Source organism: Streptococcus hyovaginalis DSM 12219 (genome assembly GCF_000420785.1).
GTDB lineage: Bacteria > Bacillota > Bacilli > Lactobacillales > Streptococcaceae > Streptococcus > Streptococcus hyovaginalis.
This window is the reverse complement of sequence record NZ_ATVP01000003.1, coordinates 1-115,343: the sequence shown is the minus strand read 5'-3', so window position 1 is coordinate 115,343 and position 115,343 is coordinate 1. Positions and strand designations below refer to the sequence as shown.

Sequence of the window (115,343 nt, the reverse complement as noted above, 5' to 3'; positions counted from 1 at the left end):
AAAATGGTTCTTTTTAAGGTTATCGCTTGTTACAATCTCTAAACGCCCCGTACTCGTTGTTCTTTCATTAATGATATGACGGTCAGCATCGGACAGAAGGCTATTGTTTTGGACAATTTTAGGAAAATGGGCCTGTGTCAACCCAATCGCATAAACATAGGGACTGGAGTGAGGAGCAATCAAATCATAGGAACGCACCTTGACGACATTTACGGTTGCTGGAATTGTACGGTAGTGACTACTTTTCAGGCCATCTGATAAGAGGGTGATCAATTCTGGTATAGACATCTCATGTTTGTTAAAGATGCGCCTTGCCTGCTCTAATAAACTGACAAAGCTCTTCCAAACTTGCTCGTGTTGCTCTAGTTCTTGAACAGTAGTATCTCTGACCAAATGTTTAAAATTGGACACCAAATCAATGTCACCAAAGAAAGTCATTAGTACGCCAAAGAGATCACAATCATCTTGGTCTGTCATTAGTTTGAGAAGTGGGCTAATGATCTGCTTTCGTATCTGATTTAATCGCGCCAAATCATATTTAGCTACTTCTATTGTCTCACCATTAGCCTCTCTAAGGCGCTGATGGCTGTTGTGTTTGAAAGGCTTCTGAAAGTGTTTCCCTGAAATATCTGCAAAATGACAATAGTCTTCAAAGACATCCACGTCCCGCTGAGAAAATTTGCCAAAAAGACCAGATTTGATCAAGTTTAAAACATCATCTCGCTGAAAATAGTAGGTCACAATACGTTCCAAAGTCATCAAAAAATGCGCTAATGGGTGATTAACCATGGCTTCTGAGCGTCCCCAGTAAAAGGGAATGTCAAATTGTGCAAAGATACGCGCCAAAGGCAGTTGGTAGGAGGACTCGTCACCTAATAACAGAAGAAAATCTTTGTAATCAGCTCCTTCTTCTCTCATTTTGCGACGAATGTCCCTAGCAACGGCTTCAATCTCATTTTTCTGATTGGATGCTTCCCAGATCTGTAAAGCCTCTTTCTCTGCCTTTGTCCAGGCCGGGTGCTTGTCTTCTGCCAAAAAGGTGTAAGACTGCTCAAAGGCCGTAGAAACCCTTGAAAATAGCGTGTCTTTTGCGCCACCTAGGGGACTAGGTTTAACACCATATCGTACAGCTAAATCTCTTAAAAAAGAAACAGAGGCTTCGTACACGTTTCCCGACAGCATATGTGCTTGATAGGCCTTCTCACTAGCATAAGTTCCAATGATGATATCGGCAGCTTTGGGGTGTAAGTGCTCGATGAGACGTTCTTCCTCTTCAGAAAAACGCGTGAACCCATCAATGATAAAAACCACATCTTTGAGTTGATCATCTAAGGCATCACCTGATAAAGACCGTAAGAAAAATTGTAACTTACTGTCTGATGCCAACTCTTCCTTATCCAGCTCCCCTAAGAAATCCCCTAAAATCAGTTTTAACTCTGAGACTTTGTCTAATGGGGAATTTTTATCAACCAAAACATCAAGATCATCAAGGCTTAGTTGGCTTTTAGCGAATTCTTTGTATAGATCCAGAAGTTGCTCAACAAACCCCGGATCATATTGAACACGCCCAAAGACAGGTAGCTTTTGATCAGGTAATTGTCGTAGAACACGATACAAGAGCATGCTAAGCCCCGAATCATCCAGGGCTTCACCTTCCCCTTTTTTAGGTAGGATAAAATAATTAGGGATTTGACCAAAGCGCGTGACCAACATCTGAAAAGTCGCTTTTTGAGGTAGGTACTCTAAAACCTTCCGTTCTTTTTCAAAAGACAGCGAGTTGGGGGCAATATAAAAGACTCGCTTTCCCTCAGTCATATATTGGTTAGCTTTTTGTGTGAGTAATTCAGTCAAATCAGTTGAAATCGGAGTATAAAATAATTGCATCATGTCTCCTAAATTAGTAATCTGCTCTCATTATAACAAAAATTCCTAGTATTTCATGGCGGAAAGAGACCTATTTAGACAGACTTTTGATACAATGACAGTAGATGAAAAAGTAAAGGATAAGCATTATGAAAATTGATAATTTACGTAAAAGTAAAAATATTGACGATCGACGAGGTCAGCCATCTTATGGAACCAGTCGTGGATCCGTAGGAGGGGGCGCCCTCCTATCCATTCTCTTCTCAAGAGGATCTTGGAAAAGTAAGCTCCTAATGATCTTTCTCCTTGTCCTACTCGGAGGTGGTGCCACCCTTTCTGGGATCTTTACAGGTGGTAATAGTCAGTCTTATCAGTCCAATCAAATCACCAAACAAAAGGACACCACTGTTAGCGATGCAGATGCAGAGTTTGTGAGTAAGGTTTTAGGATCTACAGAAGATTACTGGAATCAACAGTTTCAAGCAGAAGGTTACGGAAACTACACAGAACCAGAGCTTGTTTTCTATACTGATCAGACAACAACTGCCTGCGGTGTTGGGCAAGCCTCATCTGGTCCTTTCTACTGCCCAGCAGATGAAAAAGTCTATTTAGACCTCAGTTTTTATGATGAACTTTCTAACCGTTACGGTGCAGCAGGTGATTTTGCTTTGGCTTATGTTATCGCTCACGAGGTTGGTCACCACGTTCAAAACGAACTAGGCACCATGACCGAGTACAATAAGGCTCGCCAAGGATTGTCAAAAGCTGAGGCCAACCAATTAAACGTTCGCTTGGAGTTGCAAGCCGACTATTATGCGGGTGCCTGGGCTAACTATGTCAAAGGTGAAGGATTACTTGAGCAAGGAGATGTCCAAGAAGCCATGCAAGCCGCCCACGCTGTCGGAGACGACACACTTCAGCAAGAAGCTTACGGTCGAACAGTCCCAGATAGTTTTACACACGGAACATCTGAACAGCGTCAACGTTGGTTTGATAGAGGCTATCAATATGGTGATATCAGCCATGGAACAACTTTCCAAGGTTCTTATAACGATTTGTAAACACCTTTAAAACCCTAACCATTTTGGTTAGGGTTTGAACATATTATCCGTCATCTCTATCTATTTTTAATAATCTTACTACTATTCAGCCTTAAGACTGATGTAAGACTCCCGTAATATTGTTATCATAATCTAAAATACGGAAAGTCAACAGGGGTTCTGGTATGCCAAAATCAAGCCAATCTTTGTCCAATAGGCAATTGATTCAACTAGTCAGTGTTGCAGGAATAATAATCACTGTGTTAAGTATTTACTATATAAAAACACATAGCCATCTCTTTACGATTGGAGGTCCCTTCCAATCCTTTATTATGAACTTAGGAATTTTTGGCCCTCTGATTTTTATTCTTCTGCAAATCATTCAAGTAATCTATCCTATCATCCCAGGTGGAATGACTTGTGTTATCGGTCATGCTGTTTTTGGACCATTCTATGGATTTATTTATAATTTTTTGGGTATCTTTGCAGGATCGCTCCTTAGTTTCTGCTTAGCCAGACGATATGGTGATAAATTCGCCAAATCTTTCGTTTCAGAGAACACTTATGACAAATATATAGCAAAACTAGACAAGGGACGCGGCTTCGAATTTTTCCTGATAACTGCCTTTGTCTTGCCAGGATTTCCTGATGATTTTCTTTGTATGGTCGCAGGACTCAGTAAAATGTCTCTCAAAAAATTCTGCTGGATTACACTACTCTCCAAACCAGCAACTCTTTATCTCTACACCTTAATCAGTTATCAAAGTATGTTATTCATTAACCACACTTTTTTATAATATCCTCAGCTTTTAGTCCCTTAGCGAACTGCATTCCCTTATGATTTGTAGTATATAATCCCCAAACTCCTAGAAAGGATAAACTCTTTTCAGGAGTTTTTACTTGTCCAAAAATAAAAAGCTTAAAACAAGAATTTCTAATGAACCCTTGCTTTAAGCTAATTTTATCAGCAGCTTTTGAGGATAGTGAGTTGACAAACTCTATGGAGGCCTATCATCACTTTAATGGCATTACTTAATCAACAAGTAACCACCAGTTGGGCTGACTTTTTGATCTTTGGTCAAGCGCATTTGCAAGAAGCCGAGAGCTTCCATTTCACGCGCACGTTTCAAATCACCAACATCCACAGAATCAAGTCCAGTGGAAGCAATAATGTCTGTCAATACTTTCTTAGCATCGTCATGGTCAGAGGCCATGTGAACGACTGGTATATGTCCCTCACCCACATTTTTAGTTTGGAGCATCATGGCTGATGAGGTGTTGAAGGCTTTGATAACCTTGGTATCTGGCAACTCTTCAGCGATTTGCTCTGCTGATGAGGTACCAGCTGGAACTACCAACTCATCCCAGGTCTCAAAGTTAACAGGATTTGAAATATCAATCAAAATCTTACCAACAAAATGCTCTTTATTTTCCTCAATCAAACCAGCAATGGCATCATATCTAACCGCAAGAATAACAATGTCTGCCACTTTGCGACCTTGCAAGCCTTCTAAGTCAATGTAGTCAATCGTATGACCACCAGATTCCAATAAGCCTCCAATGGTTTGACCCATTTTACCTTTACCAAAAATTGTAATATTAGCCATAATCATTGCCGCCTTTCTAAAATTAGCTAGTAAGGTATTACTAGTTATTACTATATTGTTATAGTACTCCTTATCTCAAAATAATGCAAGAGGAAACCCCATTCTTTGGCATATTTTTACTCTTTTTTCTTACCTCGTTAAAATGAGGGAAAATTACCCTCAAACTGTAAGGAAACTAACTCAGCTATTGAGACATCAAAAATAGCAACCCTTGTCCCAAAAAGGAACTTGGATTGCTAATCGTTACAACGATGCTCTTTTAAGACACCGTCTTTTTTCGAAACTGTCTAAAAAGTTTTGTTAGAAGATAGATTAAAGCTGTCACTACAGCACTGCTAGCTAAAATCATTAATAGTGTCTCTACACGCAATGGCTTTGTATGAAGAACGGTATTAAAGAAAGGCAGATAAATTGCAGCAGCTTGAAGAATAAGACTGAAAATCAATGCACCTACTAAAAGCTTATTCTTAAAGAGAGTGCGATCCAATCCAAATCCTCCGGAGCGCCTCACATTAAAGATATGCCAAAGCTGTGCTACCGTCATGTAGGTAAAGGTCGCTGTTTGCGCATAAGCTAAATCCTGACCTTCCCAGAGGTGCAGATAGCTAAAGAGGAGAAAGGCCCCCAAACCAATGATTAAACCACTGATGATAATACGTAACAGAAAGTTCCTGTTGACCAAACCATTTTTCGGATCACGCGGTGGTTTGGTCATGACATCTTCTTCAGCGCTTTCATAAGCCAAGGCGATGGCTGGCCCCACATCAATTAAGAGATTAAGCCATAAAATATGAAGCGGCTGGATTGGCATAGGAAGCACGAAGATAATCGTAAAGAGAATAGCACTGATTTCTACCATGTTACAGGCAAAGAGGAAGGACACGTATTTTTTGATATTTTCAAAGATGATGCGCCCTTCTCGAACAGCATCGACAATGGTCGAGTAACGATCATCCGTCAAGATCATATCAGAAGCCTCTTTAGCTACTTCCGTTCCTCTAATCCCCATAGCAACACCAATATCAGCACCATTAAGAGCTGGTGCATCATTAACCCCATCTCCTGTCATGGCAACCACTTCACCATGCTCTTGTAAGGCATTCACCAATTGTAATTTATTTTCTGGTGATACACGGGCAAAGACTGCTGTGTCATGCACCCGGTCAATAAAACCTGCTTGATCATGTTCTTGATCAATTTCTGCACCCGTCATAGTATTCTGCCAGTTAGCGATACCAATGTCTTTGGCAATCATGGATGCTGTCTTAGGGTGATCTCCCGTGATCATCTTAACACGAATACCTGCATCCTGGGTCTGTTGAATGGAGTCAGCCACATCCTTACGCGGCGGATCCACAATCCCAAAGAGTGAGACTAGGGTTAAGGACTGGCCATTTTTCTCTAGCCAAGCTGGCATGTCTGCCTTAACCGCAGCCACATCCTCATCTGATAATTCACCACTAGCTAAAGCTAAGGAACGCATGCCTTTTTCCGCGATGGTTTCGATGCTATCTTGCCAAAAATCGAGCTGAGCCTCAGACGGTTCAACCATATCTAAAAGAACATCTGGAGCACCTTTCAAGATAAAGCGGTGGCTACTATCTGGCCACTGATAAACCACAGCCATGTATTTATTTTCAGAATCAAAAGGAATTTCATTGACCCTGACAAGTCCGTAGTCGTCTACTTTTTCAGGAGTAAGATCTGCTTTATAACCTAAGACTTTCAAAGCGCCATCAGTCGGATCACCTTTGATGAGGTATTCTCCCTCTGTGTCGGAGGCTTTTTCAAGACGAGCATTACTTGATAAAAACCCTTGAAGCAGACTGGCTTTGAGTAGGTCCTCCTCCTCATCAGAAAACTCTTGAAGAAAAATCTGATCAATAGCGACTTCTTGTACTTGGTCCTCATAGCTGATTTGGCCTTCTGGTGTATAGCCTGTTCCTGAAACCTGATAAGATTTTCCATCGGCAGTGATCAGCATTTCGACCATCATTTGATTTTCTGTCAAAGTACCTGTCTTATCACTGGCGATGATAGAGGTTGAGCCCAAGGTTTCAACAGCCGACAAGGTTTTGACTAGGGCCTGGTGTTGTGACATGGTCTTCATCCCATTTGATAAGGTAATGGTCTGCACAGCCGGCATAGCCTCGGGAATAGCTGCTACCGCTAAAATAATTGCGATATGCAGAATATCTGAGAAACTTTGATCATTGATAAGCCCAATAATCACAACCAATGCTGCTGCAATAAAGGCCAAGATGATTAAAGATTTACCTAGTTTAGAGATTTCTTTATCCAAAGGCGTCTCGCTGGACTTGTTGCCGGACATGAGGTCGGATATTTTACCAACCTCTGTAGCCATTCCTGTATCAGTGACGATAGCCTTGCCCTGTCCCCGTGTGACAGCTGTTCCTGAAAAAACCATATTGAGGCGATCACCGACAGGAATGTCATCATTAAAGGTAGCTTCAGCATCCTTATCAACAGCCTCGGATTCACCAGTCAAAGCGGATTCAATAACTGCTAAATTATTACTTTCTATCAAGCGACCATCTGCGGCGATGGCATCACCTGTATGTAAGATGATGATGTCTCCCGGAACCAATTCCGCAGAATCAATCTCGGTCTCCCCACCATCACGTAATACGGTAACATGCGTGCTGACCATATCCTGTAAAGCATCCACTGACTTCTGGGCTTTTAACTCTACAAAGAAGCCTGTCAAGATAGAGATTAATAGAGCTAAAAAAACTGCTCCTGCTTCAACCCATTCCCCCATAAAAGCGGAGAGAATCATGGCAAAGCCTAATAAGTAAACAATGATATTATTAAGATTTTCAAAAAGAATTTCAAGAGCAGACTTGCCTTTCGTTTCTTCTAGCACATTTTTCCCATACTGGTCTCTAAGTCTTTCCACTTGCTCTGTGCTGAGACCGACATCGACATCAAGAGCAAACTGCTCCTTGATCTCTGAAAGCTTTTTTTGATAATTTTTCGTCATACCTACCTTCTTTCTAATATTTCCATGTTCTAATCTTACTCTATTTTAACATAGATTTTCTGAGAAATAAACAGGTAACCACATTTTTATTTTTAAGAGTGGTTACTTTTGTAATAATGAAACGGTGATAAAGCTATACAAATCGCTTCTCTATGCATGTCCATCTTTCTCAAGAAAATAAAAGAAAAAGCATTTCGAGCATGAAAAAAGTTGAAGAAAAGTTCCCATGAGCCCTTCTTCAACCTGGTAAGTAAATATTAAGATGATGATGTTCAATTAATCAACTGATTTCAATGCTTCTAGCATGTCAACCGTCTTCAAGATATGATTGACCAGCCAGCCTAGAACAACTAAAATGACTACCACTACCGTAACAGGGGCAGCATATACCAGCCAATCAACCTGGGTACCAAAGAGAATGTCATTACCCCCAATCATGCCCATGATGATCTTATGGAGGAAAACGCCAGAACCTAAGCCGACCAAAATCCCTATGATAGACAAGATGATGGTCTCACGGTAAATGTACATAGTAACTTCTTTGTTGTAAAAGCCTAGTACTTTTATGGTTGACAATTCGCGAATACGCTCAGCCACATTAATATTAGTCAAATTATACAAAATGACAATAGCCAATAAGATTGCAACAATCGTTAAAATGGTCATGGCGCCAGACAAGGAAGCCACTACAGAGTTAACAGTGTCTACAAGAGAGGAATTTTGAGCGATAGCTGCCACAGCTGGTAAGGTTAACAATTCTCTAGCCTGATCTTTAACCTTTTGTGAAGAAGACGACTTGAGGTTAACCAAATGAGCTGGCGAGACTTCTAGATTCTTGAAGTCTTTTTGGTAGACTTGCTGAGACATGATTACATAGTGACCAGCATTCATCTCAATAACACCTGCCACACGAGTTTTAAAGGCTTTACCATCTGCATCTTCTAGGCTTATCTTATCTCCTTTGTCAACTTGGTAAAACGAAGCTAGCTTTTGCGAGAGCAAAACACCATTTTTAGGAATAGAAACCTTATCACCAGTGCTAGTTTCGTAAAGATGGATAAAATCACCAAAATCAGACCGGTCACTCACTAATACCGACACTGCTTGATGCTGGCTTTCATTAGGAACAACGGCAGAGAGATTGGCAAATGAGATAGTTTGTTGGTCTGAAATAGCTGATCCTTGTAAGGTTTTCGCTAAACTCTCTTGCTCATCTTTGCTAGCATCTTTATCTTCAACCACCATCATATCATAAGGTGTCAAACGCCCAAACTGGTTATCAACTACCTGCGATAGGGAAGATTGGATCCCTAATCCCGCAAATAAGAGCGCGACTGATCCCGCCACCCCAAATATGGTCATAAGCATGCGTTGCTTGTAGCGGAAAATATTGCGTGCTGTTACCTTTTGCGTAAAACTCATTTTATCCCACAGAAGACGAAAACGTTCTAGTAGGATTTTTGACCCTTTAACGGGTGGTTTAGGTAATAGCAACTGAGCTGCCTTTTCACTAAGTTCGCGTCTCGCGATGAGATAAGCAGGTAAAACGGCTGCAACTAAAGCAAGTAATAGAGCAATGACACTATAAGACCAAAAGAAATCATACTGAGTCTTGGGTAACGTGGTATCCTTGGTCATAATATCCGCAATGACAGGTGGTAAAAGATAATGACCTGCCAAAATACCTAGAATCGTTCCTGTAAAACTAGCTATCAAGCCATAGATAACAAATTTTCGAATGACATCTCGGTTGCTATAGCCCAAGGCCTTAAGAATAGCAGAGTTATTGCGCTCTTCATCCACAAAGCGCGTCATGGTGGTAAAGGTTACCAAGGCAGCAACCAGATAAAGAACAACAGGGAAGAGGTTACCAATCTGTGCTACACTCTCTGAACCTGAGTCGTATACCTCGTAGCCATTACCTCCAGGCAATGTTTCTCGAGTATAGCTAGAGTAGCTTGGCTCCGATAAGCTATCTAGATCAGCTTGTGCTTCCGCTAGGTCCTTGGCTTGTTGTTCCAATTCTGCCTTAGCCTTGTCCAAATCATCTTGCTTTTTCTCTAAATCAGCTTGTGCCTCTTTTATCTGTGCTTGTGCCATTTGAGCTTGCTCTTGAGGCAATTGAGAAAGAGAATCCGTCTGGTCTGATAAGGTTTTTTTAGCCTCATCCAATTGTTTTTGATTGTCTGACAGTTCTTGACGTCCCTCATCAAGTTTGGCTTGATTGCTATCAATCTCGTCCTGGGGATCGGCTTTGATTTCAGCCAATCGTTCCTTTGGATTATCCTCCAATAACTTATCCAACTGATCCTGCTTATCTCTTAGAGCATCCTTGTAATCCGCATCAAAAGACGACAATCCCTGCAAATCATTATAACGGATTCGCGCCAAGGTCGGCACATCGCTATCAAAGGCATCTGCTACAGTCACCGCATAGGCCACCAAGTTGCCATCACCTGCTGTTGAGGTACCGAGATTGGTGGTCGAAAGAATCTCTGGCGAATTGACAAAAGCTGTAACCGTAAAACTCTCTTCTTTCAGAATCCCTTCATCTGTTTGACTGATGCTAAAAGAATCCCCTAACTTGTAGTCATCCTGAAGGGTGGAGACCAGAGCGATTTCCTTGCGAGTCTTAGGGAGTTTTCCTTTGACAAGCTTGACTTGAGAAATCTGATTAGGCTCTGAAAAGATACGAATGGCATCACCACTATCTTTAATCGTGACGTCTGCCATTTGACCAAAGTCAACTTGTGAGTTTTTTATAGCTGATAGTTCTTTTTGATCCGCATCTCCTAAGCCTATGGATCCAATCACCGTCAGATCCATTGTTTTTTGCTGATCAAGATAGGCCGTTGCTGAGCGCTGCATATCTGGTGTCGTCACCTTGAGCCCCACAAAGGCAAAAGCACCCAACATCATGAGCAGCATGATGGATAGAAAGCGTCCTTTAGAAGAGCCTATCGACTTCCAAATATCTTTCCAGTAGGTTTTCTTAGACATGATCGCCTCCTAATATTCCAAAGTCGCAATGTCTTGCGGTGTTTCATTGATCTCAATCCCACTCACACTGGCATCATGCATATGGATCACACGATCAGCGATTGGAGCCAAGGCAGAGTTATGGGTCACAATGACCACTGTAGCCCCTTTTTCCCGCGACATATTTTGGAGGATTTTGAGAACTTGTTTACCTGTCTTATAGTCCAAGGCACCTGTCGGCTCATCACAGAGTAGGAGCTTGGGATTCTTTGCCAAGGCCCTAGCGATGGAAACACGCTGCTGCTCTCCTCCAGACAACTGTGCTGGGAAATTATCCATACGTTCAGCTAAACCCACATCCGCCAAGGTTTTCTCCACATCCAAAGCATCTGGAACAATCTCTGAAGCTAACTCCACATTTTCTTTAGCGGAAAGATTAGGAACTAAATTGTAAAATTGAAAAACAAATCCGACATCATTGCGACGATAGGTCGTCAAGTCTTTTTCAGAATAGTTGGAAATATCTTTCCCATCAATGATAACTTGCCCCTCATCATTAGTGTCCATACCGCCTAGAATGTTAAGAACTGTTGATTTTCCGGCACCAGATGACCCCAAAATAATCACGAGCTCCCCTTTTTCAATCTCAAAATTGATATCACGGTTAGCCACAATTTCAGTATTACCTGTTTGGTAACGTTTATAAGAATGCTTCATTTCAATATAAGCCATAATTCATTCACTCACTTATCTAATAATAGTCTACACCTAATAAAAGCAACACGGTGTTGATTTAATCTTACAGGTATTATATAATCTAGCTAATGAAAGTTCAAGAACAAAACTCAACAATGTGTTGATTTAAAAAGGAAGAACTCTATGAGCAAACGACATACCGAAACTAAGACCTATATTAAAGAAGCCCTAACCCACCTTCTAAATGAAAAAAGTTTTGAGGATCTAACCATTTCAGATATTACCCGAAAAGCAGGTATCAATCGCAGCACCTTTTATCTTCATTACAAGGATAAATACGATATGATGGCACAACTGAAGCAAGATAATTTAGACTCCTTATACCATATCTTGACCCAGGGCAATATTGAAAAAGATACCCATACCACTCTTGTGGATACTTTTACTTATATTAAAAATGATTTTGACTTTTTTCAAGTCATTGCCAAAACAGCATATGTGAATTTCTCAAAAAGTATCAAAGACTTTGCATATGATGTCATTTTAAGTTTCCCCCAAGCACAAGATATCATCATCAATCACTACGGTGTTCCCTATCATTATGGCTTACAAGTCTATCTAGCCAGCATCGAAAGCTTAATATCATACTGGGTGGCAACTGGAGGCAAGGAAAGCCCCGAAGAAATGACCGACATCATATCGAAAGTCCTAAAAATCGACGAATCCATCAGTCATAATAACCAACAGACACAAAAATGAACCGCCACACGACGGTTCATTTTTTAATCATAATTAGTGTTTTTCGCATCTTAAATACTAATGATGACTGCGACCATTTGAAGAGACAAACATCCCTAAAGTCATCTTCTTTTGATAAGATGAGCATTTTCATCTATCGTGCTGACCTGCTCCGCAAAACACAAACAAGTTAGACATCAGCTATGTCAGATTGTTTGGGAAATAGAAGACTCTTCTCAAAACTCTGACACTAGCTATAGGTGTTTATGGGTGCAAACGGTGCAACATCCGTGGGAATGGAATGGCTTCACGGATATGCTTAGTACCTGCCACAAAGGTTACCATACGCTCGATACCAATACCAAAGCCACCGTGCGGTACAGAACCGTATTTACGAAGGTCAAGGTAGAATTCGTATTCTGAGCGGTCCATGCCCAATTCATCCATCTTAGCAACCAAGGCATCATAGTCATCCTCACGCATGGAGCCACCGATGATTTCTCCGTAGCCCTCTGGAGCTAGCAAATCCGCACAGAGCACGCGCTCAGGATTACCAGGAACTGGTTTCATGTAGAAAGCCTTAAAGCTAGCTGGGTAGTTGACCACGAAGGTCGGTACGCCAAAGTAGTTTGAAATCCAAGTTTCATGAGGTGAACCAAAGTCATCTCCGTGCTCAAGGTGTTCATAGTCCGTATCTTCATCTGCCTCGTGTTCTTGCAAGAGCGAGATGGCATCGTCATAAGACACACGTTTGAATGGCTCGGCAATATAACGTTTGAGGGCATCCACATCACGCTCAAGCGTTTCAAGAGCCTGTGGCGCACGGTCAATCACACCTTGAATGAGGGCCTTAACATAAGCCTCTTGCAAATCAAGCGACTCATCATGTGAAAGGAAAGAATACTCCGCATCCATCATCCAGAATTCTGTCAAGTGACGGCGGGTTTTTGATTTTTCCGCGCGGAAAACAGGCCCAAAGTCAAAGACACGGCCAAGAGCCATAGCGCCCGCTTCAAGATAGAGCTGACCAGATTGGCTCAGGTAGGCTGGTTGACCGAAATAATCTGTCTCAAAAAGCTCTGTTGAATCTTCTGCTGCATTTCCAGACAAGATTGGGCTATCAAACTTGATAAAGCCGTTTTGATCAAAAAATTCATATGTCGCATAAATGATAGCATTGCGGACTTGTTGCACCGCATTTTGTTTACGTGATCGTAACCACAGATGACGATGATCCATCAAGAAATCCGTTCCGTGCTCTTTTGGTGTGATTGGGTAATCCTGAGACTCACCGATAATCTCAATATCAGTAATATCCAGCTCGTAGCCGAATTTTGATCGCTCATCTTCTTTGACGATCCCTGTCACGTAAACAGATGTTTCTTGACTGAGACGTTTGATAGTGTCAAATTTTTCAGCACCTGCTTCTTCGCCAAACTTTTCGAAGAAATTTGGTTTAAAGGCAACACCTTGGAAAAAGGCTGTTCCATCACGAAGTTGCAAAAAGGCGATTTTCCCTTTCCCAGACTTATTAGCAACCCAAGCACCGATAGTGACTTCTTCTCCCACATATTGACTAACTTGGTTAATGGTAATTAATTTTCTAGACATAACTTTCCTTTACTTTGTATTTTTCTTTGACAACTATGACGCCATATAATCCTGTAAACGGCTAATAGCTGCTTTCAAGGTTTCGAGATCAGTGGCATAACTCATTCGCAAACTATAAGGCACACCAAAACCAGCACCTGTTACCAAAGCTACTCCCGCTTTTTCTAAAATGTCATTGGTAAAATCTGTAACATCCTCAAAACCCTTCATTTCCATAGCTTTTTTAACATTTGGGAAAAGATAAAAAGCACCTTCAGGTTTTATGACTTCAAAGCCAGGAACGGCCGCTAAAAGCGGGTAAATGGTGTTTAGACGCTCTTCAAAGGCTCGTCGCATCTCCTCAGCTGCCGTTTGATCACCTGCTAGGGCCTCGATGGCAGCATATTGTGCTACTGTCGTTAAGTTAGATGTCGTTTGACTCAACATTTTTGACATACCAGCAATCAGCTCAGGATCTCCCACCGCAAATCCCACACGCCAACCTGTCATCGAATACGTTTTCGCAACACCATTAACAACCATCGTTTGCTGACGAAGCGCTTCTGATAAACTCGAAATCGGCACAAAGGTATTATCGTTATAGACCAGGCGTCCATAGATATCGTCAGATAAAATCAAGATATCATGCTCTAAAGCCCAGTCTCCAATAGCCAACAACTCCTCTTTGGTGTAAATCATACCAGTAGGATTTGATGGGGAATTGAGTAAGAAAACTTTGGTTTTCTCTGTTCGTACAGCTTCCAATTGAGACACAGTTGCCTTAAACCGAGTTTCCTCGCTGGTTTCCACAAAAACAGGAGTTCCTTCAGCCAACTTCACCTGATCAGCATAAGAGACCCAGTAAGGCGTTGGGATAATCACCTCATCACCAGGATTTAGCACAGTCATAAAATAGGCATAAAGAACAAACTTAGCTCCCGTTGCAGCTAAAACCTGATCCCTGGTCACCTCATACCCATAGAAGGTTTTCATGTAAGTAGCTATAGCGTCCTTAAGTTCAGGTAAGCCACTGGCCGGTGTGTAAAAACTAACTTGATCATTGGCAATCGCCTCAATGGCTTTTTCTTTGATCAGTTGAGGCGTTTGAAAATCAGGCTGACCCAAGGTCAGATTTAAGATATCTCGCCCTTCATCTTTCAAGGCTTTGGCACGCGCACCTGAAGCCAAAGTAACACTTTCTTGCATGGTTGTGATACGATTTGCTAATACCATTTTACTCCCTTTCTGAAACACCTCTTAACTGTTTTTGCCATCGGCTTATCTCGATAATAGATAACATCAGTAGTCCTATTATAGCAGAAAATCCGCGACATCTGATAAGATTTTTTCACTTTTTTCAAGGTAAAGAGGACGCTCCTCCCCAAGAAGTGCTAAAACAGAAGGACCATAATTTTTTTCCATGAGTCGGCGATCTAAGAGGATAATTGCCGATTGTTGCTGTTGCCTACGACTGGTTCTACCCATAGCTTGTTTCAAACGCATCATCATCACAGGCAAACTATAGGAAATAAAAGGATTCTTCCCTTTTTCAGATAAGAACTTAGTAACCTTTTGATGGAGGAAATCTTGTGGGTTTTCAAATGGCAATCGCGTGATCACAAGGATGAGCTGATCGTGCGAGCTAAAGTCAACACCTTCCCAAAAACTACCTGTTCCCAGTAAAATACTTGCCTTATCTGATTCAAAACGTCGTTTTATCTGGTGATTGCTGCCATCTTTTCCTTGAGCTAAATGAGGAACATGTTCACCCTCAAGACGCTGAGAAAGTTCCAGTAGCACCTCAGAGGAAGTTGTTAAAATCAACATGGGCTTCTGCAACTGCGCCAAAGCCATGATACGATCAGTTAAAATGTGATAGTAACTGTCTTGATCTCCATGTGGATCAGGAGATTGTTGATCAACCCAGATAGCTTGACGATCTGTCGGTAACTCTGCGACAACAGTCTGGCTGTAGTCCCCAAACCCTAATAACTGCGGCAACTGCAAATCAGGACTGATCGTTAAGGTCGCTGAGACAAAATAAACCACCTGTTCCTCTGGTAACATCTTAGAAAAATCAAGAAATGATTCCTTGCCGGCTTTCAGAGTGGTTTGACGCCTTGTAGGGGTATTGGTCACTTCTAACCAAACGGAATCATAGATCCTTTTCCCGAAGCAAGCCATACTCTCCAAGACTAAGCCATTCTGCTCCAGTTCATGAATATCACCAAAAATCTTTTGCCATTTTTCAGGACTGATCTCAAGACTGGTCGTTTGCTGTAACTGGATAACAAGCTGATTCAATTCATACTGCAAACTCTCCAAGAGACGGCGCCTTAAGAGTTCTGAACTCTCAGCTATCCTTTCCTCAATTTCAGTTAAAACCAGGTCAACAGCAACCTCTGAACGCGAAAAGGCTTCTAAAGCCAAAAAGAATTTTTGAGCTTCATCAATCACCAACTGAGCCCCCTCAATTAGGCTAGGATCATCTTCTAAGCGGGTCAGTAGATAGGCGTGATTGGTGATCAGCAGACGACTGGATTGCGCCTTTTGATAGGAACGCTGCCAAAAATCATGGTCCAAAAATAAAGAGGCCTGCGATAAATTGCCATCATGCCTTAGTTCGTCAAAGTACCATTGCAACCGTTGCTGTTGCTTAATAGCATCTAAGTCACCATCTTCTGTCTCAAATAACCAAACTAGGAGCTGCATTTTATAGCGATTGAGCAGTCGATTGGTATCCTCTTGATCCAAAGAAGCTTTGAAGGCATCTAACTTGATGTAATTAGCAGGTCCCTTGAGGCTATGAACAGCCGTCCCGAACACGTGATGTAAACGTTGGGCCTCTTCAGACATTATTTGATCTTGTAACAGCTTTGTTGGTACAGAAACGACTACTCGTGACAGTTCGGGATTTGCCAACAAAGGAATGAGATAGCCATAGGTCTTCCCAATGCCAGACTGTGCTTGGATAAAATGGCTCTTTTGCTTAGACCGCTGTGCCTCTGCTATAGCCTTTGAAAAGGCCAATTGTTGATCACGCTCTTCTAACCCCAATAAAGCAAGATTGGTCGAAAAGTCTTGCGAATAACATTTTTCCGAAACTGTAGCATTTGCTTTTCGGAGCACTAGACCAGCAACATCATCGTGCGTGTTAGCATCTAAAGGTTTTGTTAAAGGGATCTCATCAATGATCAAACGCGATTCGAACAAGAAGGCATCCGCATAGCGGCTTAATCGCTCCAATAAAATCCCTGGAAGCGATCTTATTTTTTCTTTGATGCGTAAAAAAAGCTGCGCTGTCGCCTGGGCATCTGCAATAGCCGTGTGGGCCTCTTCTAAGGGAATGCCTAGAGCTTTTGTCACCTCACCAAGAGAATATTTCTCAAATGTTGGGAAAAATACTTGAGCTAATTCAACCGTATCCACCCGCGGTGTACGTAACTCATAGCCTTCGAAAAATAAGTGTTCAGCTAGAAGATTGGCATCAAATTTAACATTGTGCGCCACAAAAATACAATCGCTAATCAAGTGGTAAATATCTCTTGCGACTTGTGAAAAGTCTGGTGCAAGAGCCAACTGTTCATCAGTAATGCCAGTGAGTTGTGTAATATGGTCTGTTAAAGGTTCATGTGGATTAACATCCGTTTGATAGGTTTCGATGATCTCGTCTCCCTGAAGAATCACGATACCAACTTGAATGATTTTTGCTGTGATCGAAGCTCCCGTTGCCTCCAAATCAATCACTGCATATTTGGGTTTCGTTTTATCCATAACACTAGAATTATACCATAAAACCAGAATGCCTCCATATCGCCACTAATCTTTCCGTAGTTCAGCTCAAAACCTCATGGTTTGACCTACTATCACTACCAAGCATGGTAATAACGGTTCATTGGCACTAAAAAAAGCCAGTAGCGGACTCACTTTAAAAACGCTTATCTCAAGTTTGGCGTTTAACCATTAACCTGATTAATCACTTTGCCCTCTTCAAAATAGGCAATCATATTTTGTGCAGCTTCTTGAGCCAAAGCCAGACGCGCATGCCAAGTCGCCGTTCCCGAATGGGGTGTCATAACTACTTGATCTAAGACAATAAGGTTTTCCTGAGCCTTGCCTTCAACCTGATAAACATCCAATCCCGCACCTGCAATATGACCTGATTTTAAGGCAGCAACTAAAGCTTTTTCATCAACTAAAGCCCCACGCGCAGTATTAATAAAGAAAGCTCCTTTCTTCATTTTCGAAAAGATAGCCGCATCAAACAGCCCTTCTGTTTCTGCTGTAGCTGGAGCATGAAGGCTGACCACATCTGATTGTGCGAGTAAATCATCTAGCTCATGATAAGTGACGCCTAAAGTTTTTTCCTGCTCTGCAGAAAGAGGTGTCCGTTTATAGTAAATGACTTTTGCACCAAAAGCCTGAACCATCCGAGCAACCCTTTGGCCAATACGCCCAAAACCAAAAATACCTACCGTTTTACCATTTAAACCATGGCTCAATCCCGATTTCAGCGACGTGTCAACCCAATTGTTCTGACGAAGCTGGCGATCAAAATACGAAACCCGCCGCATCGTATCCAACATTAGACTCACTGCCAGCTCAGCCGTAGGCATCAAAACGGATTGCGGGGCATTAGAAACCACAATCCCCTTTTTCTTAGCATGATCAATAGCAATGTGATCAAAACCAACACTGTGCGTCGAGATCATCTTTAAATGACTCCCCGCATCTATCAAGGCTTCATCAACGGGCAATTGTGTCGTGTAAAGACCATCATATGACGCTAAATGCTCTAGCAACCATTCTCTAGTATCTTCTAAAGGTGCATAATCGACATCAAATCTTTCTTTTAAATCCTGCAACCCCTCTTCCAGTGGTCTTCCCAAGATAACAATTTTTACTTTTGACATTGTTAAACCTCACTTTCTAATGTTATTCTATCATATTCTAGACCAAAGCAGAGAAATCCGATCAAAGGTCTATACTAGCAAATAACTTATCTTGTCTGTGCAATCACAGCATTTCTTCGCACATCTATAGCATTTTTGATACACTATAACTATGAAAATACATACTATTATTAACACCGTCGCTGGTGAAAATACCTATTTATTAGAATCTGATCATGGCGTACTGGTTATTGATCCTGGAAGTGATTGGCCAAAGATTGAGACCACTCTGCAAGAGATCAAAAAGCCTGTCCTTGCCATCTTGCTAACACATACACATTATGACCACATCATGAGTGTAGAAGCTGTTCGCCAACACTTCAACCAACCACCACTATACGTTTCCGAAAAGGAAGCCTCATGGTTACAATCACCAGAAGATAATCTTTCTGGTTTGCCTCGTCACGATGACATGGCTAACATCGTCGTAGCACCAGCTGAATACACTTTTGAGCTCCGTAAACTTTATACTATTGGTAACTTCAGTTTTACGGTTGTACCAACTCCTGGTCATTCTTGGGGAAGTGTTTCCTTCATTTTTTCATCTGAAGAAACGATTTTTTCAGGTGATGCCCTTTTCAAAGAGACAATCGGGCGTACAGATCTACCCACTGGTAATTTTGACGAACTGATCACTGGTATTCGACAAGAACTCTTCACACAGCCTAACCACTTTGCCGTTTACCCAGGTCACGGCCATAGCACGACTATCGCCCACGAGAAAAACTTTAATCCCTATTTCAAGTAAACTATAGTCAACTGAAACAAGAGAAGGACGAAAGTGCCTCAAGAAACGTATCGCAATTCGGCAATACTTTTCTGAGGTGTTTTTTAATGTGAGCCCATGTTTTCTCGATGGGGTTGTACTCAGGTGAGTACGGAGGAAGTGGTAAAACTCTATGTCCCTGCTCCTCGCATAAATCTTTTAGCTTACTCATCCTATGAAACTTTGCATTGTCCATAATGATAACAGATGGTTTACCTAAAGTGGGTAGTAAGAATGTTTTGAACCAAGCTTCAAAAAAGTCGCTAGTCATAGTATCTTTGTATGTCATCGGGGCTATAAGCTCACCATTTATGAGACCTGCAACTAAAGATATCCGCTGGTATCTTCTTCCAGAGACCTTACCTTTTATCAACTGACCTTTCAAAGAGCGACCATATTCTCGATAAAAATAGGTCTCAAACCCTGTCTCGTCAATATAAACAGGAGTCAGGTGGCTCAAGTTATTCAATTCTTTAAGGAACTGTTCTACTTTTTCAGGGTCTTGTTCATGGTAGGTAGAGCTCTTTTTTTTCGAGTATATCCCATAGCTTTGAGGGCGTAATGAATAGCGGTTGGATGACAGTCAAATTCAGAAGCTATTTCAGTCAAATAAGCATCTGGATGAGTTTCAAGATAGTTCTTTAATTTATCTCTATCAACTTTTCTTGGCTTGGTTCCTTTAACTTGGTGATTAAGCTCACCTGTTTTCTCTTTTAATTTTAGCCATTGATAGATAGTGTTGCGTGAAATATCGAAAATAACAGATGCTTCAGTAATACTGCCCGTTTTCTCACAGTATGCGAGAACTTTTTTACGAAAATCTAGTGAATATGCCATAAGAATATGATATCACAAATGTACTGTTTTTACTTCATTTTAGTATAAAAGACACTTAGTGTAGTAGAAACCACTAGGTGTCTTTTTCTCCTTTAAATCTTCAAGAACCGTCTCATAGATAGGACTGATCCCAAGGATCCGATAACTATTCCGATAACAACCATGGCCACAACGCCTACAGGGATGGCAAGTTCAGGACTATAGAGACTGAGATCTTGCTGAACCAGGCCTTGCATCAGGTAGTTATAAGCGATGATATAGAGGTAAGAAACCAGGACTCCTGGTAAAATGGAGCCCAACAAGCCAATCCAAGCACCTTCTAAAAAGAATGGCCCACGAATGTAGGAGTTTTTAGCACCCACCAGACGCATGATTTCAATATCACGACGGCGTGAAAAAATGGTTACACGAATAGTATTTGAAATGAGGAAAATAGCTACCAAGATCAGGATAGCTGTCCCAACCAAGCCCCAAATTCGAACCATTTTAGCTAAATTAAAGATGCGTTCAGTATCTGCACCACCATATTCGACGGAGTCAATACCACCTAATTTCTCAGCAGCGTCTGCCACTGGCTTGACATCTTCAGGTGAATCAGTCTTGACATAATAAACATCATACAAAGGATTTGCACCTTCATCAAAAACCTCTGAGAAGGAATCCCCCATTTTAGCTTTAAGATCTTCTAGCTGTTCATCTTTACTGGAGTAGTCTATCGCCTTGACACCATCAATCTCTAGTAGTTGGTCATACACCTTATGGTAATCCTTATTAACCGACTTTTTCCCAGAGCTATCCGTTAGCGTTTCTTGAGCGTCTGTTGAGTCAACATTTAAAAAGACATTAACCTGGACATTATCCTCAATACCTGAAGCCAATCTTTCCGTATTCAGAAGAACACCCGCAAAAAGTCCTACTAAAACCAGGGTAATAGAGACTGTGGACATGGCTGCAATGGTCATCCAACCATTGCGCTTCAAGCTTTTGATAGAGGACCATAAATGTCTGAAAAAGTTTCTAATCATTGTAGCCGTACTCCCCTTCCTCTTGGTCGCGAACCAGTTTACCGTTTTCAATCGCAATCACGCGATGACGCAAGGTATTCACAATCTGGGCATTATGTGTTGCCATCAAGATAGTTGTTCCTTGTAGGTTAATACGCTCCAAAACCTGCATAATTTCCATAGCAATGTCTGGGTCTAAGTTACCTGTCGGCTCATCCGCAATCAATACTTTGGGATTATTGACAATGGCACGCGCAATCGCTACACGCTGCTGCTCCCCCCCAGAAAGCTGATGCGGAAATGACCGCATTTTGTGCTTGAGACCTACCAAATCCAACACTTCCGTCACGCGTTTTTTGACATGCTTACGCTTTTCACCAATAACTTCCATAGCGAAGGCAACATTTTCAAAGACAGTCTTACGTTCAAGGAGCTTGTAGTCTTGGAAGACAACCCCTAGAGAACGGCGCAAGAGTGGAATTTGACGTTTCTTCATCTTTGCCAAATTAAATTCCCCAACCTTAAGCGATCCGCTGGATAATTTTTCCTCACGATAGAGAAGCTTGATAAAGGTTGATTTACCGGCACCAGAAGGACCTACAATATAGACAAACTCTCCCTGATTAACCGATAAGGTCAAATGCCGAAGAGCCGTTGTCGACCGACGATATTTCTTAGAAACATCCTTTAATTCAATTAAAGCCATAAATTAAGATACTAAGAGCGTTGAAAGCAGACGAAAAATAGGAGCGTGACGACATATGCGGGCATATGAGGAAGGCTGTCTTTTTTCGCTAGCTTTTAGCTCGAGTTCAATTTTTCATGAACCCATATCCTTTCCTTTCTATAAGTTCAAAGAAGAGATAAGCAAACTTACTATCTTCCCTTTTTAAAATGAAACGACTAGTCCATCCGCCATTTGAGATAGGCATCAATAAAGCCATCAATCTCACCGTCCATGACCTTGTCTACTTGAGCCACTTCAAAGTTAGTACGATGATCTTTTACCATGGTATAAGGCGTGAAAACATAAGAGCGAATCTGACTTCCCCAGGTAATTTCCTTTTTATCACCCTTGAGAGCATCCACTTCTTCAGCCTTCTTTTCCTGCTCAAGCTGGCAAAGTTTAGCTTGCAACATTTTCATAGCACGGTCACGGTTACCATATTGGGTACGGTCGACTGTTGATGCAACAACTATCCCTGTTGGAATATGGGTCAACCGGACACCCGTTGATACCTTATTGACGTTCTGACCACCGGCACCACCTGAACGGAAAGTGTCCATCTTAATATCATCATCACGGATCTCAACTTCAATAGTATCATCCAGCTCCGGCATCACCTCAACAGAGGTAAAAGACGTGTGACGGCGCTTAGCCGAGTCAAAAGGTGAAATACGGACCAATCGGTGAACACCCATTTCTGATTTCAAGAAACCATAAGCATTTGGCCCTTCAAAAGAAAGTGTGACAGACTTAATACCAGCTTCATCACCCGCTTGGTAGTCCAGCGTCTCAACCTTAAACCCTTTGGCATTCCCAAAACGCGTATACATTCGAAAGAGCATCTCAGCCCAATCCTGGGCTTCTGTACCACCAGATCCAGGATGGATTTCCATGATAGCATTATTGGCATCATAGGGCTCTGACAAGAGGAGAGTCATCTCATAACTAGCCATAATTTTGTCTAGTTTTTCCAGATTGTCTTCCAACTCTTCCTGAACAGAATCATCCTCTTCTAACATTTCCAAATAGAGCTCTGTCTCCTCAGACAGCTCCTCCATGTTGTGAAAAGTTTCATAAGTTTGCTTAAGCTCATTCAATTCTTGTGATATTTTTTGAGCAGCGACATTATCATTCCAGAAGTCTGGCTCAGTCATTCGGTTTTCAAGAAGCGCAATGTCCTCTTCCAAACGATCTAAGTCAAAGAGACCTCCTGAAGCTAGTCAACTTCTCATTGTTTTCTACTATTTTTTGGCGCATTTCAGCGATTTCCATGATAAACTCCTTAAGTTAATATAATCTTATTCATTCTAGCACAAAGCCCTTAAAATTGCCATTTCTGACGGACCAACTCCAACTCTTTGAGGCTATCCTCCTCTTTTAGGGAAAGGCTCCGCATGAAATCAAGCATGGCTTCATCTGGTTTTTTGACAATCTCACCCAGTGCCCAGATGGCTGTCGCGGTATGAATTGGATTGTTATTCTTATCAATAATCTCCACCAATTTAACCACAGCACTGCGGTCGTGGGCGTTAGCCAAAGCAATAATAGCATTACGCTGCAAGATATTTTTTCCACGCCAAGAAGCAGCAATTTGTCCAAACTTAGCCTTAAAGTCCTTGTTTGATAATTCCAAAAATGGAATTAATTCTGGCTGAGCAAGCTCTGGATCAATCTCACTAGCTAATGGATTGTCAATCCCGCGATTATAAGGGCAACAAATCTGACAAATATCACAGCCATAAATGACCGTCTTGATTTTCTTGCGGAATTCCATAGCCATCATGCCCTTGTCCTGAGTTTGGAAAGACAAGCAGCGGCGAGCATTCATCGTTCCATCACCAATTAAACAGGAGGTCAGACAAGCGTCTAAGCAGCGGCGACAATCACCACAGTCATAATCAACAGGTTGATCAGGTTCAATTTCTAGATTAGTAATGAGCTCCCCAAGATACATGTAAGAACCAAACTCTTTGGAAATCACCAATCCATTTTTGCCAATAAAACCAATTCCAGCTCTTCTAGCAACAGCTGTATCCACTAAGGCGCCCGTATCAACCATACCCTTATATTCAAAATCCTGAGTCAGACTTTCAATCGCCTCAGCTAATTGGGACAATTTTTCTTGTAGAACATGATGGTAATCTGTTCCCCAAGAATTAGGAGTAATTTTACCTCGTTTATACTGTGTTTTTTGAGGTTGGATGGGTAACTTATGGGGATAGGCCACAGCAATGGAAATAATAGTCTTAGCCGACTCCAAGGATAATTTAGGTTTGATTCTTTCCTCAATAACCTTGTGCTCAAAACCTGTTGTTCGACCTTCTTCAACCACTAAACGTAATGATTTTTCCAGATAAGAAAAATCATCAGCTGTTGTAAAGCCGATTTTTGAAATACCAATTTCGTTCGCTATTTTTTTGATTTCCGCCTTAAGTTCCATACTACTATCATAATGGAAAAATATAAAGACTTCAAGACCAAGCAATGGCTTATTGTAACAAATATTAAATTGTCATAACAAAAAAGAATATGTCAGGCTGAGCCGCAAAAATAAAAAAACCAAAAGAGGTGAAAATTTGGCTTCACCTCTCATAATTCTATTTAATATTGATCAAAATGATGGTAAAGATGATCAAGATCAGCTATTTCTTGTAGCAATTTTTTACCATTATCAGTATCTTTAACCAAGGTCCGATTTTCAACTAATTCGACTAAACGCTTGATAAAGATAATATCACATTTACCTTCTAAAACATCCTTAACAGATGAGAATGGTTTATGAGCAACTAATTCCAAGCCATAAGAATTGGAAATTAAGGTGTAGCCAGCAATACCAGTCGTTTTTTGATAGCCTTTAGCCAATCCACCATCAATGATGATAATACGACCATCTGCTTTAATAGGTAATTCGCCACCTTTTTCCTTAACAGGTGTATGGCCATTGACAATATGAGCACTTCCATCCAAACCAAACTCTGCTAAAATGTGAAGACAGATTTCTTGATTTTCCCGTAAACGATAATAAGGATTCTTTTCCTCATGGTGGCTTGCCTTGTCAGCAATATAATAACGTTCAAAAGTGGTCATCCGGTCCTTACCAAAAAGTGATGAAACCTCACCACACCAGAGATACCAGAAGACATCGGTTGCTAAATCAAAGTGTTGCTCCCGATTTTTGTATGACTCCCTAACTTGCTCTTGGAAGAAATCTAAGAGAGCCTTGCCTGAATAGATTTTCTTGCCAAAACGCATGGATTTAAAATGACCATTTGAATGCATTGGCATACAACCATGGAAAAGCAAGTGATTATTGGAAATATGGTACATTGAGCCTTTTGCCATCAGAAAAGCAATTTGACTCTCTAATTTTTCTGAGTTTTGGAAACGGTACATGAGCCCTTTTAAGATTTGCTCCTCTTCAGACGTTAAAACATCTGGCTGATCCCAAACCATTTTATGAAATGGGAAGGATTGTAAAGGATAGGTCTTTTCACCAATAGTAATGTTTTTCTTTTCTGGGTCGATTTTAGGGAATAATTGTGAAGTTTGCATGCCAAATTCTGGACGCCGCTTAATTAATTGGTGCTCCAATTTAAATTGCAAGAGGGCTTTCGCTTGCTGTAATTTATTAAGGGTCAGACGCTCTGTTTCAGAGATGACGTCACCATCTAAAATCGGGTTGAATACCTCTTCTTCCTTAAAGTAACGTTGGCTGTAATCAATAAGGCATCGGAGATTAATACCGTAGCGATCTTCGATTAGTGCTAACGAATTATATCTAGCCGCAATCCGAATGACATTGATCATACAAATATAGGAACCAGACATAGCTCCAATCCAAGTAATATCATGATTTCCCCATTGAATATCAATGTTTTGGAAACCTTTTAAGCGGTCAATAATAAAATCGGGGTATTGGCCGCGGTCAAAAATATCACCAACCACATGAAGATGGTCGATGGATAATCGTTGAATCAAGTTGGCAAACGCAATAAAAAGATTGTCTAACTGCTCTAACTCAATCACTTTTGAGATGATAGCATGATAGTAATACTGCTTATTTTTGTCAGGCTGCTCTTCCGTCAGCAACTCCTCCATGATATAGGCATAATCAGCTGGCAGCATCTTACGAACCTTAGAACGGGTGTATTTGCTTCCGATATGCTTAACAAATTGGAGTAAATCTAACAGATATTGGCAAAGTTCAGTTTCCAGGTCTTTACGGTCTAAAACTTCTTGCTGAGCTTGAATTTTTTCAGCAGGGTAGTATATATATTGGCAAAGTTGTTCAATATCTTTTTCTTTTTTCTCTGGAAAACATTCTTGTAGTTTCTTTTTAATGGAACCTGAGCCATTACGTAACAAATAATCAAATGCTTGATATTCTCCGTGTAAGTCACTTAGGAAATGCTCGGTACCTTTTGGTAAATGGCAAATGGCATCCAGATTGATCATTTCGGTAATAAGTGACGACTTGGTTGGAAATTTTTCTTTCAACAACTGATAATATTGAGACATGATTGGCAGTGGGTCCTTTCTATTTTCAAAAAACAATAACCTTTTAAAGAGGCCTCTATTACCATTTTAAAACTTATTTACCTAAATGGCTAGTAAAAAATGTAAGCGCATACATAAAAGAGAGCTTCACTTCTCTCCCCCTTTGCTTTATTTTTAAAGTACTTTTTCTGGGACTTGTCCCAAATGGTCGATAAGTTGATCAGCTTGCGACTGGTCAATCCCATATTGCTTATCCTTGATTGCCCAGACTTGCATTCCGGCAGACTTGCCAGCGCTGATACCCTTTTGACTATCTTCAATAATTAAACTATCAGCTTTATCTATCCCCAATAATCCAGCTGCTTTAAGATAAATATCTGGTTGCGGTTTTTGGCTGTCCACATCTTCTCGACTAAGAACAATATCAAAATAGGACAAAATTGATGCTGATTCTAAAGCAAAGAGATCATCATTCTTTTGCGTATTTGAAGCTAAGGCTAGTTTTAGACCTGCTGCCTTTAAATCAGCTAAAGCTTGTCTGTCTTCTGGAAAAATGATTTGGGAATAAGGCGCACAGTGCTTTGCTTTATAATCTTCATACTCCTGATGAAAGGTATCAGCTTGACCAACATGCTCATTTTCACTTAAAATCTTTTGCCAAACTTGCTGGAGATTGCCACCAATAAATTCTTTGGCTTCCATATGCTCAATGGAAATCCCTTTATTATCTAAAAAGGTTTTACGTCTTTGATAATAGAAACCTTCAGTATCAAAAATAACTCCATCCATATCAAAAATAATGGCTTTATACATGTTTTTCCTACTAAACATCTATTTTACCATAAATAGCCAAGTCATATCATTTTTGTTACAATGAAGCTATGACTAGATTAGCAATCATGAGTGATTTGCATGTCGATCTCAATCACTTCACAGACTTTGAAACCACAACCCTTATCAACTTACTAAAAAAAGAACAGATTAACCACCTTCATATCGCTGGAGACATCTCCAACCACCACTACGAGGTGTCCCTTCCCTTTCTAGATAACCTCCAGCAACACCTGCCTGTCACTTATAATCTTGGCAATCATGATATGTTAGATTTGACAGAAACTGAGATTGAGCATTTAGATTTTAAGATTCATAAGATTAATGGTAAATCCTTCTTAGCCTTTCACGGCTGGTATGACTATAGTTTTCAGCCTCAGAAAACATTCGATGAAAACCTTGCCTTTAAAAATCGTTTTTGGTTTGATAGGCGGTTAGATAGGGGGAAAACAGATTCTGAACTGACCGCTGACATTCTCAAAATCCTAGACATTACCCTATCTAAGCACCCCGAAATAACATTGATTTCCCTACATTTCGTTCCCCATAAAAACTTCCTCATGACCCATCCAAAATTTATCCCTTTCAATGCCTTTTTGGGTAGCCAAGATTTCCATAATCTTTTTGTCAAACACGGCGTAAAAGATGTCGTTTTTGGTCATGCCCACCGTTCCTATGGCAGTCAAACTCTTGATGGTATCACCTATCACTCTCGCCCCTTAGGTTACCGTCGTGAGTGGGATTTAACCATCGATTATGTCAACCAACATCCAGAACTCAATCCGACAGGGACATGGAATTTGTCAAAAAGGTACAATCTGGTCAAAAAATTGCCAGACTTTAAAAACTTTACCCGACAACAGCTTGAAGAAGAATTTCGACAGTCGCTAACGATTTTTGACTTCTAATCTCTTTTTTGATACCCTTTTCATGGAAAGCTTATCAGATTGGACAAAGGAGGAAGGCTCTTGTCGATTACTCTTATTCGAAAAACCTGGGATGGTCGCTATCAACCAAGTGATATCTACCTTAATCGCATCTATCAGGCAAAACTTTACAAAGACCAACAAATCAGTTTGGATGTGCCAGACACTCCTGCAACACTCAGCTTAGGCTGGGGGATTTTGACTAAATGCCAAGTTGCTGATGGTGATCAGATTATCATGAAGACTAATCCATGGTGGCTTGCCTTAGAATTAATACTCCTCATTTGCCTCGGACTACAGTTTAACATACTGTTCACTAATACTGACTATTTGCCTACGCAGCTCATTTTACTCTTGCTGCTCCTACTAAACTGTATTATCCCCAGATATAGACTGATTAAAAGCACTTAAAAAGAGTCTGGGGCAAAAGTTTGACACCAAACATAAAAAAGGAACAAGATAGTTTTCTATTGAACAGAATTCTATCTTGTTCCTTTTTTTATAATACTAGCAATTTCATAGAACTAGATATAGTCAAATGAATTAACTTTAAGACAAAGGACTGAGACGCGGGCAGCACTTGAGTAGGGCAAGGCGAAAGTGACGATGTCTCAACCTTAATTCAAAAGACTATAGTAAAGAATTTCTAAAATGAAACGCTTTGTTCCAGATTCTTTTTAAGAATATGGCTTCCCCTCTCTAATCTGAACATATCAAGGCACTGATTTTTACATTATTAAATCATAAAACTCTTACAAGTATTGATAGTAAGCGCTCCATAACGAGGTAACTAGTAATCCTATCACTCCTACAGTATACTGTTAGTAGAAAACATTCCAGAGTCAGCTTGACTTTGGAATGTTTTTCAATATACCTCGTTATTGGACGATTACTATTGATATGACAGTATTTCTAAGAGGTTTTCATATTCCAACATAAAGAAAAAGATTGAAGAAAAGGGGCTCTATAATTTCTATAGTGGGTACCTCCCCTGCAGAGGTTATCGGGCTTTTTGAGTGTACACAAAAAATTCCATATGACTTATAATGAAAAGCGACCAAACCATCATTAGAAAGAATCATATGGACAACTCTATCATACTACAGAATTGATTGGAATGAAAGATAAACACATCACCTTGAACAAGGTTTTTCAGCGTGAAACACATATCGAAGTCTTCGCAACCCTTGACTATCACCCGCTTAAGTGTAGACACTGTAAAGGAGATCAGATTAAGTACGACTTCCAGAAACCTTCTAAAATCCCCTGTATCGAAATTGGTGGTTTCCCTAGTCTCATTCGCTTGAAAAAGATGAGGTTTCAATGCAAGTTCTGTCGGAAAGTGACCGTAGCGGAAACAGTCTGGTTCAGAAAAACTGTCAAATCTCTGAGCCCCTCAAACAAAAAGTGGCACAAGCCTTGATAAAGCGAGAATCGCTCACTCATATCGCACAACAGTTGGCCATTTCAACCTCTACCGTCCACCGCAAATTCAACCAGTTCGTAGTCAAAGAAGACTTTTCTAAATTGCCTCAAGTTCTATCCATCGACGAATTCTCCTACCAAAAGGGCAAACTCGCCTTTATCGCTCAAGATTTTGAGACCAAGAAAATTATCTCCATACTGGACAATCGGCGTCAAACCACCATTCGAAATCACTTCTTCAAGTATTCTAAAGACGCAAGGAACAGCGTCAAAATCGTCACCCTTGATATGTCAGGGAGTTATATACCTCTTGTGAAAAGTCTATTCCCTAACGCAAAAATCGTCCTAGATCGTTTCCGCATTGTGCAGCACATCAATAGAGCACTCAATCAAACCCGCATTCAAATCATGAAACAATATGAAAAGGAATCACTTGAATACCGCTCTCTTAAATATAGTCAACTGAAACAAGAGCATGACGAAAGTGCCTCAATGAAAGTATGGCTATTTGGCAATACTTTTCTGAGGTGTTTTTTAATGTGAGCCCATGTTTTCTCGATGGGGTTGTACTCAGGTGAGTACGGAGGAAGTGGTAAAACTCTATGCCCCTGCTCCTTAGACAAGACCTTTAGCCTGCTCATTCGATGAAACTTTGCATTGTCCATAATGATAACTGATGGCGTCTCCAAAGTGGGTAGTAAGAATTTTTGGAACCAAGCTTCGAAAAAATCACTAGTCATAGTGTCTTTGTATGTCATCGGAGCTATAAGCTCACCATTTATGAGACCTGCAACTAAAGATATCCGCTGGTATCTTCTTCCAGAGACCTTACCTTTTATCAACTGACCTTTCAAGGAGCGACCATATTCTCGATAAAAATAGGTCTCAAACCCTGTCTCATCAATATAAACAGGGGTCAGGTTCTCTAAATGATTAAATTCTTTAAGAAACAGGGCTACTTTTTCAGGGTCTTGTTCGTGGTAGGTAGAGCTCTTTTTTTTCGAGTATATCCCATAGCTTTGAGGGCGTAATGAATAGCTGTTGGATGACAGTCAAATTCAGAAGCTATTTCAGTCAAATAAGCATCTGGATGAGTTTCAAGATAGTTCTTTAATTTATCTCTATCAACTTTTCTTGGCTTAGTTCCTTTAACTTGGTGATGAAGCTCGCCGGTTTTCTCTTTTAATTTTAGCCATTGATAAATGGTGTTGCGTGAGATTTGGAATACAGCAGACGCTTCAGAAATACTGCCCGTTTTCTCACAGTATGCGAGAACTTTTTTACGAAAATCTGGTGAATATGCCATAAGAATATAATATCACAAATGTACTGTTTTTACTTCATTTTACTATACTACCCGAAGCTCATTCAAAAGGATAGTAGAAAACTTTCGATTCATGCATTCTACTCTAGAACCTTTAGGGAAACTCTAACCCCTAGACAGTAACTCGATAAGATGGTCAAACTCGTTCCTGAATTAAAAGGGTACTATGACCTTTACCAATTGCTCCTTTTTCACTTGCAAGAGAAAAATACCGAGCAATTCTTTGGATTGATTCAAGACACGTTACCTCAGCTCAATCATATCTTTAAAACTGCTTTGAACACCTTTATTCGCTATAAAAAATATATCTCCAATGCCATCCAACTTCCCTATTCGAATGCCAAACTGGAAGCAACCAATAAACTCATCAAGGACATCAAACGCAACGCTTTTGGCTTTCGCAACTTTGACAACTTTAAGAAACGGATTTACCTCGCTTTGAACATAACAAAAGAGAAGACGAATTTCGTCTCCTCTCGTGTTTAGTTATAAGTCACCACTACAGTTGACAATGAGCCAGAAAAGGTCCAAAATGGACTTTTTCTTCAATCTCATTTTTTTAGTTTATCTCTTAAATGGCGTTTTTATCTTGACCTGTTGCACGTTGGATTGCTTTCACAATTTCAACAACTACCAATGTCATTAAACTTCCGATAACAACTACTAACCACTGTGTGACTGATAAATGAGCCACGTGGAAGAAGTTATTAAATCCTGGAACGACCACTGTTGACATAAGCAGAACAAAGGCAATTGGAATTGACCAGTTGAATAAGCGGTTCTTAAAGAGACCAACTTGGAAAACAGATTGGTAAACAGACTTAACGTTATAAGCATGTACCAATTGGATCAAACCAAGCGTAACGTACGCCATTGTCAAAGCATCAGCATGAATGTCAGCATATGTGGTGTGTTCTGGGAATTTAAGAGCAAAGCCATAAACAGCAAGAACAATTAAACCTTGAAGTGGTCCTTGATAGATGATTGATTCTTTTACACCACCATCGAAGAAGCTTGATTTGCGTCCACGCGGTTTGTGTTTCATCACACCCGGCTCAGCAGGTTCCACACCAAGAGCAATGGCTGGAAGCGTATCTGTAACCAAGTTAATCCAGAGAAGATGAACTGGTTGAAGAACATCCCATCCAAACAAGGTTGCAAGGAAGATTGTCATAACCTCAGCAATGTTAGCTGAAAGCAAGTATTGAATTGTTTTTTGAATGTTTGAGAAGACTTTACGTCCTTCTTCTACAGCGACGATAATTGTTGCAAAGTTATCATCAGCAAGAACCATATCAGAAGCTCCTTTGGAAACTTCTGTACCGGTAATCCCCATACCAATACCGATGTCAGCTGTTTTAAGTGATGGCGCATCATTAACACCGTCACCAGTCATGGCAACAACTTTGCCTTCATTTTGCCACGCTTTAACGATACGGACTTTATGTTCTGGTGATACACGAGCGTAAACTGAGTATTGCTGGAAGACTTTTTGGAATTCTTCATCTGACAATTCGTTAAGTTCAGCACCTGTAAAGACATGATCTTCTGTGTCATTGGCATCAATAATACCGAGACGTTTAGCAATTGCTTCAGCAGTGTCTTGGTGGTCACCAGTAATCATGATTGGACGAATACCAGCTTCTTTAGCCACTTTAACCGCTTGGGCAGCCTCTGGACGTTCAGGGTCAATCATACCAACTAAGCCAGCAAATACCAAATCATTTTCCACCACTTCAGTTTCCATGGTAGGAATACTTGCTTCATATTTGTAAGCCATCATGAGAACACGAAGAGCTTGTTTAGCAAGAGACTTGTTGGTAGAAAGAATGGCTTCCTTATCGGCATCTGTAATAGGACGCACTTGATTATTGTCTTCAATCTTAGTCACACGTTTAAGCAATTGGTCTGGGGCACCTTTTACAGCAACAAGGTATTGACCATCTGCCAATTTGTGGATTGTTGACATGAGTTTACGATCAGAATCAAATGGCAATTCTGCAACCCGTGGTTCTCCGTTGAGAGCATCACGAACATCAAAGCTATGATCCAATCCAAATTGAACAAGAGCCGTTTCAGTTGGGTCGCCGATTAACTTACCAGACTCATCAATTTTGGTATCATTGGCAAAGTTCATGATGCGAAGAGCCATATTTGAGTGATCCAAATCATCATTGGCATCTTGAAGGCTACCATTTGTATAGAGTTTTTCAACAGTCATTTGGTTCATTGTCAAAGTACCTGTCTTATCTGAGGCGATAATCTCTGTTGAGCCAAGTGTTTCAACAGCAGGCAATTGGCGAATGATAGCGTTACGTTTAGCCAACACCTGTGTACCAAGTGAAAGGACAACTGTAACGATGGCTGGCAAACCTTCTGGAATGGCAGCAACCGCAAGAGCAACCGCAATCATGAGACCTTCAAGTGGGCTTTCATTACGAAGGAAGACGCCAACTACAAAAGTAACAGCCGCAATAACCAAGACAGCAACCGTCAAAAGTTTAGACAATTGGTTAAGGTTTTGTTTAAGAGGGGTGTCTGTTTCATCAGCATTTTGTAACATGTTTGCAATGTGACCGACTTCGGTAAACATACCCGTGTTAGTAACGACACCCATACCACGACCGTATGTAACGTTTGAGTTTTGGTAACCCATATTGACACGGTCACCAATACCAGCATCTTCAGCTAGTTCAACGTCTAAAGACTTTTCAACTGGTACAGACTCACCAGTAAGGGCAGCCTCTTCGATTTTCAAAGAGCTTGCTTCCAAAAGGCGCATATCCGCTGGAACAACATCACCCGCTTCAAGTAAGACAATGTCACCAGGAACTAATTCTTTAGAATCAACTTCCTTCACGTGTCCATCACGACGAACACGCGCTAATGGACTAGACATTGATTTAAGCGCTTCAATAGCTGCTTCTGCCTGTCCTTCTTGGTAAACACCAAATGCTGCGTTAATGACAACTACGAATAAGATAATTAAAGCATCTGTTAAACCATGCATCCCTTCAGTAATCACTGAAAGCGCTGCAGCTGCTAATAAGATAATAATCATCAAGTCTTTAAATTGATCCAAGAATTTTTGGAAAAGTGACTTCTTCTCACCCTCTTCCAATTCATTACGACCATACTCTGACAAACGTTGCTCGGCTTGAGCGCTCGTCAAACCTTTTTTGTTTGTCTCAAGAGCTTCAAGAACAGAGTCTTCCAACTGTGTGTAAAACGCTTGACGTTTTTGTTCTTTTGACACTTTTTCTCCTCCTTGGTCTTTTCTCTATAGAAAAAGACCTGTTTATTTTTAAACAAGTCTCGCAAATTAAGACTATGCCGGAAACAAACGTTTCGAAATGACGACATAATCACGATGACACCATATCACTGATACGATATGACCATCGTCGGCTACTCCCTTGATGGATATAATTATAACAGAAATAGCTCATCGACTCAAGGTAAATGAAAACTATTGTTTCATTTTATGTGAACGCCAGATATGCGTATCAATTAAGCCACAATAAGGATCGACGCTCGATACTCCTGTAAATTCAGATTCACCTGCTAGTTTTTTTACCAAGCTGGCAATAGTATTTGGTAAGCCATCATACGCATTGATGTAGGTTCCAACTTGTGGCATATCTGCCAAGGCAAATGGATGTTGTACTGACACGACGATTGTTGGGATTTCATGGACATAAAATGGCTGATCTGGTGTTCCTTTAGCCGCCGGCCAAATAATACGTTGGGTCGTACCGCCAGAATTGACATCAACAAGATTGATAATCAAATCATAATTATCCGTGATTTGAGCAATTGGTCGTTTAGAAGCATAGACATTTTGAATAGCTGCTGGACGTTCGTCTTCAGGCAGTTTTTTTATACGCTCTTCTGTATTTTCCCAGATCGATACTTCATGTCCCGCTTGTTCTAACAACTCTTTTAAGGTGTCAGCTGCACGTTTTTTGCCAGAGTTAATCATCGCACCAAAGCCACCCTTGTAACCTTCGACTTCAACTAAAAGAATGCGTTTGTAGCGTTCTGGTGTGACTGGGAAAATGTCTTTTTGTTTATCTTTGACCAGCGTGATTGCCTTATCAGCTACTTCATCTGAAAGGCGTTTAGCCTCGTCTGTGCCAATCTTTTCTAAGGCTTCTTCTTTTGGAAGCAAAATCTCCTTGCGACGACCTTCAAATTGATGTAAGCCAAGTTTTGCTTTCAACCCTAAGGTACGACGAATGGCATCGTGCAGACGTTCTTCTGTTAAGAGACCATTTTCATAGCCTTCTTTCATCCAACGGAAATCTTCATCAGGATCGTTGAAAAATAAGAAGAGATCGCATCCAGCTTCAATCGCTGTTGGTAGAAGTTCACGACGTGGAAGCGATGCTGTCATCGCAACCATATGAGAGGCATCGGTTACGATAGCCCCATTGTAGCCCAGCTCACCTCGTAGAAGTTCATCAAGAAGTGTTTTATTAAGCGATGCTGGTAACATATCATCCAAATCACGCTCAGGGTGCATTTCTTTTTCAACATTTGGCAGATGAATATGACCTGCCATAATACCTGGAAGACCCGCTTCAGTCATTTCGCCATAAATACGCCCAAAGGTCTCCATCCACTCCTCTTTTGACATAGGGTTAGACGCATATGAAAGATGGTGGTCTCGTTCGTCAATGCCATCACCAGGGAAATGTTTAGCAAATGGAATAATGCCATGTTCCATGATACCGCGCATGTATTCTTTTGAAAGGCTGATAACTTGCTCAACTTCAGCTCCCCATGTACGATTAGCAATAATAGGATTTCTCCAGTTACGACTAAGATCCATAATAGGAGCAAATGACGCATTACATCCCACGGCTGATGCCTCAAGTCCAGCGATACGCCCTAGTTCATAAGCATACTTAGGATCGTTAGTAGCGGCAATTTTAATCTCATCACCAATTTTGGTGCCATCTGTGACTGCCCCATTTCCCCCTGATTCTGTATTGGCTGCAATCAACAGAGGGATTTTTGATTTGGTTTGTAAAATGTAATTTTGCTCCCAAATGTCCGCTGCTGGACCAGGAGCATACCTTACTGCTGCAAATTTGTAATCCGTCATCACTTGAGTTAGATACTCTTCTGTACGACTAGAACCCATATTAACAAAAAGCTGACCAATTTTTTCATCTAAGGTCATATTTTTAAGAGTCGCCTCAACCCAATCAATAGCTTCTTGATTTAGGTTGTAAGGCTTTTTAGTTAAGTCTACTAAATGTGTCATCGTATCACTCCTAATCTAAATGTTTCCAAAACGTTTCTTTTAGGCTTTCTAAGCCTTCTTTTGTTACCTGACCAGCGACAAAAGCTGGTGAAAATGTTTCTTGTAATGCTTTCCAAGATGCTGCTTCTTTACCAACCAAGATAGGGTAAAAAGCCACTTTATTTTGCTCAGCTGCTGCTAAATCACCAGGTGAGTCTCCCACCATTACAAGATGATCTTTTGAATAGCCATCTTGTAGCAAGCTAGCAATAACATCTTCTTTCTTACCACGGTCTTGACAGTAAAGGTCATCGACATACTCTAGCAAGCCTTGATCGCGCCATTCCTCTTCGACAGCTTCACGATTGGCTGAAGAGACAACATACACCTTCCCAAGCTCGTGAAGTTTTTCTAAGCCTGAACGAGCACCTTCAAAAGCAAGTGCCTCACCCTTGTAAGATTTAATTTGCCGATTGACTTCGTTAGACCAATCCAATGCCTTCTGTAAATCATCTGATGGTTGTTGAGCCAACGCTTGCTCCAGAGACGCATTTGATAGTGATGTGGTAGTGGCTACCCAGTTCTTCAAAGCATCAATGCCCCCCAGACCTGCGTACTCTAGCCCCATCACCAATCCGACAAAACGATTGACGCCTCTTGTACGAGAGTAAAGGTTGATATTATCCCACTCTTTCAAAAAAGCTTCTTTTTTTGTAACCTCGAAAAACTGAGCTGCTAGTGGTCCAAAAAAGAGCTGATGTTTGTAGGTCATGGTATCCATGGCGCAGCCATCTGAGTCTACGCAAAAGACATATTCTTGCTGTTTAGACATTTTTCCCCTTTCATTCTTATCTTCATCTGATAATGCAATGCTGCTTAAGGATTAAAACAGAGTGCCAGACAATCCGTTTTTACCCAGAAGTCAGCGTTTTCTGGCAACGGTATTTCGCCCAAAAATAAGACAGACCGTACCAATCGTTTTAGCTGAAATTCTTTGAAAATGAAGCTACTAAAAAGGTATTGGTATTAGATTATCTAACCTTTCAATCGTTTCTTATCCTTCTATGGTATAAATACTATCTAGCAACCTCACCGCTATAGCAGTCTGATAGAGCACTCTTAATCATCTAAAGATTTCTGATAACGTGAGGCAGGAAGCAAAGTACCTTACCTCATTAAGTTTTAACTAAGTAGAATAGTTTAGTGCAATAATTGTCGGACTTGTAAAATGAATTAACTTTCAAACAAGGAACAAAAAGACTCGGACTGTACTTGATACTCAATGAAAACCAAAAGAAAACTAGACGACACAGATAGCAGATAGAACTGGAGTTCATCAAATCAAGTCAATAAGATCTGCTTTTGATTTTCGAAGCGTATGGGTAGGGCAAGTCAAAAGTAACGAAGCATCAAAGTTAATTCAAAAGACTATACAAGTCTCGTCAACCTTGCGGAGGTGGGAGTAAAATAATTCAGTGGATTATTTTAGCCCGAACCTAGATATAGCGGAGTGAGGATAATCGATTTCTTTGACATCACGATTTTGTCCCACTCCCACTCTTATTCATCAAACAATCACAAACACACATTCTGTAGGGGCAATCACCAACTCGCCAGCCGAAATGAGTTCTGCTTCTAAATTCGGTAATTTGTTGTCTTCATCTAAATTCAAGACCTTACCATTCAAACACATTTCTTTTGCACGTTTGTCACCGTCTTTTCCTGACAAGCGATATACTTGAGCATCTTTTTCCAAAGCCAAGGTAGTAGCTTTCGTTTCTGAATTATTAATGACCAAAATTGCTTTGCCATCTTGTCCATCTTTACGTGAATGCACAAAAACATGCGCCCCTTCATGGATTGGAATTTGACTATCAAATACTTCTGAACCCATCAATCGATTCCAAAATAGAACTGCAAAATAGTTCGGACGTGGATCAAACACTTCTCGTGCCAAGTAACCATAATCAGAAGAGGCTAAGGTGTTATGGAAGATAACGCCATTTGTCAAACAAGCAAATGTTCCCAGCTCATTAAGGGTACGCGGCACATCAAGATAGGTTGACGCCCAAGTATTGCCGCCACCACCAGCATCTCCTGACTCTGTTACCCACATTTCTGCCCCCGGAATGAATCGATCACGTAGGGGAAGGTAGGTTTTACAAAAGTTTGAAGCTACAGCTAAATAGGTTTCTGACAAGGCAGCTTCCACTGACCAATGCCCTGCTGGCATTACAGAAGCCAGACGTTCCGAAACCCCATTGTAGTAGTGATAAGAAAAGACATCTAAAGGCACTTTCGTTCCTTCTAACAAATCTTCACAGTTAACCGTTTCATGAGCAACCTGCTCAATGCCCCCGATACCTTTTTGCTGGCTTGGATCTCCAAAGACAATATCATCTCCACCTGTCGAACTTGGTCCTACTTTTAAGCAATCCGGATAATTCTCATCTAACCACTGGAAGAAAAGGTCTTGGTCACGGCGATAGTGTGCTGCTGTGTAGCCTTTTGGAAATCCAGTGTCTTCTAGGATATTGGGTTCATTGGCAAATTCAACAGCTTCTATCGGTACACCACATGACTGGCTTAGAGCAAAGATTTTTTCAGCTTCACTCGGATGCCATGGTTCCTCCGCCGTGTGTAAACCGGGACAGTTAGCCATGGAAATTTTCAAATGTCCACCAACTGCTTTAACAAAATCCAAAACACCTAGCCACTGTTCTTTTGTTAAAACATTCAGATAACCTTGTGGCGCTACTCCAGCAGTTTCACCATCAAAATCGTAATACGTTTTGGTTGACCAAGTTCCTGAGACACGTACCCATGCTTCTCCCAATTCTTTTGTCAAATAGCGTAGTTTCTCATTTGACAAATCAATCGGATCATACTCTTGCATAAGGTCCTTATACATCGCTGCGATTCCTTCATCAGAAGGTTCGACGTAAAAATCTTCCGTTCCAGCAATTTGCTCTTCTGAATAAGACTTCCAGAAAGTTCCACCTGTCACTTCTGCAAACTCAACATTATAAGAAACCAAACGAGGATTTATATCACGTATCTTGTCTAGCTTTTCTAGCTCCAAGGTAATCATTTCACCCATAAAAACTCCTTTATCTTTTCAAACCATGAACAATCACCAACGACGCATCAAGCGCTTAAATCATATTAGACGCCTGAATAGGCTGAGAAGCCACCATCAATTGGAAGGACGACACCATTAACAAAACTTGCTGAATTTTCATCCGCTAGGAAGAAAAGACCACCAATTAATTCTTCAGCTTCTCCAAAGCGCTCCATCGGAGTATTACGAAGAATTTTTTCCGCACGTTCTGAAGGTGAACCGTCTTCATTAAAGAGAAGACCACGGTTTTGATTGGTTACCAAGAAGCCTGGGGCAATAGCATTGCAGCGGATACCAACTTTTGAAAAATGCACTGCCAACCATTGCGTAAAATTCGAAATAGCAGCTTTAGCACCAGAATAGGCAGGAATCTTAGTTAATGGCGTAAAGGCATTCATGCTAGAAATATTGATGATATTTGCTCCTTTACGTCCCACCATATCTTGGGCAAAAACCTGAGTAGGAAGCAAGGTTCCTAAGTAATTAAGATTAAAGACAAACTCAATGCCAGCTTTATCTAAATCAAAGAATGATTTTGTTCCTTCAGGCAAATCTGTTTGGTGAAACTCATTGTCTGTCGTTGCTTTAGGGTTATTTCCCCCTGCCCCGTTGACAAGAATATCTGTCGGACCTAAATCCGATAGAACCGCTTGGCGTACTTCTTCAAGGTTGTCTTTATCTAAAACATTGGCTTTGTAGGCTTTAGCAACCCCACCAGTAGCTTCGATGTCGTCAACAAATTTTTGCGCTGCTTCTTGATTGAGGTCTAAAAGCGCTACTTTAGCACCCGCTTTGGCAAACTCTTTTGCCATATAACCACAAAGAACACCACCAGCACCTGTAACAACAACAACTTTATCTTTAAATTCAATAACTCTAGACATGATTTTATCCTTTCTTATTCTCTTAGATAGAAAAATAGTAAGCCAAGAGGATTATTTATCCCCAACCGTTTTTTCAGCGATACCAAAATCAGGGGTTTTACCAGCTGCTCGCATATTAGCTTCGTACAAACCATTGAAGTAAGTTGCACCAAGCGCTCTATCATACAAGCCATAACCAGGAGTCTTGGTCTGATCACCCCAGATACGACGCCCATGATCTGGACGGAGAGCGCCCTTCCAATCATAATCAACTAATAACTTCACGATAGCATTCATATCAATGTCACCGGCTTGCGACAAATGCGCGGTTTCTTGAAAACCCCAGTCCCCCGCAGTAACATTTCGTGTGTGCATAAAGTTGATACGATTGCGTTTTAGAGCATATTCTGTCATGGCAATCACATCATTTTGAGGATCTGATGCATATGAACCCACACACATGGTAATGCCATTATTTGACGAATCATAAATATCAAGGAAGCGCTCAACAGCTTCTTGACCAGTGATGATACGTGGAAGCCCAAAGATGCCATACGGTGGATCATCAGGGTGAATCGCCATTTTAACACCTGCAGCTTCAGCTGTTGGCATAATCGCTTTGATAAAGTACTCTAAGTTAGCCCACAAATCTTCTTCAGAAATATTATTGCGATAATTCTCAATAATCGCTTTCATCTCTTCTTTTGAATAAGATGAATCCCAACCTGGCAAGTTCAAATCATCTGCCACTGGATCAACCCCTTCTAAATCTTCTTTGAGAAAGGCAAGTGAGGTTGAACCGTCTGGAAGTGGGTGATTCAGATCAGAACGCGTCCAGTCAAAAACAGGCATAAAATTGTAACAAACAACCGGAATACCAGCTTCTCCAACATTTTTGATGGACGTTTTATAATTTTCAATCAATTCATCACGATTGGGTTTCCCTTGCTTAATGTCCTCATGAACAGGAATGGATTCAATAACTGTAATTTCAAGACCTGCATCTTCGACCATTTTTTTGAGTTCAAGGATATTCTCTAAAGGCCATGCCTGTCCGACAGGCACATCATAAACCGCTGTTACAATCCCCTGCATGCCTGGAATGGCTTTAATTTCTTCAAGTGACACAGGATCATTTTTCCCGTACCAACGAAATGACATTTTCATAATAATTCCCCCATACCTTAGTTATCTTCTAGCAAGATCCTTGCTGACGATAAGTTTTTTCTTTAATCGTTAAAATATTCAACAGCATTGTGATAAGCAATATCCTTAGCCATTTGACCTATAGCGTCATAATCGTTTGGAACTTCACCATCTACCATCCATTGCCCCAAATAAGAAGCAAGGATACGACGGAAATAATCATGACGTTGGTAAGATAAGAAACTGCGAGAGTCTGTTAGCATACCAACAAAATTTGCCAGGATACCTTGTTCTGCCAGAGCTGTCATCTGGCTCAGCATACCAGACTTTGTATCTGCAAACCACCAACCAGCACCAAACTGAAGGTAGGATTTGATCCCTTCTTCGTTAGTTTGGAAGTTGGCTAGAGTATTAGCAACAACAATATTGTAGCTAGGATTTAAGTTATACCAAATCATTTTTGGTAGATTGTTTTGTTGAGCTAAATGATCCAAAAGTCGATTCATGTTAATAGCCAATGCTGTTTGATCACCAAGTGAATCCACCCCGACATCACTTCCTAACTGTTGAAAAATGCCAGAATGATTATTACGCAAAGCTCCAAAATGAACCTGTGTTACAAAGCCATATTGTTTATAAAGGCGACAAAGTTCTGCAAATACTGCCGTTTGCCATTGATTGATTTCCAACTGGCTTGGCTGATAACCTTCTTGAACAGTTTTCAAAAGATTATCCAGAGTCTCTTTATCAGCTTCTTCAAAGACAATCTCGGTAAAGCTAATATCACTTGCTTTGCAGCTTTTTTCAGCAAAATAAGCGACACGCTTTTCAAGAGCATTGATAACGTCTTGAAATTCTTCAATTGATACTGCTGTTACCTGACTCAATCGACGAATGAAATCAGTAAAGTTTCGATGTTCGATAAAAGCCTCATCTGGACGAAAGGTCGGTGCAACAGTCGTTTCAAAGCTAGCATCGTCAGCTAATTTTTGATGCCATTCTAAAGAATCCAAAGGATGATCTGTCGTTCCGATAAACGTCACCTGACTATCCTTAATCAGTTTACGTGGGCTAATCTTTTTAGTTTTTAGCGTTTCATTAATCCGATAGTAAATATCTTCAGCATTTTCTTCTGTTAACACCTCATCAATCCCAAAGACATTTTTTAACTCCATGGCTGACCAATGATACACAGGATTGCCATAAGAGCGTGAGAGACTGCGCGCAAAGGCTTTGAACTTATCTAATTTAGAAGCTGCTCCTGTGATATAGTCTTCAGAGACACCGTGCGCCCGCATGAGACGCCATTTGTAATGATCCCCACCCAGCCATAAATCAACGATATTGTCATAGACCTTATCCTCAAAAATTTCTTTTGGATCAAGATGGCAATGGTAGTCAAAAATTGGTTGATCCTTAATTTGATCATAAAGTTTTAGAGCTGGCTCGCTCGTTAACATAAAAGTTTCGTCATTAAATCCCATCTTATTCTCCTACAGCTGCAATAAATTCTTTTGCAATGTCAGTCACTGAATCATATCCATCATCAGCGACACGCGCTGCTAAGGCAGAACCAATACCTACAGCACAAGCCCCAGCCTTTTTCCAATCAGCAACATTGGCTACGGATACTCCCCCAGATGGCATTAAATCCACTTGAGGAATCGGACCGTGAATATCTTTAATGAAACTTGGTCCTACAATGCCTCCAGGAAAAATCTTGATGATCGAACAGCCAGCTTCCATTGCCGTAACCACCTCAGTCGCCGTAGCGCAACCTGGAAAGTAAAGATTTTTGGTTTCTTTTGCCACGTCTTGAATCTCAGCAGAAAAATGCGGACTAACTAAGAATTTCGCACCAGCAACAATCGCTTCTTTCGCAAGTTTAACTGTCATCACAGTTCCTGCCCCAATAACGACATCGTCGCGGTTCTCAAACTCTTCTGTCAAATCACGAATAACCTGAGTAGCATTGGGCGTTGAAAAGGTGATTTCAATATTTCGAATCCCTCCCTCAATAGCACGTCGCGCAATCTCTTTCGCATCATTTACATCTTTGCCACGTATAACGGCAAAGAAATAATTTTCTTTTAGAATATCTAACATAGACTCCTCCTTGTTTGTAATCGTTATCATGAATTAATTATAAAATTCATCAGATGATTTGTCAAGGATTTTCTGCTTAAATATAAAAAGATTGGGGTTATCCCCAATCTTTTTATATTTGCTATAGGTAGCTAATCATTCGTTAGATTTCGGCAGTCCATGTAGTTCAATTTTCTTGTCGTACTAGTCATCTAACACAGTTTGTCTGACGGTTAAGATATGAGACATCATACTATCATAAGCACCTATTGGATGCCTTGCTTTAATAGCGTTTACGATATTGCGATGAGCCTCAATACTAGCCTGTTTCATCTGATGATTTGTATAGTCTTCATTGATGATTTGTATGGATTCATTAATCACAGGAATCAAACTTTTAACCGCAATGTTCCCACTCATTTCCGCTATTAAACTGTGGAATGCCACATCTAGCTCTAAATGTTTTGGATCATCAGCTTTTAGTGCTTCTTCAATAGCCAGAGCAAGTTTTTCCAAACGTTCAATGTCTTCTTCTTTAGCAAATTGGGCGGCGCGTTCAGCAATTCTTGGTTCCAAAAGATACCTTAATTCAAATAAATCTGTCGTTAATTTGACGCGATCTTTGACAAAAGCAAATCCAAAGGGATCTTCAGCAACTCCTTGTTTTGAACTAATATAAGTTCCTGAGCCTTGTCTAACCTCTAAAATATTACGAGCCACAAGACTTCTAATTGCTTCTCGTACGGTACTACGCCCCACATCTAGCACTTCTGACAGATCGTATTCATTTGGTAATTTTTGTCCAACTTCAAACCCCTGCTCCAAAATAAATTGCAAGAGGCATTCTGCTGTTTTCTCAACCAGTGGACGCGCTGCCATAATTGTTTCTCCTCGTAAAATAAGTTTATGGGGATGTTTCAATCCCAAATGTTTAATAATTGTAATAACGTTAACTTGACTATTGCAAGGTTTTCCAGAACAATAGAGTCATGGAATGGACACATGGTTGTTTCTTGTTCTCCTTGTTGCTTAGACTTCATTTTAAAGTCTGTTACCCAAGCGTTGTCCCTACTTCCAACACACTAGCTGTTTCCATTACGCTCACTTCTGTACGTAGTAGCGTACAGGCGGCAGGTGAGCTAGTGATTAGAATTCTCTTATGCGAGGCTGTTGGTCCAACGTGTTTCTGGGAACCTTACAGTAGTCAAGAATCTTTCCAAATACAAATGAAATGTTTTGTCGGCTTAGACGTTAGCTCTACCAAATTAGATGTCTGTATCATGCTGAGTGATACAACAACTCCCTTTACAGCTTCTCTTCCTAATGACCTAGTAGGTGCTTCTGAAATCAAGAAACAAATTCTCGAACTCAATGACATCTATTCGTTTGAACGCATCGTCATTGGAATGGAAGCCACCAGTCTCTACAGCTTTCACCCTGCCATGTTTTTTCATGAAGACAGCGACTTGAAAGCTCTAAAGGTTGAAGTCATGGTCGAACAACCCAATAAGATTAAGAAATACCGGGAGGCCTTTGAAGAAAACAAGAATGATACCCTTGATGCCTTCTACATTGCCGATTATTTCCGTATTGAGCGATTCTCACCTGCTTTTCTCAAGTAAGAGAAATACATGGCGCTCCAGCACTTGACCAGAACCAGGCTTCAACTCATTGAGCAGTTGACCAAGACCAAGCAGCACTTTATTGAGAACATCTACTACAAGTGCAATACCTTATCAACTGAAATCAAGAATGAGAATCTAACGAATTCTCTTTGGTCTAGCACAATCATCTCTCTAATGACAGAAGACTACTCCCTAGACGAATTAGCCACTATTGCTCTCGAAGATCTGGCAGAATTTCTTCAGAAGCTAGGAAGAGGACGATTCAAAGCGCCTGAAAAGCTAGCTAAAGCCATTCAAGCGGCCATTCGTGGTTCTTATCGCCTGCCTAAGCTCCAACAGGATTCTGTCAATGTCATTCTTGGGCTATTGGCTAGAGAAATCAGAAATCTGGAACAAATGATTAAGGATATTGATAAAGCTATTGAAGACATGGTCGAAGTCATTCCTGAATACCAGTGTTTAACTTCTGTGCCTGGTGTTGGTAAAGTTTACGCTGCAGGAATTATCGCTGAAATTGGACAGATTGAACGCTTTAAAGACCATCCTCAAGTCGCTAAATATGCAGGATTGAATTGGAAACAGAATCAATCTGGGAACACTAACTCTCAAAATACGAAACTTGTAAAACGAGGCAACCGCTATCTCCGTTATTACTTAGTTGAAGCCGCCAACTCAGTGAGGCGACATGATAGTGAGTATCAAACCTTTTACATGAAGAAGTATCAAGAAGTTCCTAAACATCAACACAAACGAACCATCGTCTTAACCGCTAGAAAATTTGTGCGTCTGGTGGATGCGGTACTACACAGCCAACTCTATACGCCACCAAGGAGACTTATGGAAGATAAGTGATTATCGCACAAGTCCTGGATAAGCTGGTGAAAAAAGCGATTTTCACTAGGTGTTTTTAGTGCACCCTTTTTTCTAAAAAATCAACTAAAAATTAATCAACTTTCTATTGACTTTTTACCACTAGACTTAAACCTTTTATGGCTATTATACTACTTTTTAGCTTTATAACCATAATTCGGAACACTATCCCAGCGTTTTTTAAAACTCCTAACAATACTCTTTGGCTGACGATTTCTTGAAAACAGTCCTTTGTGATTACCTTGTACTCTCAGTATCATCAGATTTGTTTCAAAATCAGCAAAATTCCACACTTGCTCACCTACGAGATTGGCAATTTCATCAAAGACTTTATGATTCATATCATAAAAATCAATTTGGAATTCTTCTGTATAAGGGATATTCCACATGGAATGAAGACCTGGAAGGGTATCTGCTCCGTATTCTGTCATGATGATTGGTTTATCTGGATAAAGCGCTTGCCAATCTTCTAACTCTTTCCGCAAGCCTTCTTCTGCTTTTTTCAAATCACCGTGATGCACATACCAGCCGTAATAGCGGTTAAGGCAAATAACATCAACCAAATCCATAACTTTATCATGTTCTGGATCAGCCATCATGATATTAACCAAGGTTACAGGGCGTTTTTCAGGATCTAAATCCTTGTATAGCTTAATTAGGGGTTCAAAGTACTCGTGCGCCCCGTCTTCATGACTCGCTGGCTCATTAGCCACGACCCACATAACAACCGAAGGATGATTCTTATCTCTTTGAACCAATTCGCTAATCACTTGTTCATGGGCCGCTTTCGTCTCTAAACGTTTCCACGTCTCATTGCCTCCTCGAGATGCATCTAGCGAAGCATTAAAATTGTGGAAAAGCCCGACAGCAGGAACTTCATCGATAACAACAATCCCTAGTCTATCAGCTAAGCGCATCATCTCTTCAGAATAAGGATAATGTGAGGTTCTAAAGGAATTGGCACCGATTTCTTTAAGCAAGTTTAAATCAAGCAAATTAGCTGCCTCATTCAACCCACGACCATTGATAAAGGTATCTTCATGTTTTCCGAAACCTTTAAAGTAAAAAGGTTTTTCATTAATAAAGAATTGACCGTCCGCCACTCGAACACTTCGGATACCAAACGGCTCATCATAAACATCTAAAACCTTACCATCCTTGATAAGTTCAACATGTGCAGTGTAAAGATAAGCATCCAAAACTTCCCATAGACGAACATCTAGCAGCTCAGCCTGCCCATTTTCCAAGACGGCAACTTCTTGTTGATTTTCATCAAAAATACTTACTTTAACATCATCGACAGGCTGACTGCTGGTCACATCCACTTTTACAACAGCAGAAGTCATATCATCAGATAGTTGGCTCGTGACAACAAGATCTGAAAGATGGATTTTAGGGCGAATCACTAACTTCACTGGGCGATGAATCCCCGCATAGTTGAAGAAATCAAAGTTCTCCTGAACTTTCTTTTTAAGGCTACCATCTTCTTGAAGTTCTTCGCTATAATTCCCAACTGGCAACGTCGTATAATTGAGTTCATTATTTGCACAGATAGAAACTTTGAGACGACTTTCTTTCATCAAATGATCAGGAATAAGCACCTCAAACGGTGTAAAGCCGCCGCGATGTTCTCCAAGCAATTCCCCATTCACATAGACTTTGGCATAATGAGTTACAGAACCAAAGCGTAAAACAGCTTCTTGCTCTTTGGTAATATCAGGAATCTCAACAAAACGTTCATACCAAAAATCACCAATATAATCTCGCTTAGCTTGATCTACAAGCACATCGTTAAAAGAGGTCGGAACAGTCATAACCTCATCTGAAGCTAAGAGCTCTTGGGGATTATGGTCACCAAGTTTAAAATTCCATAAACCATTTAAATCATAAACATTACGTGTTTTCGTTAAAATTGGGTATAACATATCTTTTTCTCCTTATCGTTTAATATCCAAGTCACCTTTTTTCATAAACTGTTCAATATCATCTTTAGTGACGATATTGATGTCACCTTCAATGGTATGTTTAAATTTGAAGCTAGCCATACCGAGTTCTAAAACTTCTGGAACTGAAACATTTTCAAGCAATCCATAAATAATCCCAGCCGTATAGGCATCGCCAGTTCCTACGCGATCCAAAACTTGAATAGCCTCCCTATCCGTTTCATGTAGGATAGCTTCTTGAGCATCATAGAGGTAAGCTTTTAACAAGTACTCATTCGTTGCGCCAATTTCTCTTTCTGTAAAGGCGATGTATTTCAAACCATACCGATCAGCCATTGTCTCTAAAACGGTTAACAGAACCTCACGATCTTTGTAAGGTCTCGTCAATCCTAACTCATCCTTCAAATCCCCTCCTTTATCCGTCAATAGGGAAACAGGTTCAATCCCGATACAGACATCCGCCAGAGCAACCAACTTAGACAGATCGTCACGCGCTTGTTGAAAAGAGTCCCAAAGGCTTTCTCGGTAATTTAAATCAAATGAAATAGGGATATTTTTTTCCTTTGCCTTAGTCATTAAAGCAAGAGCAATAGCGTAAATATTGGGATTCAAAGCTACCGTTATGCCACTAACATGAAGCCAATCCATATCCTCAACAATAGCCTCTAAATCATAATCTGATAATTGCGACTCGTAAAATGACGAGAACTTGCGATCATAAAGAACACGACTATTTCTTAGGGAAAAACCTTTTTGATAGTAATAAATCCCCAATCTATCCCCACTTTTCACCAAATGTTCTTGTCCAATTTGGTGAGCAAATAAGAATGATTCTGCCATATGTCCCAAGTCATTATCAGGAATAGCTGACACCAGAGAAACCGTATGCCCTAATTGCCCCAAAGTCGATAGAACATTCAATTCAGATCCACCAAACTGACAGTCTAATTGAGTAGCCTGTGTCAATGTTTGATGTTGTGGGGGCGACAATCTTAACATGATTTCACCAAATGCAACAACTTTTTTCTTCAATTTTCTATCCTCCTTTAGTATAAAAGCAGTTGCTTCAAAAAGGGCAACTGCAATTCATTTTATTTATCATCTACTGGATATTTTGATAAATCAACATAATCCATATCTGACAATGGAACATTTTTAGCAATAGCCATCGCACGTTCTTTATCACGAGCCGCTTTCATCGTATGAATTTTTTCTTGAATTTGAACCATCGTTTCTTTATCAAGTTTATAGAATTTCATCAAGAAAAGTGAGACCAGTAAGAAAACTGCTGGGATAATGGCAAATAAAATAATTGTCATCATTTTCAACTCTGGTGTCAAAGGTGTTTCTGCCGTTGGATAGTCTTTGGCAAAACCAATTGAAGTAAGAGCCCAACCCACAACCATCGGTGCAAAAGAAGATGCCACTGAATCCGTTAATGAGAAAATGGTTCCAATCATACCTGAAACATACCGCCCTGAGACAGACGTTTCATAGTCTGAAATATCAGCTCCCATCGTCAAAACAAGACCTGACGGTGCTGATGAGAAGTAACGTGCAAAGATATAGGCAATAACAAAAGCAACGCTATACGGTGTCCATTTTGTAAAGCTCAAGCCACCTTGTTCACCGAAGAAAAGAAGAGCCCCCATAGCCATTAAACCAACGATACCAATCTGCAGAGCTAAAATATAAGCACTTCGAAGCCCTCTTTTACGCGCCACACTGGCTGCAAAGGTTGTTACGAGTATATTTGGTATGACCATCATCGCTGAGATAGCACCAGATAGGGCATAGTTACCAAAAAGAATCCCAAAGAGCATGACAGTGACAACAGCATCACCAAACAATTGTGTACAGAATTTAACAAGAGCGGCAGACAAGGAAAGGACTTGCAAAGGTTTATTTCCTTTAATAACTTGCCAGTAATCTTTGAGTGATGTTTTCTTGTTTTTCTCACCACCTAGTCCAAAGTATTTAGAATTATCTTTTTTCCAAATACCAATAATGGCAAATACGGCAAGGACTGCTGAAATAAGGATAACCTCCCACATCAACTCAATAAAGAAACTTTCCGTAAAGCCGCCATGTTTTTTGACTAAATAACTAGAAACGACAATCTGACTTCCTGAAAATAAAATAGCTGTCATGATACCATCAACAATGTTAAAGATAGGACGTTGCTTGGGATCATTAGTAAGAGCAGTTTGACCAGCTTTGGTAATGGTTTGTTGCATAGAATAACCAATTTTATGGATAATTAAAGCCACAATAAACAATGGCATAACCATTCCTTTACCAAAATGATGGATATTGAACAAGAATAGAAATGATAGAGCTGTAATCAAGTTACCTAAGACAAGAATAGGACGATATTTACCAAATTTAGTATTCGTCTTATCAATTAAGGCACCGATAGCTGGGTCAATAAACCCGTCAAAAATACGAATATAACCCATCAACTGACTAACAAAAATAGCCGCTAAACCAAGGACACCTGTAGAAAAATAAGCAACAAAACTAAAGGCTACCAGATAAATATTGGTAGACGTATTATTTGCCGCAAATAAAATAATCTGCCACAGTTTCGCCCGATTGTAGGTAACATCTTCACTTCGATCTTTTTTATGACTCATCATAAGTCGCCTCCTTGAAGCTTTCTTGTGAAAGCGTTTTTATTTACCTATATTCTATTATTCATCAGATGATTTGTCAATATATTTTTTGTTTAAAGTTAAAAAAAGAGTGTTTTTTAGCAAAAACACTCTAAATTCATCTGATAATTATTGTTTGAGATTACTTTTATAGACTATCCTTTATTTCGCTTCCCAGCGTAAACGCATCTGATAGTCTGCCAAGGCTTCTTCTGCTTCAGGATGGGGTAACAGTTGGTAATGAAGTATTAACTCCTGAGCAGATTGATTCAGTTCAAATTGTGTGGTTTTAGTAACCAAACGCTGCAATCCTAACGGAGACGGGATTTGGGCTGCCGCAAAATTTCCATTTTCAAATTTCATAATGCTCTGAGGCTTGCTAAAACGAGTAACCATCAACTCTTCTTCGTTAAACTTAAGAACCACCCGCTCTTTTTCCGAATTAGTATAAATGAGATAAGAAAACTCACCTTTTTCCTTATACTCCCCATCTGCTTCCTCATGAACCATATCAAGGTCATGATCCATCATAATTTTGTTATCAATGATAATTTTCATAAAAGCTTCCTTCAATTTAGTCTTTACATTGTACCAATTTATGAGGATTCCAGCAATTTTTGCTATAATAAAATCAACTTATGCCATTGAAAGGATATGCTATGAAAGAAAAAGTTTTCCGCGATCCCATCCACAATTACATCCATGTGAAAGAGCCTATCATTGCACAATTAATCGATTCCAAAGAATTCCAACGCCTACGTCGTATTAAACAAGTCCCTACAACTTCTTATACTTTTCACGGAGCCGAGCACAACCGCTTCTCCCACTGTCTTGGTGTTTATGATATTGCCCGTCGTGTAACAGAGATTTTCGAACAACAATACGCTGATAAATGGAATCCCGAAGAATCTCTCATTACAATGGTAGCAGGCTTGCTTCATGACATTGGACATGGTGCCTATTCCCATACTTTCGAGTTACTCTTTGAGACAGACCACGAAGCCTACACACAGGAAATCATTACCAATCCAGAAACCGAAGTCAACGCTATCCTGCGTCAAGTATCGCCTGATTTCCCAGAAAAAGTCGCCAGTGTCATTGACCATACCTATGCTAACAAACAGGTTGTTCAACTCATTTCCAGCCAAATCGACTGTGACCGCATGGACTACTTACTTCGTGACTCCTACTACACTGGCACTTCCTACGGACAGTTTGATTTAACAAGGATTTTACGCGTTATTCAACCTGTTGAAAATGGTATTGTTTTTGCTAAAAATGGCATGCACGCCGTAGAGGATTATCTGATTGGCCGTTACCAAATGTATATGCAAGTTTATTTTCACCCCGCCAGTCGTGCTATGGAAGTTCTCTTGCAAAATCTTTTAAAACGTGCTAAATTTCTTTATCAAAATCATCCACAATACTTTCAACAGACATCTCCAAATCTCATCCCATTCTTCGAAAAAAATCCCAGTCTAGCAAACTACCTAGCTCTAGACGATGGTGTCATGAATACCTATTTTCAAAGCTGGATAACTAGTGAAGACAGCATTCTAAAAGACTTGGCTAGCCGATTCATCAATCGCAAGCTCTTAACTTCAATTAGTTTTGATGAGGAAAATGCGTCGCAGTTAAATGAAATGATAAAATTAGTGAGGCAGACCGGATTTGATCCCGATTACTACACAGGCATTCACATCAATCTAGACTTGCCTTACGATGTCTATAAACCTAAAAGCAACAAACCACGTACACAGATAGATATCGCTGAAAAAGATGGAAGCAAAGAAGAGTTATCAGCCTTATCACCACTAGTAGCATCTTTATCGGGTAATATCCATGGTGACCGACGATTTTACTTTCCAAAAGAAATGTTGCAAACAGATGATTTATTCACACAAGACAAGGTAAACTTCCAAAAATTTATCTCTAATGGCCACCTGACCAGCACCCCATAATCTAAGCTCTGCCATGACAAAATGGCAGTTTTTTAGTAAACTAGATAGGAAGCACTTTTTACGGAAAAAGGAGACGACTATGTCTATCAAACTTGTTGCCATTGACATCGATGGCACTTTATTAAATGAAAACAGAGAAATCACACCCGAAGTTTTTGCTGCCATTCAGGATGCTAAAGCAGCTGGTGTTAAAATTATCATCACAACAGGACGTCCTATTGCAGGTGTTACAACAATGCTTGATGAACTCAATCTGCGTGACAAAGGTGATTATGTCATTACCTTCAATGGCGGACTGGTTCAAGAAACAGATACAGGTTCTGATATTGTCAAGGTTCCTCTTTCATATGAAGAGTACCTTGACATCGAGCTAATGGCGAGAAAACTCGGTGTTCATATGCACGCCATTACAAAAGACGGCATTTATACAGCCAACCGCGATATTGGAAAATACACTATCCATGAAGCAACCTTGGTGGATATGCCTGTTTATTACCGCACACCAGAGGAAATGGCAAATAAAGAAATCGTTAAAATCATGTTTATCGATGAGCCAGAGGTTCTTGACGCAGCGATTGCTAACATCCCAGAAGATTTTGCAAATCGCTTCATGTTGGTTAAGTCCAAACCATTCTACCTTGAAGTTGTCGATAAAGGTGTCAGCAAAGGCAATGCTATCAAAGCACTTGCTAAACAACTTGGAATTTCTATGGAAGAGACTATGGCTATTGGTGATGAGGAAAATGACCGCGCCATGCTTGAAGTTGTAGGAACGCCAGTTGTGATGGAAAACGGTGTGCCAGAACTCAAAAAAATCGCTAAGTACATTACCAAATCAAATGAAGAATCTGGCGTCGCACATGCTATTAGAGAGTGGGTATTAAACTAATGACATATTCTGTAAAAATCGGTATTTCTGCTGAAGAACACGATCAGTTTGTAATCAATCATCCACTGACTAATATACTACAATCTAGTTCCTGGGCTAATATTAAAGATACTTGGGGAAATGATCGTATCGGTTTCTACGAAAATGATCAATTAGTGGCAGTCGCTTCTGTACTAGTCCAACCACTTCCTTTTGGATTTACCATGATTTATATCCCTCGTGGTCCCGTTATGGATTATGGCAACAAAGAACTCCTCACATTTGTCATTGAACACTTGAAAAAATACGGTAAAAAGAAAAAAGCGCTTTTTATCAAGTGTGACCCCTTTATTCTCTTAGCCGATCATAAAGTCGATGAAGAATCCAGCGACAAGACTTTCGGTCAGCAAGTTATCAACAATTTGATCGATGCCGGTGCTGAATGGACAGGGAGAACTGAGGATTTGGCGCAAAATATCCAGCCTCGTTTTCAAGCAAATATATATGCTGATGCCTTTTCCGAAGCTGCTCTCCCTAAGAAAATCCGCCAAAGCATTCGCACATCACGCAATAAAGGTGTTGAGATCATCTTTGGCGGTATGGATTTAGTCGATGATTTTGCTAAATTAATGAAGAAGACTGAGGATCGTAAACAGATTCATTTACGCGGGAAAGACTACTACCAAAAGTTGCTTGAAACTTATGGTGATCAAGCCTTTATCACCATGGCAACCGTCAATCTCCAAGAACGTTTAGAACTAATACAAGAGAACCTGAATGCAGCCTTAAAACTGCACGAATCCTTTACCGAGGAAACTCCCCAAAATAAGGTCAAATCAACCGAAAACGATATCAAGCGTTACCAAAAAGATATTGCCTTTTTCAAGGATAAATTGTCTAAAGGGCAAGAAATCGTTCCATTAGCAGCAACATTGTCACTTAACTATGGCCAAACATCAGAAAATATTTATGCTGGAATGGATGAGAACTACAGACAGTTTAACGCCCCTTTACTGACTTGGTTCGAAACAGCTCAACATGCCTTTGAAATGGGAGCAAGATGGCAAAACATGGGAGGAATTGAAAACAAACTCGATGGTGGCTTGTATCAATTCAAATCCAAATTCAATCCTATGATCGAAGAATTTGTGGGCGAATTCAATATCCCCGTCAATCCATTGCTTTACCGTCTATCCAACATCGCCTATACCTTACGCAAAAAATTAAGGAGCAAACATTAAAATGCCTGTTAAAGAATTAACTTGGGAGATTTTCGATAACTTTGTAAACCAAGCCAGACATCGAAGTTTTGAACAATCTTCAGAAATGGGATATCTTTTAGAAAAAAGAGGCTATCAGGTTTCTCCTATTGGTTACGTTGATAATAACGATCTCGTTCAAGTCGCAGCAATCTTATATAGCACCCCTGTCGCTGGTGGCCTTTATTCGGAAATTCACTACGGTCCAGTATTTGACGATATTAAATACCTCCAGCCATTTCTTGAAGGTTTAAAAGCATTTGTCAAACAACATAACACTATTGAACTTGCTGTTAAACCTTATGATAGCTATCAAAATTATGATGATAATGGCAATGAAATATCAGATAAAAACCAAGAGTTACTGGCTATCTTTGAAGAAGCTGGCTACCAGTTTCAAGGGTTAACAAGTGGTTTTAAAAGTAGCGACTGGCATTATGTCAAATCTTTAGAAAATATTGAACCAACCAAACTTTTAAATAGTTTCAGCAAAAAAGGTAAAGCACTTGTCAAAAAGGCTAATACTTTTGGTACAACTATTCGTCAACTTGAACGTCATGAATTAGATATGTTCAAAAAGGTCACCTCTGCTACTTCTGATCGTCGCGATTACGATGATAAACCTCTGGAATACTATGAATACCTCTACGATGGCTTTAAAGATAAGGCTAAATTTCTTGTAGCAAGCTTAAACTTTCAAGATTATCTCAATCACTTAACAACAGATCAAGAAAAATTAAAAGCTAAGATTACTAAACTTGAAAAGGACCTAGGAAAAAATCCTAACTCAGAGAAAAAACGGAATCAGCACCGTGAATTTAGCAGTCAATCAGAAACTTTTGATACTCGAAAAGCGGAAGCTAAAGAATTGATCAGTAAATACGGAAATGAAGATGTCGTGCTAGCAGGCAGTCTCTTTATCCAAATGCCACAAGAAACAACCTATTTCTTTAGTGGCTCTTATCCTGAATTCAATAAATTCTATGCACCTGCCCTGCTTCAAGAATATATTATGAAAGATAGTATTGAACGTGGCATTAAAAACTATAATCTTTTGGGCGTTGAAGGCACCTTTGACGGGAGCGATGGAATCCTACGTTTTAAACAAAATTTCAACGGTTACATTGAAAGAAGACCAGGCAGCTTCAACTACTACCCAAAACCACTCAAATACAAAGCTTATCAAGTCTTAAAAACACTCTTAAGGCGAAATTAAAGGTAAACTGATAAATAGCAAAGGCTTAGCAATCTCGTTTTTGATAACGTGTTGCTAAGCCTTTTACTGTATTCATCAACTGCCTCTGATTTCATATCCTACGTTTATCTCTCAGAGAACTACCACCGTCTTTCTAAAAATAGGATATCACAAAATATAAATAGTTATCAGACCTATAGTAGTTTCCTATTTGTTAATATCAGACGTCTTTAACTGAAAGTCTGACAACTGCTACTGGCATGATTTAGTAACTTTCAATTTGAAGAATACTGCAGAATTTTTATCAGAAGAACTAACTGTCTCCTATTCAAATAAATTAACTAACGAAATAGGAAAGAAAACGTCTAATCATTTTCAGTTATCTATCAACAGGGATATAAGCTACAACTTCACCATGATAAGCTGGTAGCAATGACAGCATTAAACTGAATTCGATGAAAATATTATAATAAATCTTGCTGTTTATGGAACAGCAAAAAAACAACCCAACCGAAGTTGAGTTGTTTGCTAAAAAGTTAGCTTAGAATTCAAGCAATGCCAAGAAGCTTTCTGCTTCAAGTGAGGCACCACCAACAAGTGCGCCATCAACATCTTCACATGCCATGTATGAAGCAACGTTTTCAGGTTTTACTGAACCACCGTATTGAACGCGAACTTTGTCCGCAACTTCTTGTCCAAAATCTGCAGCAACGACATCACGAACAGCTTTACACATTTTTTGAGCATCATCTTGAGTTGCTGATTTACCAGTACCGATAGCCCAGATGGGCTCGTAAGCAATCACAAGTGAAGCCACTTGTTCAGCTGACAAATCTTTAAGAGCTGCTGAAACTTGTGCCCCTACGAACTCTTCAGCTTTACCAGCTTCATAAGTTTCAAGAGACTCACCACAACAGATAATAGGTGTCATGCCATTTTTAAAGATAGCATGCGCTTTTTTATTGATGTCTTCATCAGTTTCATGGAAATAGTCACGACGCTCTGAGTGACCAATAACAACATAATTGACACCCATTTCAGACAATACTTTTGGAGATGTTTCACCAGTGAAGGCACCAGCATCCTCAAAATAGCAGTTTTGAGCAGCAACTTTGAGTTCAGAATCCTTAGCGAACCACAATAAAGCATTCAAGTCAACAGCTGGTGCAGCAATAGCTGCTTCCACTTTATCTTCAGCTGGTAATTTCCCTGCAATAGCTTCCACAAATGCTTGAGCTTCTTGAGGATTTTTATTCATTTTCCAGTTTCCGGCAATGATTGGTTTACGTGACATTTCACATACCTCTTCTAATTTTATTGTACCATTATATTTTATCATAAAATGACCGTAATTTAAAGAAATTGCTTGAATAAAGTTAGTCCTTTCACAAATTAGTTTCAAACACCTACAAGCAAGATTACCTCCGTCTTAGAAAACTTCCAATTATAAAAATGTTTGTATAGACTAAGACAGGGAAATACACTAAAAACCCATATCAACTTTCTATAGACCCATATGTAGTTCTTCTACAGATAGCAAAGAAATCAAAAAAGCACCCCTTGACGGAGTGCTTCAATTAGAAGTTGTCTGACTCTAATTGTTATTTTGGGAAAACTTAATGTATAAAATTAAGCTTCGATTTCTGAAACGATACCTGAACCAACGGTACGTCCACCTTCACGGATAGAGAAAGTAGTACCTTGTTCAACGGCGATTGGGTGGATCAATTCAACGTCAATAGTAACGTTATCACCAGGCATAACCATTTCAGTACCTGCTGGTAATTCGATTGAACCAGTTACGTCAGTTGTACGGAAGTAGAACTGTGGACGGTAGTTGTTGAAGAATGGTGTGTGACGTCCACCTTCTTCTTTAGTAAGGATATAAACTTCACCTTTGAATTTAGTGTGTGGGTTGATTGAACCTGGTTTAGCAAGTACTTGACCACGTTCGATCTCATCACGTTGAACACCACGAAGAAGGACACCAACGTTATCACCAGCAAGACCTTCATCAAGTTGTTTACGGAACATTTCAACACCAGTAACAACTGCTTTAGTGATTTCGTCTTTGATACCAACGATTTCAACTTCGTCGTTGACACGTACAGTACCACGATCGATACGACCTGAAGCCACAGTACCACGACCAGTGATTGAGAATACGTCCTCGACTGGAAGAAGCAATGGTTTGTCAGTATCACGTTCTGGTTCTGGAATGTAAGAGTCAACAGTTGACATCAATTCCATGATAACATCTTCTTGAGCTGTATCACCTTCAAGCGCTTTAAGAGCTGAACCTTGAATAACTGGAAGATCATCACCTGGGAAATCGTATTCTGAAAGAAGGTCACGGATTTCCATTTCAACCAACTCAAGCAACTCTTCATCGTCAACCAAGTCAACTTTGTTCATGAAAACGATAAGGTTTTTAACACCAACTTGGCGTGAAAGAAGGATGTGCTCACGAGTTTGTGGCATTGGTCCGTCAGTTGACGCAACTACAAGAATAGCTCCGTCCATTTGAGCGGCACCAGTGATCATGTTTTTAACGTAGTCCGCGTGTCCTGGAGCGTCGATGTGAGCGTAGTGACGAGCTTCAGTTTCATACTCAACGTGTGCAGTGTTGATTGTGATACCGCGTTCGCGTTCTTCTGGAGCAGCATCGATAGACGCATAGTCTTTAGGTTGGTTAACTGCTGAAGGCAAGCGACGTGCCAATACAGTTGTGATAGCTGCTGTCAATGTAGTTTTACCGTGGTCAACGTGTCCGATTGTACCAATGTTAACGTGTGGTTTACTACGATCGTATTTTTCTTTTGCCATTTTAGGAAAAGCCTCCAATAAAATATATTTTATAGATAGACAGTAGGCAATACGGTCTAACTTTACCCTCTTATTCTATCAAAATGTCGCAGAATTGCAAGTCTTTTGTGCCTTTTTCACTATTTTCACCTATTTTGTGAGGTGATGATATGGTTGAATTTGAACTGATTGACCAATATTAGATGCAAAAATCCAGTCTCTATCTTTCATTTTAGCTAAATTTTCAGAGCGTCCACTAATCAAAATTCCTGAAAAAGTAGCATCTTTGAGGGTCTTATTCGTTTTTACGTAAGCATTAGCCTCATCCTTAATCAGCACCCTCTTCTCTCCATCACTACCATAGCTACTGTCTAACCATAATGATTGACTTCCTTTCTTCAGATGGTGTCGGAACTGCTTGAAAGCGCTAGGAGATAGCCTCCCTTCATCGTCTCCCATAACCCCTAAAGTATTATCCATAGCAAATTCTGTTGTGTCGAATTGGCTTTTACTACCAATCCAGTACCAGTTGACTAACACATTTTTAGGAACCATTTTCTGAATTTCTGAGTAAGTGTAGGGTTTGTCAAAGGTCACAGCTACTTCGACTGCTTGATTAGGCATTTTTTGGATAACATTCAAATCCTGCGTCACCACTGGATCTACTTCGTCTGTATAAGAATGATTTATATTGTAAAAAACTGGTATTTTAAGCTGTTGTCCTTGACTATATACACCCGTATTTTTAGAATCCCATAAGCCCCAAGAAGTGCTGTCATGGCTTGATGCTTGTGTTAGAGAGTACTTAACCTTCATTGGTTCAAAAGGAACTTCAATCCCATCAATATTTTTGACACGATTAGATTGAAACTCTCCAGAAAATAAACCCGAAGCATTAAAATAATAATTTTTATAAAACATATTTGGGTAGGCAATATGATTCAGGAATTCATAGCGTTCTAAAATACGCTGTCCATTCTTGCTGGTTAACTCTACCAAACCTTTAACTGCTAATCCCAAGAACAAGGTAGCAAGTAGCGCAGCATAAATTGCTGTTTTTATTGTATGCTTGCGTTTTGATTTTTTAGCTATTTTTTCAAAATGACTTAGTGAATTCATAAGTTTTCCCTTCTTTCTCTATCAATTTTTTTAATTGTTTTCTAGCTCTAGATAATCGCATTTTTACCGTTGCTTGCCGAATGTCTAGCAAACCACTTATTTCTTTAATGGAAAAATCTTGGAAATAAAAGAGATCAATGACAAGAAAATAAGTTTCAGGCAATTGTTTTAAAATCTCTTCTAAATCACTAGTATCTTCCTGATCGAAAGGGGTTAGCGCAGATTGGGTAAAAAATTCTTTTCTTAAAATACTTTGGTAAGTCATATGACGTCGATAGTTATCAATGTATTTTCGAATGGCTGTCCGATACATCCAGGCACGCAATTTTTCAAAAGGTAAATCAATATCACTTTCTAGTAATTTGACAAATAAATCTTGCGAAATGTCATCAGCATCTGCCTTCAAAGCACCTCCTTTTTGCAAATAAAACGAAATCTCTTTGGCTATTTCGACTAGACTTTCTTCGTAATCATCCAATTTCACGCTTATCCCTCACCACCTTTCACTAATATAACGATTCACAACACCAAAAGGTAACAAAAAAACCAGAAAAATCTGGTTTTATAGGTCTTCTACTTCTACTTTAGCAGCTTCTCTTTCTGCTTCTTCTATGATTTCAGCACGTTTCTCATTGGCATCAATATTTAAGACAACAGCGATAGCTACAGATAATACCAACAAGCTGTTCCCACCTTGAGAAAAGAACGGGAAAGTTACTCCTGTTGACGGAATTAAACCAGATATACCACCGATATTAACAAAAATCTGCATCAACATCATGCCACCAATGCCGATCGCCATCATAGCATTGAAAGGATTTTTAGCTTTGACACCAACCAGGATAATCCGTAACACCAAAAAGAAAACTAATGACAAGATCAAGCAAGCACCAATCATACCAAACTCTTCCATTACGATTGAAAAGACAAAATCGGTAGTTGCCTCAGGAAGGTAGCCGCGCTTCTCGATTGAATTTCCAAGCCCCAGACCAAACCAACTTCCGTTACTCATTGCATAATAAGAATGGGCTAATTGATGTCCTGAATCTGTCACATCATTGAAAGGATTATAAAAGGCGCTAAATCGTTTAGCAACATAACCGAAGACTGGAACCTTAGCCATCGTTTCCACACCAACAACTCCAATAAGACCTAAAAATAGAGCTGAGGCTACGGTGATACTTAAAAAAATCGCTGAAAACCATCTGTAACCAATACCGCTAACCGTGATCATGATTAAGACTGTTAACACGATAATAGCCGCATTTCCCAAGTCGGGTTGAGCTGCTACAAGACCAATGAGTAGCAGAGAGACCATTCGCCAATCCTTGAAATCCTGAGCCTCTCTCGGCCACCAGCGACGTCTGGTCAAAGCCTGATAATCGTAAACGGCAATGGACTTTTGACGTCTACTAAAATGAAAGGCCAGATACCATACAATCAGCAATTTCAGATATTCAGCAGGCTGAAAACTCATAGGACCAATGACGATCCAACCATGTGCTCCGTTAACCTCTTGCGTAAAAAATCGCGCGACAATTAACAAAATAACCTCAACAAAGATCGCTGCATTGACCACTCTGGAATTTTTTAAAAAGTTCAACTTTAACCGATAAATAAAAAGGATGGCAATCAAACTGATAATCCAAAAGACCCCTTGATTAATCATGGAAGCAAAAGGATTGAGTCCAAAGTCAATTAATGTTGCACTGGTTGTGGAATAAATAATAATCAAACCCAAAATAGATAAAATGAGATAGGGTAAGAGAATGGAATAATTAAGAAGATGTTTTTTTTCAATATGCATAATTTTAGTTCTTTTTCTGTTAATGACATTAGCATTATATCATCTTTCAAGGAAAAGCCAAACTGAGAAGATACTATCGGTAAGATGGCCATTATTAACGAAAAGGAACGAGGAAGGACACATCACAAGTTGAATGCGCTCTTTCTCGCTCCCTTATGTTAAGTCGGTTAGGTTGACCATCGGGCAAAAGCCTAGTGACTACACTATTACTATATCAACCGATCCACTCGGCCGATCATTCAAAAATGTCATCTCTCCAGTCCCAGTGGAAAGTAGTTGGACACAAAATCCAATATATCAACTGTTGATTAACCAAAAACATATTAACGCAGTGGTTGAATTGGTTAAAAAGATTCCCCAAACCTTTGGAGTTATTCAGGGGGCGTTAAAAGTTCCAGTAAAACTTTTAACACCTGAGCCTAGAAACAGGAAAGCGAGGCGGTCTGGGAAGGAAACGTTTATAGGTCACCAACAAGGCTTAAGACTTGTTGACAAATTCTTTTTCAATCTTTCGAGTTAAGTCTACTCCCATTTATCCGCTTTTTCTGAAAAGTTATACGATCGACGGGTAATGCCTGACTTTAAACTACTGCACTAGTTATCTCAATCTTATCTTAGCCTGAATTTCGCAAACCAGTGGCAATACCATTAATCGTGATATGAATGAGCTTAGTATCTGACTCACTCAACTCTCCAGCCCGTAATCGCTTGATCAACTCAATTTGAACATAGTTGAGAACGTTGAAGTATGGCAGGCGATAGTCTAGGCTGGCCTTAAGATTTGGTAATTCTTCCAAAAGGTCCTCGTGTTGTTGGATAGCTAACACAACATCTTTTGTTAATTGCCACTCGTCTAAAAGAGTTGCGTATACATCTCGAACGGCCGGATCTTCTGCCATCTGAGCATATTGGAAAGCAATGTTCATATTAGATTTCGATAGCACCATGTCAACATTAGCTAATAGAGACTTGAAGAATGGCCAAGATTGATACATTTCTTGCAATTTCGCCAAATGGCTTGGATCTTGATCAATATAGTGTTTGAAGCTGGAACCAACACCATACCATCCAGGAAACATAACCCGATTTTGTGACCAAGAGAAAACCCAAGGGATCGCACGCAAGCCAGAAATTTCGGTAATTGTCTTACGCGCTGCTGGACGAGAACCAATATTGAGACTAGATACTTCCTTTATAGGACTTGCCTCAAAGAAGTAATCATAAAAATGCGGATTGCCAAAGACAAGATCTCTATAAATGTGATTACTGTCTTCAACAATGATGTCCATAGTCGCACGGTAATCATCAATTTTAGTTGGATCAGTAATCATTTGAGTCACCATACGATCCAATGTCGAAGAAACTAACATTTCCAAGTTATAGTAGGCAGAGTCTTTATTACCATATTTTGTACCGATAACCTCGCCTTGCTCAGTCACACGAATACGATCTTTGATGGAGCCAAATGGTTGAGACGTAATGGCGTCATAAGAAGGCCCACCACCACGACCAACAGTTCCTCCACGACCGTGGAAAAAGGTGATCTTGACACCAAAGTCTTCGCCTAATTGGGTTAGTTCGTTTTGAGCTTTATAAAGTGTCCATCCTGAAGAAAGGTAACCCCCGTCCTTGTTCGAGTCTGAATAGCCCAACATGACTTCTTGATAACCACCTTGATCTGCAATCCAGTTTTTAACAATATCAAGACCTAGATAATCAGTCATAATGGCCTTAGCATTGTCCAAATCTTCAATGGTCTCAAATAGTGGAACAATTTGGATGCGGGCACTTTCCTTATCCAGTAACCCAACTTCTTTTAGCATGATAGCTAACTCAAGCATATCCGATACTGTTTCCGTATGCGAGATGATATGCTGTTTGATGATCTCTTCACCTAGTTGGTCTTTTAGTTCACGCGCCGTCTGATAAATAGCCAGTTCTTTTTCCAATAATTCGGATTTTGGTGCATTGGTTGCGCCCAGACATCTCGGATCTTCTGTCAGTTCGTGTAAAAGAAGGTGACATTTTTCGTCTTCCGATAGGGCACTGTAATCTTGTTCAATATTTGCTGATTTTAATAGTTCAGCAACACAGGCTTCTTGCACACTGGAATCCTGACGTAAGTCGATAGTTGCCAAGAAAAAGCCAAAGACATCAACTGCCTGCAGCAACTCTGTGAAGTCCCCACTCAACAAAGTCTCTGTTTTGTTGGCAATCAAAGAATCACGAATAGTGTCTAAATCTTCCTTAAATTCTCGTGATGTTTCATAGTAATCTTGGATAAGTTCAGGATCTTTGGAATGTGATTGATGGTAACTAACTGTGTGTGGCTGTTTTTTGACTTGGCTTAACTTAGTCAATTTCGGAAGAGTATCGTCTTGATCCCCTTTGATTCTAACTAGTGTGTTAACAAGTTTAGCTTGTAGATAAGAAAAGGCTTTTCGATAAGGCTCATTTTCACGGAATTCCGATGTATCCTGTGATTTTTCAGCTAGTGCCATCATCTCTTCTGACACTTCACCAAGTGTACTTGAAAGAGAGACTTGACGATAGAGACTTGTCACCTTTTCGATATAGTAAGTGAGAATCACCTCACTTTGTAAGGTTGCCGAGAGCTTTAAGGTTTGAGCTGTAACAAAGGGATTCCCATCACGATCACCACCGATCCACATCCCCATTGTAATCGGTTTAGGATTCTCAAGAGCTAGCCCATGCTTTTCAGCCAATTCTTTGTACTCCCTTGTAAGCTTAGTGATTGCCTTTATTAAAGAAGTATTGTAATATTCCATCACATTGGTGATTTCATTTTTTACCTTAAGTTTCTTCTCTCGAATAATGTCTGTTTGCATGATAATCTGAATATAACGACGCAGATCAGCATACCACTTATCCTGGTTAATCAATCCTCTCTTCACATCACGATGCTTCCTAAGCAAATCGTGAATCTGATTGGTCAACTCTAACATGGTTTTACGTTGAACTTGTGTCGGATGAGCTGTTAATACAGGAACAACATTCAAATGGTTAATGTAGTCATTCGCATGCTCACTTTGTGCCACAGCTTCCATCACTGTAGATAATTTACCTAAATAGTCTTTATGCACATTGTTTTGGTAATTGACTTCATAGGCTAAGTCCACATCTTCAGCAATATTGATTAACAGAGGTAAAATAGCAAAATAACGCGAGATAATAATCATATCTTCAGTACTCAAATCAGCGATTTGCGTTTGAAGATTTTGATAATCCATTTCTTGTGACAACTGTGTCAACTGCTTTATTTTGTCAAAGGTATCCTCACCCACCATATGAGAAGTTGTTTCTTCTAGAAGTGTCGTTAGTATAGCAACTTCTTCTTGTATCAGTTGCTGGTTGCTGCTGCTCTCTAATTTTTGTATCGTCACAGAACTCACTCCGTTTCTATTATCCTTACGGATTATCATATCATTTTTCAAAGCTAAATGTCACTTGATTTCCCTAATTTTTTCACAAATCCTTTTAAGTATATTTTTCAAATCTGTTATACTATTAAGAAAAGGAGAATCCAATGAAATTAAAAAAACGTGCCGACTTCCCTGAAAATGAACTTTGGGATTTAACCGCTTTATATAAAGATCGCCAAGATTTTCTCTTAGCCATCGAAAAAGCTTTAGGAGATATTGATACCTTTGTCCGTGATTATCAGAACAACTTGAACTCAGTTGATGATTTTACACAAGCTCTGATGGAACTTGAACAGATTTACATCCAAATGAGTCACATCGAAACCTACGCCTTCATGCCGCAAACCACTGATTTTTCAAGCGAGGAATTTGCTGAAATCGCAAAAGCTGGTGATGATTTTGCAACCAAAGCTAGTGTGGCTCTCAGCTTCTTTGATACAGCGCTAGCTACTGCCGATTCTGCTGTTTTAGATGAACTAGAAGCTAATCCTCACTTTAGCGCAGCCATTCGCCAAGCTAAAATCCAAAAGAAACACCTCCTTGATCCTCAAGTGGAAAAAGCCCTCTCAAACTTGCGAGAAGTTCTAGGTGCCCCATACGATATCTACACTAAGATGCGTGCTGGTGATTTTGCTATGGAAGATTTTGAAGTTGATGGCAAAATCTATCAAAATTCTTTTGTTAGCTATGAAAATTTCTATCAGAACCACGAGGATGCAGAGATTCGAGAAAAAGCCTTCCGCTCTTTTTCTAAAGGGCTAAGAGCACATCAAAATGCTGCTGCCGCTGCCTATCTTGCCAAGGTTAAATCTGAAAAATTAATCGCAGACATGCGGGGATACGATTCTGTTTATGATTATCTTTTGGCAGAACAAGAAGTTGACCGCAGTATGTTTGATCGTCAAATTGACCTTATAATGGCCGAATTTGGACCCGTAGCTCAAAAATACCTCAAGCATATCGCTGAAGTTAACGGTTTAGACAAAATGACCTTTGCTGACTGGAAATTAGACATCGACACTGAGCTCAATCCAGATGTTTCTATCGACGATGCTTACGAATTGGTCATGAAATCAGTCACCCCTCTTGGTCCAGAATATATCAAAGAAGTCGAACGCTATCAAACCGAACGCTGGGTTGACTTTGCTGCAAATGCAAATAAAGATTCTGGTGGCTATGCAGCTGATCCCTATAAGGTTCACCCTTACGTACTCATGAGTTGGACCGGACGTATGTCAGATGTTTACACCTTGATTCATGAAATTGGACACTCTGGACAGTTCATTTTCTCTGATAACAATCAATCCTACTACAACACCCACATGTCAACTTACTATGTCGAAGCGCCATCAACTTTCAATGAATTACTCTTAAGCGACTATTTGGAAAACCAATTTGACACCGCTCGCCAGAAACGTTTCGCTTTAGCTCATCGATTAACAGATACCTACTTCCATAACTTCATCACTCACTTGCTTGAAGCTGCCTTTCAACGTAAGGTTTATGATTTAATTGAAGCTGGCGGTACTTTCGGTGCAGAGACACTGAACACTTTCATGAAGGAAGTCTTAACCGACTTCTGGGGTGATGCTGTCGAGATTGACGACGATGCGGCTCTTACCTGGATGCGCCAAGCTCACTATTATATGGGACTTTATAGTTATACCTACTCAGCAGGCTTGGTTCTCTCAACAGCTGGCTACCTAAACCTCAAAAACAACGCCAATGGAGCTCAAGAATGGTTAGAACTCCTAAAATCGGGTGGCAGTAAAACACCACTTGATACGGCCATGATCATCGGTGCTGATATTTCAACCGACAAACCTCTTCGAGATACTATCCAATTCTTGAGTGACACGGTTGATCAAATCATTACTTATAGTCAGGAGCTTGATTATGGTAAAACTCAGTGATTTTATCGTCAAAGGACAGGACGGCAATGACGTCTCACTCGAAGCATTCAAGGGAAAACTGGTTCTGATTGTCAATACGGCCACCGGATGCGGGCTGACACCACAATACCAAGGCTTACAAAACCTTTATGACACCTATAAAGATCAAGGCTTTGTCATTCTTGATTTTCCCTGCAACCAGTTTATGAATCAAGCACCTGGTACTGCAGATGAGATCAATCAGTTTTGTAGCATCAACTACCAGACGACATTCCCACGTTTTGCAAAAATCAAAGTTAATGGTAAAGCAGCTGATCCCCTCTACCAATGGCTAAAAGAAGAAGCTAAGGGACCACTCGGTAAAGCTATCGAATGGAATTTTGCAAAATTTTTAGTTGGTCGAGACGGTACCGTTATCAAGCGTTTTACCGCCAAGACAGAACCTGAAAACTTGCGTTCTGATATCGAAAGCCATCTAAAATAAAAAGAAGTAAAAACATTATCTTCGAATGATTTTGGGGACACCGCAATCAAAAACAAGTAAAAAAAAGACAGCTAATCTCTTTTCTTACTAACATCGTCTATTCGACAATGTTCCGTTAGAGAACAAATATAACAAACTCTTTTTATCTCTTACTATAAATTGCATATGAAACATAAAAGCAATCTGAGATTATCCCCTGAATCTAAATCTCTTTAGATTAAAAGTCTTGACGATGATATTAGGATAAAAATCTGATGTCAATGTAAAAAGCGAGTAATATTGTTTTTCTGTCAGACAGAATCCCATATTACTTGCTTTTTAAAGTCTAATCGATTGTTTCAACAGTTGGAAATAACTATTAAAAGTGGGGTTGAACACAATGTCCAACCCCTATCATTTTAATTAGCGACTTCTTGGTAAAAGACGATTTTATCCCCATCAGACACGATCATATCTTCAGCTCCTTTTTCAGCCATCTTACCGTTTATGTCATACATCCAGTAAAGATTTTTGCTTGGGTCTTGCTGATGTCCGTCAATTTCTGTGACAAAGCCATTGTCATCTTCGACGTCAAACCCCTCCTCAAGAGCGTCCATAACCGAGTCATCTTTGTCCACTGTCACTTCTTTTGTGCTCTCTTTTTCACCTTGTGGCTTTACAGACACAGTCACTTTGATGTCGTCTGAAGAATCCGTTAGCTTTGCTTTTTCATTATTAGCACAGGCAGTTAATAAACAGATGGAACTAATGAGGGCGATCGGTGTGATCATTCTTTTCATGATAAAATCTCCTTAAAATAAACGTTAGTATGGGATAAAACAAAAGTGTTGATAAGGCATGGTTTAGATTAAACGGCAGTCCTGCTACAACATAGGACCACCAGGGCATTCCCCAAAAAAACGCCATCAAACTATCAATAATCATACCATATAAAAAAGCGGTACACATTGATAAAAGTGATAAAAAGTAGCGATTCCATTTCCTTATGGTCAGGAGTCTCCAAAAGACTAACAGCAAACCAAAGCTAATGATTTGAAAAAATACCCACGGTCCAAATCCTAATAAAAAAGAGGAAATCAACATTGTTAGTCCCATCACCAAAAAAGCAAGTCCTAAATTTTCAAAAGTCACTAAAAGTAGAAATAAAGCTGTAATCGGTTGGATATTTGGGAACGCCGCAAAGGCATAACGTAGTACCACACATAAGGCTGAAAGCATGGCAATCTTACTCATGGTTTGAACAGTTAAAAATCGTTTTCTTGGTTGTACCATAAGAGTATTATCTCAAATAAATCCCCATTTGACCATGGTAAGAAAAAAATCCTTGATAATTCAAGGATTTTCTAGTATTTTTATGAATTAGCTCCAAACCTGGTCAATGACTTCTTTAACCAAGGCCAGTTTTCGCCATTGATCTTCTTCTGTTAAAATATTACCTTCCTCAGTTGAAGCAAAGCCACACTGTGTTGAAAGCCAAAGTTGATCCAGAGGTAAGTACTGGCTCGCTTCCTTAATACGTGAAACCAACTGTTCTTTATCTTCTAGTTCTGGAAATTTCGATGTGATAAGTCCCAAAACAGCTACTTTTTCAGGATCTTTAAAGGCTTTTAATGGTTCAAAGCCACCTGAACGCTCTGTATCAAACTCTAGGAAATACGTTTTAGCTTCTTCATCCGCAAACAGTTCTTTTGCTATAGGATCATAGCCGCCAGATGACGCCCAAGTCGAATGATAATTCCCACGGCAAACATGGGTGTTAACCAATAGCCCTTCTGGGATATTTTGGTAAACATCATTGTTCAAGGTTAAGAAAAGTTCTGCTAGCTCATTACGAACCTCAAGTTTCGTTTTACCTTGTGGTTGTCCCCAAGCCGTCAAGAAATTATCGTCAACTAAGACACCCCACGTACAATCATCAACTTGCAAGGTTTTGAGACCAGCATCTACCAAATCCGAAATCACTTGCAGATAAGCATTTTTGAGATCCTCTCGTAATTCCCCAAAATTAGGATAAATATCATTCAATTTTGCCACGTGCTCCTCATCGCGGATGAGTTCAAAATAAAATTGAGCAGGAGCTGGAATGGTATATTTTGCTTCTACAGTTGTGTTAAGACTATCGACATATTCTTTTAGAAAACGGTAGGCTGCTACAAAAGGATGATTTTCTCCTGAAATTTTACCAGCAATCAAAGCTGAGTCTGCCTTGGTTTCTTCACCATGGAATTGGTAACCAGAAGCTGCTTGAATATGATCAATCCCTTGAAATCCCCAAAAGAAATCAAGATGCCAGTAAGCACGACGAAACTCACCATCTGTGACCTTTTCAAGTCCAGCAGCGATCTGCTTATCAACCAAATCTTTGATAGCGATATCTTCGACTGATTTGAGATCTTCTGCAGATAAGTTCCCAGCTTCAAAGGCTGAGCATGCGTTTTGCAACGCTTCTGGACGAAGAAAAGAGCCAACATGTTCAAAATATTTTTTCACCATAATAATCTCCAATGTAATGTAATGCTTCCATTTTAGCAAAACACCTTATAGTTGAAAAATATATATAATTTATAATTTTATATAGTTAAAAACTATGTAAATGTAACAAAATGATGACAAAATGGCTTTACAATAACTTTTTGGGGTTACTTACTTTGATTTTTTATATTTTTTAAGTTACAATAGCGGAGATGAGAAAGAGAATAAAACCAATTGTTGTCTTTGTCTTTCTAGGATTCGTGCTAACACTTTTAATTGCAACAAAACTTTTCGCCATGTACGAAAGAAATGTGCAATTAACTGCTGCCAAAAATACTATTCCAACCATTAGCTCTAGTTCCCAGAAAAATAAAACAACATCTTCAACCCAAAAAGTAGAGGAAATTACTTCCCTTGATCCCATCATCGATGTTTCTGGTTGGCAACTTCCAGAAGAAATGGATTATGATACCCTATCCGAAAATGTTTCAGGTGTTATTGTCCGTGTTTTCGGAGGATCGGGAATCGGTATTGATAACAATGCAACCAATGCTAAAGGTGTTGACAAATCTTACAAAAAACATATTGAAGAATTTCAAAAGCGTGATGTTCCAGTAGCTGTTTATGCCTACGTTATGGGAAAAAGCGTGAAGGAAATGCGTGAAGAGGCCCGTATTTTATATGAAAAATCATCTCCCTATAAACCAACCTATTACTGGTTAGACGTAGAGGAAAAAACGATGACTGATATGGATAAAGGTGTGGAGGCTTTTCGTCAAGAACTCGAAAAACTAGGCGCCAAAAATATCGGAATCTATATCGGAACCTATTTCATGGAGGAGCACAGTATCTCCACAGATAAGTTTGATGCCATATGGTTTCCAACTTACGGAACGGACTCCGGTTATTATGAAGAAGATCCTCACACCGATCTTGATTACGACCTTCATCAATATACCTCACAAGGCTACGTTGAGGGATTCGATAAAGTGCTCGATTTAAACCGAATTGCTTCTAATAAGAGCATCGGTGATACTTATGAAAAATTATTTGGACAACGCCCAAGTCAAAAAGCACAAGAGTAAGTTCAAGCTTAGTCTATTGACAGACTGAGCTTTTTTCGTTACACTAAATTGTATTCGATTTCATTTTAATGAAAGTCGTCTACTTTTTACAGTTTAATACCACAAGGGAGTGCCTTTTGGCTGAGATCACAAATGTGAAATCCTTATCAACCTGATCTGGTTAGTACCAGCGTAGGAATTGTGCCCAACAAGACATTTGATAAGACTCCCACAGTCCATTTTGAAGGGAGTCTTTTTATGTCTAAAAACCTGATTTCATTTGTTGAAGCGGCCATTTTTACCTCACTTGCCATGATCCTGTCTTTCATTCCAGATTTTGCCAGTTGGTTTTCGCCCTCTTTCGGGGCAATTCCTCTAGTCGTTTTTTCGCTACGTCGTGGAACAAAATATGGACTTCTAGCAGGATTGCTATGGGGCTTGCTTCATTTTGCTCTTGGAAAAGTCTATTATCTAGCACTTTCTCAAGTTTTAATCGAGTATATCCTTGCTTTTCTGTCTATGGGAATCGCCGGTCTCCTAGCGACACCATTTCAAAAAAAATTACAGGCTAATCAAAACAAACAAGCTTTTATCACCGGTGCTTTAGCGGCCACTCTAGCTGTTTTGACAAGATACTTTTGGCATTTTATAGCTGGGGTTATCTTCTGGGGTTCTTACGCTCCCAAAGGAACATCTGTCTATTGGTATTCTTTTGTGGTGAATGGAACAGCTGGTTTAGCAACACTTATTCTTGTGCTTGTGAGTCTGGCCCTTCTTATCACTCCACAAGCCAAATCATTTTTCCTCGCTAAGGGACGCTAAAGTTTCCTTTAAGTATACTGTGGTATAATCTAGGGTATGCCCGTCTCAAAATATTATCGTAAGAAGAAAAAACGTCGTCAGCTGGTAGTTATTGGCATTTTTTTGCTCATTTTACTTGCTGGTTTTAACCTTTATCAACACTATGCTATGCAGCTACTAACCTATCCTACCAATCAAACAGCGTATGTTACCCCAGACCAAGACCTACGTGATCGGCGATTTCAAGCAACACAAAATCCATTGGAAGCTTCCAAAACGGTAGCCATCTCTGGCTATCGTGAGCATTTTATTAAAGGAAAAAGCCGACTCTTTGCTGAGATCACTGTTGCTGATGGGACCTATTATCTGCCAGCAAGTGAGGTCACCATTATCCAAGACAATCCCATTAACCAAGCTATTGCGGATCTTAATTACCCTAAAATCCCTACTAGCCAAGATAAGAAGGAATTCAGACAGTTGCTCTATGCCACCATTAATCAAAAGCCTAAAGGCATTATCATCCACGAAACTGGAAATGATGGCTCAACACTTGATGATGAAATCACCTATATGGTAAACAATTACCGTCAATCTGGTGTTTTCGTCCACAGCTTTATCGATGCTGATAGGGTTGTGGCTATTGCTGATACCAATAAGATGGCTCAGGGAGCAGGTCCTCAGGCTAATCCCTATTTCTTACAATTTGAAATGACCCGAGAAGCTGATCCCAATCGCTTCCTTAGGCAACTAGCCAATGCTGCCTACTATACGGCACAAGAACTCCATCACTACCATCTACCAGTTACGGTAGGTCAAGAAGATGGCCAAGGCACTATCTGGACTCACGATATGGTCTCGAGATACCTTGGAGGTACAGATCATACTGACCCTGTCGACTATTGGACCAGCATGGCTAACTACTACTGGGGAGTGGACTATACTGTTGACGATTTCACACAGTTAGTTCAAACCTATTATAATCAACTATAAAGACATAAAAATGGTATAATGTGACTTATACTATTTTTTATTTGGAGGCATTTATGTTCGCATGGCTTAGCCGCTTGGCTAAAGGTATTGTTATCGCACTTGGGTTTATTCTCCCTGGTGTTTCGGGAGGCGTCTTAGCTTCTATCTTAGGCTTATATCAAAAAATCATTGCCTTTCTAGCACACCCTACTCGTGATTTCTTTAAAAATATTCTCTTCTTCCTTCCTGTCGGCATTGGGGGAATTCTTGGAATCGCCCTTTTTTCAGCACCACTTGAATGGCTATTAGCTCACCATCAAGTTGCTACCCTTTGGGCCTTTACAGGAGCCATTGTCGGGACATTGCCTTCCCTTTGGCAAGAGGCTACTCTAGAAGGACGTCGTGATCAACTTGACTGGGGAATCCTTATTGGCACCTTCTTCATTTCTGGGCTACTCCTTTTCTTCTTAAACGACCTAGTTGGTACCATACCTGCTAGCTTCGCCAGCTTCGTATTAGCGGGAGCTTTGATTGCATTAGGTATTCTTGTTCCTGGTCTAAGCCCATCTAACTTATTGTTAATTATGGGATTATATAGCCCTATGTTGACAGGCTTTAAAAATCTTGATCTCCTTGGGGTTTTCCTACCAATTGCCATCGGTGGTGCTATTACCATGATTCTTTTTTCAAAAGCCATGGATTACGCCCTTGAAAACCACCATTCTCGTGTCTACCACTTTATTTTGGGCTTGGTTATTTCAAGTACTCTCTTAATTATTTTGCCAAATCCTCGTTCAGTCGAAAGTATTTCTTATGCAGGCGCAGGTTTTGGAACGTTCATTTTAGCACTTCTCCTTTTCCTAGGTGGTATTGCTCTCGGGGTTTGGATGAGTCGCCTTGAAGGAAAATACAAAAAATGAGTAAGAAAACAAAAATCAAAAAAACCTTGGTTGATCAAATTCTTGATAAGGCAGGGATTGCACACGATAGCCTTGTCATCAATGCCAAAACAGGGCAACTGCCAGAAGATATCGCTCGAGAAGATGTTTTTAAGACATTAGCCCTAATCGGCGATAAAACAGGTCCCATTATCGGTATTCTCCCCATTACAGAACACCTGGCTGAAAAGAAATTGGCTAAGATTTCTGGCAACAAAAAAGTTCATATGATCCCCCAAAAAGACCTACAAAAAACTACTGGCTATGTGCACGGTGCTAATAATCCTGTTGGGATTCGGCAAAAACACCCATATTCTATTTACATTGATGAAAGTGCTCTTAAAAAAGGTAATATGATCGTCTCTGCTGGAGAGGTTGGACGTTCCATCAGAATTAACAGTCAAACCTTAGCTGATTTTGTCCAAGCAACATTTGCTGATATAAAGGAGTAATCATGTCACTTATCGGAAATCTTATTTGGTTTATCTTCGCTGGTCTTTGGTCCTTTCTCACTTGGACAATCTCGGGTATTTTGCTTTGTCTAAGCATCGTCGGTATTCCACTAGGGTTGCAATGCTTTAAAATAGCTAGTTTTGGTCTTTTCCCTTTTGGTAAGGAAGTTGTCATCTCGTCTCGCAATACCAGCCTCATCTTAAATATCATCTGGATTGTGCTCTTTGGCTGGGAACTTGCCATTGTACACCTAACAACTGCTTTTTTCCTTTGCATTACAATTATCGGCATTCCTTTTGCAAAGCAATGCTTAAAACTCACGCAAATGAGTCTCTTCCCTTTTGGTATCAGAATCGTCAAGGAGTAAACATGCTACTATATTTCGTACGACACGGTAAGACCGAATGGAATGAAGAAGGGCGTTTCCAAGGGGCCAATGGCGATTCACCCTTGCTAAAAGAAGCTTACGCTGATATTTCTAAATTAGGTCAGGTATTAGCTCCGATTACTTTTGATAAGGCCTTCAGCAGTGATTTAAAGCGCGCAAAAGACACAGCACAACTACTAATGGCTAACAATCACAAACCGCAAGTCATTACTGAAACAAAGGCGTTGCGGGAATGGGCACTAGGGAAATTAGAGGGACAAAAAATTAGTCTCGTTGAAGCTATCTATCCTTCTCAAATGCAAGCTTTTCGTCAGAATCTTGGCATCTTTAGACCTCATTTATTCGAAGCAGAGTCTGTTTTCCAAGCCACACATCGTTTGGAGACTTTCCTTAAAGAAAACCTATCTCTTCAAGAAGACCATGTCCTCCTCGTTGGGCACGGTGCTCATCTAACTGCCTCTATCAGGTACTTATTAGGCTATGAACCCGCTCAACTTCGGGCTGCCGGAGGACTAGATAATGCCAGCCTAACCATCTTAGAAACAGATGACCTAAGGCATTACAAGCTCCTTTCTTGGAACGACACTAGCCACTATAAATCGTAAAAAAAATCTTTGGGAAGCTACCACTTCCCAAAGATTTTTTAATTAGCATATTTCATGCGCAATAATTTTTCTTGTTTTTTATCTAATCGTAATAAAATAACCACTTTATCAATACTCATATTGCTTTCCAATAGACGCTCTGCTGCCATCATCAAGCCATTATTAATCCCCATTTCAAGAATAGGGTTTTGTTTGTCATTGACATCAAAGATGAACTTATTATCAGGGAGATCAAAGAGAACTTTTACAGCTCCAAACAACTGCTCAAAACTATCGATCGCCACATCATAAACTGGCTTTGTCCCAGCTTTCAGAGTACGGCCGCGATGGTTAAACCACATGGCATGCCATCCGCCATTTTTAGCCCCCATCACATCATTATCATAAGAATCTCCGACATATAAGGTCGTCGCTGGATTCATATCAAACTGCTGAGCCGCTAAATTGAAAATTTCTTTTTCAGGTTTTTGAAATCCTGTTGCTTGGCTCACAATCACCCGCTTAGGATCAACATAATCATAAAGACCAAGTTTCTTCACTTTCTTCAATTGATGCTCTGTAGGGCCGTTAGTGATAATACCAATAGGAACATGCTTTGATTTGAGAAAATCAAGTGTCATACGCATTTCATCCAGCATGGTGATATTTTCTAACTCATGTTCATAGACCTCTTGAAAATGGTTGCCTTCTACTTCATCGATCTCACGGTAACCAAATTCTAGCAAGGTTTCTTTACAGCGCCAGAATCGGAAATACTCCGTCGTCCACTCCCCCGCCATGACACGTGGAAAACCGATATCAGAGTAATGTCTGAAACGAATGTATGCTTGGTTCATTTTAGTCATGTCAAAATCAGCAAAACATTTTTCCATAGCTAGACGATAGGGTGCTTGTTGATCGTAAATGGTATCATCGACGTCAAAAACAATTGAAGTGATCATGAATCCTATATCCTTTTTCTATTTTTTCAAACGTGACTATTATACCATTTTCTCCACTTTTTACCAAACGCCATCCTAATAATAGTGAATTATCAAGTGTTTTGTGTTACAATAAAGTGATTATTTATTGGAGGATGTCATGTCTAAAGAACATATTGAAGAATTAAATGACCAGGAGATTGTCCGTCGCGAAAAAATGACGGCTCTTGCCGAGCAAGGAATTGATCCATTCGGAAAACGTTTCGAACGTACCGCAAATTCTGGTGAATTAAAAGCGAAATACGCTGATAAAAGTAAAGAAGAATTGCATGATTTGAACGAAACTGCAATTGTAGCCGGTCGTTTGATGACAAAGCGTGGTAAAGGTAAGGTCGGCTTTGCTCACCTTCAAGACCGTGAGGGTCAAATTCAGCTTTATGTTCGTAAGGATACTGTCGGTGAAGAAAACTACGAAATCTTCAAAAAAGCGGACTTAGGTGACTTCCTTGGAGTTGAAGGCGAGATCATGCGTACAGACATGGGTGAACTTTCTATCAAAGCCACAAAATTAACCCATCTTTCAAAGGCTCTCCGTCCTCTTCCTGAGAAATTCCATGGATTAACAGACGTTGAGACCATTTACCGTAAACGTCACCTTGATTTGATTTCTAACCGTGAAAGCTTCGATCGCTTTGTAACACGCTCTAAAATCATTTCTGAAATGCGCCGTTACCTTGATGGCTTAGGTTTCCTTGAAGTCGAAACACCTGTCCTTCACAATGAAGCCGGTGGGGCTGCTGCTCGTCCATTTGTGACACACCACAACGCCCAAAACATTGATATGGTACTTCGTATCGCAACAGAATTACACTTAAAACGCTTGATTGTTGGTGGTATGGAACGTGTTTACGAAATTGGACGTATCTTCCGTAATGAAGGAATGGATGCAACTCACAACCCAGAGTTCACTTCTATCGAAGTTTATCAAGCCTACGCTGACTACCAAGATATCATGGACTTGACAGAAGGTATCATCCAACATGTTACCAAAGCTGTTAAAGGGGATGAGCCAGTCATTTATCAAGAAACTGAAATCAAGATCAACGAGCCATTCAAACGTGTCCATATGGTTGATGCTGTTAAAGAAATCACTGGCGTTGACTTCTGGCAGGAAATGACTTTGGAAGACGCTGTCGCAGCTGCTAAAGAGAAAAATGTGCCACTTGAAAAACACTTCACTTCTGTTGGTCACATTATCAATGCCTTCTTTGAAGAATTTGTTGAAGAGACGCTTATCCAACCAACATTTGTCTACGGACACCCTGTTGAAGTGTCGCCGCTTGCTAAGAAAAATGACAAAGACCCACGCTTCACAGACCGCTTCGAACTCTTTATCATGACTAAAGAATACGGTAATGCCTTCACTGAATTGAACGACCCAATCGATCAATTGTCACGTTTTGAAGCTCAAGCTCAGGCCAAAGAACTTGGTGATGACGAAGCTACTGGCATCGACTACGACTACGTTGAAGCTCTCGAATACGGTATGCCACCAACAGGTGGACTTGGTATCGGTATCGACCGCCTATGCATGCTCTTGACGGATACCACAACGATTCGAGATGTCCTCTTGTTCCCGACGATGAGATAAATAAATTTAAAATGCTTATCAGCCACCAGCATAACTGGTGGTTTTCTTGTATATCTCTGTGAAAACAGATCCAGTCTCTATAAAATTAGATCGGTACTAGAAGTCACATTTTTTCATCAGTAATCACGTCTCTAAAACTTGATGTCATACCAATCAGCAAATATTACAATCATTCTTTGACAGGTGATTTTCCTTTATCCCTGTTTCAAAAAATGTTACACTGGTCTTATCATTTCCAAAGGAGCAATCAATGTCCAAAGAATACCTTGCTTATCTTTCTGCTGCTATCTTTATCTTATATGGTATTTTTGCCAGCAAATGGTTATTTGTTTTCCTTGGTGCTATTTTTATTGTCATCGGGATTGCAGACCGTCTACAACATAAAAATAAGATTGGTAAATAACACCAATCTTATTTTTTATTTCTTAAATTCTTGAACTAATACTTGAAACTCTTCGTTGGTCAAGGTAATCCCTTTACCCATTTTGGTATGATCAGGACTCCACGACCTAATATCAAACTTTGGTTCTGCGCCATTAAAACTGACGCGGTTTAACTCTTTGGTCCAACCCTTGTCATTTTCTGAGAGTACCAAAAGTTTTTCCACAATTTCGAATGAAAATTCTGCCATAACTACCTCCAAAGTAACTATTAGTAACTCTTTACCCATTATAACGTTTTTGGAGAAGATTGCACAATAAAAATTTTAGTATTAGAATAGGACAAGCTCAAAGAGGTGTTTTTATTTTTGTATTGAAATACCAAGACAGTTGATTTATTTACAAAAACTAGTGACACATTGGTATTATTATGGTATTATGATAAAGAATCTATTGTAGGAGTTGTTATGGCAAGTCATTTGAAAAAACATACTCTGCCAGATGAGCAACATCATCATGAGCAGGAATTAGAACAAAAATACCAAAGTTACCATGACTTTGAACATAATAACATCAAAATGAGAGAGTTGGCTTTTTTTGGTCAAATTGCTATTTTCTCTATCTTTACGGTATTGACAGCTTTTGTTTTGCTTAGCTTCAATTTAGGAGCATATATAGCTTTTCCAATCGCAATGCTAGTGGCTACAGCACTAACGTCTATCGTCTATCAAGTTATTATTACCTTTGTTAAAAAATAACCCTTTCACTGAAAAAGTAGTTCAAATCACTGTCACTCATCTAATGGGTGATTTTTATTGCACTCTTTAGGTACAATAAAATCTAAAAGTCACTTTGTAAACTAAAAAAGATAAGGTAGAGCCTGTGCTCTACCTTATCTTTTTTAGGATTCTTGATCCTCATTATCATAATCAATAATGATATCATCGACTTCTGCTGTCGCTTGGACATCTTGATTACTTTCAGTCTTTTCAGCATTAGCGTTCCAGTCAGCAGCTTGATTCATTTTTTGAACTGTCTTTTCTTTAACTAAGTTGGCTTTTTCTTTAACTTGCTCCAAAACATCTTCTGCGGTCAACTCGCCATTTTCATATTTTGATTTGTAGTCGTTAAATTTCTCAAGCGCTAAATCTTTATATCCTTGTGCTTTTTCTTTAGCTACTTGATTATAAGTTTCAGGATTTTCTTTATAATCCGTAATAAATTCACTAGCTTTTGATTTAGCTTGTTTGCCTTTGGCTGTACTGAAGAAATAAGCAGCTGCAGCACCGGCTGTTGCACCTAGCAACAATGATTTTACTAATTTTGCCATATCTGTATCCTCCTAGATGGTTTAGTCATTACTCTTCTTGCCAAATAATTTGGAGCCTATTTTTCCTGTCACATAGGTTTTTCCAACAGTCCCTAAGCTACTTCTTACACCACTTGTCTTAGTCCCAATTTGTCTTGCCTTGACATTCAAATCAGAAACACTTTCTGACAAATCTGCAATTGCCACAAACAAGGGATCAATGGTTGAGACCTTACCATTGACATCTTCCACTAAAACATTAGCCTTTGCTAAAATGTCATTCGTTTGGTATAGGGTGACATTAACGTCACTGGTCAAAACTTTAATGGTTTCTTTCGTTTCGTCGACCGTCTCAGCGACTTTCTTTAACACTAAAATGAGATAAATCACCAAAGCAACAAAGGCTAAAGCGATAATCAAAACAGATATCCCTATCAAGTTCATTATGTTCTCCTAACTTTTCTTTGTATAATATGGGATGTCTGATCGTTTTCTACGATACCCCCATAATGTGACACCTACAATAATCAGAATGGCTGACAGCCATTGGGAAACCCGTAAACTTCCAATCATTAGACTATCTGTACGCATTCCTTCAATAACAAGTCGCCCGATGCCATACCAAATAAGATAAAACAGACTAGGATCGCCCTTTTTTAAGACATTTGGTTTATGGCGAAGACTAACAATCAGAATAAATCCTACGAGGTTCCAAAGCGATTCAAAAAGGAAAGTGGGTGTACGGTAAGCTCCGTCAATAAACATTTGATCACGTATAATAGATGGCAAGTAATCCAACTGCGTTACCGGCTTACCAAAGGCTTCTTGATTGAAGAAATTCCCCCATCTTCCTAAACTTTGAGCAATCATAACACCCGGAGCCGCAATATCTAAGAAATCAATGGTATCAATAAAATGATAGCGTGTAAAATAGTAAAGCACAATAGCACCAGCAATTAAGCCTCCATATATGGCAATACCGCCATTCCACACCGCAAAAATTTCTGATAAATGGTCCTTGTAATAACCCCATTCAAAAATCACGTAGTAGATGCGAGCACCAAGGATAGCTATGGGAAAGGCTATTAAGATAAAATCAAGAACTTTATCTGGATCAATCTTCTTACGAGGTGCTTCCTTCATCGCTAAATAGACAGCTAAAACAACTCCTGCCACAATACAAAGTGCATACCACCGTATCTCTAGAGGCCCTAATTTAATCGCTATCGGATCAATCATTTTCAGCCTCATTTCTAGAAATAAGAGCTGTTAGGCGATCTTCAAATGTTTTGGTGGCATCAAATCCCATGAGTTTCGCGCGATAATTCATAGCGGCTGCTTCAATGACAACCGACACATTTCGTCCTGTTTTAACTGGGATACGAACACGTGGAATATTGACGCCCGAGAATTCGATTTCTTCATTACCATTTCCTAAACGATCGAAAACTTTTCCAGCTTCGAAGTTTTCTAGATAAATGGCTAACTGCACTTGTGACGAATCTTTGACAGCACTTGCACCATAGAGGCTCATGATATCAATAATCCCCACACCACGAATTTCTAAAAGGTGGCGTAAAATCTCTGCTGGCTCACCCCAAAGTGTTTCTTCGTCTTTGGCATAGACATCCACACGGTCATCCGCTACAAGACGGTGACCACGTTTAACAAGCTCCAGGCCTGTCTCGCTCTTTCCGATGCCAGAGTCTCCTTGAATAAGGACACCCATGCCATAGATGTCCATAAGGACACCATGAACACTGGTTCGTTCAGCCAAACAAGAATCGAGATACCAAGAAATATCACCAGATAGACGACTTGTCGGCACATCACTGGATAAGACTGTCACACCATTTTGGGTAGCGGCCTCAATAATTTCCTCTTGAATCGGTAAACCACGAGATACAATAATGGCTGGTGTTTCAGGTTTAAACATTTCCCTCAAGACTTGGAAACGATTATGAGGAGTCATGGCATTTAAATAGGACCACTCTTTCATCCCAACAAGCTGAACACGCTCTGGTGCGTAATAATCAAAGTAACCAGTCATTTCTAATCCTGGCCTTAAAATATCTGAAGTCGTGATTTGTTTTGACAGCGATGCTTGCGTCCCATAAACCACTTCTGACTTGATTTTGTCAACAAGCATTTGAACTGTAACACGCATAAAGTCTCCTTAACTAATAGCTTTATTTCCACATATTATACCACAATTCAGGGGAAAAGTAAGCGCTCCCCGGCTCTATCTCTTATCAAAAAAGGGCCCTAAAGCCCTTCTTACCAATACCAGCCATCATCATTTGAATGGTTTTCTCTGACATTTCTACGACGACGCTTGGTCACTTTCGAAGCTCTTCCCACATCATCTTTATAAGGTAAGAAGATCGCTAGGATAAAATAGATCACAATTGGGAACTGGGCAAACAAGCAAGAAATCACAAATAAAGCGCGTACTAAATTGAGATCCCAGTCAAACTTATCTGACAACCCAGCTAGTACACCAGCAAGTACCTGACCACGTTTTAGGCGGTAAAATTGGCTTTCCATCATAACTCTCCTTTATTATCATAAATGATACAATCATTTCTTGAACATTTTTTAATAATAATAGTATACAACAGATGATCATAAAACAAATCAGCCTTACGACTGATTTGTTTTTACGTTATTGATGAGGTATCCTTGGCACTTGCCACAGCGGTAATGATTAAGATTGACGCGCCGTTTTCTAAGGTAAACTTGGCCACATTTCTGGCAAGAATACGTGTAGTTGTAAGAGTCTTCGTACAACTTGGGCGCATACCGTATCCCATCAACTTGTTTTAGAAGGATCTTAAATTCTTGGTCGCGATGCCTATAGCCCTTACCTTGAAAATAGAGATGGTAATGACAGAGTTCATGTCGAACAATCTGACGGAAAAGGGCTTCTCCAAAGACCTCCAAATGTTTATGATTAAAGTCTAAGTGCCCATCATGTGGAAAAAAACGTCCGCCAGTTGAACGTAAACGTCTATTCCAGACGGCTACATGGCGAAATGCCTGTCCGAAGTCCTCTCTTGAGACCATCTGTACGTACTTAGTCAAGTCCATGTGGTTTCAAAAGACTCAGCCCAATGCGGTTGCGCTCGAGATCCACTTCTGTCACCCAGACAGTAACAATCTCACCTACCGCAAGAATGTCACTCGGATGAGGTTGCGCCATGGGACGACCTTTGGCATCACGCTTGCGTTTAACCATACGGGAAATGTGAATGAGACCATCTTCGTGGACACCAATATCGACAAAAGCTCCGAAATCGACAATATTGCGGACCGTTCCTTGTAATTCTTGTCCAACCTTCAAGTCCTTGACATCCAAGACATCCTGACGTAAAACAGGTGCCTCAAAATCATCCCGGAGGTCACGACCTGGCTTAAGCAAATCTTGAATAATATCGTTAAGAGTGGCTTCTCCAAGTCCAAGCTGTTCTGCTGTTTCAACAATATCAAGTGCCTGTAGTTTCCCTTTAGCCGATTCATTTAAGTCCTTAATAGCAAGTTGTTTAAAGAGCTCTTTAACAGCAGCATAAGATTCTGGATGAACACCAGTATTGTCCAACACATTTTTAGCACCTGGGATGCGAAGGAACCCAGCTGCCTGCTCAAACGCTTTAGCCCCTAGACGAGGAACTTTTTTGATTTCAGCACGTGATTTAATGGCACCATTTTCTTCACGATAGCTCACTATATTCTCAGAGATGGTTTTATTGAGCCCTGCTACATGAGCAAGGAGGGCTGGGCTGGCTGTATTGACATTAACACCGACCTGATTGACCACTGTATCAACGACAAAATCAAGATTTTCCGCTAATTTTTTCTGACTAACATCATGTTGGTACTGACCGACACCGATAGACTTGGGATCAATTTTGACTAATTCTGCCAAAGGGTCCTGAAGACGACGGGCAATGGAAATGGCAGAGCGTTTTTCGACCGTTAACTCTGGAAACTCGTGACGAGCTAGCTCTGAGGCCGAATAGACAGAGGCACCTGATTCATTAACAATGACATAAGATACCTGTGGAAAATCCTTGAGGACTTCAGCGACAAAGGCTTCACTTTCACGGCTAGCCGTTCCATTACCGATAGCAATGATCTCAATGGCATAGTTCTGGATAAGTTCTGCCAGTTCTTTCTTAGCAGCTTCGATTTTTACTTGGCTTGCTGGCGGTACGGGGTAGATGACATGTGTGGTCATCAATTTTCCTGTTTGATCAACGACCGCTAATTTAGCTCCTGTACGAAAGGCTGGGTCAAACCCAAGGACCATTTTCCCTTTTAATGGTGAAACCAAGAGGAGGTGACGCAGATTTTTTGAAAAGAGTTTGATGGCACCATCTTCAGCTGTTTCTGTTAATTCTGCACGAATACGGCGCTCCATAGCTGGAAGGATTTTTTTCTTGCAGGCTTCTTGGACGATCTTGTGAATATGGTCATTCTTCTCCTTGAAGCGAGCCTCATAAAAGCGAAGCATTTTTTCCACATTGTGTGCAAAAGCTACTTTGAGAATCCCTAACTTTTCCCCACGATTAAGAGCTAGAATACGGTAACCTTGAATGGTTTTCACAGCCTCTTCAAAATCGTAGTAAATCTGGAAAGTCTGCTTGTCATCTACTTCTTGATCCTTAACCTGGGATATGAGTTTACTATTAGCCCAGATCTCATTGTAAGTCCATGAACGCAATTTACTATCATCAGCTAGCGCCTCAACTAAGATATCACTAGCCCCTACTATTGCCTTTTCAGGTGTATCAAAACCCTCTGTAATAAAGGTTTCTGCCTCTTTTTCAAGATTTGGGACATTTTGTAAGATGAGACGTGCTAACGGAAAGAGGCCGGCTTCACGCGCTATAGTCGCTTTGGTACGACGTTTTTCCTTATAAGGTAGATAAAGCTCTTCCACATCTGCCAATTTATCAGCTGCTTCAATAGCTTGACGTAGTTGATCGGTTAACTTCCCTTGTTCCTCTATTTTAGCAAGGACAGTTTCTTTACGCTCTGATAGAGTCGTCAAGGATTTATCCAGATCAATAATGGCTTTGATTTGAACTTCATCGAGATTACCCGTTTTTTCTTTACGATAACGAGCAATAAATGGGATGGTGTTTCCCTCTGCAGTCAAGGTTAACACCTGTTCAATTTGATGACTCGCCAAGCCCAAGACTTGGGTGAGTTGATTAAGATTTTGATTTTCCATAACTTAATTATTATAGCTCAAATCCACTCTTTTGACCAGATTCATTCTCGCTCGAAACGTCTGCCCATATCTGTCAAAGCAGGTCAAGATGTGAGGTTTATCAACACTCTTTTCAAATGCAAACGACAAAAAAACTTCAGCGTAAATCATTTAAATGATTACGACTGAAGTCTGAAAGATCATGTTTAGACGGCTGCTTCAACGCACAAGTTCAAGTGACACTCTGTTTAATAAACTGGAGACTTTGTTTGACTTGTTTTTTGCCAAATCAAGCCAGCAATGAGACCAACTAAGGCTGGTAAAATCCATCCCATGCCAAGTTCAAATAACGGTAATATTTTGGCCGCTAACTGAATTAGAGCTTGAATGGGAGCTAAGCCACTGATAACTGGTGGAGTGGCATTTAAACCATCTACAATAGCTGCTAATAAGGTAAAGAGAACAACAGACTGATAGACTTTTTGTGAGACAGGAAGCCATGCTGAAGCGAGTCCTAACAATACCAAAACAATGGCTAATGGATAAATAAACATTAACACTGGAAGAGAAAGTTGGATAATCTGTGTTAAACCAACATTAGCAATAATCGCAGGTAAAACTGAAAAGACAACCAGATAGAACTGATAGGATTTACTTGGGAAGAGTTCTTCAAACGTTTCCGAACAAGCTGTTGTCAAGCCAATACACGTTTTGAAACAACCCAAGAAAACAATGAGGGCCAAAACACCATTTCCTAAAGCGCCAAGGTAATGTCCTGTAATTTGTGCTAAGGCAATTCCCCCATTTTCACTAATTGCAAAGGCACCCAAGCTGGTGGTTCCAGCATAAGCTAGGAGGGTATAGATAAGTCCCATAAGTCCCATCGCAATCAAGCCTGATTTGGTCATTTCAATGGCCATGCTTTTGGAATTTGTAATCCCTTTTTGCTGAAGTGCTGTGATCACGACAATCCCGTAGGCCAGGCCAGCCAAGACATCTAGGGTGTTGTAACCTTCAATAAAGCCTTTTAAAAATGGGGCTGATCGATAAGCTTCGCCAACAGCTGCGCTGCTAACAGAGCCGGAAGGATTGATCAAGACGAGTAAGAGAACAATACCCAGAACAACAAGGAATGCAGGGTTAATGTATTTCCCGATGATATCAATCAATTTGCCCGGTTTTTTAGACAAAACATAGGCTAATCCAAAGAAAATAATCGAATAAATAGCCAAGGCGGGAGCTTTCATGCCATCGCTTAATAGAGGAGCAAAAGCAATCTCGAAAGAGGTTGTCGCTAGACGTGGCATAGCAAAGAAGGGACCAATCACCAAATACAAGGCCACTGTAAAGAAATAAGCAAAAGGTTTTGTGACCCGACTAGCCAAATGAAATACTCCCTTGCCGCCAGAAAGACCAATAGCCATTATACTCAGAAAAGGAAAACCAATGGCTGTAATCAAAAAACCAATATTGGCCGACCAAATGTTAGCCCCTGCTTCTTGTCCCATATGAACTGGAAAAATGAGGTTTCCTGCTCCGAATAAGATACCAAAGAGCATGGAACCGATAAAGAACGAATCGCTACGTGATAAGGATTGTTTCACACTAATGCCTCCATATAAAAAAGTGATACCAGTATATCATGAAATGAAATATGAAAACAATAGTATTTTTCAAAAAATCTAAATTTTCATGTAGCGTTACAATTGATGTGAGACCTGAGAATTCAAAAAGAAGATTTCTTAATTTGATAAGAGTACCACCTACTCACCAAAAAGGAATCTTCTCATGACTGGTATATCACAAAATCTTCGCTATTTGCCACATACCCTAGAAACACGCTACCACGCTGTTAAAACCTATCGAAATGGAGCTTCTATCGCTTTCATCTGTCGACGCTACAAGGTCTCAAAAATCTCGCTCATGCGGTGGAATAAGCGCTTTGACGCACGAAAGAATCTTTGAAAGACCAGTCTCATCTACCCCTAACACCACATCCAAACGCTCATACCCAGCAGGAAATAACCTGAATCAAAAATTGCATCAGAAGAAATCCAAAGCAATCCTCATCGAAATCTTCTACAAGCTCAAAACCAATAAGGGATACGATCAGCACGCCTGCTCATTTTTTCGGATTTTGAGAAAGCTTGGTGTCTTTAAAGTCCCTAAAACAAAGCAGAAAGCCTATGTTCCTAAAAGCTACCATACTCCGACCGAGCTAGGAGTCAAGTAGCAAGATGACCTCATCAAATAGATAAAAACCTATCTGTACTGCTCCAATCGACTCCCTATGCAAACTTTAGGCTGGAAATTTCCTATCGATAATCAGAAAAGCTTTACCAGGAGCGATCTCCTAGTAAAGCTTAACAAATGGATAACTTCAAAATCACCTTTTTGGTCTCACATCATTGACCAAAGTACATTTTTTGATTATATAAAAAGCAAGAAATTAATATAAAAACTCTAACGCTTAAGGTAATTCAAAGCAACTTCAACCAAACTACCTTGTCATCTTAGGAATAATGGCTTGTTAAACCAAGTTTATCTTGTCGGTTGATAAGCCAGTTTTTCTCCATTTTCTTTTAAAAATGTTGGTAATTCTGAATCTGGAATTTGGCGAATATAGAGATTCGATCTAATAGTCTCATCATCCTCACGGCAAGTTGATAATACTACGTACTTATCAGAAGAATTGATTTCTACATCTTTATTCTGAGTATGTGCTTTTTCACGAACCTCTTTTAATTGCTCTTCAAATTGTGCTGTACTATCAAATGACGTTCTGTAAAAAGCAGTTGTCTCAGGTACAATAATTAAAAAAGCAACTTCATAATAATATTTCCGTTCAGGGGTTTCAATAACTACATAAGGATGTTCATCCATATAGGATTGCTGGTCATAATAATTGACATCATTAAACATACGATGGTCAGCAACCTGACTTCCTCTGGCATGACCGAATAACCAAGTCAGACTATCAGAAAAATTTTTGTTATTATCCATATCCATGAAAACAGTCCCCATTAAAGGTTCATTAGCACCTTCAAAGGTCTTATCAAGATAGGTTTCATTATCTGTAGTTTGAACAATAGGTTCGTCAAGTTGTGTTCCTGGTGCATAAATATAGCCAATTGTGTCAGCGTTTTTAGCTTTTAACCCTGTAAACTTATTACTTAAATAGTTTTTTTCTTCAGAGCTAACAGTATAAGCTGACTGCGCTGTATTTTTGGTGGTTTCTTGTGAGGATGCGTTAGATGACGACAGAGTATTTGCCCCACATCCAACCAAAGTCATCACCATCATAATGGTAAAGACAATTCTTAACCATGATTTTTTTAATAAATTTGTTGTTCTCATCGCTTCTTCTTTATTCATCACATATAAATTAGTATACTCAAAAAGGTTGCCTATTAAGAGGCAACCTTTATCCTAAAGACAAGATTGGATTATTTTACCGCACTTGTTTTTGGAAGAACTTTTTGTCCTTTAGCTGTATCAGCTTTTGCAACTGATTTAGCTGCTGGTTTAGCTGCTGGTTTAGCTGCTGACTCATCCACTTCTTTATCGGTTACAGAATTACCATAAACATAACCATTGCCGTTTTCGTCAATTCCACCTTTCAAGTTGGTACCTTGTGCAGTTGGAGCTGTTGCTGGTTTGGCGATGATAGTCGCTTCTCCGTTTTCATCCAACACAGGATTGCCGTTCGCATCTTTTAGAACATCGTAAATCAAATCAGATGTTTGTGACGGTGCGGTCACAGATTCTCCTTTTTGAGTGATTTCAACTGTTCCATCTGCTAGGAATTTATCAATATTTAATTCAGGTTTTTCAGGTGCAGTAACACCTCCAAGAGCAACATGATCCTCTGTATTTACAGTAGTTCCATTGTCAAGAGCAAATGCTGGTGCTGCTACTGCTGCAAGAAGTGCTACTGTAGAAAGTGACACAAAAACTTTTTTCATGATATATTCTCCTTTTCTTCTCCTAACAAAACTCTTTATTGTGATTAGGATGCTTATATTTTATCAGATTATTTTTTCTTTTGCAATATTTTTGGGGGAATTTTCAAAATAATTAGTCGATACAAAAAGGAAAGGGCACTGCCACTTTCCTAAGCATTAGTTTAGCTCCACTAACTCACCAGTTTCCAAATAAACCAAACGTTCACAGATATTGGCGATATAGTCACCAAAGCGTTCGATATGGTTCAAGATGGAAAGGTACTCTGTACCGTTACGGATGTGAACATCTTGGTATTTCATTTGAGATACCATATCTTTAGATAACATCCAGTAAGCATCATCTAACTTTTCATCTTCTCTTGCTAATGCTCTAGCAGATTTAGCATTGTGGTCTGGGAAAATAGTAATAAGCTGATGCAACATTTGTAGGGCATTCTCTCCCATTTCTTGCAGCTTTTCCTCAAATTCGGGTAAGCGAGCATCGTCATTTAGACGCAATACAGATTTGGCTATTCCTGCAAAGTGATCACCCATTCGTTCTAAGTCTGAAGATGAGGCCATGATCGCAATGACAAATCGTAGGTCCGACACCATTGGTTGTTGTAGGGCTAAAAGATTGGCACAAGCTACTTCGATCTTGATTTGATAGTGATTGATCTGTTCGTCTGTGTCAACAACGACTTGTGCTAATTCCAAATCATGATTGATCATCGCTAGTAGGGCCTTTGAGCCATTTTCAAGGACAGCTTGACCCATTTGTAAAAAGTTGTTTTCAAGGGCAGCTAATTCTAAGTCAAATTGTTCTCTCATAACTTATCCTTTCTTAGCCAAATCGGCCGGAAACGTAATCTTCTGTTCGCTTGTCTTTAGGATTGGTAAAAATATCTACTGTATCTCCAAACTCGCAAATTTCACCATTGAGGAAAAAGGCTGTTTTGTCTGAAATACGTGAGGCTTGTTGCATGTTATGCGTAACAATGATGATAGTATAATTCTGCTTTAATTCTTGCACCAAATCTTCAATTTTCAAGGTTGAGATAGGGTCTAAAGCTGAAGTCGGTTCATCCATGAGTAGAATATCTGGTTCAACTGCTAATGCACGTGCAATACAGATACGTTGTTGCTGACCACCTGATAAGGACAAGGCACTTTTATTGAGTTTGTCTTTAACTTCATCCCAAATAGCTGCGCCTCGCAAGCTCTTTTCGACAAGAGCATCCAACTCCGCTTTATCTGTAATGCCGTGAGTACGTGGTCCATAGGCGACATTATCATAGATAGACATGGCGAATGGATTAGGTTGTTGGAAAACCATGCCGACACGCTTTCTAAGTTGATTGAGGTTCATATTTTTTCCATAAATATCATCGTCATCAAGCTTGATATCACCATCGATACGGCAGTTTGGGACCAAGTCATTCATGCGATTAAGGGTCTTTAAGAAAGTTGATTTCCCACAACCAGAAGGTCCAATACAGGCTGTGATCTGACCCTCAGGCAAATCAATCGAAATATCTTTTAAGGCTTGAAAATCGCCATAATACAAATCAAGGTGTTTAACGGAAAATGTTCCCATTTTAAGCGCCTCCTTTAACTAATCGACGGGACAATAGGCTAGAAATCATATTAATAATCAAAACGGTGATAATGAGAATAACACCTGTCGCATAAGCTTCATTGACATGTAAGCCCTCACTAGAGAGCATATACATGTGCAGGGCTAAAGAACGCCCTGACGACAATAGGCTTGTCGGTGTGTTGGTAGATGTTCCCAAAGTATACATGAGAGCGGCAGTTTCACCAACAATACGACCAATTGACAAGATGACACCGGATAAGATACCTGGCATAGCAACTGGTAAAACAATCTTAAAAACGGTCCGTAATTTACCTGCACCAAGACCAAAGCTGGCCTGACGCATACTATCACTGACAGATAAGAGGGCCTCTTCTGTCGAACGGATAATGAGTGGTAAAACCATAATAACTGATGTTAAAATTCCCGAAATCAGTGAGTATTGGAAGCCCAAAAAGACCACGAAGAAGAGCATCCCGAAAAGGCCAAAGACGATAGATGGGATACCTGATAAGGTATCCGATGCGATACGCACATACTTGACCCATCTGGAATCTTTGGGCGCATACTCGACCAGGTAAAAGCCAGCAAAGACACCGATTGGTAGGGCGATTAACAAAGAACCAAAAACCAAAATCACCGTTGAAATGATAGCTGGCATGAGTGAAACGTTTTGACTAGTGTAGGTAAAGTCAAATAAGCTAGGAGTGATGTAAGGTAGACCATTGACCAGAATAAAACCAATGACCACAAATAAAGATCCAAATGTTAAAAAGGTAAACAAATAGACCAAGGCTTTTAAAAGACGATCAGTCATGATTAGATTTTCCTTTCACATAAGCAAAGCATCCGTTAATGATTAAGATGAAGACAAATAGGATTGCGGAAGTTGCGATGAGGGCTTGTCGGTGTTGTCCAGAAGCATAGGCCATTTCTAAAACAATATTGGTCGTCATAGTCCGTGTTCCTGAGAAAATACCTGTCGGAATAATCGGTTGGTTACCTGCCACCAAAATAACGGCCATGGTTTCTCCAATAGCACGACCAATCCCTAAAATAATCGCGGATAAAATTCCTGATTTGGCAGCTGGGAGAACCGCTTTGAAAATACTACGTTCATGGCTCGCACCAAGGGCCAAACTTCCTGTATAGTAGGATTGTGGAACCGTTCTGATAGCGGATTCTGACAAGCTGATAATGGTTGGTAAGATCATGATACCTAGCAAAAGGGAGGCTGTTAAAACACCCATACCATTACCACCCCAAGTTCGGATCCAAGGTACCAAAAGTTGGAGGCCAAAGAATCCGTAGACGATCGAGGGAATGGCTGCCATTAAGTTTACTGCTGACTTTAAAAAGCTATAAAGCGATTTCGGGCAATAATAAACCATGAATACCGATGTGAAGATACCTGTCGGAACCCCTATCACAATAGCGCCTATTGTAATAACAATAGACCCAACGATCATAGGTAAAATCCCATAACTGGCAGGAGTATTCGAAGGTGACCAGGCACTTCCTAATAAGAAGTTTCCGATCCCGTAATTTAAGATGAAGGGAATCCCATTTCGAAAGATAAAATAGCAAATCAAAAGTATTGCAACGATAGCTGTTGCAGCACTTGCAAAGAAGAGCCATTTAAAAAAGGATTCTTTAAAGGCTTGTTGTTTCACAGGCTGTCCTTTCTGTAAGGTTTCTATAGGCTGTTATCACATAATGGTTAGAAAAAACTTGACCATCATGGAAATGCCAGGTAACCCTTTTACAAGCTACCTGGCTCTGTTCCTCTGTAACCATATTCCCTAATTTCGAGATTATGCTACAGCAAAGAATGTTTAAGCTTATTTAGAGAGATCTGACCACTCTGTGATTTTCCCAGTATAGACATCTTTGATTTGAGACATGCTGATGTCCCCCACTTTGTTATCTTTGTTGACAACAACCGCAATACCATCCAAGGCAATCGTATCTTGGTGCAATTCTTTACCTTCGTCTGCTGTAAGCTCACGGGAAACCATACCGATATCGGCTGTTTTTTCTTCAGCAGCTGTGATACCAGCTGATGATCCGTTAGCTGTGATATCGATTGTGACACCTGGATTTACTTTTTTATAAGCTTCTGCTAATTTTTCCATCAAAGGGGCAACTGAAGTAGAACCTACGATCGATAATTTACCAGATTTGTCACCGCCACTATAGGATGCCGTCTCTGTCTTAGCTTCCACAAACTTGTTATCAGTGACTACTTTTTGTCCTTCTTTTGAGTGGATAAAGCTAATGAAATCTTGTCCCACTTCTGAAAGGTCTTTTGACCAGACAATATTGAAAGGACGCTGTAATTTGTACTCACCATCTAACACGGTTTCGCTACTGGCCTCGACCCCTTCAATATCAAGGGCTTTGACATTGTCGTTAAGTGAGCCTAAAGAGATGTAGCCGATAGCAGCTCCATTACCTGAAACTGTCGAGATAACGCCTTCAGTATTGTTTTGAATAACGGCATTCTTACTTGTGTTATCCACTTCGTTGCCATCTTTTTTCTCAAGAACTCCTGTGATTTCAGTAAATGCGCCACGTGTCCCTGAACCATCTTCACGCGAAACCACTTCAATCTTACCACCCGAAGAAGCACTTGAGCCTGATTGATTGTTTCCACATGCAACCAAAGTAACACCTGCTAAAGTTAGACCTGCAAGAGCTAGCATCTTTTTCATTTTCATAAGTTAAACTCACTTTCTAAAATCCATCATTTTGGGAGCATACTTAAAGCACTCCTTTTGTTTACAAAACTAGTATAGTTCTTTTATGTAAAGATTTTTTATGGATTTTTGTAAAGATTGTGTAAAGATTGTAGTTATAAAAAAAACGACCACTAATGTGATCATTTATTATAAGAGTTATCTATCTTCCCATACCGATAATGATAGGGAGAGACAGGGTAAAGGTAGAGCCTTGCCCAACCTGGCTAGTCACACTGATTTTTCCGCCTAAAGCTTCTGACAATTCTTTAACAATAGACAGTCCCAGACCTGTGCCACCTGTTTGGCGACTTCTTCCTTTGTTAACTCGGTAAAAGCGCTCAAAAATTCGCTCAAGCTGATAAGGACCTATGCCAATCCCAGTATCCGCAATACTGATGGCGATATGATTGGGATGTTCTATCAAGGAAATTGTCACCCTGCCGCCCTCGTCCGTATATCGGATAGCATTTGTCAGCAAGTTAACGATAATTTGCGAGAGCATGTAATGGTCTGTTTCGTAAATGAGTTTTTCAGGAAGATCTAGCTGAAAATCCAGGCCTTTTTCTGCCATTTTGGGACGTAAGCCCTGGGTAACATCGCCCAAAAAAGTGACCAAGTCAAAAGACGATAGCTGTGGCTTACTTTGCCCTATTTTAGATAGGGTTAGCATGTGGTTAACAATATGCTCTAAACGACTACTCTCTTTCTGGATAATCCGTAAGAAATCTTTTCTCAAATCGGCATCTTCTTCTGGCATGTCCATAAGGGTTTCTGCAAACCCTTTGATAGAGGTCACGGGGGTACGCAATTCATGAGACGCATTGGCAACAAAATCTGTATTATGCTGCTCATAAGCCCGAATCGGTGTTAAATCATACAACAGAACTAAGACATCCTTAAATTGTCCCTGGTGATTTTTTATAGGAACAACTGTTACTTCTAAAATCAGATCCGAGTCATTCAAGCCAACTAATTCTTTTTTGATCACCTCTCCTTTTTCAAAGGCTCGGTTAACCAATACGGTAATGTCCGATCGACGTAAATCTGCTAAAGTTTTGAACGTATGACTATCTAATGTTGGAAAGAAATTCCCTAGGGATTGACTCTGCAAGAGGATACGCTTGGTTCTCGAAACGACCAATAAACCCATACTAATATAGTCTAAAAAGGCTTGAAAATTAAGATCCTTATTCTGACTATCCTGATCACTAAGAACTAGATCTTTCTCGAGATTTTTTAAGCGCTTAGCCAATCGCCGTAAATCATCACTATCCTCAGAATACTTTAAAATCGTACTGCTGGTTGTCGTTAACTGGCTCACCTGATCAAATAGTCGGTACCAGGACCACATTTTAATCACATACCACATAACAACTAGCAGAGACAAGGTAGCTAAGATTAGCCAAAGTGACGATTTCTCAACATCAAAATAGGCAGCGACACTAAAGGAGATACCAAGCAGAAGAAACCCTATGCTGCTTTTCAGCCATGATACCATTACACATCTCCTTCAAATTTGTAGCCATAGCCTCTGACCGTTTTGATAATCTGAGGTGTCTTTGGGTTGTCTTCAATCTTTTCGCGAATTTTTCCGATATGAACATCTACCAGTCGCGTTTCCTGTCCAAAATCATAGCCCCACACCCTGTCTAACAGGCGCTCACGCGTCAGGGTCATGCGAGGGTGTTTGAGCAGATAAAGCAGGAGTTCAAATTCTTTTGGTGTCAAGTTAATCTCCTGATCTTTTTTATAGACTTGATGGCGCTCCACAAAGACAACCACATCCGCCACTCGAATCTGTGTATCAGGATCTTCGGATTCTGTCGGTGAGGTCTCCTGGGCAGAGCTTTCTTCTTTTTCGGTCCGACGTAAAATAGCTTTTATTCTGGCAATTAACTCCCTAGGACTAAAAGGCTTGGTCATGTAATCATCAGCACCGAGTTCTAACGCTAAAACTTTATCGAATTCCTCACCTTTGGCAGATAACATCAGAATGGGGGTTTCGACGCCAGATTTTCGGAGACGCTTGCAAACTTCAATCCCATCAAGCTGGGGCAACATGATATCTAAAACAATAAAATCAAATAATTCCTTACGAGCAATAGTCAGCGCGGATCGCCCGTCTTCAACAGTCGTTACTTCATAGCCTTCCTTGCTTAAATGATAGGAAACTAAAGTGAGAATATGCGGTTCATCATCCACGATTAAAATACGTTTAGCCATAACGCCTCCTTTCTCCTCATTATAACATAGACTACCCAATGGGTGGGCTGGGGTTATAGACAAAGTCTCCTTTCAGACTTTCCTAAGGTGTCTTGCTTTCTCGTTTCAAGGCTCGAACTTAAAACTGTCCACTTGACAGTTTTAACAGACGGCTCCGAAAGTCACTCCCCTGACTTTCGGAGATTGGGAATAGGGAACTGCTTAGCAGTCCCTCTAATCCTACTAACCTTTTAGCCTAATATCTCAAGAATCCGAATGGTTGAAGTAATAAGGGTTCAGGCATTTTCATCACAGTAGAAAATCCAAATTTTTGGCTTAGCTTCGCTCGCAAAAATGATTATTATTTTAGCAGAGCTACTCAGTTTATTTATCCAGATACTGTTATGTTGATAGCAAGCAAAAAAGAGATTGGGACTGCAACCAATCTCTTTCTATGATTAATAATTTAAGTAAGTTTTGATAGAATCTGTTGCGGTTTGACCACCATTTTCGATGACTACACGCTCTGCATTTTGACCAGAGGCAACCAATTTACCTTTAAGGGTGAATTTTTTAACTGTACCACCATTGATATGGTAGCTGACAACTTCATCACCTTTAGTTTGGAGATTGCCATTGACAAGGAGTTCTTCAATTTCACCACCCTCAAGTACAGAAATAGCATCAGCTTTAAGATTTTTAATTACCCCTTTAACCAAGGTTTCACCAGTAGAACCTGTTGTAGATACGTTATTATCAATGATAATTTTACCAACAGGTTTAGAGAATTGCATACCGATAGAGCCATTACCATGTGTTTTAATACTATTAAAGCGTGCTTCTGTGATAGTACCATCATACTGGTTAAAACCACGAGCGCCATTACCAAAGGTTTCAACTACTTGTTCTGCTACAAAGTTACCAACTGAACCAAAGTTAACAAAACCAATACCGCTAGTACCATAACTTGTTACCTTATCTTTGACAATCCAGTTGTCCACCTTGCCCCAAACATCAAGGACCATGTCATTAGTACCGTAAGTGGTCACAGGACCATTAGAAATGACTTCTTTAGCATAAGCACCATAAACGATGAAGATACCCCCAGTGATAAGGTTTGGTTGGCCATTAGGAATCATACCGTTTGAGTAGACATCTCCTGTTGTTAATTTTTCAATAGTGACACGTCCAGTTTCATCACTGAATCCAGAAATGAAGATACCTGATCCCATGACTGGTGCCATTGGACGACCAACAGAGACATTTTCTGCGGTAACAGTAATATGGCTATCTTCTGCTGGGTTAAAGTTGTAGACAGTCAAGGCACCTTGATGCACAACAACCCCATATTTCATTGGACGTTCTGTAAAATGACGGGCATCGGCTGATACGATATCAAGTCCATCAATGGTAAGGTTCAGAGTCTTGTTATTGCCGCGTGTAAGGACTTGAACCACACCAGTAACGGTCAAGTTACCAAAGTGAATCGCTCCCAAGTCCACTTCAGTTGAGTTGAGGTAGATGGCACGCTTGTCTGGTGCTGTTTGAATAGCCAAGTTAATCAAGGCGTTGTCTCCAGATAAGCCAACACCATCACCATCAACGAAGCTCAAGAAAACCGTTCCTTTTTTAGAAGCTTTGAGACTTTGTCCCTTAGCTAGCTGAATCGTTGTTGGTAAGCTGATGCTTTGTGTTAATTCAATAACGGGTTCTTTTGCTATAATTGCTTCTTGTAATTCAATTGCGCTTGACACTGTAACCATAATCATATCCTTCTTTCTGAAATTCTTTATCTTATAGAGTGTACACTTTTTATGAAAATTTTGAAAGCATTTTCTTTTTTGAGGTAACCGATGCTAACTTTATCAGTTCAAAAGGCATTTTTCCTTTTCCTTGTTCCTTGCTAACACCTCGTCAATCAAATGCTTTTTAAACCCACCTAAAGACACTCAACTGCTTGTTCAAATAAGAGATTTACTGTGGAACAGATCAACCCATAACTTTTTTCTAAAATCATGACTTTATTTCCCTTCAAAATGTTTACGAACAATTGGCGCCACTTCTTCACCAAACAAGCGAATAGCTTCTAACACTTTGTCATGTGGCATTGATCCGATTGGAATATGAAGCATGAAGCGATCCAAATCAAGTGCTTCAATCAAGTCAATCATTTTAGCTGCAACATGTTCTGGATCACCAACAAACATTGCACCATCTGGACCAACAGATTGGTCATAGGCTTCTCGGCTTAGTGGTGTCCAATGTGGACGATCCTTAGCGATGTTATCCACCTCTGTTTTGGTCGGATAGAAATAATTATCAATCGCTTCTTGGTTATCTTTTTCAATCCAACCCCAGGAGTGCGCAGCTACTTTCATCTTACTCATATCATGACCATGTCTGCGGCCAATTTCACGGTAAATAGCTGCTAATTGACCAAAGGCTTTAGGGTTACCACCAATAGTTGCGTAAGCAATAGGAAGTCCTTTTTCCGCAATTTTAACGGTTGAATCAAGATTACCACCCGTTGCGACCCAAATCGGAAAATCTTCTTGAGTGGCTCTTGGGTAAACAGGTTTGTTATCCACATTTTGTGTGAATTTACCAGACCAAGTCAAGTTGGTCGATTCCTTAATTTTCAATAGCATCTCTAATTTCTCATCGAAAAGCTCATCATAATCACGCAAATCGTAACCAAATAGTGGGAAAGATTCGATGAATGAACCACGGCCCGCCATGATTTCAGCACGACCATTTGAAATGGCATCGATCGTTGCATACTGTTGATAAACCCGAACAGGATCGTTAGAAGATAAGATCGTAACAGCACTTGATAGGCGAATGTGTTTGGTATTAACTGCACCCGCTGCCAAGACTACCTCTGGAGCTGATACTGCAAAATCTTCACGGTGGTGTTCACCGATAGCATAGATATCTAAACCAACCTTATCTGCCAACTCAATTTCTTCAACCAAATGACGAATGCGTTGCTCGTGGCTGATTGGTTCTCCCGTTTCTTTTAGAGGAGTTGTTTCCCCAAAAGTTGTAATCCCTAATTCAATTGTCATTTGCTTTACCTCGTGCTTCATTTTTAACTATGCTTGTATTTTATCACTAACTAGTTATAATTTCAAGTCTAATGCTTGAAAAAGTAACTTTTTCTGTACGTTTTCATTGTTTAATTTTCAGATTTTTTTGATTATTTTGATAATTTGTATTGCATTATCAAATCATTTAAGGTATAGTTATGGCATTACATAATAAAAAAAGATTGGAGACACTCGCGATGGCTGTTTTTAAAACCCAAACCGTCATTATTATTAACACCAGGACTTAGCAACATGTGTGATTTCACATCTATTGCCAAGTCCTCTTCGTCTTGCGAGTGGATTGGCCGAAGTCTTCCACTCAATGAGCGGAGGACTTTTTAATTCCCCTACCTTCACTCATCTTAACAATGAGTCTTGTCTTTACAGCTAACACAAGGAGACTATCTATGACCGTTTTTTACAAGTTTAACCAACTTTTTAGAAATTATCTTTCTTACATCGTTGTCGCAGCTGCTGTTCTTGCTTTGACACTTCCGTCACTGTTCACCTGGGTTACCGGCTACCTCACACCACTGCTACAGTTCATTATGTTTACCATGGGACTCACCTTAACAGTCGATGATTTCAGCGAAGTTTTTCGCCGTCCAGCACGTGTCATCTTGGTAGAAATCTTACAATTTTTGTTTATGCCTTTTTCCGGTTTTGTTCTTGCTAAGCTTTTTAACTTGCCAGCTGATATCGCTCTTGGACTCATCTTACTCGGCTCTGTTCCCGGTGGCACATCATCCAATATCATGGCTTATCTAGCTAATGGTGATGTTCCCTTATCTATCTCAGCAACCTCAGTATCAACTTTAGTCGCGCCGCTCATGACGCCTTTGATGCTCACTCTTTACGGTGGCTCCTACTTTGAAATGAGTTTCTCTGCCATGTTCCTATCTGTGGCTCAAGTAGTGCTCGTTCCAGTTGTTGGTGGTATGGTAATCAATGCCCTCTTTGCAAAACAGACACAAAAAGTCAGCCTAGCAATGCCTACCTTATCATCTCTTGCAGTCCTACTTGTACTGGCTGGAACGGTATCCGTCAACAGAGATAATCTTCTGTCAACAGGCTGGGTTATCTTCCTAGTCGTTTTCTTACACAGCCTTTCCGGTTATGGTGTCGGTATGCTTGCTGCTAAATTCTTCAAGTATGATCTTGCCAGTCAACGCACCATGGCCATTGAAGTTGGACTCCAAAATACCTCGCTTGCAGCCAGTCTTGGCCTCGCACACTTCTCTCCTTTAGCCGCTCTTGCGGGTGCAGCTGGGACAATTGTCCATACGCTTTGGGGAACAATCTATGCCAACCTGTGTGCTAAAAAAGATGCCAGAGACGCTAAAACGGTCAAACAAACGACTGCCTACACCTCTTCTAATCAATTAGCGACAAGTAAAAATTAGTAAATCTAGCACAGTAGTTACTTCTTCTATCACAAAACGCCTAGAATCTGACAAAACAGAGTTCTAGGCGTTTTTTAGCGGTAGTTAACAACACTTTGCAGACTTTGTATCTCCCAACATCTACGATATTGAGGCATTTAAGGGATCACTAGCATTGCTAAAGCAATAATAAGCGGAATCGTCAGCATGGACATGAGAGTTGTCAGGCTAATCATGGCTAAACTAAAGTGATAATCTTTCTGAAATTTTTTGGCAAATACCACCAGTAAGACTGCTCCTGGTGTCGCATGGGCAACAACCAAGGTCATGGCAACTAAATGATCAATCGTCATCGGTAATAGCCGCAACAAGATAATCACTATGATAGGAATGAAAAGTAAGCGAAAAAAGCAAACTTTGTAAAATTCCCATGTTCTTAGAAAACGAGATAACTGAGCCTCTGCCAAATAAGTACCTAATACAATCATGACCAGAGGTAAATTGATATTAGACGCTAGAGCGATTGACTGGTCGATAAAGTGAGGAAGGGAAAATGGCAATATATGAAGCAATATGCCTGCGACAATCGCCAGATTGTTTGGGTTGGTCAAAAGCTTGGTAAAACTTAGTTGAGATTCCCTACCAGCGATCAACGAAATACCATATGTCCAAACCAATACATTAACAACCGCAATAAAAACAGCCATGTAGACAACTGACTGAGCACCGTACAAACGATCAACAATCGGAATCCCAATAAAACCAGTATTACCAAAAACCATCGCGTACTGACTCAAATAGCTTTGAGGCGATACCAGTCGTGAAACAGCCATCATCAAGATAGTTGTTAGTAGTGCTAAAACCCCCATCACATAGACATTGGTGAGGGTATCTGGCGTGAACTCCATCTGTAATGATCGCATGATGAGAGCGGGAGTAACAAGGTAAATCACCAAGTCTGATATTTCCTGGATGGTTTGCTTCCCTAGAAAACCGCGTTTATGCGCCACAAATCCGATCGCCATCAGAAAAAACATGACCATAATTTGATTAAAAATAATGGCAACACTCGTCATTTTTCAGATCTCCTTTCCAATAGCAGCCAAAGTCAATACGCCTTTTCTAGCTTTAGGCTAGTCATTAATATCATGATCAAATTCAGGAAGCAGCTACTGTCTTAATCAGCTACTTATCCACTGTGAGCTTCCCAAACAATCTCTTTGCTTAAAAGCACTTGGGACCACCTAATAGCAGCATTTTCACGCAAATATACCTAATAAGCCAATCTTGATGAGTTACACAGACAGCTACCATAACCCAGACACTTATAGCTTTTCGCAGTTCTGAACTTAAGAACAAGAACTTCCATTTGTCATTATAAAGCAATCAAAAAAGACACTATAGTACTATACTAGCGTCTCTTGGTATTATCCTACGTCCTATTAACGTCTTTTGCTCTTAAAAGCCATACGAAAAAATTGCTTAAAACTCATCAAGAAGGACTGCCCCATCATATAGGTCAAAATTTTAGACATCACCATCCATAAAAACATAGACAATAAAATCACCAAAATCCAACCATAAGGACTATCGGTAAAGACCTTTGGGAGGGGAACGTTGATCCCAAAAAATCCCGTTACAATGCTAGGAATGGTCATCAAAAGAGAGACAATGGTCAACATGGTCATAGTATCGTTAAGGTCATTGTTTAGGATATTATTGTAGGTTGCTGTCAATTGCTCTAGAATTTCAGAAGTCAGCTTGGTCATCTCAACTAGCTGATTGGCTTCAACCAAGGCATCATCTAGTAGTTCTTTTTCCGATTCCGATAAGTGGAAATAAAGCGATTGGTTTTTTAACCGTTCAATGATCACAGCATTTTGCCGGCTGGCAGATAAGAGAAAGACATTCCCTGTTTCTATATCAGAGAGTGCCAGCAGGCCTTGCTTAGTCGTTTTAGCCCGCAATTGCTGATTAATCACCTGCCGCTCATGTGTCAGCTTTTCAATAACTGAGAAATACGGATTGGCAATTTCAATCAATCCTGAAAATAAAAAATCATAAAGGCTCATGTCACGATTATCCTCAGCGATGCCTTGCAACCGTCTCACAATATAATCAGTATCTTTGGTAGACATGCTAATCAAGCGATCGCCCTGGGCAATGAAGGTCAGAGGAATGGTTTGGAAACTATTGTCCTCCTTCGTTAACTTCAGAACATGGTAAATCAGAATCAATTGTCCAGTCTTGCGATTATACTCAACATGGGCCAATTCGTTTTTATCCAGAGCATAGGCGGCCACTTCAGGATCAATGCCAAAATCTAGTGCAATTTTTTCTGCATCTCTCACCTCATCAATATCAATGTCAATCCAACTAAAGGTTTGGAAATGTTCCCGTGTAATCATGCCTACCCTCATTTGTTTTTGCTTCTAGTATAACATGATCGTACTAAATTTTCTGTACCTTTCTTTTGAAAAAAAGTAGTATAATAAGACTGATTTTATATTTGGAGGTGCCTTATGGCGATTTCATACAAAAAAGATGATAAACTTGAAAGCATGTTTGCTAACTTTGCCAAACTACCGGATAATATGGATTCTGACCCTAAAAAAAGGAAAAAAGACGATGACAAAAAAGAAAAGGATAACTAATCCTGCTAAAATTGACCTGGGCTTTTATATGGTACTTGGTGGCTTTGGTGCCCTTTTAGCGGATAACCTACCATGGTTATTTGCCATTAATACCTTTATCATCACGGTAGTTGCTCTCTGCCTGGACAGTCTTTTCCATTATGCAAAGTCTTGGATCAAGTGAGGTTTCTCATGTCGTTTTTGAATCAACTCCCCGATAGCGTCTTGCAATGGATGGCCATTTTTATGTCCATCATCATCGAGGCGCTCCCTTTCGTTTTGGTTGGTGCTATTTTATCTGGTTTTATTGAGGTTTACCTGACTCCAGAAAAGGTCACACGCTACCTTCCTCAAAATAAACTCCTTCGTATTTTATTTGGCACCTTTATTGGTTTTATCTTTCCCTCCTGTGAGTGTGGAATTGTCCCCATTATCAATCGCTTGCTAGAAAAAAAGGTGCCTAGCTACACAGCCATCCCCTTTCTAGCGACAGCGCCGATCATCAATCCCATCGTTCTCTTTGCCACTTACTCTGCCTTTGGTAATTCTTGGAGATTCTTGATGTTACGCTTATTAGGTGCTTCCATTGTCGCTATCGCTTTGGGGATTATGTTAGGATTTGTGGTAGATAGTCAAATTATCAAAGCCAATGCTAAATCCAGTCATTTCCATGATTATAGCGGCTATCCTCTTGGAAAAAAAATCTTTTTGGCCTTATCACATGCCATCGATGAATTTTTTGATACCGGACGTTACCTAGTCTTTGGCACATTGATTGCTTCTGCTATGCAGATCTATTTGCCAACGCGAATGTTAACGGCAATTGGTGCCAATCCTCTCACTGCTATCTTAGTCATGATGCTCCTAGCCTTCATTCTTTCCTTATGCAGTGAGGCAGATGCCTTTATTGGAGCTTCCCTCCTTTCTACCTTTGGCATGGCCCCTGTCATGGCTTTTCTTCTGATTGGTCCCATGATTGACATCAAAAACCTGATGATGATGCTCGGACGCTTTAAAACCTCTTTTATTGTGCAGTTTGTCTCTGTATCGGCCATTATCATTACCCTCTATTGTCTTATTTTAGGAGCTTTCGCATGATTCGTTTTCTGATTTTAGCTGGCTACTTTGAGCTCAGCATGTATCTTTACTTATCCGGAAAATTAGACCAGTACATCAATACTCACTATTCTTATTTGGCTTTTATCGCCATGTTTTTATCCTTTATCTTAGCTCTTGTCCAATTGGTTATTTGGATGAAAAATCTCAAGATGCATTCTCATCTGTCAGGAAAATTAGCTAAACTCACCAGTCCTATGATCCTCGTTCTTCCTGTCATGATCGGCTTGCTAGTGCCTACCGTGACACTTGATTCGACAACTGTATCTGCCAAGGGCTATCATTTCCCAACAGCTGTCGGATCCGTTGGTCGGGGCGAATCTGACGATGGCACTAGGGTACAATATCTCAAGCCAGATACAAGCTTGTATTTCACCAAAAATGCTTATCGAAAAGAAATGCAGAAAGAACTAACTGCTTATCAGAATCTCGATACCATCCATATCACAACTAAAAATTATATGGAAATCATGGAGCTCATCTATCTCTACCCCGATGTCTTTTCTGGAAAGCGCATTTCCTACACCGGCTTTGTTTATAACGAGCCTGACCACGAAGGTTACCAATACCTCTTTCGCTTTGGGGTTATCCACTGTATCGCTGATTCTGGTGTCTACGGTTTATCCACTACGGGAAATACCCAATCGTATGACAACAACACCTGGGTTCAAGTGACAGGAAACATTGACACAGAATATAACAGTCAGTTGGAACAGACATTGCCAGTTCTGCATATTGAAGATAGTCAAGAGGTTTCCGAACCTGATAATCCGTATGTCTATCGTGTGTTTTAAACCCATTTCTCAATAGAACCAATCATAACAAAACCCCTCATTGCCTGTCATTCAGTCATGCAATGAGGGGTTTTACTATTTAAATCAATCCTTCTAAAAGACCTTGCATAAAATCTTCAGAATTAAATTGTCCGATATCATCGATTTTTTCACCAAACCCGATTAATTTGACAGGAATATCGAGTTCTTGACGAATAGCCAGGACGACGCCACCCTTGGCGGTCCCATCAATTTTAGTCAGAACCAGACCTGTCAATGGGGTTATTTTCGAAAATTCCTTAGCTTGGCTAAGCGCATTCTGTCCTGTTGAAGCGTCTAATGCTAGAAGCGTTTCATGTGGGGCATCTGGTAGGACTCGCTTGATAATCCGACCAATTTTTTCTAGTTCTTTCATCAGATTTTCTTTGTTTTGCAAACGGCCTGCGGTATCAATCATCAAGACATCAACCCCTTCAGCAACAGCCTTTTCCAAACCGTCAAAAACGACCGAAGCAGGATCTGCTTTTTCAGGACCAGTAATAACAGGTACATCCACGCGACGTCCCCATTCAACCAATTGCGCTACTGCACCAGCTCGGAAGGTATCAGCTGCAACCAACATGACCTTTTTGCCTTGATTTTTATACTGATAAGCCAGTTTCCCAATCGAAGTCGTTTTCCCTACACCATTGACTCCAACAAAAAGCATCACGGTTAGGTCATCTTGGAAATTAATTTGTTCCTTATAAACATCATCTTTTTCGTAGATGTCTACCAACTTTTCAATGATGACGCGTCGCAAATCTTCTGGTTTTTTGGCCTTCTCAAGACGGGCTTCGTGTCGCAAGTCTTCTGTTAGTTGTGTTGCCACCGTTACACCAACATCAGATAAGATCAACAGTTCTTCTAGCTCTTCAAAGAATTCCTCATCAACCTTACGGAAATTAGCGAAAAATTCATTCAGACGGGCTGCAAATCCTGTTCGCGTTTTTTTCAGGCTACGGTTGTACTTTTCCTCTGTTGTTTCCTGCTCTGCTGTCACTTCAGTAGGAGTTGATGTCTCCACTGACGCTGGAGCTGTCCGGGTAGATATAGCTTCAAGTTCATAGGTTTCACCACGTTCAGCAGCTTCTGCGACAGCTGCTTTTTTAGCGTAATAATCTGCCATAATGGCTTCAAAGTGCGCATCATTGGAGACTGGATTGGCTTGGCTAGCTTCTTCTGAAAGAGACATTTCTGACGCACTCTGGCTATCTAGTTGTTCAGAAGTGATTGCTGCAGATAGCGACTCTGTCTCATCATCCTTGTCCAAGGAAATATCAAACCTATCCTTCCAATCAATATTAGGATCAGCCTCAAATTTAGTGACTTTGACTTCCTCAGGTTCATGCTTCATATCCTGATCGTCTGCAACTGTCTCATCAGAAAAGTCAAAACTGTCCTTCCAGTCAACAGCACTTTGACTATGACTAGTCAGATCTGACGACAGCTCACTGTCTTTCTCAACGGTGACGCCTTCAAATGAGGCATGCTGATCAGAAAAACTCTCCTCCTCAGGAATAGCAGTTGCTAAAATTTCCTCTTCAGGCCTTGGTGTCTGACTATCTGATGATTCAGCAACTTCCTCTTCCGAAGTTTGACTAAGTGCATCAGCTACATCTCGCTTTGAAGCTGTCAGATAGTCTTGTTCCTTGTCCTGCTCATCTTTTTTTCCAAATAATCGATCAAATAATCCCATTCTAATCCTCGCTTAACACATACTTTTCAATCGCTTCTGCAACACCTGAGTGATTGTTATCACGGCTAGTTATCCCATTAGCTAGCTCTTTAACTGCCGGAATGGCATTTTGCATGGCAATACCCAAGCCTGCCCATTCGATCATGCTTAAATCATTTTCTTCATCACCGATAGCCATCACAGACTCACGAGGCAACTCCAAAATCTCACACAAATGCGCTAATCCCGCTGCTTTATGAACACCTTTAGGCATGATTTCAAAGATGATTTCACGCGATTTAAAGGCCTCAAAATGCTCAAAAACTCTAGCTGGTAGCTCTGCTATCTTCTGATCTAAAAAGTCTCTATCGGCAACAATGACAATTTTATTGTAGATGATATCTGTTGGCAATTCAGACAGGCTAGCTAACGTTTTAAAAGTCAATAAGGGATTGGCTTCAGGATATCTGGATACACGGTCTTTAGCAGGTAAACTATAGACACAACCATCACTTAAAATATCCACAGGTAATCCCTTGGCACCTAAAAGTTCACAGAGTTCTACCACTTGTTCCCGGCTTAAGGTCGTCTGGGCAAGATCATGACCATCGTTACGTTGGATCAAACCACCATTAAAGGTAAGGCTATAATCCTCAGAAGTGTCCAAACACAGTTCTGCCAACAGATTACCGATGGCCCTCAGAGGACGACCAGTGGTGATCACCACTTTCACCCCCAGATTTCTGGCTTTTTGAATAGCTAGACGATTAGCCTCCGAAACAGTCTTGCCATCATCGAAAAGGGTGTTATCCAAATCAAGCGCTACTAATCTGATTCTTGACATGCTGCCACCAAACCTTCCAAATAATCTAAGACCGATTCTTGACTATTGTCTGCAATAAGCTCATCTGCTATAGCCTTTGCCTTATCAACACCATTAGCGGGAACAATGGCTCTTCCCGCATAAGCAAGCATTTCCAAATCATTATAATTATCACCAAAAGCAAGCACATTTTTCGCTGGAATACCATATTGCTCGCAAAGGCTATCCAAACCTGTCGCCTTATCATAAGCTCTTGGGATGATATCAATGCCATCAAAACCTGTGACAACCGCCTGAAAATCCGTTAATTTTTGATTTAACTGTCTTGTGAAGGCATGTGCTTTATCGTATTGGAATTTTGTAGAAACCTTTAAAATCTTATCAGTCACCCTTTTGATATCAACGACTTGGACATTCGCATAATAGTGGCGAGCACTTTTGAGATAGTCTGGCGTACTCGATTGTGGAACGTAGGCGCCATTTTTCCCTGACAAAAGGTAACCCTTGCAATCTGGATTGTTTTCCAACTCTGCTACAATCGCTAAATAATCCGCCGTTGCCATCTGCGCTTCAAAGATGAGGTTGCCCTCATCTTCCACAATACAACCATTTTCAGCTATAAAAGCCATTTGTGTCTCGAAATCTTTGAACAAGGTTTTCAAGGTTAGCAAAGACCTACCACTAGCCGCTACAAAACGATAACCTGCATCAGTTAGTTGGGGCAAAAGTTTGGCAAGACGCTCCTGATCATAAGTGCCATCAGGCCTCAAAAAAGTACCATCCATGTCTGTTGCAATAATTTTGGTAAACAAAAGCCCCTCCAAATGAATCCCTATCTCCTATATAGCACATGCACATTCAAATACTTGCTTAATCTACGTACTCCTTATTGTACCAAAAAATACGCTTTCATGGAAACATTAGGAAAATCAAAAACAGATATAAAAGATGTGTACTTTAAACGGTCCCAATAATACCAACCTTTTCATAGTGACTAGCCTTAATTCAATATTTCCTTCTTCTCTACAGTAAAGCATTTGCCCCAATAGAGGAAAAGAGAGGAGACAACCCTCGTCTCCTCTCTTGCTTATCTATAAGTCACCCACTACAGTTGACAAAGAGCCACAAAAAGTAGCTTAATACAATAGACCAGTGACCTCCTTTGGAGTCAACAAGAGCTGATACCATCTGAAAGCATCTTTTCTGGCCTATGCTTCTAAGTGACACCTTTGAAATTTTCAGCATCTTTCAGTCTAACTGACAAGACTTGAGAAACCCCCGATTCTTGCATGGTAACCCCATAAATGCTATCAGCCGCTGCCATGGTCCCTTTCCGGTGCGTCACAACAATGAACTGACTCGACTTATCAAAGCGATTAAGGTAATCACCAAAGCGTTTGACATTAGCCTCATCTAAAGCCGCTTCGACCTCATCCAAAATCACGAAGGGGATGGTTTTGACACGAATAATGGCAAATAAGAGAGCTAGAGCCGACAAGGCCTTTTCCCCACCAGACATCAAGTTTAAAGATTGGATTTTTTTTCCAGGTGGCTGTACAGAAATGTCAACACCAGCAGACAACAAGTCTCCCGTCGTCAAAATCAAATCAGCTGAACCTCCACCAAACATCTGTGTAAAGGTTTCCTTAAAAGAAACACGAATCGCCTCAAACGTTGTTTGAAAACGTGACGTGACTTCCTGATTCATATCAGTAATGGTTTCCAGAAGCAAGGTCTTTGCCTTATCCAAATCTGCTTTTTGCCCGCTTAAGAAATCAAGCCGTTGAGCTACTTCTTCGTGCTGTTCAATAGCCACTAAGTTAACAGGACCGAGTGCTTTAATAGCTTTTAACAAGTCTTTTAAAGCCTGCTTGGCAGGACCTACCTGATCTTCTTCAAGTACCTCACAAGCTGTCGTAGCCTGTCCAAAACTTAATTGATAACTCTCAGCCAACTCCTGTCCCAACTGTTGCAAACTCTGTTTCAACTGCTTGGCTCTGGTTTCTAACTGTGCTTGACGTCGAATATACTCTTCATTTTGCGTTCCTAAGGCATGAAGCTGATCTGCCGCTTCTTCTGCCTGAGCTTCTAAATCTTCAATTTCAAATCGCAGGCGAATATGTTCTTCCTCACTTTGCATTTTACGTGTTTGAGAAGCTTCCAGCTGGTTTTTCCATTCTGGGATTTGAGACACGTCTACCGACTCCCCGTGAGTCGACAAAGCCATCCGTAATTGCTCCTGATCCTGCTTAACCCGATCCATTTCTTGACTCAGTTTGTCCTGATCACGCTTCAAGAAATGTTCTCGACCTTCCAGCTCACGCTCAGATAATTTAGTATCGGATAAGACCTGTGTCAATTCCTGACGTTTATCCTCAATGCTGTCCTTATCATTTTTGATAGCCTCGATAGAGCGAGTGATCTCCTCTTTCTGCTGACCAATTTCCAACAGACGCTGTGACAGATTTTCCTTTGTCGCAGTCACATCCGTCAATTCTTGGTGACCCTCGTTAGCTACCTTGACATCATAAAGACGACTGATTTCAGCCAGTTGCTCTGATGCCTGTTGATAAGCCAAGTCCGTCCTTTGCTCCAACAGTCGGGCATCTTCTCCCTCTTGTTTCAAGTTGTCGCACTGTTCACGAGCCTGATCAAAATCTGCTTTAAGCAGAGCAAGTGCTGTTTCTTGCTCCTTTATCAGCTGCTCATCTGATGCAATGGCCTTCTGCAACTGTTCCAGCTCAACATTCACAAAGGTCGTATTTTTTTGACGATTAGCACCACCCGAGTAAGATCCCCCAGGCCTCAATTCGGTACCATCTAATGTTACCAAACGCACTTGATAATTAACCAAACGCGCAGCGCGATTAGCATGATCAATAGTGTCAAAAATAACGGTTAAGCCGAGTAAATTTTCCATAATATGGCTTAAGTCTGGTTCAAAGCTAGCTAACTCACTAGCGACACCTAAAAAACCTTCTTGTGTCTTTAAGGACTGTAACAAATGAGATTTTAAAGCACGTGGCTTGATAGTCGTCAAAGGCAAGAAGGTCGCCCTACCTAAACGCTTGCTTTTCAAGAGCTGGATAGCTGATTTAGCAGTCGCCTCGTCAGTCACAATCACATGCTGTGCACTGGCTCCTAGAGCGATCTCCATGGCCGTTTGATGCTCGAGGTCAAAGGAGAGATGTTCACTTACCGCACCAATAACACCGCCACCTAGCTGATTACGATTTTGCAGAACTGCCTTAACTCCAGCATAAAACTGACTATGATTCTTTTGGATAGCTTCCAAACTAGCTTGTCGCGCTTTTAAACTTTTCAGGTGATCATACTGGTCAAATAGTTGTGTTTGTTTATCCTGAAAGGCCTTTTCAGATAACTGCAACTTCCTATAGGCTTTTTGATAGTCATCCAAGAGGTGCTTCACACCAGCTTTAGCCTCCTCAAATGCTTCGAGCGCTTCCTTAGCAGACGCTAACATGGCTGCTTTTTTAGAAGTTAATTCCCTTAGCTCTTCCTGAGCTTGTTCCACTTCACGCTCGGCTTGTGTCAAGCGGTTTTCGATTGTGGTCAATTGGTTGGTAAGATCAGCTTCCTCAGACATCAAACCAACAAACTGTTCTCTCAACTGTTCCATAATATGGTCCGGCGATTGGGCAAACTGACTTAACTGTTTTTCCAAATCCTTGACAGCCGCTTGTTTACTAGTTATAGCCCGGTGCACCTGATCCAACTGACTAATCAAATGCTCATGTTCTGTCCGCAGATTCTCGAGACGGTCATCATTTTGTTCGATACGCTCTTGGAGATCTGCTTTCTTTTCTTGAGACTGCGATTCTTGTAGGATTCCAACTTGGATTTTCTTTTCCAAGTCAGCAATCAAACTGGTCAAGGAAACAATATCATCCTGACACCGCTGAGCCTTTTGAAGAAACTGATGCCGACGCATTTTCAGATCTTGATTATGCTCTTCCAAATCTTGACGCTGTTGATAGTAGGCTTCTAGTTCCTCCTGGGTCTGCTCCAATTGTGCTTCAAGATCTTCCAAATCAGCTTTGCCAGCAGCAATATCATGAACCAAGACACGAAGTTGCAAATCCTTACGCTCCCCATCCAACTGCAAGAATTGCTTTGCAGTCTCAGCTTGTTTGGCTAGGGGCCGAATCTGCTGTTCCAACTCGTAGATGATATCTTCTAAGCGGTCCAAGTTGTCCTGGGTCTGGTTAAGTTTGGTTTCGGTCTCTTTCTTTCGTGTTTTGTATTTTAAAACACCCGCAGCTTCTTCAAATATGGCCCGACGTTCCTCAGGTTTACTGTTGAAGATCGCCTCGACTCGGCCCTGTGAAATGATGGAAAAGGAATCTCTTCCTAGACCTGTATCCATAAACAAATCATGGATGTCGCGCAAACGAACTTTTTTACCCTCGATCAGATAATCACTATCACCATTACGGTAGATGTGTCGCTCTACAGAAAGTTGCTCTGGAGCATTTTTGATAAAACCGTCACTATTATCCAAGGTAACACGTACTTGCGCATAGTTCAATGGCCGTCTAGTTTCGGTTCCCGCAAAAATGACATCGGGCATCTTTCCTCCACGAAGACTCTTAGCTGATGATTCACCTAAAGCCCAGCGAAGGCTTTCAGTGATGTTAGATTTGCCCGAGCCATTAGGGCCTACAACAGCTGTGACCCCTTTATCAAAGGTAATTTTAGTCTTATCTGCAAACGATTTGAACCCTTGAATTTCGATTTCTTTTAAAAACATCTTAGACCTCGTCGATTGGGCCGAGGGCTTTTTTAGCAGCTTCTTGCTCTGCCATTTTCTTAGAGCGTCCTTGACCTGAACTTAGCACGACACCATTGGCTGTCACTTGCACTTTAAAACGTTTGGCATGGGCAGGGCCCTCCTCGCTGATAACTTGATAGCGAATGCTGATATCACCATCCACCTGTAACTTTTCTTGCAAGGCTGTCTTATAGTCCTTAACCTGCTCAAACTGGCCTTTTTCAACCTTAGGAATCATTACTAACTGTAAAAAACTTCTGACCGCATCAACTCCCTTATCCAAAAGCAGAGCGCCCAAAAAAGCTTCAAAAAGATCTCCAAGAATGGTATCGCGATTTCTGCCACCAGACTTCTCTTCACCTTTTCCTAATTTGATGAAGGCATCAAAACCGCAATCTTTTGAAAAACCTGCCAAACTCTCTTCCCGAACAATCATCGAACGCAATTTAGATAAGTCTCCTTCTGGTTTTTCAGGGAAAGAACGGTATAGATATTCTGAGATCAATAATTGCAGAACGGCGTCTCCTAAAAATTCCAAACGCTCATTGTGTGAAATATTTAGGAGGCGATGCTCATTTGCATATGAGGTGTGCGTAAATGCGGTATCGAGTAAACTGCAATCTGAAAACTCTATCGCGTAGTCATTTTTTAATTTTTCTTTTAAGGCTTCCATACTTAACTCCTTTACAAAAAACCTAATCAAATCTAATAACGTCTCTAGTTGCCGTCACTGGATCACTTTTTATAATTCTTCTCATTATATCAAAAAAGCCTAGCTTATTATACTAGACTTTGTCATATATATAGAAAACATATTAAAATCTTGACATTCTCTTAATACCATCACAGCTAAATATCAACCAAAGGTGTTGCTGTATCCGGAGAAGTATCCAAAACTTTAAAATCATGATTAACACCAAGTCCTGCCTGCATTAACTGCGTTTCCATGGTCATATGGGCTAGTTCTTTGATATTATTTTCCTTGCTCAAATGCCCTAGATAGATCTTTTTGGTCCGATTTCCCAGTGTGTCAATCATGGCCTGAGCACCCGCTTCATTAGATAAATGTCCAAAATCAGAAAGAATGCGTTGCTTGGTTTTCCAAGGATAGGAGCCTGCCCTTAAAATGTCAATGTCATGGTTAGACTCAATGAGATAAGCATCCGCATTTTCAACAATGCCAGCCATACGGTCGCTAACATAGCCGGTATCCGTGAGCATGACAAAACACTTGCCATCTTTCATAAAACGGTAAAACTGAGGGTCCACAGCATCGTGACTAACACCAAATGATTCGATATCAATATCACCAAAAGTAAGCATTTTTTCTCGCGAAAAGATATGCTTTTGGCTACTATCAACCTTCCCTAACATATTGCGGGCATCCATAACTTCCCAGGTTTTTTCATTGGCATAGAGATCCAGATGGTATTTTCGTGCTAAAACACCGACACCCTTGATATGATCGGAATGCTCGTGTGTGATTAAAATCGCATCCAAATCCTCTGGACGCCTATCAATTTCAGCTAAAAGACTGGTTATCTTCTTACCAGTCAACCCGGCATCAACCAACAAACGTTTTTGTGGAGTTTCTAAGTAGAAAGCATTCCCTGTAGAGCCCGAAGCTAAAATACTGTATTTAAATCCTGCTTTTGTCACCTTAGTTGTCTGACTCCTCCCACTCTTCATCAACTTCTAGAATATTTTTCTCATACGGCAATACGATGGTAAAAGTTGACCCTTTGCCATAATCACTTTTAGCCCAAATAAAACCATTATGTTGTTTAATAATTTCTTTGGCAATCGACAAGCCAAGTCCCGAACCACCCTGTGCCCGACTTCTGGCCTTATCCACCCGATAAAAACGATCAAAGATCAATGGCAGATCTTTTTTAGGAATACCTAAACCTTGGTCAGAAATTGAGATAATCAACTGCGTTTCTGTCGTCCGCATGCTAACGATGATTTCACCACCATCTGGTGAATACTTAATCGCATTATTAATGATGTTATCAATAACCTGGGTCATCTTATCATTATCAATCTCAATCCAAATCGGAACCAGTGGATAGTTGCGGATAATTTCGTAGGATTTCCCCGCCTGCGTGTTTTGAAGTTTGATTTGATCAAAACGGTTCAAGATATAGGTAATAAAGGCTGTAAAGTTAGTCAACTCAACTTCAATGTGGCTATTGTCATTATCAATCCTTGATAGCGACAAGAGGTCTGTGATCATACGCATCATGCGATTGGTTTCGTCAAGTGATACTTTGATAAATCCCGGAGCCACGGACTCCTTTAAAGCCCCCTCATCAAGCGCTTCAAGATAAGACTTTACGGAGGTCAAGGGCGTTCTCAATTCATGACTCACATTCGAAACAAAGAGACGGCGTTCGCGTTCTTCTTTTTCCTGTTCCGTTGTATCATGTAAAACGGCTACCAGACCTGAAATAAAACCACTTTCTCTTTTGATTAGGGCAAAATTAATCCTTAAAACGGTAAATTCCCCAAATTCATCCACGCGATTTAGGGTCACCTCTGGTGTTTTTGTAATCAAATCATGATAAGTATAGGATGTCTCTTCTAAGATAGTCATGATATTCAACTGAACATCACCCGCTTCTGGTAAATTGAGCTGCTGCCGGGCCATCTCATTAATCATAATGATGTTACCCCTGCGATCAGTGGCCAAGACACCATCACTCATATAGGAGAGGATGCTGGAAAGCCTGTTCTTTTCTTGCTCTAGATTTTCATGAGTAAGACGAAAGACCTCTGACAAATCATTCAGATGTTGGGCCAAGATTCGAATTTCAGATGAGCCTCTGGTTACTTGATTAATAGCATACTCACCAGAAATGAGATCCCGAACCTGATCAATGAGCAACTGGGTACGTTTGCCATTTAAGGCTTCACGGACAATCAAAAAAACAAAAATCAGGACTAATACAGACATCAGTCCCGCAATAATCAGATCGCGAAATGTAAATATAAGGTTATCAGTCATGAGCTTTCATAAAGTAGCCTACGCCACGGCGAGTTAGGATGTATTCTGGACGGCTTGGTGTGGTCTCAATTTTTTCACGCAAGCGACGGATAGTGACATCAACTGTACGGACATCACCGAAGTAGTCATAACCCCACACCGTCTCAAGCAAATGCTCGCGCGTCATAACCTGTCCAATGTGTTGCGCCAAATGATAGAGCAACTCAAACTCACGATGCGTCAACTCCACTTCTTCGCCATTCTTTTTAGCAATAAAGGCTTCAGGAACAATCTGTAAATTCCCAATTTCAATTTCAGATGACGACGCTTGAAGAGACTCCTCAGCAACACTTTCAATCGTCTCTACGCGACGCAACTGGGCTTTAACGCGTGCAAGAAGCTCACGATTTGAGAAAGGTTTGGTCATGTAATCATCTGCCCCGATCTCTAAACCGATAACTTTATCAAACTCAGAGTCCTTAGCAGACAACATGATAATCGGAGTATGACTCGTTTTACGAATTTCTTTAGCAACTTCAAGGCCATCAATTCCTGGTAACATCAAGTCCAAGATCACTAAATCTGGTTTGACATCTTCAAACTGCTGAACAGCCTCATGGCCGTCAAAAGCAGTCACAATAGTATAGCCTTCCTTACTGAGATTGAATTTTATAATATCTGAGATGGGTTTTTCATCATCAACCACAAGAATTGTTTTCATATTAGATACCTACCTTTTTTCTGATTATATCAGATTATTGAGTAAATGAAAAACATTGACTATAGCGACAAACGGTGACAGAACTGACAAGAAGCCAAACAGGCAGAGAGGTACAAATAATTTTCAGAATATTTTAAACACTGTACCTTTGTCAATGATGTGAGACCTAAAATGTTATTTTGAAGTCTTCCATTTGTTAAGCTTTACTAGGAGCTAGCTCCTAGTAAAGCTTTTCTGATATCGATAGGAGATTTCCAGCCTAAAGTCTGCATAGGGAGTCGATTGGAACGGTACAGATAGATTTTCATCTGCTTGATTAGATCGTCATAGGAATAGAAGGTCAAGTGCTGGTAGAAACGTCGATTGCCATTTCGATGACTGCGCTCTACCTTTCCATTATGCCTTGGTGTTCGAGGGCGAATCAACTTGTGCTCAGTACCAAGTTCCTGACAAAGTAAGTCTAGT

At 40.2% G+C, this 115,343-nt stretch carries 98 protein-coding genes, 4 pseudogenes and 1 riboswitch (1 of these 103 running past the window's edge); of the genes and pseudogenes, 31 read left to right on the top strand and 71 right to left on the bottom strand.

All coding sequences use genetic code 11. The features are described 5' to 3' along the window. Positions 1–1,884, bottom strand: the 5' portion of a protein-coding gene (rexB, locus tag G574_RS0102860) for an ATP-dependent nuclease subunit B (protein ID WP_029690881.1). Its footprint begins 1,482 nt before the window's first position; 1,884 of the gene's 3,366 nt are visible here — the first part of the coding sequence; it begins with the start codon at positions 1,882–1,884; its stop codon lies beyond the left edge, outside the window. A gap of 128 nt (positions 1,885–2,012) precedes the next feature. Here rexB and ypfJ point away from each other — a divergent pair, with 128 nt between their 5' ends. Both ypfJ and G574_RS0102850 read left to right on the top strand, forming a co-directional pair. Further along, a complete protein-coding gene (gene ypfJ, locus G574_RS0102855) occupies positions 2,013–2,924 on the top strand; it encodes a KPN_02809 family neutral zinc metallopeptidase (RefSeq protein ID WP_029690880.1) in 912 nt (303 codons plus the stop codon). A 164-nt stretch (positions 2,925–3,088) separates the two neighbouring features. Then, a complete protein-coding gene (locus tag G574_RS0102850; protein ID WP_017769171.1) occupies positions 3,089–3,700 on the top strand; it encodes a TVP38/TMEM64 family protein in 612 nt (203 codons plus the stop codon). A 231-nt stretch (positions 3,701–3,931) separates the two neighbouring features. On the opposite strand, the gene G574_RS0102840 is transcribed toward G574_RS0102850, so the two are convergent. The 4 genes from G574_RS0102840 to G574_RS0102825 form a co-directional block, all read right to left on the bottom strand. Further along, positions 3,932–4,510 carry an NADPH-dependent F420 reductase gene (locus G574_RS0102840; RefSeq protein WP_029690879.1) on the bottom strand — a complete coding sequence of 193 codons (579 nt, stop codon included), beginning with the start codon at positions 4,508–4,510 and terminating at the stop codon, positions 3,932–3,934. A 259-nt stretch (positions 4,511–4,769) separates the two neighbouring features. Further along, on the bottom strand, positions 4,770–7,514 hold the full coding sequence (locus G574_RS0102835) for a cation-translocating P-type ATPase (protein WP_029690878.1): 2,745 nt from the start codon (positions 7,512–7,514) through the stop codon (positions 4,770–4,772). A gap of 276 nt (positions 7,515–7,790) precedes the next feature. Further along, a complete protein-coding gene (locus G574_RS0102830) occupies positions 7,791–10,514 on the bottom strand; it encodes an FtsX-like permease family protein (RefSeq protein ID WP_029690877.1) in 2,724 nt (907 codons plus the stop codon). Positions 10,515–10,523: 9 nt separating this feature from the next. Next, on the bottom strand, positions 10,524–11,225 hold the full coding sequence (locus tag G574_RS0102825) for an ABC transporter ATP-binding protein (protein WP_017769187.1): 702 nt from the start codon (positions 11,223–11,225) through the stop codon (positions 10,524–10,526). A gap of 147 nt (positions 11,226–11,372) precedes the next feature. Between G574_RS0102825 and G574_RS0102820 the strand changes: the two genes are divergently transcribed. Further along, positions 11,373–11,948 (top strand): TetR/AcrR family transcriptional regulator, encoded by a 576-nt coding sequence (locus G574_RS0102820; protein WP_029690876.1) that lies wholly within the window; start codon positions 11,373–11,375, stop codon positions 11,946–11,948. Positions 11,949–12,191: 243 nt separating this feature from the next. On the opposite strand, the gene asnS is transcribed toward G574_RS0102820, so the two are convergent. From asnS to G574_RS0102800, 4 genes are all read right to left on the bottom strand, one after another. Continuing rightward, the gene (asnS, locus tag G574_RS0102815) at positions 12,192–13,538 is read right to left on the bottom strand and encodes an asparagine--tRNA ligase (protein ID WP_029690875.1); all 1,347 of its coding nucleotides are present in this window, start codon (positions 13,536–13,538) and stop codon (positions 12,192–12,194) included. Positions 13,539–13,571: 33 nt separating this feature from the next. Further along, positions 13,572–14,750, bottom strand: a complete 1,179-nt coding sequence (locus G574_RS0102810) for a pyridoxal phosphate-dependent aminotransferase (protein WP_029690874.1) — start codon at positions 14,748–14,750, stop codon at positions 13,572–13,574. Positions 14,751–14,828: 78 nt separating this feature from the next. Further along, the gene (locus G574_RS0102805; protein ID WP_029690873.1) at positions 14,829–17,291 is read right to left on the bottom strand and encodes a bifunctional DnaQ family exonuclease/ATP-dependent helicase; all 2,463 of its coding nucleotides are present in this window, start codon (positions 17,289–17,291) and stop codon (positions 14,829–14,831) included. A gap of 182 nt (positions 17,292–17,473) precedes the next feature. Continuing rightward, positions 17,474–18,430, bottom strand: coding sequence for an NAD(P)-dependent oxidoreductase (locus G574_RS0102800; RefSeq protein ID WP_029690872.1), 957 nt, complete (start codon positions 18,428–18,430; stop codon positions 17,474–17,476). A 151-nt stretch (positions 18,431–18,581) separates the two neighbouring features. On the opposite strand from G574_RS0102800, the gene G574_RS0102795 reads away from it, so the two are divergent. Then, entirely contained in the window at positions 18,582–19,217 is a 636-nt protein-coding gene (locus G574_RS0102795; RefSeq protein WP_017769181.1) for an MBL fold metallo-hydrolase, read from the top strand. 7 nt (positions 19,218–19,224) lie between these two features. On the opposite strand, the gene G574_RS11240 is transcribed toward G574_RS0102795, so the two are convergent. The 7 genes from G574_RS11240 to G574_RS0102755 all read right to left on the bottom strand — a co-directional run bounded on the left by G574_RS11240 (position 19,225) and on the right by G574_RS0102755 (position 27,113). Then, a protein-coding gene (locus G574_RS11240) for an IS630 family transposase (protein WP_156828097.1) occupies positions 19,225–20,072 on the bottom strand; the annotation gives its coding sequence in 2 pieces (ribosomal slippage) (positions 19,225–19,769 and positions 19,769–20,072; 849 coding nt in all). Positions 20,073–20,164: 92 nt separating this feature from the next. Continuing rightward, the gene (ftsX, locus tag G574_RS0102780; RefSeq protein WP_029690869.1) at positions 20,165–21,097 is read right to left on the bottom strand and encodes a permease-like cell division protein FtsX; all 933 of its coding nucleotides are present in this window, start codon (positions 21,095–21,097) and stop codon (positions 20,165–20,167) included. After that, a complete protein-coding gene (ftsE, locus tag G574_RS0102775) occupies positions 21,090–21,782 on the bottom strand; it encodes a cell division ATP-binding protein FtsE (RefSeq protein ID WP_029690868.1) in 693 nt (230 codons plus the stop codon). The genes ftsX and ftsE overlap by 8 nt, the downstream gene beginning before the upstream one ends. 197 nt (positions 21,783–21,979) lie before the next feature. Further along, a protein-coding gene (gene prfB / locus G574_RS0102770) for a peptide chain release factor 2 (RefSeq protein WP_156828096.1) occupies positions 21,980–23,075 on the bottom strand; the annotation gives its coding sequence in 2 pieces (ribosomal slippage) (positions 21,980–23,002 and positions 23,004–23,075; 1,095 coding nt in all). A gap of 49 nt (positions 23,076–23,124) precedes the next feature. Next, a complete protein-coding gene (queG, locus tag G574_RS0102765) occupies positions 23,125–24,243 on the bottom strand; it encodes a tRNA epoxyqueuosine(34) reductase QueG (protein WP_029690866.1) in 1,119 nt (372 codons plus the stop codon). Positions 24,244–24,404: 161 nt separating this feature from the next. Then, positions 24,405–26,321 (bottom strand): fructose-bisphosphatase class III, encoded by a 1,917-nt coding sequence (locus G574_RS0102760; RefSeq protein WP_029690865.1) that lies wholly within the window; start codon positions 26,319–26,321, stop codon positions 24,405–24,407. Between the two features lie 153 nt (positions 26,322–26,474). After that, positions 26,475–27,113 carry an HAD family hydrolase gene (locus G574_RS0102755; RefSeq protein WP_029690864.1) on the bottom strand — a complete coding sequence of 213 codons (639 nt, stop codon included), beginning with the start codon at positions 27,111–27,113 and terminating at the stop codon, positions 26,475–26,477. Between the two features lie 68 nt (positions 27,114–27,181). Between G574_RS0102755 and G574_RS0102750 the strand changes: the two genes are divergently transcribed. The 3 genes and pseudogenes from G574_RS0102750 to G574_RS10715 form a co-directional block, all read left to right on the top strand. Next, the gene (locus tag G574_RS0102750) at positions 27,182–28,039 is read left to right on the top strand and encodes a metallophosphoesterase family protein (RefSeq protein ID WP_017769175.1); all 858 of its coding nucleotides are present in this window, start codon (positions 27,182–27,184) and stop codon (positions 28,037–28,039) included. A gap of 60 nt (positions 28,040–28,099) precedes the next feature. Then, a complete protein-coding gene (locus G574_RS0102745; protein ID WP_029690863.1) occupies positions 28,100–28,468 on the top strand; it encodes a hypothetical protein in 369 nt (122 codons plus the stop codon). A gap of 706 nt (positions 28,469–29,174) precedes the next feature. Then, positions 29,175–29,938: pseudogene (locus G574_RS10715) on the top strand (ISL3 family transposase); the annotation flags it as partial. 2 nt (positions 29,939–29,940) lie between these two features. Here the strand turns inward: G574_RS10715 and G574_RS11235 are convergent. After that, a protein-coding gene (locus G574_RS11235; RefSeq protein WP_156828095.1) for an IS630 family transposase occupies positions 29,941–30,788 on the bottom strand; the annotation gives its coding sequence in 2 pieces (ribosomal slippage) (positions 29,941–30,485 and positions 30,485–30,788; 849 coding nt in all). A 30-nt stretch (positions 30,789–30,818) separates the two neighbouring features. On the opposite strand from G574_RS11235, the pseudogene G574_RS10710 reads away from it, so the two are divergent. Continuing rightward, a pseudogene (locus G574_RS10710) lies at positions 30,819–31,292 on the top strand (transposase); the annotation flags it as partial. Positions 31,293–31,377: 85 nt separating this feature from the next. On the opposite strand, the gene G574_RS0102725 reads toward G574_RS10710, so the two are convergent. The 9 genes from G574_RS0102725 to G574_RS0102685 form a co-directional block, all read right to left on the bottom strand. Further along, positions 31,378–34,062: a cation-translocating P-type ATPase gene (locus G574_RS0102725; RefSeq protein ID WP_029690860.1), complete on the bottom strand. Its 2,685-nt coding sequence runs from the start codon at positions 34,060–34,062 to the stop codon at positions 31,378–31,380. Positions 34,063–34,275: 213 nt separating this feature from the next. Then, positions 34,276–36,078: a glycoside hydrolase family 3 protein gene (locus G574_RS0102720; protein WP_029690859.1), complete on the bottom strand. Its 1,803-nt coding sequence runs from the start codon at positions 36,076–36,078 to the stop codon at positions 34,276–34,278. Positions 36,079–36,088: 10 nt separating this feature from the next. Continuing rightward, entirely contained in the window at positions 36,089–36,889 is an 801-nt protein-coding gene (locus tag G574_RS0102715) for an HAD family hydrolase (protein WP_029690858.1), read from the bottom strand. A gap of 735 nt (positions 36,890–37,624) precedes the next feature. Further along, a complete protein-coding gene (locus tag G574_RS0102710) occupies positions 37,625–39,157 on the bottom strand; it encodes a hypothetical protein (protein WP_029690857.1) in 1,533 nt (510 codons plus the stop codon). Positions 39,158–39,222: 65 nt separating this feature from the next. After that, positions 39,223–40,062, bottom strand: a complete 840-nt coding sequence (locus G574_RS0102705; RefSeq protein ID WP_017768722.1) for an SDR family oxidoreductase — start codon at positions 40,060–40,062, stop codon at positions 39,223–39,225. Positions 40,063–40,113: 51 nt separating this feature from the next. Then, entirely contained in the window at positions 40,114–41,208 is a 1,095-nt protein-coding gene (locus G574_RS0102700) for a mannonate dehydratase (RefSeq protein WP_017768721.1), read from the bottom strand. 62 nt (positions 41,209–41,270) lie between these two features. Then, entirely contained in the window at positions 41,271–42,671 is a 1,401-nt protein-coding gene (uxaC, locus tag G574_RS0102695; protein WP_029690856.1) for a glucuronate isomerase, read from the bottom strand. Position 42,672: 1 nt separating this feature from the next. Continuing rightward, positions 42,673–43,293 carry a bifunctional 4-hydroxy-2-oxoglutarate aldolase/2-dehydro-3-deoxy-phosphogluconate aldolase gene (locus G574_RS0102690; protein ID WP_017768719.1) on the bottom strand — a complete coding sequence of 207 codons (621 nt, stop codon included), beginning with the start codon at positions 43,291–43,293 and terminating at the stop codon, positions 42,673–42,675. A 183-nt stretch (positions 43,294–43,476) separates the two neighbouring features. Next, positions 43,477–44,151 (bottom strand): FadR/GntR family transcriptional regulator, encoded by a 675-nt coding sequence (locus tag G574_RS0102685; protein ID WP_029690855.1) that lies wholly within the window; start codon positions 44,149–44,151, stop codon positions 43,477–43,479. Positions 44,152–44,498: 347 nt separating this feature from the next. On the opposite strand from G574_RS0102685, the pseudogene G574_RS10705 reads away from it, so the two are divergent. Continuing rightward, positions 44,499–45,749: pseudogene (locus G574_RS10705) on the top strand (IS110 family RNA-guided transposase). Between the two features lie 149 nt (positions 45,750–45,898). Here the strand turns inward: G574_RS10705 and uidA are convergent. The 4 genes from uidA to G574_RS0102660 all read right to left on the bottom strand — a co-directional run bounded on the left by uidA (position 45,899) and on the right by G574_RS0102660 (position 50,922). Then, positions 45,899–47,692 carry a beta-glucuronidase gene (uidA, locus tag G574_RS0102675; RefSeq protein WP_029690854.1) on the bottom strand — a complete coding sequence of 598 codons (1,794 nt, stop codon included), beginning with the start codon at positions 47,690–47,692 and terminating at the stop codon, positions 45,899–45,901. A gap of 12 nt (positions 47,693–47,704) precedes the next feature. Continuing rightward, positions 47,705–48,742, bottom strand: a complete 1,038-nt coding sequence (locus tag G574_RS0102670; protein ID WP_084677569.1) for a sugar kinase — start codon at positions 48,740–48,742, stop codon at positions 47,705–47,707. Positions 48,743–48,801: 59 nt separating this feature from the next. After that, positions 48,802–50,349, bottom strand: coding sequence for an MFS transporter (locus G574_RS0102665; RefSeq protein WP_029690852.1), 1,548 nt, complete (start codon positions 50,347–50,349; stop codon positions 48,802–48,804). 177 nt (positions 50,350–50,526) lie between these two features. Further along, entirely contained in the window at positions 50,527–50,922 is a 396-nt protein-coding gene (locus tag G574_RS0102660) for a YwiB family protein (RefSeq protein ID WP_018380377.1), read from the bottom strand. A gap of 101 nt (positions 50,923–51,023) precedes the next feature. Between G574_RS0102660 and G574_RS0102655 the strand changes: the two genes are divergently transcribed. From G574_RS0102655 to G574_RS0102640, 4 genes are all read left to right on the top strand, one after another. Beyond that, the gene (locus G574_RS0102655; RefSeq protein ID WP_029690851.1) at positions 51,024–52,325 is read left to right on the top strand and encodes an HD domain-containing protein; all 1,302 of its coding nucleotides are present in this window, start codon (positions 51,024–51,026) and stop codon (positions 52,323–52,325) included. Positions 52,326–52,404: 79 nt separating this feature from the next. Continuing rightward, positions 52,405–53,214, top strand: coding sequence for a sugar-phosphatase (gene yidA, locus G574_RS0102650; protein ID WP_018380379.1), 810 nt, complete (start codon positions 52,405–52,407; stop codon positions 53,212–53,214). Next, positions 53,214–54,434, top strand: coding sequence for an aminoacyltransferase (locus tag G574_RS0102645; protein ID WP_029690850.1), 1,221 nt, complete (start codon positions 53,214–53,216; stop codon positions 54,432–54,434). The genes yidA and G574_RS0102645 overlap by 1 nt, the downstream gene beginning before the upstream one ends. Before the next feature lies 1 nt (position 54,435). Then, a complete protein-coding gene (locus tag G574_RS0102640; RefSeq protein ID WP_029690849.1) occupies positions 54,436–55,668 on the top strand; it encodes an aminoacyltransferase in 1,233 nt (410 codons plus the stop codon). Between the two features lie 520 nt (positions 55,669–56,188). On the opposite strand, the gene tpiA is transcribed toward G574_RS0102640, so the two are convergent. The 6 genes from tpiA to ppc form a co-directional block, all read right to left on the bottom strand. After that, positions 56,189–56,941: a triose-phosphate isomerase gene (gene tpiA / locus G574_RS0102635; RefSeq protein WP_029690848.1), complete on the bottom strand. Its 753-nt coding sequence runs from the start codon at positions 56,939–56,941 to the stop codon at positions 56,189–56,191. A 335-nt stretch (positions 56,942–57,276) separates the two neighbouring features. After that, a complete protein-coding gene (tuf, locus tag G574_RS0102630) occupies positions 57,277–58,473 on the bottom strand; it encodes an elongation factor Tu (protein ID WP_029690847.1) in 1,197 nt (398 codons plus the stop codon). Between the two features lie 129 nt (positions 58,474–58,602). Beyond that, the gene (locus G574_RS0102625) at positions 58,603–59,571 is read right to left on the bottom strand and encodes an anti sigma factor C-terminal domain-containing protein (RefSeq protein ID WP_029690846.1); all 969 of its coding nucleotides are present in this window, start codon (positions 59,569–59,571) and stop codon (positions 58,603–58,605) included. Continuing rightward, the gene (locus tag G574_RS0102620; RefSeq protein WP_026217580.1) at positions 59,549–60,061 is read right to left on the bottom strand and encodes an RNA polymerase sigma factor; all 513 of its coding nucleotides are present in this window, start codon (positions 60,059–60,061) and stop codon (positions 59,549–59,551) included. Before G574_RS0102620 ends, G574_RS0102625 begins: the two co-directional genes overlap by 23 nt. 72 nt (positions 60,062–60,133) lie before the next feature. Further along, a complete protein-coding gene (gene ftsW, locus G574_RS0102615; protein WP_029690845.1) occupies positions 60,134–61,378 on the bottom strand; it encodes a cell division peptidoglycan polymerase FtsW in 1,245 nt (414 codons plus the stop codon). 614 nt (positions 61,379–61,992) lie between these two features. Then, positions 61,993–64,782, bottom strand: coding sequence for a phosphoenolpyruvate carboxylase (ppc, locus tag G574_RS0102605; RefSeq protein ID WP_029690843.1), 2,790 nt, complete (start codon positions 64,780–64,782; stop codon positions 61,993–61,995). Between the two features lie 143 nt (positions 64,783–64,925). Between ppc and pepF the strand changes: the two genes are divergently transcribed. Next, positions 64,926–66,734 (top strand): oligoendopeptidase F, encoded by a 1,809-nt coding sequence (pepF, locus tag G574_RS0102600; RefSeq protein WP_029690842.1) that lies wholly within the window; start codon positions 64,926–64,928, stop codon positions 66,732–66,734. Further along, positions 66,718–67,197: a glutathione peroxidase gene (locus tag G574_RS0102595; RefSeq protein ID WP_029690841.1), complete on the top strand. Its 480-nt coding sequence runs from the start codon at positions 66,718–66,720 to the stop codon at positions 67,195–67,197. The genes pepF and G574_RS0102595 overlap by 17 nt, the downstream gene beginning before the upstream one ends. 398 nt (positions 67,198–67,595) lie before the next feature. Here G574_RS0102595 and G574_RS0102590 read toward each other — a convergent pair whose 3' ends face one another. The 3 genes from G574_RS0102590 to G574_RS0102580 form a co-directional block, all read right to left on the bottom strand. Beyond that, positions 67,596–67,976, bottom strand: a complete 381-nt coding sequence (locus G574_RS0102590; protein ID WP_029690840.1) for a DUF4430 domain-containing protein — start codon at positions 67,974–67,976, stop codon at positions 67,596–67,598. Beyond that, positions 67,942–68,469, bottom strand: coding sequence for an ECF transporter S component (locus G574_RS0102585; protein ID WP_029690839.1), 528 nt, complete (start codon positions 68,467–68,469; stop codon positions 67,942–67,944). Before G574_RS0102585 ends, G574_RS0102590 begins: the two co-directional genes overlap by 35 nt. Positions 68,470–68,556: 87 nt before the next feature. Continuing rightward, entirely contained in the window at positions 68,557–69,690 is a 1,134-nt protein-coding gene (locus G574_RS0102580; protein ID WP_029690838.1) for a 5-methyltetrahydropteroyltriglutamate--homocysteine S-methyltransferase, read from the bottom strand. 191 nt (positions 69,691–69,881) lie between these two features. On the opposite strand from G574_RS0102580, the gene G574_RS0102575 reads away from it, so the two are divergent. The 7 genes from G574_RS0102575 to G574_RS0102545 all read left to right on the top strand — a co-directional run bounded on the left by G574_RS0102575 (position 69,882) and on the right by G574_RS0102545 (position 74,887). Then, positions 69,882–70,754, top strand: a complete 873-nt coding sequence (locus tag G574_RS0102575; protein WP_029690837.1) for a glycoside hydrolase family 25 protein — start codon at positions 69,882–69,884, stop codon at positions 70,752–70,754. Positions 70,755–70,849: 95 nt separating this feature from the next. Next, a riboswitch (TPP riboswitch) is annotated at positions 70,850–70,949 on the top strand. Between the two features lie 42 nt (positions 70,950–70,991). Beyond that, positions 70,992–71,555: an energy-coupled thiamine transporter ThiT gene (thiT, locus tag G574_RS0102570; RefSeq protein ID WP_029690836.1), complete on the top strand. Its 564-nt coding sequence runs from the start codon at positions 70,992–70,994 to the stop codon at positions 71,553–71,555. Positions 71,556–71,591: 36 nt separating this feature from the next. Then, positions 71,592–72,524 (top strand): peptidoglycan recognition protein family protein, encoded by a 933-nt coding sequence (locus G574_RS0102565; protein ID WP_029690835.1) that lies wholly within the window; start codon positions 71,592–71,594, stop codon positions 72,522–72,524. Between the two features lie 53 nt (positions 72,525–72,577). Next, a complete protein-coding gene (locus G574_RS0102560) occupies positions 72,578–73,423 on the top strand; it encodes a DUF368 domain-containing protein (protein ID WP_029690834.1) in 846 nt (281 codons plus the stop codon). Then, a complete protein-coding gene (locus G574_RS0102555; RefSeq protein ID WP_029690833.1) occupies positions 73,420–73,893 on the top strand; it encodes an aminoacyl-tRNA deacylase in 474 nt (157 codons plus the stop codon). Before G574_RS0102560 ends, G574_RS0102555 begins: the two co-directional genes overlap by 4 nt. Positions 73,894–73,895: 2 nt before the next feature. Next, positions 73,896–74,261, top strand: a complete 366-nt coding sequence (locus G574_RS0102550) for a YccF domain-containing protein (RefSeq protein ID WP_029690832.1) — start codon at positions 73,896–73,898, stop codon at positions 74,259–74,261. 2 nt (positions 74,262–74,263) lie between these two features. After that, positions 74,264–74,887, top strand: a complete 624-nt coding sequence (locus G574_RS0102545) for a histidine phosphatase family protein (protein WP_017770440.1) — start codon at positions 74,264–74,266, stop codon at positions 74,885–74,887. A 38-nt stretch (positions 74,888–74,925) separates the two neighbouring features. Here the strand turns inward: G574_RS0102545 and G574_RS0102540 are convergent, their stop codons facing one another. Further along, on the bottom strand, positions 74,926–75,828 hold the full coding sequence (locus tag G574_RS0102540; RefSeq protein WP_017770439.1) for an HAD family hydrolase: 903 nt from the start codon (positions 75,826–75,828) through the stop codon (positions 74,926–74,928). A 139-nt stretch (positions 75,829–75,967) separates the two neighbouring features. Between G574_RS0102540 and lysS the strand changes: the two genes are divergently transcribed. Together lysS and G574_RS11620 are read left to right on the top strand one after the other, a co-directional pair. After that, the gene (gene lysS, locus G574_RS0102535) at positions 75,968–77,458 is read left to right on the top strand and encodes a lysine--tRNA ligase (protein ID WP_029690831.1); all 1,491 of its coding nucleotides are present in this window, start codon (positions 75,968–75,970) and stop codon (positions 77,456–77,458) included. A 250-nt stretch (positions 77,459–77,708) separates the two neighbouring features. Next, entirely contained in the window at positions 77,709–77,861 is a 153-nt protein-coding gene (locus G574_RS11620; protein WP_029690830.1) for a hypothetical protein, read from the top strand. Positions 77,862–77,876: 15 nt separating this feature from the next. Here G574_RS11620 and G574_RS0102525 read toward each other — a convergent pair whose 3' ends face one another. Beyond that, positions 77,877–78,089 (bottom strand): YdbC family protein, encoded by a 213-nt coding sequence (locus G574_RS0102525; RefSeq protein WP_017769061.1) that lies wholly within the window; start codon positions 78,087–78,089, stop codon positions 77,877–77,879. 216 nt (positions 78,090–78,305) lie between these two features. Between G574_RS0102525 and G574_RS0102520 the strand changes: the two genes are divergently transcribed. Then, the gene (locus G574_RS0102520; RefSeq protein WP_029690829.1) at positions 78,306–78,596 is read left to right on the top strand and encodes a DUF3270 family protein; all 291 of its coding nucleotides are present in this window, start codon (positions 78,306–78,308) and stop codon (positions 78,594–78,596) included. A 143-nt stretch (positions 78,597–78,739) separates the two neighbouring features. On the opposite strand, the gene G574_RS0102515 is transcribed toward G574_RS0102520, so the two are convergent. From G574_RS0102515 to brnQ, 8 genes are all read right to left on the bottom strand, one after another. Next, the gene (locus G574_RS0102515; protein WP_029690828.1) at positions 78,740–79,168 is read right to left on the bottom strand and encodes a YtxH domain-containing protein; all 429 of its coding nucleotides are present in this window, start codon (positions 79,166–79,168) and stop codon (positions 78,740–78,742) included. Between the two features lie 21 nt (positions 79,169–79,189). Beyond that, on the bottom strand, positions 79,190–79,591 hold the full coding sequence (locus G574_RS0102510) for a DUF948 domain-containing protein (RefSeq protein WP_029690827.1): 402 nt from the start codon (positions 79,589–79,591) through the stop codon (positions 79,190–79,192). Between the two features lie 9 nt (positions 79,592–79,600). Further along, positions 79,601–80,386 carry a prolipoprotein diacylglyceryl transferase gene (gene lgt / locus G574_RS0102505; RefSeq protein WP_029690826.1) on the bottom strand — a complete coding sequence of 262 codons (786 nt, stop codon included), beginning with the start codon at positions 80,384–80,386 and terminating at the stop codon, positions 79,601–79,603. Next, a complete protein-coding gene (gene hprK, locus G574_RS0102500; protein ID WP_029690825.1) occupies positions 80,379–81,314 on the bottom strand; it encodes an HPr(Ser) kinase/phosphatase in 936 nt (311 codons plus the stop codon). The genes lgt and hprK overlap by 8 nt, the downstream gene beginning before the upstream one ends. A gap of 110 nt (positions 81,315–81,424) precedes the next feature. Continuing rightward, positions 81,425–81,694, bottom strand: coding sequence for a PspC domain-containing protein (locus G574_RS0102495; protein ID WP_029690824.1), 270 nt, complete (start codon positions 81,692–81,694; stop codon positions 81,425–81,427). Between the two features lie 96 nt (positions 81,695–81,790). Further along, positions 81,791–82,237 (bottom strand): SprT family protein, encoded by a 447-nt coding sequence (locus G574_RS11225; protein ID WP_084677568.1) that lies wholly within the window; start codon positions 82,235–82,237, stop codon positions 81,791–81,793. Beyond that, a complete protein-coding gene (locus tag G574_RS0102485; protein WP_029690823.1) occupies positions 82,224–84,383 on the bottom strand; it encodes a Tex family protein in 2,160 nt (719 codons plus the stop codon). Before G574_RS0102485 ends, G574_RS11225 begins: the two co-directional genes overlap by 14 nt. A 227-nt stretch (positions 84,384–84,610) precedes the next feature. After that, a complete protein-coding gene (gene brnQ / locus G574_RS0102480) occupies positions 84,611–85,966 on the bottom strand; it encodes a branched-chain amino acid transport system II carrier protein (RefSeq protein ID WP_029690822.1) in 1,356 nt (451 codons plus the stop codon). A gap of 184 nt (positions 85,967–86,150) precedes the next feature. On the opposite strand from brnQ, the pseudogene G574_RS10700 reads away from it, so the two are divergent. Beyond that, positions 86,151–86,592, top strand: a pseudogene (locus tag G574_RS10700) (transposase family protein); the annotation flags it as partial. Positions 86,593–86,903: 311 nt separating this feature from the next. Here the strand turns inward: G574_RS10700 and srtB are convergent. From srtB to G574_RS0102420, 11 genes are all read right to left on the bottom strand, one after another. Beyond that, positions 86,904–87,737: a class B sortase, LPKTxAVK-specific gene (srtB, locus tag G574_RS0102470; RefSeq protein WP_029690821.1), complete on the bottom strand. Its 834-nt coding sequence runs from the start codon at positions 87,735–87,737 to the stop codon at positions 86,904–86,906. A gap of 71 nt (positions 87,738–87,808) precedes the next feature. After that, a complete protein-coding gene (locus G574_RS0102465; RefSeq protein WP_029690820.1) occupies positions 87,809–88,327 on the bottom strand; it encodes a hypothetical protein in 519 nt (172 codons plus the stop codon). Positions 88,328–88,483: 156 nt separating this feature from the next. Then, positions 88,484–89,137: a phosphate signaling complex protein PhoU gene (gene phoU, locus G574_RS0102460; RefSeq protein WP_029690819.1), complete on the bottom strand. Its 654-nt coding sequence runs from the start codon at positions 89,135–89,137 to the stop codon at positions 88,484–88,486. A gap of 13 nt (positions 89,138–89,150) precedes the next feature. Then, positions 89,151–89,903, bottom strand: coding sequence for a phosphate ABC transporter ATP-binding protein PstB (gene pstB / locus G574_RS0102455; RefSeq protein WP_029690818.1), 753 nt, complete (start codon positions 89,901–89,903; stop codon positions 89,151–89,153). Between the two features lies 1 nt (position 89,904). After that, a complete protein-coding gene (gene pstA, locus G574_RS0102450; protein ID WP_029690817.1) occupies positions 89,905–90,720 on the bottom strand; it encodes a phosphate ABC transporter permease PstA in 816 nt (271 codons plus the stop codon). After that, positions 90,713–91,576: a phosphate ABC transporter permease subunit PstC gene (gene pstC / locus G574_RS0102445; protein WP_029690816.1), complete on the bottom strand. Its 864-nt coding sequence runs from the start codon at positions 91,574–91,576 to the stop codon at positions 90,713–90,715. The genes pstA and pstC overlap by 8 nt, the downstream gene beginning before the upstream one ends. 168 nt (positions 91,577–91,744) lie before the next feature. Next, entirely contained in the window at positions 91,745–92,623 is an 879-nt protein-coding gene (locus tag G574_RS0102440) for a substrate-binding domain-containing protein (RefSeq protein ID WP_029690815.1), read from the bottom strand. Positions 92,624–92,804: 181 nt separating this feature from the next. After that, complete coding sequence (gene pnpS, locus G574_RS0102435; protein WP_037590604.1) at positions 92,805–94,142, bottom strand: two-component system histidine kinase PnpS; 1,338 nt, start codon at positions 94,140–94,142, stop codon at positions 92,805–92,807. Further along, complete coding sequence (locus G574_RS0102430; protein WP_029690813.1) at positions 94,142–94,867, bottom strand: response regulator transcription factor; 726 nt, start codon at positions 94,865–94,867, stop codon at positions 94,142–94,144. The genes pnpS and G574_RS0102430 overlap by 1 nt, the downstream gene beginning before the upstream one ends. Positions 94,868–95,304: 437 nt before the next feature. Further along, positions 95,305–96,609 (bottom strand): hypothetical protein, encoded by a 1,305-nt coding sequence (locus tag G574_RS0102425; protein ID WP_037590601.1) that lies wholly within the window; start codon positions 96,607–96,609, stop codon positions 95,305–95,307. A 258-nt stretch (positions 96,610–96,867) separates the two neighbouring features. Further along, positions 96,868–97,914, bottom strand: a complete 1,047-nt coding sequence (locus G574_RS0102420) for an LLM class flavin-dependent oxidoreductase (RefSeq protein WP_029690811.1) — start codon at positions 97,912–97,914, stop codon at positions 96,868–96,870. A gap of 428 nt (positions 97,915–98,342) precedes the next feature. On the opposite strand from G574_RS0102420, the gene G574_RS0102415 reads away from it, so the two are divergent. After that, entirely contained in the window at positions 98,343–99,338 is a 996-nt protein-coding gene (locus G574_RS0102415) for a bile acid:sodium symporter family protein (protein ID WP_029690810.1), read from the top strand. 137 nt (positions 99,339–99,475) lie between these two features. Here the strand turns inward: G574_RS0102415 and G574_RS0102410 are convergent, their stop codons facing one another. Both G574_RS0102410 and G574_RS0102405 read right to left on the bottom strand, forming a co-directional pair. Next, positions 99,476–100,393, bottom strand: coding sequence for an AEC family transporter (locus G574_RS0102410; protein ID WP_029690809.1), 918 nt, complete (start codon positions 100,391–100,393; stop codon positions 99,476–99,478). 366 nt (positions 100,394–100,759) lie between these two features. Next, entirely contained in the window at positions 100,760–101,725 is a 966-nt protein-coding gene (locus G574_RS0102405; protein ID WP_029690808.1) for a magnesium transporter CorA family protein, read from the bottom strand. A gap of 114 nt (positions 101,726–101,839) precedes the next feature. On the opposite strand from G574_RS0102405, the gene G574_RS0102400 reads away from it, so the two are divergent. From G574_RS0102400 to G574_RS0102385, 4 genes are read left to right on the top strand one after another with little or no spacing between them, the layout of a single operon-like run. Then, positions 101,840–101,971 carry an SPJ_0845 family protein gene (locus tag G574_RS0102400; RefSeq protein WP_029690807.1) on the top strand — a complete coding sequence of 44 codons (132 nt, stop codon included), beginning with the start codon at positions 101,840–101,842 and terminating at the stop codon, positions 101,969–101,971. Further along, positions 101,946–102,134: a hypothetical protein gene (locus tag G574_RS0102395; RefSeq protein WP_029690806.1), complete on the top strand. Its 189-nt coding sequence runs from the start codon at positions 101,946–101,948 to the stop codon at positions 102,132–102,134. The genes G574_RS0102400 and G574_RS0102395 overlap by 26 nt, the downstream gene beginning before the upstream one ends. A gap of 8 nt (positions 102,135–102,142) precedes the next feature. Next, complete coding sequence (locus tag G574_RS0102390) at positions 102,143–103,048, top strand: permease (protein ID WP_029690805.1); 906 nt, start codon at positions 102,143–102,145, stop codon at positions 103,046–103,048. Then, positions 103,045–103,860 carry a TIGR03943 family putative permease subunit gene (locus G574_RS0102385; protein WP_029690804.1) on the top strand — a complete coding sequence of 272 codons (816 nt, stop codon included), beginning with the start codon at positions 103,045–103,047 and terminating at the stop codon, positions 103,858–103,860. Before G574_RS0102390 ends, G574_RS0102385 begins: the two co-directional genes overlap by 4 nt. A 79-nt stretch (positions 103,861–103,939) precedes the next feature. On the opposite strand, the gene ftsY is transcribed toward G574_RS0102385, so the two are convergent. The 9 genes from ftsY to G574_RS0102340 all read right to left on the bottom strand — a co-directional run. Further along, positions 103,940–105,577 (bottom strand): signal recognition particle-docking protein FtsY, encoded by a 1,638-nt coding sequence (gene ftsY / locus G574_RS0102380; protein WP_029690803.1) that lies wholly within the window; start codon positions 105,575–105,577, stop codon positions 103,940–103,942. Between the two features lies 1 nt (position 105,578). Next, on the bottom strand, positions 105,579–106,400 hold the full coding sequence (locus G574_RS0102375) for a Cof-type HAD-IIB family hydrolase (protein ID WP_029690802.1): 822 nt from the start codon (positions 106,398–106,400) through the stop codon (positions 105,579–105,581). After that, on the bottom strand, positions 106,382–107,191 hold the full coding sequence (locus tag G574_RS0102370) for a Cof-type HAD-IIB family hydrolase (RefSeq protein WP_245540392.1): 810 nt from the start codon (positions 107,189–107,191) through the stop codon (positions 106,382–106,384). Before G574_RS0102370 ends, G574_RS0102375 begins: the two co-directional genes overlap by 19 nt. Positions 107,192–107,595: 404 nt before the next feature. Further along, positions 107,596–111,150 (bottom strand): chromosome segregation protein SMC, encoded by a 3,555-nt coding sequence (gene smc / locus G574_RS0102365; protein WP_029690800.1) that lies wholly within the window; start codon positions 111,148–111,150, stop codon positions 107,596–107,598. A gap of 1 nt (position 111,151) precedes the next feature. Further along, positions 111,152–111,844, bottom strand: a complete 693-nt coding sequence (rnc, locus tag G574_RS0102360) for a ribonuclease III (RefSeq protein ID WP_017769513.1) — start codon at positions 111,842–111,844, stop codon at positions 111,152–111,154. 176 nt (positions 111,845–112,020) lie between these two features. Then, positions 112,021–112,830, bottom strand: a complete 810-nt coding sequence (locus G574_RS0102355) for an MBL fold metallo-hydrolase (protein ID WP_029690799.1) — start codon at positions 112,828–112,830, stop codon at positions 112,021–112,023. 1 nt (position 112,831) lies between these two features. After that, a complete protein-coding gene (vicK, locus tag G574_RS0102350; protein WP_029690798.1) occupies positions 112,832–114,178 on the bottom strand; it encodes a cell wall metabolism sensor histidine kinase VicK in 1,347 nt (448 codons plus the stop codon). Further along, positions 114,171–114,878 (bottom strand): response regulator YycF, encoded by a 708-nt coding sequence (gene yycF, locus G574_RS0102345; protein ID WP_017769510.1) that lies wholly within the window; start codon positions 114,876–114,878, stop codon positions 114,171–114,173. Before yycF ends, vicK begins: the two co-directional genes overlap by 8 nt. A gap of 206 nt (positions 114,879–115,084) precedes the next feature. Next, a partial coding sequence (locus G574_RS0102340) for an integrase core domain-containing protein (protein ID WP_029690797.1) occupies positions 115,085–115,343 on the bottom strand: 259 nt, incomplete at its 5' end.

Coding starts and splice junctions, on each gene's coding strand:
- G574_RS0102640 (WP_029690849.1), top strand. CDS start 54,436: ATGCCTGTTAAAGAATTAACTTGGGAGATTTTCGATAACTTTGTAAAC.
- G574_RS0102390 (WP_029690805.1), top strand. CDS start 102,143: ATGTCGTTTTTGAATCAACTCCCCGATAGCGTCTTGCAATGGATGGCC.
- thiT (WP_029690836.1), top strand. CDS start 70,992: ATGTCTAAAAACCTGATTTCATTTGTTGAAGCGGCCATTTTTACCTCA.
- G574_RS0102700 (WP_017768721.1), bottom strand. CDS start 41,208: ATGAAAATGTCATTTCGTTGGTACGGGAAAAATGATCCTGTGTCACTT.
- G574_RS0102525 (WP_017769061.1), bottom strand. CDS start 78,089: ATGGCAGAATTTTCATTCGAAATTGTGGAAAAACTTTTGGTACTCTCA.
- G574_RS0102710 (WP_029690857.1), bottom strand. CDS start 39,157: ATGGGTGAAATGATTACCTTGGAGCTAGAAAAGCTAGACAAGATACGT.
- G574_RS0102430 (WP_029690813.1), bottom strand. CDS start 94,867: ATGGCTAAACGTATTTTAATCGTGGATGATGAACCGCATATTCTCACT.
- yidA (WP_018380379.1), top strand. CDS start 52,405: ATGTCTATCAAACTTGTTGCCATTGACATCGATGGCACTTTATTAAAT.
- vicK (WP_029690798.1), bottom strand. CDS start 114,178: ATGACTGATAACCTTATATTTACATTTCGCGATCTGATTATTGCGGGA.
- G574_RS11225 (WP_084677568.1), bottom strand. CDS start 82,237: ATGGACTTGACTAAGTACGTACAGATGGTCTCAAGAGAGGACTTCGGA.
- G574_RS0102465 (WP_029690820.1), bottom strand. CDS start 88,327: ATGAAAAAAGTTTTTGTGTCACTTTCTACAGTAGCACTTCTTGCAGCA.
- G574_RS0102595 (WP_029690841.1), top strand. CDS start 66,718: ATGGTAAAACTCAGTGATTTTATCGTCAAAGGACAGGACGGCAATGAC.
- lgt (WP_029690826.1), bottom strand. CDS start 80,386: ATGATTGATCCGATAGCGATTAAATTAGGGCCTCTAGAGATACGGTGG.
- G574_RS0102515 (WP_029690828.1), bottom strand. CDS start 79,168: ATGGCAAAATTAGTAAAATCATTGTTGCTAGGTGCAACAGCCGGTGCT.
- asnS (WP_029690875.1), bottom strand. CDS start 13,538: ATGTCTAGAAAATTAATTACCATTAACCAAGTTAGTCAATATGTGGGA.
- tpiA (WP_029690848.1), bottom strand. CDS start 56,941: ATGTCACGTAAACCAATCATTGCCGGAAACTGGAAAATGAATAAAAAT.
- G574_RS0102715 (WP_029690858.1), bottom strand. CDS start 36,889: ATGTCTAAACAGCAAGAATATGTCTTTTGCGTAGACTCAGATGGCTGC.
- G574_RS0102540 (WP_017770439.1), bottom strand. CDS start 75,828: ATGATCACTTCAATTGTTTTTGACGTCGATGATACCATTTACGATCAA.
- G574_RS0102400 (WP_029690807.1), top strand. CDS start 101,840: ATGGCGATTTCATACAAAAAAGATGATAAACTTGAAAGCATGTTTGCT.
- uxaC (WP_029690856.1), bottom strand. CDS start 42,671: ATGGGATTTAATGACGAAACTTTTATGTTAACGAGCGAGCCAGCTCTA.
- G574_RS0102420 (WP_029690811.1), bottom strand. CDS start 97,914: ATGACAATTGAATTAGGGATTACAACTTTTGGGGAAACAACTCCTCTA.
- pnpS (WP_037590604.1), bottom strand. CDS start 94,142: ATGGTATCATGGCTGAAAAGCAGCATAGGGTTTCTTCTGCTTGGTATC.
- G574_RS0102425 (WP_037590601.1), bottom strand. CDS start 96,609: ATGGTTACAGTGTCAAGCGCAATTGAATTACAAGAAGCAATTATAGCA.
- ftsE (WP_029690868.1), bottom strand. CDS start 21,782: ATGGCTTTAATTGAATTAAAGGATGTTTCTAAGAAATATCGTCGGTCG.
- G574_RS0102520 (WP_029690829.1), top strand. CDS start 78,306: ATGGCAAGTCATTTGAAAAAACATACTCTGCCAGATGAGCAACATCAT.
- G574_RS0102590 (WP_029690840.1), bottom strand. CDS start 67,976: ATGAAAAGAATGATCACACCGATCGCCCTCATTAGTTCCATCTGTTTA.
- G574_RS0102760 (WP_029690865.1), bottom strand. CDS start 26,321: ATGTCTCAATATTATCAGTTGTTGAAAGAAAAATTTCCAACCAAGTCG.
- G574_RS0102750 (WP_017769175.1), top strand. CDS start 27,182: ATGACTAGATTAGCAATCATGAGTGATTTGCATGTCGATCTCAATCAC.
- G574_RS0102685 (WP_029690855.1), bottom strand. CDS start 44,151: ATGGCAGCGCGTCCACTGGTTGAGAAAACAGCAGAATGCCTCTTGCAA.
- ftsX (WP_029690869.1), bottom strand. CDS start 21,097: ATGATTAGAAACTTTTTCAGACATTTATGGTCCTCTATCAAAAGCTTG.
- G574_RS0102705 (WP_017768722.1), bottom strand. CDS start 40,062: ATGTCTAGAGTTATTGAATTTAAAGATAAAGTTGTTGTTGTTACAGGT.
- uidA (WP_029690854.1), bottom strand. CDS start 47,692: ATGTTATACCCAATTTTAACGAAAACACGTAATGTTTATGATTTAAAT.
- G574_RS0102580 (WP_029690838.1), bottom strand. CDS start 69,690: ATGGTGAAAAAATATTTTGAACATGTTGGCTCTTTTCTTCGTCCAGAA.
- G574_RS0102410 (WP_029690809.1), bottom strand. CDS start 100,393: ATGACGAGTGTTGCCATTATTTTTAATCAAATTATGGTCATGTTTTTT.
- G574_RS0102830 (WP_029690877.1), bottom strand. CDS start 10,514: ATGTCTAAGAAAACCTACTGGAAAGATATTTGGAAGTCGATAGGCTCT.
- G574_RS11620 (WP_029690830.1), top strand. CDS start 77,709: ATGTCCAAAGAATACCTTGCTTATCTTTCTGCTGCTATCTTTATCTTA.
- G574_RS0102805 (WP_029690873.1), bottom strand. CDS start 17,291: ATGGATAAAACGAAACCCAAATATGCAGTGATTGATTTGGAGGCAACG.
- G574_RS0102495 (WP_029690824.1), bottom strand. CDS start 81,694: ATGGAAAGCCAATTTTACCGCCTAAAACGTGGTCAGGTACTTGCTGGT.
- tuf (WP_029690847.1), bottom strand. CDS start 58,473: ATGGCAAAAGAAAAATACGATCGTAGTAAACCACACGTTAACATTGGT.
- yycF (WP_017769510.1), bottom strand. CDS start 114,878: ATGAAAACAATTCTTGTGGTTGATGATGAAAAACCCATCTCAGATATT.
- G574_RS0102575 (WP_029690837.1), top strand. CDS start 69,882: ATGAGAAAGAGAATAAAACCAATTGTTGTCTTTGTCTTTCTAGGATTC.
- G574_RS0102485 (WP_029690823.1), bottom strand. CDS start 84,383: ATGGAAAATCAAAATCTTAATCAACTCACCCAAGTCTTGGGCTTGGCG.
- phoU (WP_029690819.1), bottom strand. CDS start 89,137: ATGAGAGAACAATTTGACTTAGAATTAGCTGCCCTTGAAAACAACTTT.
- G574_RS0102800 (WP_029690872.1), bottom strand. CDS start 18,430: ATGTCAAAAGTAAAAATTGTTATCTTGGGAAGACCACTGGAAGAGGGG.
- G574_RS0102850 (WP_017769171.1), top strand. CDS start 3,089: ATGCCAAAATCAAGCCAATCTTTGTCCAATAGGCAATTGATTCAACTA.
- G574_RS0102825 (WP_017769187.1), bottom strand. CDS start 11,225: ATGGCTTATATTGAAATGAAGCATTCTTATAAACGTTACCAAACAGGT.
- G574_RS0102375 (WP_029690802.1), bottom strand. CDS start 106,400: ATGTCAAGAATCAGATTAGTAGCGCTTGATTTGGATAACACCCTTTTC.
- G574_RS0102545 (WP_017770440.1), top strand. CDS start 74,264: ATGCTACTATATTTCGTACGACACGGTAAGACCGAATGGAATGAAGAA.
- G574_RS0102405 (WP_029690808.1), bottom strand. CDS start 101,725: ATGATTACACGGGAACATTTCCAAACCTTTAGTTGGATTGACATTGAT.
- G574_RS0102625 (WP_029690846.1), bottom strand. CDS start 59,571: ATGAATTCACTAAGTCATTTTGAAAAAATAGCTAAAAAATCAAAACGC.
- G574_RS0102720 (WP_029690859.1), bottom strand. CDS start 36,078: ATGACACATTTAGTAGACTTAACTAAAAAGCCTTACAACCTAAATCAA.
- pstB (WP_029690818.1), bottom strand. CDS start 89,903: ATGGGAACATTTTCCGTTAAACACCTTGATTTGTATTATGGCGATTTT.
- srtB (WP_029690821.1), bottom strand. CDS start 87,737: ATGAATAAAGAAGAAGCGATGAGAACAACAAATTTATTAAAAAAATCA.
- G574_RS0102820 (WP_029690876.1), top strand. CDS start 11,373: ATGAGCAAACGACATACCGAAACTAAGACCTATATTAAAGAAGCCCTA.
- G574_RS0102645 (WP_029690850.1), top strand. CDS start 53,214: ATGACATATTCTGTAAAAATCGGTATTTCTGCTGAAGAACACGATCAG.
- ftsW (WP_029690845.1), bottom strand. CDS start 61,378: ATGCATATTGAAAAAAAACATCTTCTTAATTATTCCATTCTCTTACCC.
- G574_RS0102385 (WP_029690804.1), top strand. CDS start 103,045: ATGATTCGTTTTCTGATTTTAGCTGGCTACTTTGAGCTCAGCATGTAT.
- lysS (WP_029690831.1), top strand. CDS start 75,968: ATGTCTAAAGAACATATTGAAGAATTAAATGACCAGGAGATTGTCCGT.
- rnc (WP_017769513.1), bottom strand. CDS start 111,844: ATGGAAGCCTTAAAAGAAAAATTAAAAAATGACTACGCGATAGAGTTT.
- G574_RS0102835 (WP_029690878.1), bottom strand. CDS start 7,514: ATGACGAAAAATTATCAAAAAAAGCTTTCAGAGATCAAGGAGCAGTTT.
- hprK (WP_029690825.1), bottom strand. CDS start 81,314: ATGCGTGTTACAGTTCAAATGCTTGTTGACAAAATCAAGTCAGAAGTG.
- G574_RS0102440 (WP_029690815.1), bottom strand. CDS start 92,623: ATGAAAATGAAAAAGATGCTAGCTCTTGCAGGTCTAACTTTAGCAGGT.
- G574_RS0102585 (WP_029690839.1), bottom strand. CDS start 68,469: ATGGTACAACCAAGAAAACGATTTTTAACTGTTCAAACCATGAGTAAG.
- G574_RS0102395 (WP_029690806.1), top strand. CDS start 101,946: ATGACAAAAAAGAAAAGGATAACTAATCCTGCTAAAATTGACCTGGGC.
- G574_RS0102665 (WP_029690852.1), bottom strand. CDS start 50,349: ATGATGAGTCATAAAAAAGATCGAAGTGAAGATGTTACCTACAATCGG.
- queG (WP_029690866.1), bottom strand. CDS start 24,243: ATGGAACTTAAGGCGGAAATCAAAAAAATAGCGAACGAAATTGGTATT.
- pepF (WP_029690842.1), top strand. CDS start 64,926: ATGAAATTAAAAAAACGTGCCGACTTCCCTGAAAATGAACTTTGGGAT.
- G574_RS0102660 (WP_018380377.1), bottom strand. CDS start 50,922: ATGAAAATTATCATTGATAACAAAATTATGATGGATCATGACCTTGAT.
- G574_RS0102755 (WP_029690864.1), bottom strand. CDS start 27,113: ATGTATAAAGCCATTATTTTTGATATGGATGGAGTTATTTTTGATACT.
- G574_RS0102555 (WP_029690833.1), top strand. CDS start 73,420: ATGAGTAAGAAAACAAAAATCAAAAAAACCTTGGTTGATCAAATTCTT.
- G574_RS0102840 (WP_029690879.1), bottom strand. CDS start 4,510: ATGGCTAATATTACAATTTTTGGTAAAGGTAAAATGGGTCAAACCATT.
- G574_RS0102655 (WP_029690851.1), top strand. CDS start 51,024: ATGAAAGAAAAAGTTTTCCGCGATCCCATCCACAATTACATCCATGTG.
- G574_RS0102550 (WP_029690832.1), top strand. CDS start 73,896: ATGTCACTTATCGGAAATCTTATTTGGTTTATCTTCGCTGGTCTTTGG.
- G574_RS0102690 (WP_017768719.1), bottom strand. CDS start 43,293: ATGTTAGATATTCTAAAAGAAAATTATTTCTTTGCCGTTATACGTGGC.
- smc (WP_029690800.1), bottom strand. CDS start 111,150: ATGTTTTTAAAAGAAATCGAAATTCAAGGGTTCAAATCGTTTGCAGAT.
- G574_RS0102795 (WP_017769181.1), top strand. CDS start 18,582: ATGAAAATACATACTATTATTAACACCGTCGCTGGTGAAAATACCTAT.
- ypfJ (WP_029690880.1), top strand. CDS start 2,013: ATGAAAATTGATAATTTACGTAAAAGTAAAAATATTGACGATCGACGA.
- G574_RS0102560 (WP_029690834.1), top strand. CDS start 72,578: ATGTTCGCATGGCTTAGCCGCTTGGCTAAAGGTATTGTTATCGCACTT.
- pstA (WP_029690817.1), bottom strand. CDS start 90,720: ATGACTGATCGTCTTTTAAAAGCCTTGGTCTATTTGTTTACCTTTTTA.
- G574_RS0102510 (WP_029690827.1), bottom strand. CDS start 79,591: ATGAACTTGATAGGGATATCTGTTTTGATTATCGCTTTAGCCTTTGTT.
- G574_RS0102810 (WP_029690874.1), bottom strand. CDS start 14,750: ATGGTATTAGCAAATCGTATCACAACCATGCAAGAAAGTGTTACTTTG.
- G574_RS0102415 (WP_029690810.1), top strand. CDS start 98,343: ATGACCGTTTTTTACAAGTTTAACCAACTTTTTAGAAATTATCTTTCT.
- ftsY (WP_029690803.1), bottom strand. CDS start 105,577: ATGGGATTATTTGATCGATTATTTGGAAAAAAAGATGAGCAGGACAAG.
- G574_RS0102565 (WP_029690835.1), top strand. CDS start 71,592: ATGCCCGTCTCAAAATATTATCGTAAGAAGAAAAAACGTCGTCAGCTG.